Source organism: Nonomuraea sp. NPDC050383 (assembly GCF_044459125.1).
Lineage (GTDB): Bacteria > Actinomycetota > Actinomycetes > Streptosporangiales > Streptosporangiaceae > Nonomuraea.
In genome coordinates this window covers 54,856-170,198 of sequence record NZ_JBITIP010000001.1, presented here as the reverse complement: position 1 = coordinate 170,198, position 115,343 = coordinate 54,856, and the positions used below count along the sequence as shown (strand labels likewise).

The 115,343-nt window shown below is 73.1% G+C and carries 90 protein-coding genes and 1 riboswitch (2 of these 91 only partly in view); of the genes, 34 read left to right on the top strand and 56 right to left on the bottom strand.

Going from position 1 to position 115,343, the window contains the following annotated elements; all coding sequences use genetic code 11:
* Both ACIBG4_RS00735 and ACIBG4_RS00730 read left to right on the top strand, forming a co-directional pair.
* Window positions 1-580: the final stretch of an AMP-binding protein gene (locus tag ACIBG4_RS00735; protein ID WP_397200048.1), read on the top strand. Its footprint begins 971 nt before the window's first position; the window shows 580 of its 1,551 coding nt (coding positions 972-1,551); its start codon lies off the left edge, out of view; its stop codon occupies window positions 578-580.
* Between the two features lie 156 nt (window positions 581-736).
* A complete protein-coding gene (locus ACIBG4_RS00730) occupies window positions 737-1,981 on the top strand; it encodes a S1C family serine protease (protein ID WP_397200047.1) in 1,245 nt (414 codons plus the stop codon).
* Window positions 1,982-2,099: 118 nt separating this feature from the next.
* On the opposite strand, the gene ACIBG4_RS00725 is transcribed toward ACIBG4_RS00730, so the two are convergent.
* The 4 genes from ACIBG4_RS00725 to ACIBG4_RS00710 are packed head-to-tail and all read right to left on the bottom strand — an operon-like array spanning window position 2,100 to window position 4,657.
* Window positions 2,100-2,840 carry an ABC transporter permease gene (locus ACIBG4_RS00725; protein WP_355445003.1) on the bottom strand — a complete coding sequence of 247 codons (741 nt, stop codon included), beginning with the start codon at window positions 2,838-2,840 and terminating at the stop codon, window positions 2,100-2,102.
* Complete coding sequence (locus ACIBG4_RS00720; RefSeq protein WP_397200046.1) at window positions 2,833-3,714, bottom strand: ABC transporter ATP-binding protein; 882 nt, start codon at window positions 3,712-3,714, stop codon at window positions 2,833-2,835. Before ACIBG4_RS00720 ends, ACIBG4_RS00725 begins: the two co-directional genes overlap by 8 nt.
* Window positions 3,711-4,037, bottom strand: coding sequence for a transcriptional regulator (locus tag ACIBG4_RS00715; protein ID WP_310714150.1), 327 nt, complete (start codon window positions 4,035-4,037; stop codon window positions 3,711-3,713). Before ACIBG4_RS00715 ends, ACIBG4_RS00720 begins: the two co-directional genes overlap by 4 nt.
* Window positions 4,034-4,657, bottom strand: coding sequence for a hypothetical protein (locus ACIBG4_RS00710; RefSeq protein ID WP_397200045.1), 624 nt, complete (start codon window positions 4,655-4,657; stop codon window positions 4,034-4,036). The genes ACIBG4_RS00715 and ACIBG4_RS00710 overlap by 4 nt, the downstream gene beginning before the upstream one ends.
* A 207-nt stretch (window positions 4,658-4,864) precedes the next feature.
* Here ACIBG4_RS00710 and ACIBG4_RS00705 point away from each other — a divergent pair, with 207 nt between their 5' ends.
* Entirely contained in the window at window positions 4,865-9,568 is a 4,704-nt protein-coding gene (locus ACIBG4_RS00705) for an amino acid adenylation domain-containing protein (protein WP_397200044.1), read from the top strand.
* Window positions 9,565-19,053 (top strand): amino acid adenylation domain-containing protein, encoded by a 9,489-nt coding sequence (locus ACIBG4_RS00700; protein ID WP_397200043.1) that lies wholly within the window; start codon window positions 9,565-9,567, stop codon window positions 19,051-19,053. Before ACIBG4_RS00705 ends, ACIBG4_RS00700 begins: the two co-directional genes overlap by 4 nt.
* A 41-nt stretch (window positions 19,054-19,094) precedes the next feature.
* Here ACIBG4_RS00700 and cydC read toward each other — a convergent pair whose 3' ends face one another.
* The 4 genes from cydC to ACIBG4_RS00680 are packed head-to-tail and all read right to left on the bottom strand — an operon-like array spanning window position 19,095 to window position 24,526.
* Entirely contained in the window at window positions 19,095-20,777 is a 1,683-nt protein-coding gene (cydC, locus tag ACIBG4_RS00695) for a thiol reductant ABC exporter subunit CydC (protein ID WP_397200042.1), read from the bottom strand.
* Entirely contained in the window at window positions 20,774-22,582 is a 1,809-nt protein-coding gene (gene cydD, locus ACIBG4_RS00690) for a thiol reductant ABC exporter subunit CydD (RefSeq protein ID WP_397200041.1), read from the bottom strand. Before cydD ends, cydC begins: the two co-directional genes overlap by 4 nt.
* Window positions 22,583-22,588: 6 nt before the next feature.
* Complete coding sequence (locus tag ACIBG4_RS00685; protein WP_397200040.1) at window positions 22,589-23,353, bottom strand: cytochrome d ubiquinol oxidase subunit II; 765 nt, start codon at window positions 23,351-23,353, stop codon at window positions 22,589-22,591.
* 12 nt (window positions 23,354-23,365) lie between these two features.
* Window positions 23,366-24,526 (bottom strand): cytochrome ubiquinol oxidase subunit I, encoded by a 1,161-nt coding sequence (locus tag ACIBG4_RS00680; RefSeq protein WP_397200039.1) that lies wholly within the window; start codon window positions 24,524-24,526, stop codon window positions 23,366-23,368.
* Between the two features lie 89 nt (window positions 24,527-24,615).
* Between ACIBG4_RS00680 and ACIBG4_RS00675 the strand changes: the two genes are divergently transcribed.
* Window positions 24,616-24,948 carry a helix-turn-helix transcriptional regulator gene (locus ACIBG4_RS00675; protein WP_310711949.1) on the top strand — a complete coding sequence of 111 codons (333 nt, stop codon included), beginning with the start codon at window positions 24,616-24,618 and terminating at the stop codon, window positions 24,946-24,948.
* A gap of 107 nt (window positions 24,949-25,055) precedes the next feature.
* Here the strand turns inward: ACIBG4_RS00675 and ACIBG4_RS00670 are convergent, their stop codons facing one another.
* The 4 genes from ACIBG4_RS00670 to ACIBG4_RS00655 form a co-directional block, all read right to left on the bottom strand.
* Complete coding sequence (locus ACIBG4_RS00670; protein WP_310711950.1) at window positions 25,056-25,727, bottom strand: permease prefix domain 1-containing protein; 672 nt, start codon at window positions 25,725-25,727, stop codon at window positions 25,056-25,058.
* Window positions 25,728-25,890: 163 nt separating this feature from the next.
* On the bottom strand, window positions 25,891-26,694 hold the full coding sequence (locus ACIBG4_RS00665) for a class I SAM-dependent methyltransferase (protein WP_397200038.1): 804 nt from the start codon (window positions 26,692-26,694) through the stop codon (window positions 25,891-25,893).
* A gap of 44 nt (window positions 26,695-26,738) precedes the next feature.
* A complete protein-coding gene (locus ACIBG4_RS00660; protein WP_397200681.1) occupies window positions 26,739-27,776 on the bottom strand; it encodes a fatty acid desaturase family protein in 1,038 nt (345 codons plus the stop codon).
* 196 nt (window positions 27,777-27,972) lie between these two features.
* On the bottom strand, window positions 27,973-29,688 hold the full coding sequence (locus ACIBG4_RS00655; protein ID WP_397200037.1) for an NAD(P)H-binding protein: 1,716 nt from the start codon (window positions 29,686-29,688) through the stop codon (window positions 27,973-27,975).
* 117 nt (window positions 29,689-29,805) lie between these two features.
* Between ACIBG4_RS00655 and ACIBG4_RS00650 the strand changes: the two genes are divergently transcribed.
* The gene (locus ACIBG4_RS00650) at window positions 29,806-30,762 is read left to right on the top strand and encodes an AraC family transcriptional regulator (protein ID WP_397200036.1); all 957 of its coding nucleotides are present in this window, start codon (window positions 29,806-29,808) and stop codon (window positions 30,760-30,762) included.
* 88 nt (window positions 30,763-30,850) lie between these two features.
* Here ACIBG4_RS00650 and ACIBG4_RS00645 read toward each other — a convergent pair whose 3' ends face one another.
* Window positions 30,851-31,714: a universal stress protein gene (locus tag ACIBG4_RS00645; protein ID WP_397200035.1), complete on the bottom strand. Its 864-nt coding sequence runs from the start codon at window positions 31,712-31,714 to the stop codon at window positions 30,851-30,853.
* 303 nt (window positions 31,715-32,017) lie between these two features.
* Here ACIBG4_RS00645 and ACIBG4_RS00640 point away from each other — a divergent pair, with 303 nt between their 5' ends.
* Entirely contained in the window at window positions 32,018-33,862 is a 1,845-nt protein-coding gene (locus ACIBG4_RS00640) for a rhamnogalacturonan lyase (protein ID WP_397200034.1), read from the top strand.
* Between the two features lie 17 nt (window positions 33,863-33,879).
* On the opposite strand, the gene ACIBG4_RS00635 is transcribed toward ACIBG4_RS00640, so the two are convergent.
* From ACIBG4_RS00635 to ACIBG4_RS00615, 5 genes are all read right to left on the bottom strand, one after another.
* On the bottom strand, window positions 33,880-34,182 hold the full coding sequence (locus tag ACIBG4_RS00635; protein WP_397200033.1) for a hypothetical protein: 303 nt from the start codon (window positions 34,180-34,182) through the stop codon (window positions 33,880-33,882).
* Between the two features lie 210 nt (window positions 34,183-34,392).
* A complete protein-coding gene (locus ACIBG4_RS00630) occupies window positions 34,393-35,262 on the bottom strand; it encodes an LLM class F420-dependent oxidoreductase (RefSeq protein WP_397200032.1) in 870 nt (289 codons plus the stop codon).
* 190 nt (window positions 35,263-35,452) lie between these two features.
* Window positions 35,453-35,701: an SCO4226 family nickel-binding protein gene (locus tag ACIBG4_RS00625; protein WP_310711965.1), complete on the bottom strand. Its 249-nt coding sequence runs from the start codon at window positions 35,699-35,701 to the stop codon at window positions 35,453-35,455.
* A gap of 100 nt (window positions 35,702-35,801) precedes the next feature.
* Window positions 35,802-36,584, bottom strand: a complete 783-nt coding sequence (locus tag ACIBG4_RS00620; RefSeq protein ID WP_397200031.1) for a class II aldolase/adducin family protein — start codon at window positions 36,582-36,584, stop codon at window positions 35,802-35,804.
* Window positions 36,585-36,706: 122 nt separating this feature from the next.
* Window positions 36,707-38,110, bottom strand: coding sequence for a pentapeptide repeat-containing protein (locus ACIBG4_RS00615; protein ID WP_397200030.1), 1,404 nt, complete (start codon window positions 38,108-38,110; stop codon window positions 36,707-36,709).
* A 106-nt stretch (window positions 38,111-38,216) separates the two neighbouring features.
* On the opposite strand from ACIBG4_RS00615, the gene ACIBG4_RS00610 reads away from it, so the two are divergent.
* Window positions 38,217-39,956, top strand: a complete 1,740-nt coding sequence (locus tag ACIBG4_RS00610; protein WP_397200029.1) for an ExeM/NucH family extracellular endonuclease — start codon at window positions 38,217-38,219, stop codon at window positions 39,954-39,956.
* Between the two features lie 122 nt (window positions 39,957-40,078).
* A complete protein-coding gene (gene trxA / locus ACIBG4_RS00605; protein ID WP_310711971.1) occupies window positions 40,079-40,459 on the top strand; it encodes a thioredoxin in 381 nt (126 codons plus the stop codon).
* 78 nt (window positions 40,460-40,537) lie between these two features.
* Here trxA and ACIBG4_RS00600 read toward each other — a convergent pair whose 3' ends face one another.
* The 11 genes from ACIBG4_RS00600 to ACIBG4_RS00550 all read right to left on the bottom strand — a co-directional run bounded on the left by ACIBG4_RS00600 (window position 40,538) and on the right by ACIBG4_RS00550 (window position 52,995).
* Window positions 40,538-41,875, bottom strand: coding sequence for a class II 3-deoxy-7-phosphoheptulonate synthase (locus tag ACIBG4_RS00600; RefSeq protein ID WP_397200028.1), 1,338 nt, complete (start codon window positions 41,873-41,875; stop codon window positions 40,538-40,540).
* A gap of 67 nt (window positions 41,876-41,942) precedes the next feature.
* Entirely contained in the window at window positions 41,943-43,142 is a 1,200-nt protein-coding gene (locus ACIBG4_RS00595) for an FAD-dependent oxidoreductase (protein ID WP_310711973.1), read from the bottom strand.
* A gap of 90 nt (window positions 43,143-43,232) precedes the next feature.
* Window positions 43,233-44,255 carry a phosphotransferase family protein gene (locus ACIBG4_RS00590; RefSeq protein WP_397200027.1) on the bottom strand — a complete coding sequence of 341 codons (1,023 nt, stop codon included), beginning with the start codon at window positions 44,253-44,255 and terminating at the stop codon, window positions 43,233-43,235.
* Window positions 44,256-44,273: 18 nt separating this feature from the next.
* Window positions 44,274-45,272: a LacI family DNA-binding transcriptional regulator gene (locus tag ACIBG4_RS00585; protein ID WP_310711975.1), complete on the bottom strand. Its 999-nt coding sequence runs from the start codon at window positions 45,270-45,272 to the stop codon at window positions 44,274-44,276.
* The gene (locus ACIBG4_RS00580) at window positions 45,253-46,662 is read right to left on the bottom strand and encodes a GH1 family beta-glucosidase (protein WP_397200026.1); all 1,410 of its coding nucleotides are present in this window, start codon (window positions 46,660-46,662) and stop codon (window positions 45,253-45,255) included. Before ACIBG4_RS00580 ends, ACIBG4_RS00585 begins: the two co-directional genes overlap by 20 nt.
* Window positions 46,659-47,465 carry a carbohydrate ABC transporter permease gene (locus ACIBG4_RS00575; RefSeq protein ID WP_397200680.1) on the bottom strand — a complete coding sequence of 269 codons (807 nt, stop codon included), beginning with the start codon at window positions 47,463-47,465 and terminating at the stop codon, window positions 46,659-46,661. The genes ACIBG4_RS00580 and ACIBG4_RS00575 overlap by 4 nt, the downstream gene beginning before the upstream one ends.
* Window positions 47,466-47,491: 26 nt before the next feature.
* Window positions 47,492-48,448, bottom strand: coding sequence for a carbohydrate ABC transporter permease (locus tag ACIBG4_RS00570; protein WP_397200025.1), 957 nt, complete (start codon window positions 48,446-48,448; stop codon window positions 47,492-47,494).
* Window positions 48,449-48,527: 79 nt separating this feature from the next.
* Window positions 48,528-49,856 (bottom strand): ABC transporter substrate-binding protein, encoded by a 1,329-nt coding sequence (locus ACIBG4_RS00565; RefSeq protein WP_397200024.1) that lies wholly within the window; start codon window positions 49,854-49,856, stop codon window positions 48,528-48,530.
* Between the two features lie 379 nt (window positions 49,857-50,235).
* On the bottom strand, window positions 50,236-50,934 hold the full coding sequence (locus tag ACIBG4_RS00560) for a CHAP domain-containing protein (protein ID WP_397200023.1): 699 nt from the start codon (window positions 50,932-50,934) through the stop codon (window positions 50,236-50,238).
* A gap of 13 nt (window positions 50,935-50,947) precedes the next feature.
* Window positions 50,948-51,087: riboswitch (cyclic di-AMP (ydaO/yuaA leader) on the bottom strand.
* Between the two features lie 118 nt (window positions 51,088-51,205).
* Window positions 51,206-52,159 carry a Gfo/Idh/MocA family protein gene (locus tag ACIBG4_RS00555; protein ID WP_397200022.1) on the bottom strand — a complete coding sequence of 318 codons (954 nt, stop codon included), beginning with the start codon at window positions 52,157-52,159 and terminating at the stop codon, window positions 51,206-51,208.
* 20 nt (window positions 52,160-52,179) lie between these two features.
* Window positions 52,180-52,995, bottom strand: coding sequence for an aldo/keto reductase (locus ACIBG4_RS00550; RefSeq protein WP_397200021.1), 816 nt, complete (start codon window positions 52,993-52,995; stop codon window positions 52,180-52,182).
* A gap of 122 nt (window positions 52,996-53,117) precedes the next feature.
* On the opposite strand from ACIBG4_RS00550, the gene ACIBG4_RS00545 reads away from it, so the two are divergent.
* Both ACIBG4_RS00545 and ACIBG4_RS00540 read left to right on the top strand, forming a co-directional pair.
* Window positions 53,118-54,062 carry a hypothetical protein gene (locus ACIBG4_RS00545; protein WP_397200020.1) on the top strand — a complete coding sequence of 315 codons (945 nt, stop codon included), beginning with the start codon at window positions 53,118-53,120 and terminating at the stop codon, window positions 54,060-54,062.
* Complete coding sequence (locus tag ACIBG4_RS00540) at window positions 54,059-55,222, top strand: DUF6716 putative glycosyltransferase (RefSeq protein ID WP_397200019.1); 1,164 nt, start codon at window positions 54,059-54,061, stop codon at window positions 55,220-55,222. The genes ACIBG4_RS00545 and ACIBG4_RS00540 overlap by 4 nt, the downstream gene beginning before the upstream one ends.
* Before the next feature lie 90 nt (window positions 55,223-55,312).
* Here ACIBG4_RS00540 and ACIBG4_RS00535 read toward each other — a convergent pair whose 3' ends face one another.
* From ACIBG4_RS00535 to ACIBG4_RS00515, 5 genes are all read right to left on the bottom strand, one after another.
* Window positions 55,313-56,551: an alpha-2,8-polysialyltransferase family protein gene (locus tag ACIBG4_RS00535; RefSeq protein WP_397200018.1), complete on the bottom strand. Its 1,239-nt coding sequence runs from the start codon at window positions 56,549-56,551 to the stop codon at window positions 55,313-55,315.
* Entirely contained in the window at window positions 56,548-57,528 is a 981-nt protein-coding gene (locus ACIBG4_RS00530; protein ID WP_397200017.1) for a glycosyltransferase family 2 protein, read from the bottom strand. The genes ACIBG4_RS00535 and ACIBG4_RS00530 overlap by 4 nt, the downstream gene beginning before the upstream one ends.
* A 31-nt stretch (window positions 57,529-57,559) precedes the next feature.
* Window positions 57,560-59,698, bottom strand: a complete 2,139-nt coding sequence (locus ACIBG4_RS00525; protein WP_397200016.1) for an N-acetylneuraminate synthase family protein — start codon at window positions 59,696-59,698, stop codon at window positions 57,560-57,562.
* A gap of 62 nt (window positions 59,699-59,760) precedes the next feature.
* Complete coding sequence (locus ACIBG4_RS00520) at window positions 59,761-60,438, bottom strand: response regulator (protein WP_397200015.1); 678 nt, start codon at window positions 60,436-60,438, stop codon at window positions 59,761-59,763.
* A complete protein-coding gene (locus tag ACIBG4_RS00515; protein ID WP_397200014.1) occupies window positions 60,435-61,940 on the bottom strand; it encodes an ATP-binding protein in 1,506 nt (501 codons plus the stop codon). The genes ACIBG4_RS00520 and ACIBG4_RS00515 overlap by 4 nt, the downstream gene beginning before the upstream one ends.
* A 136-nt stretch (window positions 61,941-62,076) precedes the next feature.
* Between ACIBG4_RS00515 and ACIBG4_RS00510 the strand changes: the two genes are divergently transcribed.
* Window positions 62,077-63,414 carry a cation:dicarboxylate symporter family transporter gene (locus ACIBG4_RS00510; protein WP_310711992.1) on the top strand — a complete coding sequence of 446 codons (1,338 nt, stop codon included), beginning with the start codon at window positions 62,077-62,079 and terminating at the stop codon, window positions 63,412-63,414.
* 56 nt (window positions 63,415-63,470) lie between these two features.
* Here the strand turns inward: ACIBG4_RS00510 and ACIBG4_RS00505 are convergent, their stop codons facing one another.
* The 3 genes from ACIBG4_RS00505 to ACIBG4_RS00495 form a co-directional block, all read right to left on the bottom strand.
* A complete protein-coding gene (locus ACIBG4_RS00505) occupies window positions 63,471-64,289 on the bottom strand; it encodes an SAM-dependent methyltransferase (RefSeq protein ID WP_397200013.1) in 819 nt (272 codons plus the stop codon).
* Between the two features lie 70 nt (window positions 64,290-64,359).
* Complete coding sequence (locus tag ACIBG4_RS00500) at window positions 64,360-65,715, bottom strand: sensor histidine kinase (RefSeq protein ID WP_397200012.1); 1,356 nt, start codon at window positions 65,713-65,715, stop codon at window positions 64,360-64,362.
* Window positions 65,716-65,841: 126 nt separating this feature from the next.
* On the bottom strand, window positions 65,842-67,449 hold the full coding sequence (locus tag ACIBG4_RS00495; RefSeq protein WP_397200011.1) for a glycoside hydrolase family 13 protein: 1,608 nt from the start codon (window positions 67,447-67,449) through the stop codon (window positions 65,842-65,844).
* A 301-nt stretch (window positions 67,450-67,750) separates the two neighbouring features.
* On the opposite strand from ACIBG4_RS00495, the gene ACIBG4_RS00490 reads away from it, so the two are divergent.
* The 6 genes from ACIBG4_RS00490 (at window position 67,751) to ACIBG4_RS00465 (ending at window position 75,180) form a co-directional block, all read left to right on the top strand.
* On the top strand, window positions 67,751-69,040 hold the full coding sequence (locus ACIBG4_RS00490) for an extracellular solute-binding protein (protein ID WP_310711996.1): 1,290 nt from the start codon (window positions 67,751-67,753) through the stop codon (window positions 69,038-69,040).
* A 4-nt stretch (window positions 69,041-69,044) separates the two neighbouring features.
* Window positions 69,045-70,613: an ABC transporter permease subunit gene (locus tag ACIBG4_RS00485; RefSeq protein ID WP_397200010.1), complete on the top strand. Its 1,569-nt coding sequence runs from the start codon at window positions 69,045-69,047 to the stop codon at window positions 70,611-70,613.
* Window positions 70,610-71,449: a sugar ABC transporter permease gene (locus tag ACIBG4_RS00480; RefSeq protein WP_355443400.1), complete on the top strand. Its 840-nt coding sequence runs from the start codon at window positions 70,610-70,612 to the stop codon at window positions 71,447-71,449. The genes ACIBG4_RS00485 and ACIBG4_RS00480 overlap by 4 nt, the downstream gene beginning before the upstream one ends.
* Window positions 71,450-71,453: 4 nt before the next feature.
* Window positions 71,454-73,271: a glycoside hydrolase family 13 protein gene (locus ACIBG4_RS00475; RefSeq protein ID WP_397200009.1), complete on the top strand. Its 1,818-nt coding sequence runs from the start codon at window positions 71,454-71,456 to the stop codon at window positions 73,269-73,271.
* Between the two features lie 17 nt (window positions 73,272-73,288).
* On the top strand, window positions 73,289-74,575 hold the full coding sequence (locus ACIBG4_RS00470) for a right-handed parallel beta-helix repeat-containing protein (protein WP_397200008.1): 1,287 nt from the start codon (window positions 73,289-73,291) through the stop codon (window positions 74,573-74,575).
* Window positions 74,576-74,646: 71 nt separating this feature from the next.
* The gene (locus ACIBG4_RS00465) at window positions 74,647-75,180 is read left to right on the top strand and encodes a hypothetical protein (protein ID WP_397200007.1); all 534 of its coding nucleotides are present in this window, start codon (window positions 74,647-74,649) and stop codon (window positions 75,178-75,180) included.
* A 7-nt stretch (window positions 75,181-75,187) separates the two neighbouring features.
* On the opposite strand, the gene ACIBG4_RS00460 is transcribed toward ACIBG4_RS00465, so the two are convergent.
* A complete protein-coding gene (locus ACIBG4_RS00460) occupies window positions 75,188-75,748 on the bottom strand; it encodes a TetR/AcrR family transcriptional regulator (RefSeq protein ID WP_397200006.1) in 561 nt (186 codons plus the stop codon).
* Window positions 75,749-75,816: 68 nt separating this feature from the next.
* Between ACIBG4_RS00460 and ACIBG4_RS00455 the strand changes: the two genes are divergently transcribed.
* The 7 genes from ACIBG4_RS00455 (at window position 75,817) to ACIBG4_RS00425 (ending at window position 85,866) form a co-directional block, all read left to right on the top strand.
* Window positions 75,817-78,936, top strand: a complete 3,120-nt coding sequence (locus ACIBG4_RS00455; protein ID WP_397200005.1) for a bifunctional cytochrome P450/NADPH--P450 reductase — start codon at window positions 75,817-75,819, stop codon at window positions 78,934-78,936.
* A 201-nt stretch (window positions 78,937-79,137) separates the two neighbouring features.
* Entirely contained in the window at window positions 79,138-79,737 is a 600-nt protein-coding gene (locus tag ACIBG4_RS00450) for an ACT domain-containing protein (protein ID WP_397200004.1), read from the top strand.
* Between the two features lie 156 nt (window positions 79,738-79,893).
* Complete coding sequence (locus tag ACIBG4_RS00445) at window positions 79,894-81,057, top strand: acyl-CoA dehydrogenase family protein (protein ID WP_397200679.1); 1,164 nt, start codon at window positions 79,894-79,896, stop codon at window positions 81,055-81,057.
* Window positions 81,058-81,366: 309 nt separating this feature from the next.
* The gene (locus ACIBG4_RS00440) at window positions 81,367-82,344 is read left to right on the top strand and encodes a cation diffusion facilitator family transporter (protein WP_310712005.1); all 978 of its coding nucleotides are present in this window, start codon (window positions 81,367-81,369) and stop codon (window positions 82,342-82,344) included.
* 24 nt (window positions 82,345-82,368) lie between these two features.
* Window positions 82,369-83,598 (top strand): acyltransferase family protein, encoded by a 1,230-nt coding sequence (locus tag ACIBG4_RS00435; protein ID WP_397200003.1) that lies wholly within the window; start codon window positions 82,369-82,371, stop codon window positions 83,596-83,598.
* Between the two features lie 323 nt (window positions 83,599-83,921).
* On the top strand, window positions 83,922-84,371 hold the full coding sequence (locus ACIBG4_RS00430) for a hypothetical protein (RefSeq protein WP_397200002.1): 450 nt from the start codon (window positions 83,922-83,924) through the stop codon (window positions 84,369-84,371).
* A gap of 211 nt (window positions 84,372-84,582) precedes the next feature.
* Window positions 84,583-85,866 carry a hypothetical protein gene (locus ACIBG4_RS00425; protein WP_397200001.1) on the top strand — a complete coding sequence of 428 codons (1,284 nt, stop codon included), beginning with the start codon at window positions 84,583-84,585 and terminating at the stop codon, window positions 85,864-85,866.
* A 167-nt stretch (window positions 85,867-86,033) separates the two neighbouring features.
* Here the strand turns inward: ACIBG4_RS00425 and ACIBG4_RS00420 are convergent, their stop codons facing one another.
* The 4 genes from ACIBG4_RS00420 to ACIBG4_RS00405 form a co-directional block, all read right to left on the bottom strand.
* Window positions 86,034-87,020, bottom strand: a complete 987-nt coding sequence (locus ACIBG4_RS00420) for a sporulation protein (RefSeq protein ID WP_397200000.1) — start codon at window positions 87,018-87,020, stop codon at window positions 86,034-86,036.
* 155 nt (window positions 87,021-87,175) lie between these two features.
* Entirely contained in the window at window positions 87,176-88,579 is a 1,404-nt protein-coding gene (locus tag ACIBG4_RS00415; RefSeq protein ID WP_397199999.1) for an MmgE/PrpD family protein, read from the bottom strand.
* Between the two features lie 16 nt (window positions 88,580-88,595).
* On the bottom strand, window positions 88,596-89,501 hold the full coding sequence (locus ACIBG4_RS00410; RefSeq protein ID WP_397199998.1) for a cyclase family protein: 906 nt from the start codon (window positions 89,499-89,501) through the stop codon (window positions 88,596-88,598).
* Between the two features lie 48 nt (window positions 89,502-89,549).
* Window positions 89,550-90,830 (bottom strand): ABC transporter ATP-binding protein, encoded by a 1,281-nt coding sequence (locus ACIBG4_RS00405; protein WP_397199997.1) that lies wholly within the window; start codon window positions 90,828-90,830, stop codon window positions 89,550-89,552.
* 253 nt (window positions 90,831-91,083) lie between these two features.
* On the opposite strand from ACIBG4_RS00405, the gene ACIBG4_RS00400 reads away from it, so the two are divergent.
* Window positions 91,084-92,109: a LacI family DNA-binding transcriptional regulator gene (locus ACIBG4_RS00400; RefSeq protein ID WP_310712013.1), complete on the top strand. Its 1,026-nt coding sequence runs from the start codon at window positions 91,084-91,086 to the stop codon at window positions 92,107-92,109.
* A complete protein-coding gene (locus ACIBG4_RS00395; RefSeq protein WP_397199996.1) occupies window positions 92,106-93,011 on the top strand; it encodes a carbohydrate kinase family protein in 906 nt (301 codons plus the stop codon). The genes ACIBG4_RS00400 and ACIBG4_RS00395 overlap by 4 nt, the downstream gene beginning before the upstream one ends.
* 5 nt (window positions 93,012-93,016) lie before the next feature.
* Here the strand turns inward: ACIBG4_RS00395 and ACIBG4_RS00390 are convergent, their stop codons facing one another.
* Together ACIBG4_RS00390 and ACIBG4_RS00385 are read right to left on the bottom strand one after the other, a co-directional pair.
* A complete protein-coding gene (locus tag ACIBG4_RS00390; protein WP_397199995.1) occupies window positions 93,017-94,216 on the bottom strand; it encodes a cytochrome P450 in 1,200 nt (399 codons plus the stop codon).
* 16 nt (window positions 94,217-94,232) lie between these two features.
* Window positions 94,233-94,694 (bottom strand): MarR family transcriptional regulator, encoded by a 462-nt coding sequence (locus ACIBG4_RS00385; protein ID WP_310712017.1) that lies wholly within the window; start codon window positions 94,692-94,694, stop codon window positions 94,233-94,235.
* A gap of 253 nt (window positions 94,695-94,947) precedes the next feature.
* Between ACIBG4_RS00385 and ACIBG4_RS00380 the strand changes: the two genes are divergently transcribed.
* Window positions 94,948-95,883, top strand: a complete 936-nt coding sequence (locus tag ACIBG4_RS00380; protein WP_397199994.1) for an NADP-dependent oxidoreductase — start codon at window positions 94,948-94,950, stop codon at window positions 95,881-95,883.
* Window positions 95,884-95,915: 32 nt separating this feature from the next.
* Here ACIBG4_RS00380 and ACIBG4_RS00375 read toward each other — a convergent pair whose 3' ends face one another.
* The 5 genes from ACIBG4_RS00375 to zwf all read right to left on the bottom strand — a co-directional run bounded on the left by ACIBG4_RS00375 (window position 95,916) and on the right by zwf (window position 103,523).
* Window positions 95,916-97,844: a protein kinase gene (locus tag ACIBG4_RS00375; RefSeq protein WP_397199993.1), complete on the bottom strand. Its 1,929-nt coding sequence runs from the start codon at window positions 97,842-97,844 to the stop codon at window positions 95,916-95,918.
* Between the two features lie 216 nt (window positions 97,845-98,060).
* Window positions 98,061-98,675: a bifunctional 4-hydroxy-2-oxoglutarate aldolase/2-dehydro-3-deoxy-phosphogluconate aldolase gene (gene eda / locus ACIBG4_RS00370; protein WP_397199992.1), complete on the bottom strand. Its 615-nt coding sequence runs from the start codon at window positions 98,673-98,675 to the stop codon at window positions 98,061-98,063.
* 145 nt (window positions 98,676-98,820) lie between these two features.
* Complete coding sequence (locus ACIBG4_RS00365; RefSeq protein ID WP_397199991.1) at window positions 98,821-99,903, bottom strand: glucokinase; 1,083 nt, start codon at window positions 99,901-99,903, stop codon at window positions 98,821-98,823.
* Window positions 99,904-99,961: 58 nt separating this feature from the next.
* Window positions 99,962-101,908, bottom strand: a complete 1,947-nt coding sequence (gene edd / locus ACIBG4_RS00360) for a phosphogluconate dehydratase (RefSeq protein WP_397199990.1) — start codon at window positions 101,906-101,908, stop codon at window positions 99,962-99,964.
* An 85-nt stretch (window positions 101,909-101,993) separates the two neighbouring features.
* The gene (gene zwf / locus ACIBG4_RS00355; RefSeq protein ID WP_397199989.1) at window positions 101,994-103,523 is read right to left on the bottom strand and encodes a glucose-6-phosphate dehydrogenase; all 1,530 of its coding nucleotides are present in this window, start codon (window positions 103,521-103,523) and stop codon (window positions 101,994-101,996) included.
* A 150-nt stretch (window positions 103,524-103,673) separates the two neighbouring features.
* Here zwf and ACIBG4_RS00350 point away from each other — a divergent pair, with 150 nt between their 5' ends.
* A complete protein-coding gene (locus tag ACIBG4_RS00350) occupies window positions 103,674-104,855 on the top strand; it encodes an ROK family transcriptional regulator (RefSeq protein ID WP_397199988.1) in 1,182 nt (393 codons plus the stop codon).
* Window positions 104,856-104,884: 29 nt separating this feature from the next.
* On the opposite strand, the gene ACIBG4_RS00345 is transcribed toward ACIBG4_RS00350, so the two are convergent.
* Entirely contained in the window at window positions 104,885-105,481 is a 597-nt protein-coding gene (locus ACIBG4_RS00345; RefSeq protein ID WP_397199987.1) for a hypothetical protein, read from the bottom strand.
* A gap of 83 nt (window positions 105,482-105,564) precedes the next feature.
* Window positions 105,565-106,362 (bottom strand): DUF2470 domain-containing protein, encoded by a 798-nt coding sequence (locus ACIBG4_RS00340; protein WP_397199986.1) that lies wholly within the window; start codon window positions 106,360-106,362, stop codon window positions 105,565-105,567.
* Between the two features lie 76 nt (window positions 106,363-106,438).
* Here ACIBG4_RS00340 and rpsD point away from each other — a divergent pair, with 76 nt between their 5' ends.
* A complete protein-coding gene (gene rpsD, locus ACIBG4_RS00335; protein ID WP_397200678.1) occupies window positions 106,439-107,053 on the top strand; it encodes a 30S ribosomal protein S4 in 615 nt (204 codons plus the stop codon).
* A 64-nt stretch (window positions 107,054-107,117) separates the two neighbouring features.
* Here rpsD and ACIBG4_RS00330 read toward each other — a convergent pair whose 3' ends face one another.
* On the bottom strand, window positions 107,118-107,930 hold the full coding sequence (locus tag ACIBG4_RS00330) for an ion transporter (RefSeq protein WP_310712029.1): 813 nt from the start codon (window positions 107,928-107,930) through the stop codon (window positions 107,118-107,120).
* Window positions 107,931-107,982: 52 nt separating this feature from the next.
* Window positions 107,983-108,456: a nitroreductase family deazaflavin-dependent oxidoreductase gene (locus ACIBG4_RS00325; RefSeq protein WP_397199985.1), complete on the bottom strand. Its 474-nt coding sequence runs from the start codon at window positions 108,454-108,456 to the stop codon at window positions 107,983-107,985.
* Between the two features lie 115 nt (window positions 108,457-108,571).
* On the opposite strand from ACIBG4_RS00325, the gene ACIBG4_RS00320 reads away from it, so the two are divergent.
* Window positions 108,572-108,889 (top strand): DUF4190 domain-containing protein, encoded by a 318-nt coding sequence (locus ACIBG4_RS00320; protein WP_310712031.1) that lies wholly within the window; start codon window positions 108,572-108,574, stop codon window positions 108,887-108,889.
* On the opposite strand, the gene ACIBG4_RS00315 is transcribed toward ACIBG4_RS00320, so the two are convergent.
* Complete coding sequence (locus ACIBG4_RS00315; protein ID WP_397199984.1) at window positions 108,812-109,522, bottom strand: TetR/AcrR family transcriptional regulator; 711 nt, start codon at window positions 109,520-109,522, stop codon at window positions 108,812-108,814. The genes ACIBG4_RS00320 and ACIBG4_RS00315 overlap by 78 nt on opposite strands.
* A gap of 61 nt (window positions 109,523-109,583) precedes the next feature.
* On the opposite strand from ACIBG4_RS00315, the gene ACIBG4_RS00310 reads away from it, so the two are divergent.
* Window positions 109,584-110,330 (top strand): ABC transporter ATP-binding protein, encoded by a 747-nt coding sequence (locus ACIBG4_RS00310; RefSeq protein WP_397199983.1) that lies wholly within the window; start codon window positions 109,584-109,586, stop codon window positions 110,328-110,330.
* Entirely contained in the window at window positions 110,327-111,064 is a 738-nt protein-coding gene (locus ACIBG4_RS00305; RefSeq protein WP_397199982.1) for an ABC transporter permease, read from the top strand. The genes ACIBG4_RS00310 and ACIBG4_RS00305 overlap by 4 nt, the downstream gene beginning before the upstream one ends.
* Before the next feature lie 19 nt (window positions 111,065-111,083).
* On the opposite strand, the gene ACIBG4_RS00300 is transcribed toward ACIBG4_RS00305, so the two are convergent.
* Window positions 111,084-112,436: a S8 family peptidase gene (locus ACIBG4_RS00300; protein WP_397199981.1), complete on the bottom strand. Its 1,353-nt coding sequence runs from the start codon at window positions 112,434-112,436 to the stop codon at window positions 111,084-111,086.
* A gap of 166 nt (window positions 112,437-112,602) precedes the next feature.
* Between ACIBG4_RS00300 and ACIBG4_RS00295 the strand changes: the two genes are divergently transcribed.
* On the top strand, window positions 112,603-114,633 hold the full coding sequence (locus tag ACIBG4_RS00295; protein WP_397199980.1) for a spermidine synthase: 2,031 nt from the start codon (window positions 112,603-112,605) through the stop codon (window positions 114,631-114,633).
* Between the two features lie 85 nt (window positions 114,634-114,718).
* Here ACIBG4_RS00295 and ACIBG4_RS00290 read toward each other — a convergent pair whose 3' ends face one another.
* Window positions 114,719-115,343: the final stretch of an LCP family protein gene (locus tag ACIBG4_RS00290; protein WP_397199979.1), read on the bottom strand. The gene runs 1,244 nt beyond the window's last position; the window shows 625 of its 1,869 coding nt (coding positions 1,245-1,869); the start codon falls outside the window, past its right edge; its stop codon occupies window positions 114,719-114,721.

The following is a 115,343-nucleotide window of genomic DNA, read 5'->3' as shown; positions in this document are numbered from 1 at the left end:
TCCCGGGACGGTCGGCCGCTCGCTGCTCGGCCCCGTGCACGTCTGCGACGAGCGGGGCGAGGAGCTGCCCGCGGGGCGGACGGGCGTCATCTACTTCGAGAGCGGCGTGCGCTTCGAGTACCACGGCGACCCCGGCAAGACCCGCTCCGTGCAGGACCCCGGAGGGCGCGGCTGGACCACGCTCGGCGACATCGGCCATCTCGACGCCGACGGCTTCCTCTACCTCACCGACCGGCTCTCCTACATGATCATCTCGGGCGGCGTGAACATCTACCCGCAGGAGGCGGAGAACGTCCTGTCCGTCCACCCCAAGGTCGCCGACGTGGCCGTCTTCGGTGTGCCGGACGAGGAGATGGGCGAGCAGGTCAAGGCCGTGGTCCAGCCGGCGTCCATGGCCGAGGCGGGGCCGGGGCTGGAGGAGGAGCTGATCGCGTACTGCCGCTCACGGCTGGCCCCCTACAAGTGCCCGCGGTCGGTGGACTTCCGCGAGGAGCTGCCGCGCCACGCCACCGGAAAGCTGTACAAGCGGCTGCTCCGGGACGAGTACTGGCCCGCCGCCGACCCCGGCACGTCCGGGTAAATGAAGATTTTTTCTGGTTCGCGGGACAGGTGACCGAGCCCCCACCAGCGGTGATAAGGCCCGTGTCAGGGCTCTCAGGAACCTCTGATCACGGTCTTAACCTGCACTTACGCGCGACTTGGCACTCTTGGGTCATCGGGACTTGAGGAGATGACAATGAACGCGAACGAGCCTCGCGAGCAGGGAAACGGCGGCTGGAGCCAGTTCGGTGACACGCCGCCCTCCGCCGGGGGGTTCCCCCGGCGAGACACCATCATCATGGGTCACCCCGCACCTCCGCCCCCACCGCCCGCGCCCGCCAGGCCGGGCATCTCCACCCGTCAGAAGGCCATCGCCGGCCTCGCCCTGGCCGCCATGGCCCTCGGCGGCGGTGCGGCGGGGGCCGCCGTCGCCACCGCGATGCAGCCTGACACGGTGGCGGCCACGGCCGCCCCGGCGCCCGCCTCGTTCAAGCAGGCGGCCAGCACCCTGACCGTCTCGGACGTCGCCGCCAAGCTGCAGCCGTCCGTCGTCATGATCCAGGGCAGCACCGGCGAGGGCTCCGGCGTGGTGCTGTCCGCCGACGGCCTCGTGCTCACCAACAACCACGTGGTCGTGGGTGCCGGGCAGGGCGGCCAGATGTCGGTGAAGTTCAGCGACGGCAAGACCGCCAAGGCGTCGGTGGTCGGCACCGACCCGACGAGCGACCTCGCGGTCATCAGGGCCGAGGGCGTGTCCGGCCTGACCCCGGCCCAGCTCGGCGACAGCGACCAGGTCAGGGTCGGCTCGCCGGTCCTGGCCATCGGCAGCCCGCTCGGCCTGCAGGGCTCGGTCACGGCGGGCATCATCAGCGCCCTGGACCGCACGCTCACGGTCGGCGGCGAGCAGGAGCAACAGGGCCCGCCCGGCTGGGGGCAGCCCGGCGGTCAGGCGGCCGAGACCACCACGATCGGCGGCGCCATCCAGACCGACGCGGCGATCAACCCCGGCAACTCCGGCGGCGCCCTGGTGGACGCCGCGGGCCAGGTCGTGGGCATCAACACCGCCATCGCCACCAACGGCGGCAGCAGCGGCAGCATCGGGGTGGGCTTCGCGATCCCCATCAACACCGCCAAGCAGGTGGCCGACCAGCTCGTCAACGGCGGCAAGGTCAGCCACGCCTACCTCGGCGTGAGCGTCACCGACGCCACCGGTGATGTCACCGGCGCCCTGGTGCGCCAGGTGATCCAGGGCAGCCCCGCGGCCAAGGCCGGACTCCAGGAGGGCGACCTCATCACGAAGATCGCCGGCAAGCCCGTCGACGGCGGCGACACGGTCCTTGGCCAGGTCAGAGGTTTCAAAGCGGGCCAACAGGTTCAGATCACATATATGAGGGATGGAAAGACGAGTAACGTCACCGTCACTCTCGAAGAGAAGAAATAACAGGACCCCCTCACGGACGGGTGTGCCGTCGAGATCGCTGCGGACTCGGCGGCACACCCCCGTTCAGGTCTGCCATACGACGGCCCCGGCGACCGGGGCCGTCGTCGCGTGCAAGGCGTCAGGAGAACCGGCGGCCCTCGTCACGCCGGTAGGCCCAGCCGGCGGCCAGCGCACCCGCCACCGTCCATGCGGCCAGCATGACCAGCGCCGTCACGTTCGGGGCCGAGCCGGTGGTCGCGGCCCACACCAGCTCCACCGCGCCGCGGCTCGGAACGTAGGGCGAGAGCGCCTGGACGAACTCCGGCATGATCTGCGGCGGCATGAACAGCCCGCCCAGGATCGCGACCGGGAAGAACACCACCTGCGACACGCCGATCGCCGCCTTCGAGGCCAGCAGGAACCCCAGGAACAGCCCGATCATCATGAACGGCACGGCCCCGGCGAGCAGCGCCGCCAGCCCGAGCGCCAGCCTGGGCGCCGTGACGGTCGCGGCGGTGAGCAGCGCCGCGATGACCACCACCGGCACGGCTGCCGCGATCATGACCGCCATGGTGGTGAGGATCCGCCCGGCGAAGCGGGGGAGCGGCCCGGCGGGCAGGGTGCGCAGGTAGGGGTTCCAGGGCTGCTCGCGGTCCTGCGCGACCGAGATGCTCAGCCCCATCAGCGCCGCCGACATCGCGCCGATCATCATCATCGACCCGGTCGCGCGGGTGGCGCCCACCGGGTCGTCGCCCGCGAACGGCACGACGAACGCCAGCATCGAGGCCGCCGGGAAGAACGCGCTGGCCACCAGGCCGATCGGCACCCGGATCTGCTCCAGGAGCTGGTAGCGGGTATGGGCGAGGATGAGGCTAGACATGAGCGGTCTCCTTCGAGGTGATGGCCAGGAAGGCCTCCTCCAGCGTGGTGGGCCGGATCTCCAGCCCCGAGAACGGCGTGCCGCTGCGCACGAGCTCCACCACCAGCCGGTCGGGGTCGGTGGTGAGCAGGTGGACGCGGCCGTCCTCGCGCTCGACGCCGAGGACGCCCGGCAGCTCGGGCAGCGCGGCCGCGGTCAGCGACACGCGCCGCACGCCGACCACGTCGCGGATCGCGGCCACGGTGTCGTCGGCCAGCACCCGTCCATGGCCGACGACGATCACCCGCTGCGCCAGCGCCTCGATCTCCTCCAGGTAGTGGCTGGTCAGCACGATCGTGCCGCCCTGCTCGTGGAAGCCCCTGATGCCCTCCCACAGCGCGCGCCGGCCCTCCACGTCGAGGCCGGTCGTCGGCTCGTCGAGGAACACCATCCGCGGCTCGCCGGCGAAGGCCAGCGCCACGGCCAGCCGCCGCTTCTGCCCGCCCGACAGCCCGCCGATCTGCCGCTTGACCAGGTCCTGGAGCCCGAACTGTTCGAGCAGCTCCGACCTGTCGGCCTTGCGCGGGTAGTGCGCGGACACGAAGTCGACGATCTCGCCGACCCGCAGCGCCTCGGGCAGGCCGGTCTCCTGCGGGGTGACGCCGATGCCCCGCCGTACGACGGGATCCTGGGGCGAGCCGCCGAGCAGCTCCACGGTGCCGGACGTCGGCCGGCGCAGGCCGACGAACAGGTTGATGAGCGTGGACTTGCCGGCCCCGTTCGGGCCCAGCAGGCCGACGAGCTCCCCGGCGCGGATGTCGATCGACACCCGGTCGAGCGCGAGCACGTCGCCGTACCTCCGGGTCACCTCGGCCGTGCGGGCGAGGACCGTCATGTGGAGCCTCCAGCGGTGTCGATCAGGGCGCGGATGGCCCTGGTGTATTCGTCGAAGGCCAGCCGTCCGCGCTTCGTGAGCCCGACGTACGTGACGGGGGTGCGGCCTCTGTGGGTCTTGGTGATCCGGACGTATCCGGCGTCCTCCAGCTTGGTGAGGTGGACGGACAGGTTGCCCGCGGTCATGCCGAGCAGGTCCTTCAGCGCCGGGAACGCCATGTCGTCGCGGTCTCCCAGCGTGTTGAGCGCCGCCACCACCCGCAGCCGGGCCTGGGCGTGGATGACGGGGTCGAGCTCGGGTGGCGGAGGTGGGTCGGCCGTCATCCGCGCCACCGCAGCCAGATCCCCGCCCCGATGAACCCGCCGCCGACCAGGACCGCGTTCAGCAGCGCCTGCCAGCCCGCGCCCAGCATGATCCCGACGACGTTGACCGCGATCGTCCAGGCGCCGAGGAAGAACATCGGCCAGTTCAGCCAGACCGCCGCCGTCATCATGTAGATCACGCCGACGACGAGCAGCGACAGGCCCGCCCAGAGCAGCTGGGCCTCCTCCTCCTGCAGGACCAGGGAGATGCGGATGCCGATGGCGAACACGAGGACCATCCCGGCGAGCCAGGTGAAGCCGATCATCGTCCCGCGCGCCGAGCTGTCGCCGCGCAGCTGCCCGCTCATCCTCGCGATGCCGTAGCCGGCGAACGCGCCCGCCAGCACCTGGGCGCCCTGGAGCACGCCGACCGCCTGCATCTGCGAGATCGGCGCCAGCGGCCGGCCGTCCAGCCCGAAGTGCAGGAACAGCGCGGTGAAACCGATCAGCCAGGCGACCCCCCAGGGGACGTAGAGCAGCAGCGGCTCGCCCTGGAGCCGCCTGACCGTGGCGGCCTGCTGCTCCTCGATGAGCCGCAGCGTCTCCGCGGGACTGGGCGGGGCCTCGGCGTCGTCTGTCATTTCAACCTCTCTCACCATCAAACTGGTTTGTACTTTAAACCAGATGGTGCCGCCAACACAACACTCGACGAAATGTCACTGTTCGGGTCGGATGCGCGCTGCAATATTCCCTGGTCACCCGTGGTTGACAGGAATCTGGCGACCAGGTCATCCTGATCGGCGGCGTGCCCAAAGGACGCAAAACTCAACAATGGCAAGGCGTGACACATGACGTCAGATGCAGCACCCTTAGCATCTGTTCTGCCCCTCTACGAGGACCAGCTGCGCGCGACCCCAGAAAGGGTCGCCGTCTCGGCCGGCGAAGAACACCTCACCTACCGTGAGCTGGATCGCCTCGCGAACGGCATCGCCGATCACCTGCGTCGTCATACGGCGACCGCGCGGCCGCGGCCCTGGGTGGCCGTGCTCGCAGGCCGCTCGATCCGGCTGGTCGCGGGCCAGCTCGCCGCGATGAAGGCGGGCCTCGCCTTCGCGCCGATCGACCCGGCCACCCCCGCGGAGCGGGTCCACGCCATGCTGGCGGGAGCGGCGGCCGTGGTCACGACGCCGGAATGGCGGGCGATGGTCCCCGACGGCGTCCCGGTGATCGACGCGTCAGACGAGGCCGACGCGTCACCGCCGCCCCACGTAGAGGCCGACGACCTCGCCTACGTCGTCCACACCTCCGGCTCGACGGGGACTCCCAAGGGCGTGCTCGTCCCGCACCGTGCGCTGACCAACCTGATCAGGTGGTCGCACGACACCTTCGGGCGGGGCGGCCGGGCCCCGCTGCTCACCAGCCCCAACTTCGACCCGTCGGTCTGGGAGATCTGGACGTACCTGACCGCGGGCACCACGATGGTCATCCCCAGCGAGCGGACCAGGCTCTCGCTGCCCGCGCTGCGCGACTGGATTGTTGAGCAGGAGCTGACCACCTGCTACGCGCCCACCCCCATCGCCGAGGGCCTGCTCGGCCTGTCCTGGCCCGAGGAGACCAGGCTGGCGACGCTGAGCACCGGCGGCGACCGGCTCACCACCTATCCGGCCCCCGGCCTGCCCTTCCGGCTGGTCAATCTCTACGGCCCGGCGGAGTGCGCCGTCAACGCCATCGCCGGCGAGGTGCCGGTCCACGACGGGCAGAGCCGCCCGCCCGCGCTCGGCACGCCTCTGCCCGGCGTCACCGTCCATCTCCTGGACGAGGCGATGAAGCCGGTCGAGGAGGGCGAGATCCACCTCGGCGGCGTGTGCGTCGGCCTGGGCTACCTCGACCGGCCCGACCTCACGGCCGAGCGCTTCGTCCGTGACGAGGAGGGCCGGCTGCTCTACCGCACCGGGGACCTGGCCCGCCGCAACCAGGCGGGCGAGATCGAGTTCCTGGGACGGCTCGACGACCAGGTCAAGATCCGCGGCAACCGGGTGGAACTGGGCGAGATCGAGACCGTGCTCGGCCGTCACCCGCGGGTCCGGGCCGCCACCACCGCCGTCCGCGGCCACGAACTGGTCGCCTACGTCGTGGGTACGGCGACAGAGCAGGAGGGGCGCTCCCACCTCCGCCGGTTCCTGCCCGACTACATGATCCCCACCGCCTGGGTCGTCCTGGACGAGCTCCCGCTGACCGGCAACGGCAAGGTGGACCGTGCCGCGCTGCCGGACCCGGTCCGCGCCCCCCGCTCGGTCACTCCGCCCGGCACCCCCACCGAGGCGCTGCTCGCCGAGATCTGGCAGGACGTCCTCGCGGCCGGACCGATCGGCGCCGACGACGACTTCCTGGCCCTGGGCGGCCAGTCGCTGCTGGCGATGCGCGTCGCCGCCCGCGCCTGCGAGAGGCTGGGCAAGCCGGTCGAGCCCCGGATGCTCTTCGAGCACCCCGTGCTCGCCGCGTTCGCCCGCGCGGTCGACGCCCTGCCGCCGGCGGCCGCTGAGACCCCCGCCGAGGACGGGCTGACGCCCGCACAGCGCCGGCTCTGGTTCATCGACCAGATGGCGCCCGGCTCGCAGTACAACGTGCCCATCCTGTTCGCCCTGGACGGTCCCCTCGACACCGGGCGGCTGGAGAGCGCGATCAACGAGATCGTGCGCCGGCATCCGTCCCTGCGCACCCGCTACGAGGAGCACGACGGCGAGCCGGTCCCCGTGGTCGAGCCGGCGGTGACCGTGGCGATGAAGGTCATGGACGCCACTCCGCGCGGCGCGGACGCGCTGGCCCGGCACGCCGCCCGTGACCCCTTCGACCTGCGGAACGGCCCCGTGCTGCGGGCGCTGCTGCTGCGGCTCGCCGACGACAGGCACCGGCTGCTGGTGACCGTCCACCACATCGCCTTCGACGGCTGGTCGGCCGGGGTCCTCCTGGACGAGCTGGCGCGGCTCTACGCGGGGGAGACCCTGCCCCTGCCGGCCGGCCCGCGCCAGGCCCGGCGAGGTCTCGAGGGCCTGCCGTACTGGAGGAAGGCCCTGGACTCGCCGCCCGAGCGGCTGGGGCTGCCCGCCGACCGCCCCGGGGCCGCGGCGCCGGTGCGGCGCGGCGCCCGGGTCCGGGTCACGCTGCCGGACGGGCTGCTCGGCGACCTGGAGGCGCTGGGCAGGCGCGCCCAGGCCAGCCCGTTCATGGTGCTGTTCGCGGCCTTCCAGGCGCTGCTGCACCGCTACAGCGGCCAGGACGACATCGTGACGGGCGTGCCGTTCTCCGGCAGGGAGGCGCCGGGCGCCGACTCCATGATCGGCTTCTTCGTGGAGACGCTGCCGATCAGGACCGGCCTGGCCGGCGACCCCTCCTTCGAGCGCCTGCTGTCGCAGGTGCGGGCGGCGGTCCTGGCCACGCCCACCGACGTGCCGCTCGAGGAGATCGTGCGCGAGCTCTGCCCCGACGGACGGCCGCCGTTCGACGTGCTGTTCGCGATGCAGGACCCGCCGGACGCCCGGCGGGGCGACGGCGTGACCTTCCGGATGCTGGAGGAGGTGGAGAACGGCGGCGCCAAGGCCGACCTGGTGCTCTACGCCGAAGGGCAGCGGATGAGCCTGGAGTTCGCCACCGACCTGTTCGAGCGCGCCACCGCCGAGCGCCTGCTGGGGCACTACGTACGCGTCCTGGAGCAGGTGGCGGCCGACCCGGCCGCGCCCGTCTCCGCGCTGCTCGCCCGCGAGCACGAGCCCCCCGGCCGCGGTCCCGGCCAGTGCCTGCACCGGCTCTTCGAGCAGCAGGCGGACAGGACGCCCGACGCGGTCGCCGTCGAGTTCGACGGCGACGCCCTCACCTACGCCGAGCTCGACCGGCGCGCCAACAGGCTCGCCCACCTGCTGCGGGGCATGGGCGTGGGCCCGGAGGTGCCGGTCGCCCTGCACGTGCGGCGCTCGCTCGACCTGCCCGTGGCGCTGCTGGGCATCCTGAAGTCGGGCGGCGCCTACGTGCCGCTCGACCCGTCCTATCCCGAGGGGCGCCTCACCCAGGTGCTCGGCCGGGTCGACACCCCGGTCCTGGTGACGCACCGGGCGCTGGCCGGCGGCCTGCCGCACGAGCGGCCCGTCCACGTCGACACCGACCTCGACGGGCAGCCGGACCACCGGCCGGACAGCGGGGTCACGCCCGACGACCTGGCCTACATCCTGTTCACCTCGGGCTCGACCGGGCAGCCCAAGGGCGTGGCGATGCCGCATCGCCCGGTGGCCAACCTCATGGCCTGGCACAGCGGCTCCTACCGGAGCCTGCAGTTCACCGCCCTCGGCTTCGACGTCTCGGTGCAGGAGATCTTCAGCACCTGGGCGTACGGCGGGACGCTCGTCATGGTCGGCGACGACGTGCGGCGCGACCCGGCCGCCCTGCTCGACCACATCGCGCGCCACCGGGTGGAGCGCATCTTCCTGCCCTTCGTGGCGCTGCAGTCGCTGGCCGGCGCCGGGACCGAGCCGCCCGCCACGCTGCGCGAGGTGATCACCGCGGGCGAGCAGCTCCAGGTCACCCCGCAGCTCGAACGGTTCGTCAAGCCGTGGATGACGCTCCACAACCAGTACGGGCCGACCGAGGGCGCGATCATCGACATCGCCCACACACTCACCGGCCCTCCGCGGGACTGGCCGCGGCTGCCCCCCATCGGCAGGCCGATCACCGGCGTCCAGGCGTTGATCCTGAACCGCCTGGGCCACGAGACCCCCGACGGCGTCCCCGGCGAGCTGCACCTCGGCGGCGCCTGCCTGGCCAGGGGCTACCACGGGCAGCCCGAGTTGACCCAGGAGCGTTTCATCACCTGGCGGGACGGGCGCCGGCTCTACCGGACGGGGGATCTGGCCCGCCGGAACGAGGCCGGGGACATCGAGTTCCTGGGCCGCGCGGACGACCAGGTCAAGATCCGCGGCTACCGGGTCGAGCCCGGCGAGATCGCCGCGGTGATGGCCGGGCATCCCGCCGTGCGCGAGGCGTTCGTCATGGCCAGGGAGGGCAGGCTGGTGGGCTACGTCGCCGCCGACGGCACCCCCGAGCTGCGGCCCTACCTGGCCGAGCGGCTGCCCGAGTACATGGTGCCGAGCACGTTCGTCACGCTGGACTCCCTGCCGGTGAACCCGTCGGGCAAGGTGGACCGGCAGGCCCTGCCGGAGCCCGGCACGGGCACGCGGACCGTCACGGCCCCGGCCACTCCGGTGGAGCAGGCCATCGCCGCCATCTGGCAGGAGGTGCTGGGCGGGCAGGTCGGCCGGCACGACAACCTCTTCGACCTGGGCGGACACTCGCTCAACGCGACCCGGATCGCGTCCAGGCTGCGCGAGGCGCTGGAGGTGCAGGTCCCCCTGCGGAAGCTTTTCGCCCACCCGACCGTCGCCGAGCTCGGCGCGCGGCTCGCCTCACCGGACGTGGAGGCGGCCGCCGAGCTCTATCTCATGGTCGCGGCGTACTCAGACGAAGAGGCCGAGGCACTGCTGCGGTCCATGGAAGGTAACCAATGAGCCTGTCACCCCAGCAGCGCCAGCTCCTGGACGCGTTACGCAAGAAGAAGCAGCAGGCCGGGCGGTCCAGGCCCGACCGGCTGCCGATGTCCTTCACCCAGGCGCGCGCCTGGTACCTGGACAGGATGGCGCCGGGCGCCGCGCACTACCTGATCCCGCTCGCCTTCCGCATCGAGGGCCCGCTCGACCGCGAAGCGCTGCACCGGGCGCTGAACGCCCTGGTGGCCAGGCACGAGAGCCTGCGCACCACGTTCGCCATGGACGAGGACGGCCCGTACCAGATCGTGGCCGAGTCGCTGACGATCGGCCTGGCGGACACCGCGGACGGCACGCCGATGGACCTGACCACCGGCCCGCTCATCCGCGCGCACCTGGAGCGCGAAGCCGCGGACCGGCACGTCCTTCACCTCACGCTCCACCACATCGTCGCCGACGCCTGGTCGCTGGACGTGCTGCGCCACGAGCTGGGCGCGCTCTACGACGGCCGGGAGCTGCCGGCGCTGTCCCGGCAGTACGCCGACTACGCGATCCGGCAGCGGGACGACGACCACAGCCGGGAGCTGGACTACTGGCGCAGGACGCTGGCCGGCGCGCCGCCGGTCACCGAGCTGCCGGCGGATCTGCCCCGGCCGGCCGTCCAGACGTACGCGGGCGCCGAGCTGCCCTTCTCCCTGGACCTCCCGCGCGAGGAGTTCAAGGCGTACTGCCGGAGCCTGGGCGCGACGCCGTACATGGTGCTGTTCGCGGCCTACCTGGTCGTTCTCTCCCGGCGCTCCGGCCGGCATGACCTCGTGGTGGGCACGCCCATCGCCAACCGGGACAGCGTCGAGTTCGAGGGCCTGATCGGGTTCTTCACCAACACCCTGGCCATCCGCGCCGACCTGTCGGGCGACCCGTCGTTCCCCGAGGTGGTCGAGCGGGTCAGGGACGCGGTGCTCGACGCCCACGACCACCAGGCGATGCCGTTCGAGCGGCTGGTGGAGGAGCTCAACCCGGAGCGCCGGCTGGACCGCAGCCCGGTCTTCCAGACGATGTTCAACATGCTGCCCGAGGCCACGGCGGCGCTGGAGCTGGCCGGGCTGACGGTCACCCCCGTGGAGATCCCCGAGCGCACGGCCAAGTTCGACCTGACCGTGGGCGTCCGCGAGACCCTGGACGGGCTCGTCGAGTACAACACGGACCTGTTCCACCCGGGAACGATCCGCGCCCTCGTGGCCGACCTCCAGCAGGTGCTCTCGGCGGCCATGGCCGGGGACGAGGCGCCCGGGGAGCTGCCGCGCCACCAGATCTCCCAGCTCGTCACCCGGGCCTGGCGCGAGGCGCTGGGCGGCGACGCCTTCGGCCCCGACGACAACTTCTTCGACGTGGGCGGCCACTCGCTGCTCGTCCTGCAGGTGCATGAGCGGCTGCGCAAGCGGTTCAGCCTGACCGTCACCGACCTGTTCCGGTACCCCACCGTCGCCTCGCTGACGGACTTCCTGAGCCCCGGCGCTCCGGCCGCGCCGGAAATCGTCCGGGCGGCGCCCGCGTCCGCCGGGGGCGCGCTCGCCATCGTCGGCATGGCCTGCCGCTTCCCGGGCGCCTCGGGGCCGGAGGAGTTCTGGGCGGCGATCCGCGACGGAGTGGAGGCCGTACAGGACTTCACCGACGAGGAGCTGCTGGCCGACGGCGAGGACCCCGGCCGGCTGGCCGACCCCGCCTACGTCAGGTCCGGGACGGTGCTGGAGGGCATCGACCTGTTCGACGCCACGCTGTTCGAGTTCACCCCGCGCGAGGCCGAGATCCTCGACCCGCAGCAGCGCCTGTTCCTGGAGACCGCCTGGGAGGCCCTGGAGGACGCCGGCTGCGACCCCGCCCGCCACCCGGGGCAGATCGGCGTCTTCGCCGGATCGGCGATGAGCAGCTACTTCATCGAGAACCTGCTGGCCGCGCCCGACGTGCTCAAGGCGGTGGGCGAGTTCCAGGTCCTGCTCAGCAACGACAAGGACTCCCTGCCCACCCGGACCTCCTACAAGCTCGACCTGCGCGGGCCGAGCGTCAGCGTGAACAGCGCCTGCTCCACCTCACTGGTCGCGCTGCACCTGGCCAGGCAGAGCCTGATCGCCGGCGACTGCGACATCGCGCTGGCCGGGGCGGTCCGGGTCAACGCCTGGACCCGCCGCGGCTACCTGTACCAGAGCGGCGGCATCGGCTCGCCGGACGGCCACTGCCGCCCCTTCGACGCCGAGGCGCAGGGCACGATCGGCTCCAGCGGCGTGGGCGTCGTCGTGCTCAAGCGGCTGGAGGACGCCGTCGCCGCCGGCGACACCATTCACGCCGTCGTCCGCGGCTCCGCGGTCAACAACGACGGCACCAGGAAGGTCGGCTACACCGCGCCGGCCGTGGACGGCCAGGCCGAGGTCATCACCGCGGCACTGGCCTCAGGCGGCGTCGACCCCGCCACCATCGGCTACATCGAGGCGCACGGCACGGGCACCGCGCTCGGCGACCCCATCGAGGTGGCGGCGCTCTCCCAGGTCTTCACCGGCGACCGGCCGATCGCGCTGGGCTCGGTCAAGTCCAACATCGGCCACGCCGACGCCGCGGCCGGGATGGCCGGGCTGATCAAGACCGTGCTGGCGCTCAAGCACCGCACGCTGCCGCCCACGGCCAACTTCACGACGCCGAACCCGCGCATCGGCTTCCACCCGTTCTACGTGCCGACCGCCGGCACGGAGTGGCCCGAGGGCCCGGAACCCCGCAGGGCGGGCGTCAGCGCGTTCGGGATGGGCGGCACCAACGCCCACGTCGTGCTGGAGGAAGCGCCACCGCGGCCGGCCGCCCAGCAGCCGGCCGCGCCGCCGGCGGCCGGCCCGCACCTGCTGGTCCTGTCGGCCGCCAGCGACACGGCGCTCGCGGAGCAGGCCACCCGGCTCCGCGCCCACCTGCGCGCGCATCCGGACACGGAGCTCGGCGACGTGGCCGCCACCCTCCGGCACGGCCGCCGCCACCTCCGGCACCGCGGCATCCTGGTCGCCGAAGACCCGCGGTCGGCGCTGGACGCCGAGCTCGTCACGGGCGAGTCGCGCCCGCGCGAGGTCGCCTTCGTCTTCCCCGGCCAGGGCGCGCAACAGCGGGGGATGGGCGCGGGCCTGTACCGGTCGGACGGCGTCTTCCGCGCCGCCGTCGACTCCTGCTCCGGCATCCTGGAGCCGCACCTCGGCCTGGACCTGCGCCAGGCCCTGTACGGCGAGGCCGGCGACCTCGACCAGACCTGGCTCACCCAGCCCGCGCTGTTCGTGACGGAGTACGCGCTCGCGCGCACGCTGATCGAGCGCGGGGTCCGCCCGGCGATGATGGCCGGCCACAGCATCGGCGAGTACGTCGCCGCCTGCCTGGCCGGGGTCTTCACCCTGGAGGACGCCCTGCGCCTGGTCGCCGCCCGCGGCCGCCTGGTGCAGAGCCTGCCGCCGGGTTCGATGCTCGCCGTGCCGCTGCCCGAGTCCGAGCTGGGCGACCTGCTCGGTGAGGACGTCTCCCTGGCGGCGGTCAACACCCCCGAACGGTGCGTCCTGGCCGGCCCGGAGCCGGCCATCGCCGAGCTGGAGCGGCGGCTGACCCGGCAGGGCGTCGCCTGCCGCCCGCTGCGCACCTCGCACGCCTTCCACTCCTCCATGCTCGATCCGGTGCTCGACGCCTTCGCCGCCGAGGTGGACTCCGTGCGGCTGGGCACTCCGGACCTGCCGTACCTCTCCAACGTCACGGGCGGCTGGGTGTCCGGCGCCGAGACCAAGGACCCCGCCTACTGGGTGCGCCACCTGCGGGAGACCGTGCGGTTCGCCGACTGCGCCGCCGCCCTGGTGGAGGCCGGCGTGGCCGTGGCCGAGGCGGGGCCGGGCCGCACGCTGACCACCCTGGTGCGCCGCCAGGGAGGCCAGGCCGTGGCCGCCCCGCTCGCCGAGCCGGACAGCGGGCCGGCCGCCCTGCTGGAGGCCGTCGGACGGCTGTGGGTGAGCGGCGCCGACGTCGACTGGGCCAGGGTCGGCCCGCCCGGCAGGCGGGTTCCGCTGCCCTCCTATCCGTTCGAGCGGCGCCGCTACTGGATCGAGCCGCGGACCCGGCGCTCCGAGCTCGCGGCGGCGCCGATGCCGGTGCCGGTCGCGGCGGCGGAGACCCCGGCGGCCCAGGAGCTCGACCCGGTCGCCGCGGCCTGGCAGGACGTGCTCGGCATCGTCCCGGCCGGCCCGCAGGACGACTTCTTCGACCTGGGCGGCGACTCCCTCGTGGCCACCCAGCTCGCCGCCCGCCTCGGCCTGTCCATCGAGGCCGTCTTCGACCACCCCACGCTGGGCGGCCAGCGGGAGCTCGTCGCCTCGGCGGGCACCGCCGAGGAGATCACGGCCGTCGACGAGCCCGGCCCGGCCCCCGTCTCGTTCGTCCAGCGGCGCATGTGGTTCATCGACCAGGTGCACGGCTCGGCCGCCTACGCCGTCGCCACGGCGCTGGACCTGCGGGGTGAGCCGGACGTGGAGCGGCTGCACGGCGCCCTGCGTGAGCTGGTGCGGCGGCACGAGTCCCTGCGGACCGTCTTCCACGCCCCGGACGGCGAGCCGGTGCAGGTGGTGCTGCCCGCCGGGGAGGTGCCGCTGCCGGTCGAGGACTGCGATGACGCCGAGCGGGCGCTGAGCGAGGCCGCGGCCCAGCCCTTCGACCTGGAGCACGGGCCGCTGTTCCGGGCCCGGCTGCTGCGGCTCGCCCCGGATCACCACGTCCTGTCGCTCGTCTTCCACCACATCGTCGTGGACGGCTGGACGATCACCCTGCTGAGGACCGAGCTGGCGGCGCTGTACAACGGCGAGACGCTGCCCGAGCCGCGGGTCAGGTACCGCGACTACGCGCGCCGGCAGCGGGAGCAGACCGCCGACCTCGGCTTCTGGACGCGGCGGCTGCGCGGCATCCCGCACAGCCTGGACCTGCCCACGGACCGGCCGCGCCCGCCGATGCAGACCTTCGAGGGGGCCGTCGTCACCCGCGCGCTCCCCGCGGACCTGGTCAAGGGGCTGCGGGCGCTGAGCCAGGAGCGGGGCGCCACGCTGTACATGACCCTGCTGGCCGCGCTGCACACGCTGCTGTACCGCTACAGCGGCCAGGAGGACATCTGCGTCGGCTCGCCCGTGGCCGGGCGCACCCGCCCCGAGCTGGAAGGCATCGCGGGCTGCTTCATCAACACCCTGGTCATGCGGGCCACGATGGACGGCGGGCTGCCGTACACGGATCTGCTGGCGCAGGTGCGCGAGTACGCGCTGGGCGCCTACGCCCACCAGGACGTGCCGTTCGAACGGCTGGTGGAGGAGCTCGACCCGCCCAGGGACCTGTCGCGCAACCCGCTCTTCCAGGTGCTGTTCAACCTGCTCAACCTGCCCAAGAGCGACCTCGACATGGCCGGGCTGGCCGTGGAGGAGCTGGACGTGGAGACGGGCACCGCCCAGGTGGACCTGGTCCTCTACGCCTACGACCACGGCGACGAGCTGCTGTGCAGGCTGGAGTACAACACCGCCCTCTACGACGCCGGCACCGTCGAGCGGCTGCTGCGGCACTACGAGACCCTGCTGTCCGCGATCGTCGCGGCGCCCGGTACGGCGCTGTCCGACCTGGTCCTGCTCACCGGCGAGGAGCTGGCCGAGCAGCTGGACAGCCAGGACGTCGAGGTGCCCGGCCTGTGCGTCCACGAGCTGGTGGAGGCGCAGGCCGACCGGACGCCCGACGCCGTGGCCGTCACCTTCGAGGGCGTCTCGCTGACGTACCGGGAGCTGGACGAGCGGGCGAACCGGGTCGCCCGGCGCCTGCGGGCGGCGGGCACGGGGCCCGAGGAGCTGGTGGGCGTCGCGATGGAGCGGTCGGCCACGATGCTGGTCACCCTGCTCGGGGTGCTGAAGGCGGGCGGCGCCTACGTGCCGCTCGACCCGATGTACCCGCAGGAGCGCCAGGACTACATCCTGGACCACTCGGGCATCCGCGTCCTGGTCACCGAGCGCGAGCTGGCCGGCCGCTACACCGGCTACCAGGGGCAGATCGTCCTCGTCGACGACGGCTTCTCCGAGGAGAGCCCCGAACGGCTGGGCGTCCCGGCCACCCCGGAGAACCTCTGCTACGTCCTCTACACCTCCGGCTCCACCGGGCTGCCCAAGGGCGTGCGCGTCCAGCACTCCTCGGTGGTCAACTTCCTCACCTCGATGAGCCGCGAGCCCGGCCTGACCGGCCAGGACACGCTCCTGGCCGTCACCACGTTCGCCTTCGACATCTCGGTGCTGGAGCTGTTCCTGCCGCTCACGGTCGGCGCCCGCGTGGTGATCGCGAGCCGTGAGGCGGCCTACGACCCGGTACGGCTCGCCGCCCTGCTCGACGGCGCGACCGTCATGCAGGCCACCCCGGCGACCTGGCGGCTGCTGCTGTCGTCGGGATGGGAAGGCGGGCCCGCGCTGAAGGCGCTCTGCGGCGGCGAGGCGCTCCCCGCCGACCTGGCCGCCGACCTGCGCGGCCGGGTGGCCGAGCTGTGGAACATGTACGGGCCGACCGAGACCACGATCTGGTCCACCCTCACCCGCGTCACCGACGGTCCGATCACCATCGGCCACCCGATCGCCAACACCCGCATCCACCTGCTCGACGCCGCGATGCACCTGGTTCCCACCGGCGTGGTCGGCGAGCTCTACATCGGCGGGGCGGGCCTGGCCCGCGACTACCTCGGCCGGCCCGAGCTGACGGCCGAACGCTTCGTCACCTGGCATGACGGCGGCAGGCTGTACCGGACCGGTGACCTCGCCAGGCGCCGGGCCGACGGCTCGATCGAGTTCCTCGGCCGGGCCGACGGGCAGGTGAAGGTCCGCGGCTACCGGATCGAGCTGGGCGAGATCGAGTCGCTCCTGCTGGCGCATCCCGCGGTCCGCGAGGCGGTCGTGGTGGTGCGCGGCACGGACGAGGACAAGAGCATCGCCGCCTACCTGACCGTCCACACCCCGGCCGACTCCGAACACGACTGGCGCGACCACCTGCGGCGCAAGCTGCCCGACTACATGATCCCCTCGGCGTTCACCCTGATGGAGGCGCTGCCGCTCACCCCCAACGGCAAGGTGGACCGCAAGGCGCTGCCCGAGCCGGTGAGCCGGGCGCGCGCCGAGGGCGCGGCGCCGCGGACGCCGGCCGAGGTCAGGCTGGCCGAGCTCTGGTCGGCGATCCTGGGCGTGCAGGGCATCGGCATCGACGACGACTTCTTCGGGCTGGGCGGCGACTCCTTCAAGGCCGTGCGCGCCGTACGGGACTCCGGGATCCCGGCGACCGTGCTGGACCTCTTCAAGAACCCCACCATCAGGGCGTTCGCCACACTCGACGGGTCGTCGCGGGGCGGCGGCCTGCTGCACGAGCTGACGCCCCCGCGCGCCGCGGCCACGCTGACCCTGGTCTGCGTGCCGTTCGCGGGCGGCGGCGCGATCACGTACCAGCCGCTGGCCGCGGCCCTGCCCGAGCACATCACCATGCTCGCGCTGGAGCCACCGGGCCACGACACCGGCAACCCCGGCGAGCCCGTCCTGCCCTTCCACGAGCTCGTCGAGGGCTGCGTCAAGGAGATCAAGGAGAAGGTCGGCGGGCCGTTCGCGCTCTACGGCCACTGCATGGGCGGCGCGCTCACCGTCCAGCTGGCCCGCCGGCTGGAGGAGGAAGGCGTCAAGCCGGTGAAGGTGGTCATCGGCGGCCACTTCCCGGCGCCCCGCCTGCCCGGCAAGGCCTTCGCCTGGTTCCGCAGGATCTTCCCGATGGAGCGGTGGACCTCCAAGCGGCAGGCGCTGGAGTTCCTGCGGGCGATGGGCTTCTTCACCGAGGAGCTCGACCCCCGCGAGCGTGACTTCATCATGGGCGTCTTCCTCCACGACACCCAGGAGGGCGAGGACTACTACACCGACCTCTACCAGGCGCCCATCAAGAAGCTGTCGGCGCCGCTGGTCTGCGTGGTCGGCGAGAACGACCGCGCCACCGAGCTGTACGAGGAGCGCTTCCGCGAGTGGGAGGCGTTCTCCGACTCGGTGTCGCTGGAGGTCATCCCCAAGGCGGGGCACTACTTCCAGAAGCACCAGGCGCCCGAGCTGGCCGAGATCCTCAACGACGCGGACCGGCCCGCGCCACCGCCGCCGCCCCTGCCCCGCGTCCAGCAGGCCAGCCTGAAGACGTTCTTCCTGGTGGCCTTCGGCCAGCTGGTGTCGCTGATCGGCACCGGACTGACCACGTTCGGCCTGGGCCTGTGGGTCTACCAGCAGACGCAGTCGATCTCGATGTTCGCCGTCGTCTCGGTCATGGCGATGCTGCCGGCCGTCGTGCTGGCGCCGATCGCGGGAGCGGTGGCGGACCGCTGGAACCGCAGGCTCGTCATGATCACCGCGGACTCGGCGGCGGGCGTCGCCTCCGCCTCACTGGCCGCCCTGCTCTGGACGGGCGGCCTCGAACTCTGGCACGTCTACGTCATCGTCGCCGTCGGCGCGGTCTCGACGGCCTTCCACCAGCCCGCCTACATGGCGGCCGTGGCCCAGCTCGTGCCCAAACGCTACTACGGCAGAGCCAACGGCCTGGCCCAGCTGGGACAGGCCGCCGGGACCGTCCTGGCGCCGCTGCTGGGCGGCGCGCTGGTGGCCGCCATCGGGATGCGCGGCATCGTCACGATCGACCTGTCCACCTTCGCCTTCGCGGTCACCGTGACGCTGGCGGTCCGCTTCCCGAACACGCTGTTCAAGAAGCGGGAGGAGTCGTTCTGGCAGGAGGTGACCGGGGGCTGGCGCTACATCTCCCGCAGGCACGGGCTGCTGGCCATCATCCTGTTCACCTCGTTCCTGAACTTCCCCTTCGCCATGGTCGAGGTCCTGGCCACGCCGCTGCTGCTCAAGCTCACCGACACCGGCGGCCTGGGCGTGGCGCTCTCGATGACCGGCGTCGGGCTCCTGACCGGCAGCGTGATCATGACGGTGACCGGCGGCCTGGCGCGCCGTACGCACGGCATCCTCGGCAGCTTCATCGCCCTGGGCTTCGCCTTCGCCGTCATCGGGATCGCGCCGCACCCGGCGCTGCCCGCGATCGGGCTGTTCTGCGTCGGGCTGCTCACCGCGTTCCTGAACACGCACTGGTTCTCCATCGTGCAGCAGAAGGTCGGGCTCGACCTGCAGGGCCGGGTCATCGCCACCAATCTGATGCTCAGCTGGGCCATGGTCCCGCTCGGCTTCCTGCTGGCCGGACCGCTGGTCGAGCACGTCTTCGACCCCATCGCCGGCGCCGCGCAGGGCAGGGGCATCGCCCTGCTCACCGTCGTCGCCGGGGCGGTGACCGTGCTCATCGGCCTGGCGGCCGCGCGTTACCGGCCGGTCCGCCGCCTGGAGGACGACCTGCCCGACGCGATCCCCGACGCGGTGGTCATCACCGACAAGGACCTGATCCAGCAGCAGGCCGACAAGCAGCTCGTCGCCTGATCGCCCACCCCTGGCACGGCGCCGCCGTGCCGGGGGACGCGCTAGCGGGAGCGGGTGAGGGCCTCGGACTCCCACAGGTCGCGGTAGTAGCCGGGCTCGGCCACCAGCGTGGCGTGGGTCCCGCGCTGGACGACCCGGCCGTCCTCCAGCACCACGATCTCGTCCACGTCCTCCAGCCCGTGCAGCCGGTGGGTGACGAGCAGCGTGGTGCGGCCCCGGGTGGCGTCGAGCAGGTCCGCCATGAGCCGGTCGGCCGTGTCCTCGTCCAGCGCCTCGGCCGGCTCGTCCAGCAGCAGCACCGGCGGGTCGTACAGCAGGGCCCGGGCCAGGGCCAGCCGCTGGAGCTGGCCGCCGGACACCGTCCGGCCGTCCTCGCCGAGCTGGACGTCCCAGCCGGTCCGCTCGGCCCACTGCTCCAGCCGCGCCTCGCGCACGGCCGCGGCCAGCTCCTCCTCGCCGGCCTCGGGGCCGGCCAGGCGCAGGTTGTCGCGCAGACTGGCCTGGAAGACGTACGGGTCCTGGGTGAGGCCGGTCATCAGCGCGCGGACGTCGTCCGGCGCCATGCCCCTCACGTCGGCGCCGTTGACCAGCACCCGGCCCGCCTCGGGCTCGACCAGGCGCATCAGCGCCGACAGCAGGCTGCTCTTGCCGGCCCCGCTGGGGCCGACGAGCGCCACCCGCCGGCCGGGCGTCAGCGTCAGGGACACGCCGTCGACCGCGGGCCGCGCGGCGTCGCCGTGCCGTACGACGAGGTCCTCGACCTCGACCGTGTACGGCGGCGCGGGCACGGGGGCGGGGGAGGGCGGCTCGGCGACGGCGGGCGGGGCCGAGCGGACCTCCTTCAGCCGCTGCAGCGCGGCCGTGATGCCCGCCATGCGCTCGCCCGCCGCCGCCAGCGGCAGGACCGGCTCGAACGACACCAGCGCCGTCAGCGCCAGCACGGCCGTGGCGACGCTCCCGGCGCCGGCGCCCTGGGCGAGCAGGACGATGGCCGCCACGGTCAGCCCCTGCACGAGGGTGCCCCCGGCCAGGGCGAGGGCGTGGACGCGGGCCTGGCGGCGTTCGAGGGCGGCCAGGGCGCCGTCCGCGTCGAGGGCCGTCGCGAGCGCGCGGCCCTCCGCGCCGTACGCGGCCAGGTCGGCCGAGCCGTGCACCAGGTCCGCCACCGCGCCCGCGAGCGCGGCCCGGGCCGGGGCGATCCGGGCCGACCAGCGGCGCGCCGCGGCGGCGGTGGCGGCGGGCAGCGCCACGCCCGCCACGGCCAGCCCGCCGGCCAGCACCAGCGCCGTCACGGGCAGCACGAACAGCCCGACCACGACCGCGGCCAGGCCGGTCAGCGCCGCGGCGGCGGCCGGGAGCAGGGCGCGCACGAGCAGGTCCTGGACCGCCTCGGTGTCGTCGACCATCCGGCTCAGCAGGTCGGCGCCGCCGTGCCGGGGCGGGCGCGGCGGGATCAGCGCCTCGTACAGCTCCTCGCGGGTGCCGGCCTGGGCGCGCAGGGCCACGTCGTGGCCGGTCAGGCGCTCGGCGTAGCGCAGGACGCCCTTGCCGGTGGCGAACGCCCGGGTGGCGACGATCGCCACGCTCAGCGCGGCCAGCTCCGGCTGCTCGGCGGCCCGGGTGATGAGCCACGCGGCGGCGGCGATCAGCCCGAGCCCGGCCAGGTCGGCGCCCGCGCCGGCGAGCACGGCCCAGATCAGCCGGACTCCCGTCCGCCCGCTCATCGGTCACCTCCGCGGCTCCGGTCGCGCCCGCCGGCCCGGACAGGATCGTCGCGACCCGGGAACGTGTCGGGGGATGGTGTGTGCGGGCGGGCCGTGTCGGGGGAGGGTGCGTCCGGGTGGGCCGTGTCGGCGATGACGCGGCCCTCGTGGAGGCGGACGACGCGATCGGCCAGCTCGATCATCGCGGGGCGGTGGGCGACGATGACGGCCGTACGGCCCCGGCTGAGGTCGGCCGTCGCGGCCACCACCGCGGCCTCGCTGCGCCCGTCGAGCCGGGCGGTCGGCTCGTCCAGCAGCAGCACCGGGGCGTGCGGACGGCAGAAGGCCCGGGCCAGGGCGACCCGCTGCCGCTGCCCGGCCGACAGGTTGGCGCCGCGCTCGCCCACCTGGGCGTCGTAGCCGCCGGGCAGCCGCTCGACGAACTCGTCGGCGCGCGCGGCCGCCGCCGCCCGCCGTACCTCCTCCTGGGACGCGTCGGGGGCTCCCAGCCGGATGTTGTCCGCCACCGACGTCGCGAACAGGTGGGGGCGCTGCGGCACGAACGCCAGCCGGTCGCGCCACGCGCCCGCGTCGAGGTCGCGCAGGTCGGCGCCGTCCACGAGCACGCGGCCCTCCGACGGCTGGACGAAGCCGAGGAGCAGGTGGAGCAGCGTGCTCTTGCCGCCGCCGCTCTCGCCGACCAGCGCGACGCGCTCGCCCGGCTCGATGGTGAGGGACACGCCGGACAGGGCCGCGTCGTCCCGGCCGGGGTAGCGCACGGTGACGTCGTGGAGCTCGATCCGCGGCGGCTCGCGCCCCGGCGGTGCGGCCCCGCCCCGGGACTCGGCGGGGCCGGCGGTCCGGTCCGGGACGGCTCGGGAGTCGGCGGGGTCGGCGGCCCCGTCCAGGACGGCGAAGGCGGCGTCGGCGGCGGCCACGCCCTCCATCGAGGCGTGGAAGCGCGTGCCCATGACCCGCAGCGGCAGGTATGCCTCGGGCGCCAGCAGCAGCACCAGCAGCGCCGTCGTCAGGTCCAGCGACCCGCCCAGCAGCCGCAGCCCGATCGGCACGGCCACCAGCGCCAGCGACAGCGACGCGCACAACTCCAGGACGAGCGACGACAAGAACGCCACCCGCAGGGTCCGCATGGTCGCCGAGCGGTGGGCGTCGGCCACCTGCCGGATGACTGTCGCCTGGTAGCGGGCCCGGCCGAAGGCGCGCAGCGTCGGCAGCCCGCGCACCACGTCGAGGAAGTGCCCGCCCAGCCGGGACAGCGCGTGGAACTGCCGCTCGGTGACCGCCTTGGTCGTCATGCCCACCAGCGCCCCGAACACCGGGATCAGCGGCAGCGTCACCAGCACGATCACCGCGCTGGTCAGGTCGGCGGCGAACAGCCGGACCAGCACCGCCACCGGCACCACCGCGGCGACGGCCACGGCCGGCAGGTAGCCCGTCAGGTAGGCGTCGAGCCGGTCGAGGCCGCGGCCGGCGAGCGTCACCAGCTCGCCGGAGCGGTGGCCGCTCAGCCGCGCCGGGCCGAGCTCCTGGAGCCGGCCCAGCAGCCGCCGCCGCAGGGCGGACTTCACGCCGGTGGCGGTGCGTCCGCCGAAGACGCCCTGAGTCCAGGCCAGCAGGGCGCGCAGCGCGACCACGGCGACGAGGCCGGCCAGCGCCGTGGCGGCGAACCTGCCGGACAGCACTCCGGCCAGCAGCTCGGCCTGCACCAGCACGAGCAGACCGGCGATGACCGCGGCGGCCAGGGTGACGGCCAGGTGGCGGCGTACCGACTGCTCGGCCCGCATGAGCCGGAGGAGATCCTTGTGCACGTGTCCTCAGAAGAACGAGGGGGCCGGGACGGCGCCTCTCCCGGGGCGGAAGACGCGCCACACCCATACTTGCGCGCCGACCATGACGGGCGCGAACGGCAGGATCATGAGACCCATCACACCCAGCGTAGAAGACGGGGCGCTGTGGTCGAGCAGGTACGGGAGGCAGGCCGCGAGCACGGCGAGCACGGGGACCGCCGCGGCGAGCCCCGACAGGGCGAGGGCGCGCCCGGAGCGGGTGATGCCGGCGGTCTCGGGCGCGCGCCAGCCGAGGAACGTCCAGCCGTGCCAGGCGAACAGCAGCGTCACGACCACGCCCAGGAGCAGCCCGACCGGGTGGAGCAGCGAGGAGCCGAAGCCCGTGGCGACGGCGTACAGCGTGACGCCCCAGCCGAACGACAGCCCCAGCGACCCCAGCATGATCATCAGGTCCCAGAACCGCCGCCAGCCCGCCCCGCCGATCCGGCGCCGGAACCACAGCCCGGCGTCCCGCACGACCCAGGACAGCAGCATGGCGACCACCATCGGGTAGAGGCCGAACAGCACCTCGCCCTCCAGGCTCGGGTACACGCCGAACAGGGCGCCGGCGACGGCCACCAGCCACACCTCGTTGGCCAGCACGAACGGCGCCATGGCGGCCACCATGCGGTCGCGGGTCTCCTGGGTCCGGCCGATCACCGGCATGAGCAGCCCCACGCCGAGGTCGAAGCCCTCCAGCGCGAAGTAGCCGGCGAGCAGCAGCGTGAAGACGACGAACCAGATCAGTTCCATCGGGGGTGACTCCTAGTAGCTCAGCGCGGGGGCGGGCCGCTCCTCGGCGGCGCCCAGGTCGAGGTCGCGCGGGCCCCGCCTGACCAGCCGGGCGATGAGCGCGTAGTCGGTCAGGGCGAGCAGCCCGAGCACGACGGTGAAGCCGACGAGCGAGGCGGTGATCATGCCCGGGGTCAGGCCGGGGGACAGGGCGTCGGCCACGGTCAGCTTCTCCCAGACCATCCACGGCTGGCGGCCGATCTCCCTGGCCAGCCAGCCGCAGATGGCCAGGGCGAACGGCACGGGCGTCAGGATCATGAGGAAGCGGTGCGTCCACCGCCAGCGCGGCAGGAAGCGGACCAGCGGCAGCATGAAGAACACCGCCACGAGGAAGAGCAGGTTGCCGATCTCCATCATCAGGGCGAGCGGCGTGCTCGCGGTGTCGCCCTTGAACTTGCCCTCCTGCAGGCCGCCGAACTGGGCGTACCCGAAGCCGACGGTGAGCGTGATGCCGATGGCCGCGGCGACGACGCCGGTCCGCATCGAGCGGGTGAAGAACGCCACGTCCTCGGTGCCGCGGCGCAGCCGGTAGGCGCTCGCGCCGACCAGCACCATGCCGGCGGTGAACAGGGCCGCGCTGATCACATGGGGGAAGGCGAAGACCAGGGTCTTGTTCGTGAAGAGGGCGGCGGCGTCGACCAGCTCCATCCGGCCGCCGCGCTCGACGGCGCCGGCAGGGTTCTGGAGGAAGGAGTTGGCCGCCATGATGAAGTAGGCGCTGGCGTACGCGGTGACCGTGACGGCCCAGATGCACGCCAGGTGCAGCCACTTCGGCAGGCGGCCCCACCCGAAGATCCACAGTCCGAGGAACGTGGACTCCAGGAAGAACGCGATGAGCGTCTCCATGGCCAGGGGCGCGCCGAACACGTCTCCGGCGTAGTGGGACAGCCCGCTCCAGGACAGCCCGAACTGGAACTCCATCACCAGGCCGGTCACGATCCCGACCGCGTAGTTGGTGACGTAGAGCTGCCCCCAGAACCTGGTCGCCCGCTCGCGCTCGGGGGCGCCGGACAGCGCCCATCGCGTGTGCATGATCGCCACCAGGGGCGCGAGTCCGAGCGTGAGCAGGACGAACAGGAAGTGGAGGCTTCCCGTCACCGCGAACTGCGTTCGCGCCAGGTCCAGCACGTCCATGCGCGTCAACTCCTTATCAAGACAGCCTACATGTAGGGAGTCTACATGTAGGCTGTCTATATGACGCATGGTTGCCTAGGATCGAGGGCATGAACCCCGACGCGCTCCGCGGCCACATGGACGCTCTGTTGCTGTCCGTGGTGGAGGCCGGGCCGCTGCACGGCTACGCCATCATCGAGGCGCTGCAAGAGCGGAGCGGGGGTGCGCTGACCGTGCCGACGGGGACGGTGTACCCGGCGCTGCGCAGGCTGGAGCGCATCGGCTACCTGTCCAGCGAGTGGGCCACGGTGGGCGGTCGCAAGCGCCGCACCTACCGGCTCACCGACTCCGGGCGCAAGCGGCTGGAGGGGGAGCGGTCGGCGTGGCAGGAGTTCACCAGCGCCATCGGCAGCGTCCTGCGGCCCGGCGCCTCATCGTCCTGAGGCGCGCGGCTGAGCGCCGACGTCGTCCTGAGGCGCGCGGCTGAACGCCGGCATCGTCCTGAGGCGCGCGGCTCAGTGCCGGCTCGTCCGGTGGCGGGCCGTAACGGTCAGGCGGTGGCGGGGGCCGTGCGGGTCAGGCGCAGGCAGCGGGTGGCGCCGTACAGCTGCACGCCCCAGAAGGCCGACGTCACCAGCTCGGCCAGCATGACCGGCACCAGGGTGTCGAAGTCGCTCGGCAGGCCGGAGACGGCGGTGAGCGCCGAGCTCAGCAGGCCGCACAGCGGAAGCAGGATCATGACGGCCAGCCCGAGGGAGCGGGTGACGAGCCGGGGCCGCCGGATCCACCGGCCGCCGCGGCTCAGCGCCGCCAGCGCGAACCCGCCGTACACGCCGCCCCCGGCCTGCAGGCAGTCGAGCACCCGCGCGATCGGCCCGTACCAGGCCGGCCGGTCCTCCCAGGCGGCGCCGGAGTCGGGGTAGATGCGCCAGACCATCGACCAGATGAGCACGCTCACGGGCAGGCTGAGGAACAGCACCGCCGCCAGGCGCCGGCCCGCCGCCGCCGTCAGCTCGTCCTGGTAGCCGGGGGCGATCTCCGCCACCTCGCCGAACTCCGCCACGGCCATCCGCTCGGCCTCGGCGCGGTCGATCCCCTCCGCCTCCAGAGCGTCGGCCGCGTCGGCCAGGCTGTCACGTGCCTCGACGACCAGATCGCGCTTGGGGCCGGCGGGTCCCGCCAGCGCCCTGCCGAGATCGGCCACGTAGTCGTCGATCAGCATGGCCCCAGTGTACGGGCCACCTCTTCGGGGGCCCATCCGGGTTTTCCCCGATCCTCCGTGGCTCCGCCCCTTGGTCCCCGGCAAGCACCGCCCCCGCTCCGCTGGGACGTCCCGTGCGGGGCCTGCGGCCCTCGCCCCCGCCGGACGATCAAGGCGCGTTCACTCACGGGGGATCGGCCGGTCGGCGGCCCGGCGGCCGTCTGGCGATCAGCACCTCGGTCAGCAGCTCCTGCTCCCACCGCCCTGCCGGATTGTCGGCGAGCAGCGCCTCCCGGAGCGCCTCGACGAAGGCGTGCAGCCGGTCGCCGAGCGCGGCGGGCGAGCTGTAGGAGTAGGAGAGCTGGAGCCCGACCAGCCCGTCCACGTCCCAGGTCAGCCGGCGTGTGAACGTCCGCGACTCCAGGTGGTCGAACGGTGAGGCGGCCAGGACATCGCGGTGGGGCTCGGCGGTGGCGTGAAAGGAGGTGGCCGCCGCGCTCATGCCGAGGCCGAAGTCCGCGCACACCCGCCGCTCGACCGGCTGCCATGGCTGGGCGTTCGGTTGCCACGGCTCTCCCCGCCGGCTGACCGGGCCGATCAGCGCCACCGCGCCGCGGGGCGGCAGCAGCTCGTCCAGGTCCGCCAGCACCGCCCTGCGGTCCATCCAGTGGAACGACCTGCCCATCACCACGTGATCGAACGGCGGCAGCGCGCGCAGCGTGGTCGAGTCGCCGCGCAGCCACGTGATGGTGGGGGCGCCGGCGGCCAGGCGCCGGCCTGCCGCGAGCATCTCCTCCGCCGGGTCCACGGCGAGCACCGTTCGCACCCGGCCGGCGAGCGGGACCGCGATCGTCCCCGGACCGCAGCCCAGGTCCAGCACCCGGCTGTCCGGGCCGAGCGCTCGGGCCAGGTGCTCGATCGCCGCTTCCCCGTACGCGGGGCGGTACCTGGCGTAGTACGGCGCGGCGCCGCCGAACAACTCCTCCACGCACCAGAACCCTAGACGAACCCGGCCCCGGCCGGGGCTGCCGTTCAGTCCTGCCGGGATCCTCCGCCACCCCCGTGGCGCAGCGGCCGGCCCACCTCGTGCAGGTGGCGCAGGGCCTGCCCCCAGGAGGCGAACAGCCCGCACTCGGCGTACTCGACGCCCAGCGAGCGGCAGTAGTCGCGCACGATGGGCTGGGCCCTGCGCAGGTTCGCGCTGGGCATGCCGGGGAACAGGTGATGCTCGATCTGGTGGTTCAGGCCGCCGAGCGCGACGTCCATGAGGCGCCCGCCGCTGACGTTCCTGGAGGTCAGCACCTGGCGGCGGAGGAAGTCGAGCTCGTCCTGCGCGGTCAGCACCGGCATGCCCTTGTGGTTGGGAGCGAACGTGCAGCCCAGGTAGACGCCGTAGCAGGCCTGGTGAACGGCCAGGAAGGCCAGCGCCTTGGCCGGCGGCAGCACCACGAACAGCGCACCCGCGTAGGCCAGGACGTGCGCGACGAGCAGCAGCCCCTCGGCGAGGCGGTTCTTCAGCGCCGGGCGGCGCAGCGCGCGGAAGCTCGACACCTTCAGGTTGACGCCCTCCAGCGTGAGCAGCGGGAAGAACAGCCACGCCTGCCGGCGCCCGACCAGCCGCGGCAGCCCGCGCGCGACCTCGGCCTGCTTCCGCGACCAGAGGAGGATGTCCGGCGAGACGTCGGGATCGTGGTCCTCGTGGTTGGGGTTGGCGTGGTGGCGGGTGTGCTTGTCCATCCACCAGCCGTAGCTGAGGCCGACGGCCAGATTGCCGACCAGCAGCCCCGCGATCCTGGCGGTACGGCGCGAACGGGAGATCTGGCCGTGCGCGAGGTCGTGGGCCAGCAGCGTGACCTGGGCGAAGGCCACAGCCAGCAGCACCGCCACCGGCATCTGCCACCAGGAGTCCCCCACCACGGCGAACGCCGCCCAGCTCCCCACGAACAGGGTCGCGACCAGTCCGATCCGGACCGCGTAGGAGCCGGGCCGCCGCTCCAGCAGCCCCGCCTCCGCGACGCGGCGCGACAATCTCGCGAAGTCGCTGCCCCGCTGCGGGCGGGACGCCTCCACCACAGTCACATCTGTCTCCCATGCTGACGAAGCCGGTCATGCGTGATCGCTTGCCAGCATCGCGCGAGCCAGGGGGTGCGCGGACCCCCGCTGTCGCCCGTTCTTCCGGTAGTGCCAGCCCTACCACCGAAGCGAGAACACCGGAAGGAGACTCTCGGGCCCGATCGTGCTCCAGGCCACGGGGGTTCGCGAGGTGTCAGGGAACGAGAATGATCTTGCCGCGGGTCCGGCCGGTCTCGCTCCTGCGGTGGATCGAGGCCAGTTCCGCCAGCGGGTGGGACTCGGCGATGTCGACGGCGAGGTCCCCGGCATCGACCAGGCGGACGAGCCGTGAAAGCTGGGCGGGGTCGTTGCGGGTCACGAAGCGTCCGGAGAAGGGGGAGGGGAGGGGGATGGTGATGGACACCGCCACCCCGCCCGGCCGTAGCAGTGCCGCCAGCTCGGCGGCGGCGTCCAGGGTGATCGGGGCAAGGTTGATCACGGCGTCGACCTCGCCCGGCAGGGGCTCGACGGTGTAGTCGACGACCTGGTCGGCGCCCAGGGCGCGGACCGCGGCGGCGCTGCGCGGGCCGGCAGCGGCGATCACGGTCGCGCCCGCGTGCCTGGCCAGTTGCACGGCGAACCCGCCGACCCCGCCGCCGGCGCCGTTGATCAGCACGCGCCGGCCCGCGCCCACCTGGGCGTGCTCGAACAGCGCCTGCCATGCGGTCAGCCCGGCGACCGGGATCGCCGCGGCGTCGGCGAGGGGGATCGCGGACGGCGCCGCGGCCAGCACGTCCGCCGGGGCGGTGACGTACTCGGCGGCCGTCCCGCCTCCGTCCAGCCGGCCGATCACCCGGTCGCCCGGGGCCCACCCGGTCACGCCGGAGCCGACGGCCGCGACCGTGCCGGAGACGTCCCAGCCCAGCGTGTACGGCAACGCCACCGGCAGCACGGCGCGCAGCATCCCGGCCCGCAGCGCCGTCTCCGACGGGTTGAACGAGGTCGCGGCGACGCGGACGAGCACCTCGCCAGGACCGGGCGACGGCAGCGGCACCTCCTCGTGGCGGACGACCTCCGGCCCGCCGTAGGAGTGGATGCGCGCGGCCCGCATGGTGGCCCGGAAGGCGTGGGCGTGCTCGGCGGCCCAGGAGCGGAACGTGCGCGCGGCGCTCCCGGTGACCCGCTCCACGGTGGCGGTGACCGGTGCGGGGCCGCCGGTCATCTCGGCCTGCGCGCGCAGGACGCCGTCCACGGCCTCGGCGGGCCAGCCGCGGGCGAGCATGCTCCGCCGCGCGTCCTGCGGGGAGGTCTCCTCCCAGCGCACCGGACGGCCGATCGCCTCGCCGATGACGCGCACCTGCTCGGCCTGGGTCAGTGACTGCGGCCCGGTCAGCTCGTGGACGGCGCCGTCGTGCCCGTCCCCGGTCAGCGCCCGCACCGCGACCGCGGCGATGTCCCGCTCGTGCACCGGGGACATGGCGGCCCGGCCGTACGGTTCGCGCACCACGTCCCCGGTACGGATCTGCCCGGCCCAGCGCAGGGCGTTGGCCGCGAAGGCGTGCGGGCGCAGGACCGTCCATTGCAGCCCGGACCCGGCGACGAGCCGCTCGGCCTGCCGTTCGTGGTCGCGGACGGCCGCCGACGACAGGTAGACCACCCGGCGGGCGTGCTCGGCGATCATCGCCAGCACCGGCTCCAGCCCCTCGGCCGAGGCGAACGGCCAGACCAGGAACACCGCCTCGACGCCCTCGACGGCGGCGCCGAGGGAGCCGGGCACGGTCAGGTCCCCGCGCACGCCCTCCACCGCGGGCGGCAGATCGGCCGGTTCCCGGCTCAGGGCGCGAACGCCGGCTCCGGCCTCCACCAGTTGCCGGGTCACGTGGCGGCCGACCGTGCCGGTCGCCCCGGTGACCAGTATCTGTCGCGGCATCACACTGCTCCCTTTCGACGATCTCTACTGATCGTCAACCGTAGGGGGAGGGGGCGGGATGACCAATGCTGGAATGTCTCCGTTTTATGCGTGGTCGTCTTGTGTTAGCTTCTCCGGGTGGACGTCCTCAGCGACGCGATCGCGATCATGCGCTCCGGGCGGCCCCGCTCGGCGCGCGTCGCCTGGCGGGCCCCGTGGGGACAGCGTTTCCCCGCGGTGCCGGGATCGGCGGGGTTCCAGGTGATCCTGCAGGGCTCCTGCCGGCTTGTCCCGCCCTCCGGCGACCCCCTCGTGCTCGGGGCCGGCGATGTGGTGTTCTTCCCCCACGGCCACGGGTACGGCCTCGCGGACAGCCCGTCGACGCCGCTCGCCGAGCCCGCGTGCGACCCGCTGGAGGACGCCGGCCTGTTCGTCTCCGACTCCGCCGGGCACGACGGGCCCCTCACCGTGACCCTGTGCGGCGGTTACCGGCTCGATCCCCGCCACGCCCACCCTCTGCTGCGCGACCTGCCCGAGATGATCCACCTGCCCGCCCGGCCGGGCCGCCATCCCGAGCTGCGCGCGGCCGTCGACCTGCTCGGCAACGAGGTCGGCGACCCCCGCCTCGGCGCGGACACCGTCGTGCTCGCCCTGCTCGACATGCTGCTGCTCTACATCCTGCGCGCCTGGTTCGAGGAGCGTCCCGCGCAGGAGAGCGGCGCCGGCTGGGCCAGGGCGCTGACCGACCCGGCGGTCAGTGCCGCCCTGCGGGCCGTCCACCGCGACCCCGCCCACCCGTGGACCGTCCAGACCCTCGCCGCCGAGGCCGGCCTGTCCCGCGCGGCCTTCTCCCGCCGCTTCACCACGCTGGCCGGCAGACCGCCCCTGACGTACCTGACCTGGTGGCGCCTGACCATCGCGGCCGGGTTCCTGCGCGCGGGCGACGCCCCGCTCGGTGAGGTGGCCGCCCGCGTCGGCTACGGCTCCGAGTTCGCCTTCGCCAACGCCTTCAAGCGCCAGTTCGGCATCGCGCCCGGCAGGTACCGCCGCCAGAGCTCCATCGACTCGCTCCGTGAGGCCGCTCCCGGTCGCTGAGTCGCGGCCCGTTCCACGCTCGCCCGCCCCGCGGCGCGTGGTGCGCGGCGAGCGAGCGGCGCGACGTCGTGAGCGTGTGGTGCGGCGGTCAGGTGCGGACCACGATGACGGGCGCCCGCGCGTGGTGCAGGACCGCGTGAGCGGTGCCGCCGAGGCCGAGCAGGGTGCGCGTCGCGCCGTGCGCGGCCCCCACGATCACGGCGTCGGCCTCCGCCGAGGCGCCGGCCAGCGCCTTGGCCGGGTGCCCGCGCACCACCTGCGCGGCGAGCTCCACGTCCGGGAACTTCTCGGCCGATCCGAGAAGGAACTCCGCCAGCCGTTGCGCCTCCTCCCGCCCCGCCGCCTCGGTGTCGAAGACCACGGGCTGCACGGTCCAGGGCTCGACCGTGCCGGGGTGCGTCCACGCGTGGACGGCGCGCAGGACGGCCCCCCGCAGCGCCGCCTCGCGGAAGGCGTACTCCAGCAGGGCTTCCTCGCCGGGCTGCCCCGACACGCCCACGACGATGACCCCGTGTTCGCCGGTCGGCCTCTCCCGGACGACCGCCACGGGACCCGGCGCGCGGGAGGCCACGTGCCGGCTCACGGAGCCGAGCAGCAGCTCGGCGAACCCGCCACGGCCCCGGTTCCCGACCACCACCAGTTGCGCGGCCTCGGCGGCATGGACCAGCGCGTCCTCCGGCCGGTCCGAAGCCACCTGCGTGGTGACCTCCAGGCGCGGCCTCCTCGACCGGACCTCGGCCGCCACCTGCCTGAGCTGCTCGTGCGCGGCCTTGTCCGCCTCGATGTCCCAGCCGGCGGGCTCGGGGACCAGCAGCACGTCGGGCGACCAGAGCGCCATGGCGTGAAGGACGCTCAGCGGGGCGTCACGGACGGCCGCCTCCTCCTCCGCCCAGGCGAGGGCCTGCCGCGAGGAGTCTGATCCGTCGAACCCGACGACGATCGGCTCTGTCATGGTCGTCACCTCACACGCTCCCGCGACCCCCCGTCGCGCCGGAGCCCTGCCATGGGTATCGCCGTTTCACGCCCTTACGAACCAACCCCGAAGGCATGCGCGTGGGCAAGGGTGCGGCGGGCTCTTGAAACGTTCATTGCCTCACGCCTGGCCCCGTCGAGGGTTCCCCCTGCTGGGACGCGACCCCTTTGAGGCGGCCGGCCTCCGCCACCCCGCTCTTCACGGCGAACGTTTTACGCCTTCCGCCCGGCTCCGTCATGCTCGGGGGTCACCGCCCCAGAGGTCCGCCGGAAAGGACACGACATGCGGTTACGCACCACCGCGACGACGGCCGCCGCCCTCGCCCTCGCCGCCGCTCTCACCGGCCCACCCGCCCCCGCTCATGCGGTGAGGCAGGCGGCCGGACCCGCCAAGCAGATGGAGGACCTCGACCGCGGCCTGGTCAGCGTCCGCTCCGGGTCCGGGAACCTCGTGTCGTGGCGGCTGCTCGGCACCGACCCCGAGGGCGTCACCTTCAACCTCTACCGGGGCTCCACCAGGATCGCCTCCCTCGCCGCCGCCACCGACCACCTCGACGGCGGGGCCGCCGCCGACGCCACGTACACGGTCAGGGCCGTCGTCGGCGGCGTCGAGCAGGCCGCCTCCCCGCCGTCGCTGCGCTTCACCGGGGGCGCCTACCTCGACGTGCCGATCCAGCCTCCCCCCGGCGGCACGACCCCGGACGGCGTCGCCTACACCTACAGCGCCAACGACGCCAGCGTCGGCGACATGGACGGCGACGGCCAGTACGAGATCGTCCTCAAGTGGGACCCGTCCAACGCCAAGGACAACTCCCAGTCCGGCTACACCGGCAACGTGTACGTCGACGCGTACCGGCTGAACGGCACGCGGCTGTGGCGCCTGGACCTCGGCCGCAACATCCGCGCGGGCGCGCACTACACGCAGTTCCAGGTGTACGACTACGACGGCGACGGGCGGGCCGAGGTGGCGATGAAGACCGCCGACGGCACCCGGGACGGCGCCGGCGCGGTGATCGGCAACGCGTCCGCCGACCACCGCAACTCCAGCGGCTACGTGCTGTCGGGGCCCGAGTACCTCACCATGTTCGACGGGCTGACCGGCGCGGCCAGGTCCACGGTCTCCTACGACCCGCCGCGCGGCACCGTCTCCTCGTGGGGCGACTCGTACGGCAACCGGGTGGACCGCTTCCTGGCCGGCACCGCGTACCTCGACGGGGAACGTCCGTCGCTCATCATGGCGCGCGGCTACTACACCCGCTCCGTCGTCGCCGCCTGGGACTTCCGCAACGGCACGCTCACCAAGCGGTGGACGTTCGACTCGAACACGGCCGGCTCACGCTGGACGGGCCAGGGCAGCCACAGCCTGTCGGTCGGCGACGTCGACGCCGACGGCCGCGACGAGATCGTGTACGGGGCGATGGCCGTGGACGACAACGGCACGGGCCTGTGGAGCACGGGCACGGGCCACGGCGACGCGCAGCACCTGGGCGACTTCGAGCCGGGCCGGGCGGGCCTCGAGTACTTCAAGGTGAGCGAGAGCGGCTCCCAGCCGTCCTCGCTGTACATCGACCCGCGCACCGGCCAGATCCGCTGGTCCACTCCGGCGTCCGGCGACAACGGGCGCGGCGTGGCGGGCGACGTCTGGAGCGGCTCGCCCGGCGGCGAGTTCTGGTCGGCCGCCGACACGAGCCTGCGCAACCTCAACGGCGGTGCCCTCGGCCGCGAGCCGTCCTCCGTGAACTTCCTCATCTGGTGGGACGGCGACCCCGTCAGGGAGCTGCTCGACCAGACCAGGATCGACAAGTACGGCCCGGGCGGCGACACCCGGCTGCTCACGGCCTCCGGCGTGCACTCCAACAACGGCACCAAGGCCACCCCGTCGCTGTCGGCGGACCTGTTCGGCGACTGGCGGGAGGAGGTCGTCTGGCCCACCAGCGACAACCGCGCCCTGCGCGTGTACGCCACGACCACGCCCACGGACCGGCGCCTCTACACGCTGATGCACGACCCGCAGTACAGGGTGGCGATCGCCTGGCAGAACACCGCCTACAACCAGCCGCCGCATCCCGGCTTCTTCATCGGGGACGGCATGCCCACGCCTGCCCGGCCCTCCATCTATGTCCGCTGAGAAGGGAACGGGCGTCGTCAGGGATGTGACGCGCACGTGCACGCCAGGGTGACCAGGATGCCGCGGTCCCGGTTCACGTGCGACACCGTGCCGCAGCCCAGGCAGTAACGGCAGGGGAAGGCGCCGGCGACCATCGGGTCGAGCCAGCGCGGGTCCTCCCAGACCGGCGGCGGCTCGTAGACGGGCCGGGGCTGCTCCTCGGGCTCCTTCCCGCCGCTCACCCAGCCGCGTCCATGGCAGAGCATGCAGGCGAGGAACAGGCCGCCGAGCCGGTGCCCTCGGTGGCCGCCGCACTCGGGGCACATCATCGGGCCGGTCACCTCGCCCTCCCGGGGGAGCTCCGGCCGGTCCGCTCTCCACCGGCGCCCGCGGTCATGCCGCGTGTCGCGGGCGTCTGCTTTTTGCCCATGCCGGAACCGTAACCGCACGAGCACGAACTGTCCGTGACTTCGGGCAGATCGCACGATCTCCCACCGGCCCACCGCTCACCGCCACCGGGCTGCCCGTGCCGGAGGGCCCGGGCCGCCCGGCTACGTCAGGGCCGGGGCCGTCAGGGAGAAGCGCCGGGCGAAGGCGGACATCTCCTCCCGCTGCCCGTCCACGTCGGGAGCGGACGTGCTGATCACGAGGCGGGTCACGCCCTGCGCGGCCAGCTCCTCGACCCGTTCGCCGGTCATGTCGATCGTCCCCCATCGGGTCTGCTCCAGCGCGTCCGGGTCGCGGCCGGCCTCCGCGGCGGACGACCGGACGAGCTCCCACTGGGCGGCCCGCTCGGCGCGGGTCAGCGCGCCGCCGGGGAAGTAGCCGTCGCCGCGCTGCCCGGCCCGGCGGGCCGCCGCCAGGCTCGACCCGCCGACGTGGATCGGCAGCCCCGCGCCCCCGGACGGCTTGGGGAAGCTGCACAGATTCTCGAACGCGAAGAACTCCCCGGCGTGGCTGACGCCTTCCTCCCCGCCCTCCCACAGCAGCCGCAGGACGTCGATCGCCTCGTCCGCCCGCCGCCCCCGCGTGCCGAAGTCCACCCCGACCGCCCGGGCCTCGCCCGGCAGCGCGCCGACGCCCACGGTCAGCAGCCGCATCCGGCCCCGGGACAGCAGGTCGATGGTCGCCAGCCGCTTGGCGAGCGTCACGGGATGGTGGTACGGCAGCAGCAGCACGCCCGTCCCCAGCAGGATGCGGCTGGTCGCGGCCGCGACGAAGGTCAGGGTGTCCAGCGGGTCGGCGAACGGCAGGGTCGGCGGGATCTCCCACGGCCCGAGCTTCGCCCCGGGGTACAGCGCGACGTGCTCCGGAACGTACAGCGCCTCGAAACCGCACTCCTCGGCGTGCCGGGCGAAGGCGGCGATGGCGTCGGGGTCGACGCCGCTGTGGGCGGTGCTGTAGCTGATCGCGAATCTCATGGTCGTTCCTCTGGCTCGCCCGGCGGCTGACGGCGTCAGGGTAGAACCCTGTCACCAGTGTCAAGGCAAGCCGCCGGCGGCCGGGGAGGCCGCCGTTCATCACGGACGAACGACCCTCGACCGGGAAGCCCGTGTTCGCGTGGGGGACGGGTCGACGGGGAGCCGGCCCCGGCCGGGACCGGCCGCCGCGTCAGGCGGTGAAGGGTACGGGGTGGATCTCGTCGGCGGGGTGGCCAGCCCGCTCGTGGACGCGCTGGACGGCCTCGGCGCTGGGCGCCTCCGACAGGCAGTAGACCACACCGTCCTCCGGGTCGGCCCAGGCCCGCTCGAAGGTCACCTTCTCCTCGTCCTGGATGGCGAGGTCGGCGCTGTGCGCCTCGTTGAGCTGCTCGGCGGTGATGCCGTCCATGCCATGGTGAACGTCGATGAACGTGGCCATGGGTCCCTCCTAGGGCCGTGTTCCACCAGCCTAGGACGGACATAAGCCCTTAAACACCCAACAAGGGGCCAAAGGCTCGCCGAGCGGCCGGCCCGGGGGTTCAGTCGAACAGGTCGGGATCGGAGCGGACGATCTGGTCGTACAGGGGCTGGAAGTTGATCCAGCCGACCAGGTCGTTGCCGATCTGCCCGTGGGTGAGCTTGGCCTGGTCGTGCTCGATGGACACGGTCGGGCCCGCGGCCATGGCCAGCAGCTGGGCCTGGCAGGAGCGCTCCATCGTGATGAACCACCAGGCGGCGGCGTCCACCGAGTCGCCCACGGTCAGCAGCCCGTGGTTGCGCAGGATGACGGCCTTGTGCGAGCCCAGCGCCTGCGCGATCCGCCTGCCCTCCTCGGTCTCCACCACCACGCCGGTGTAGTCGTCGAACAGGCCGTGGTCCTCGTAGAAGGCGCAGGCGTCCTGGGTCAGCGGCTCCAGCGGGCGGCCGAGCGAGGACAGCGCCTTGCCGTGCACCGAGTGGGAGTGGGCGGCGGCGACCGCGTCCGGACGGGCCTGATGCACCATCGCGTGGATCGCGAAGGCGGCCTGGTTGACGTGGTACCTGCCGTGGACCACCTGGCCCTGGTGGTTGACCAGGATGAGGTCGCTCACCCTGACGTGCCTGAAGCTCATGCCGAACGGGTTGACCCAGAAGTGGTCCGGGTGCTCGGGGTCGCGGGCGGTGATGTGCCCGGCAACCCCCTCCTCGAAGCCGAACCTGCCGAACAGCCGCAGCGCCGCGACGAGGCGCTCCTGCCGGTGGCGGCGCTCGTCCTCCACGTCGTCGAACTTCTGCGGCAGCCGAAAGATCAGCTGGTCGGTGGGGACCGGTTCCAGGTTCATCGTGCCTCCAGCACTCAGGGGTCTCGTCCAGACTGCCGCCCGCTCCCGTCCGCATCAACGTCCTGACGCGGGTGATTCACGGGGCGGTGACGCCGGGGGAGCCGGGCTCCCCCGGGGAGGTGTCAGCGATGGGCGGACGGGGGCTGATGGGGTGAGCTGTGGGCGGCGTGCTGGGCCGTGGACAGGAGCATGGCGCCCGCCGCGATGGCCGTCAGGAGGACGATCCAGCCGGCCGCCCGGCCCATGCGGGCCCCGGCCGCCACCAGAGGCCAGGAGGCGGCCTCCCACCAGCGGTGGCCCGCCAGGCGGCGCATCTCCGTCGCGGCGAAGGCGAAGTCGAGGGACAGGCCGCGGTCGTCGGCGCGCCGGCCGAGCTCCGCGTACAGGGTGGCGAGCCAGCCGGCCCGCAGGTCGCCGGGGTCGCGGGGCTCCGGCCCCGTGCCGGCGGGGTCGAGGAGGCCGGAGCCGCCGCGTAAGGCTCGTTCGTCCGCCAGCACGCTGCGCCGCGAGAACCAGCGCACCATCGGCCGTCGCATGCTCACCCGCACGCCGCGTCCCGTGAGCGCGAAGCGGCAGTCCTTCAGCCGCACCCCCGCCGGATGCGCCAGCCCCGCGAAGCGGCAGGCCGACAGGTCCAGCCCGTACAGCGCGAGGCTCCGCGCGTCCACGTGCCGCAGCGAGGTGATCGAAGCGCCGCCGCGGCCCGTCACCGTCGCCTGGCCGCGCAGCACCGCGCCCTCCAGGTCGGCGTGCGAGCCGGTCAGCCGGAGCGTGGTGCTCCCGGCGACCTCGACGCGCCGCAGATCGACGCCGCAGCCGGTGACCGACACGTCGAGCGAGGCGTCGGCGCGGGCGCGGGCGGCGGACAGGCGGCCGGTGGCCGACAGGTAGGCGTTGGCGGCGAAGTGCGCGGCGTCGAACCCGGCGCTCCCGACGACCTTGCGGAACGACAGCGTCCGCCCGAACCGGGCGCCCCGGAACGTCGCGCCGTCGCCGAGCCGGGCCCCGTCGAAGGTGGCGTACCCGTCGAACCTGGCCCGCTCGCACGACAGCCCGCGCCCGAAGGACGCCTGGCTGAACAGCGCGTCGCGGGCCATGACCGCCCGGTCCAGGGACACGTGGCCGCGCACGGTCACGCCGTGCATCGACAGCTCCCGGGTGAACCGGGCGTCGGCCAGCGACAGGTTGCCCTCGAAGCGGGCTCCGAAGAACGAGGCGAGCCGCTCGAAGACGGCGCCGTCGAGCGACACGTCCCCGGCGAACACGACGCCGGTGAGCCGCACGTCGCCGCCGAACCGGGCCCGGTCCAGGCGGGTCCGTCCCGGCCGCCCGCCCGTCGCCTCGATCACGCGGGCGAGCAGGTCGCCGCCGATGACCGTGCCGCGCAGGTCGAGCAGGCGGCCGGGGTGCATCTCGCCGATCGCGGCGGCGAGCTGGTCGGGGGGCAGATGCGCCAGGCAGAGGTCGTACGGCCGGCGTGCGATGCCCGTGCAGGCAGCGGAATGCGTGCAGGTGACCCAGTCCATGCAGTCGTCATACCCCGGGCACTCGCGTGTCAAGGTTCGCTAATTTAACGCTCTATCCACATTTATGTAGACATATGTGGGCGGTCGTCCCTCTAAAGTGCCGGTCATGCGCGTTTTACCCCGGGCCACTCTCGCCGCGCTCGCCGCGGCCGCCCTTTCCGCCTCCCTGCTGGCCGTTCCGGCCGCCGCGGCGTCCCCCACCACGCCGGACCCCACCGGTGCGCCGGAGACAGCGGCGGCGCCGTGTGACACCGCCGCCACCCACCGGATCTCGCAGGTCCAGGGCAGCGGCGACGCCACCCCGCTCGCCGGGCAGACCGTGCGCGTCGAGGGAGTCGTCACGGGCGATTTCCAGCGCTCCGACCAGCTCGGCGGCTTCTTCCTGCAGGACCCGCGGCCGGACTCCGACCCGGCGACGTCCGAGGGCCTGTTCGCCTACGCCCGCGACACGCTCAAGGACGTCAAGCCCGGTGACCGGGTCCTGGTCACCGGCAAGGCCGTCGAGTACAACGGCTGGACCGAGCTGTCCCCGGTGACGGCCGTGGACGTCTGCGGCAGCGGCACCGTGCCCGCCCGGCCGTACACGCTGCCCGGCGACGCGCTGGAGAGCGTCGAGAACATGCTGCTCACCTTCCCGCAGCCGCTCACCGTCACCGACCACTACAACCTCGGCCGCTACGGCGAGGTCACCGTCTCCGCCGGCGGCCGGCTCTACCAGCCGACCGACCGCCCCGGTGTCGACCCCGCGCAGCAGGCGCGCCGCACGCTGCTCATCGACGACGGCTCCACCCGGCAGAACCCCGCCACGCTGCCGCCCATCGTCCGCACCGGCGACGTGGCCGCCGGCGTCACGGGCGTCCTCGGGTACGGCATCGGCGCCTACCGGCTCCAGCCCACCAAGCCCGTCGCCTACCACGACGCCAACCCCCGGCTGCCCCGCCCGTTCCCGGTGGTCGGCAACGTCAAGGTCGCCTCGTTCAACACGCTCAACTGGTTCACCACCCTCGGCTCCCGCGGCGCGACGAACGCCGAGGAGCAGCGGCGGCAGCTCGCCAAGCTGGTCGCGGCGCTCAAGGGCATCGACGCGGACGCCGTCGCCCTCATGGAGGTCGAGAACAACGGCCAGAGCGCGCTCCAGGCGCTCGTGGACGCCGTCAACGCCGAGGTGGGCGCGGGCACGTACGCGGCGCTGACCCACCCGTACCCGGGCACCGACGCCATCCAGGTCGGCATCCTGTACAAGCCCGCCAAGCTGGAGCCCGTCGGCGAGCCGAGCGCCTCGCAGGACCCGGTGTTCAGCCGGCCGCCGCTCATCCAGACGTTCCGGCGGCCGGGCGGCGGCCAGCCGTTCACCATGGTCGTCAACCACCTCAAGTCCAAGGGCAGCTGCCCGGCCGGCGACGGCCCCGACGCCGACCAGGGCGACGGACAGGGCTGCTGGAACGCCACCCGCGTCAAGCAGGCGCAGGCCCTGCTCCAGCTGGTCGAGGACCTGCCGAACCCGCTCGTGCTCGGCGACCTCAACTCCTACGGCGAGGAGGACCCGATCGACACGCTGGAGGCGGGCGGCCTGACCAGCCTCACCAAGCGGTTCGTGCCGGCGCCGCTGCGCTACAGCTACCTGTTCGACGGGCTGTCGGGCGAGCTGGACCACGCCCTGGCCGGCCGGCAGCTCCTCAAGCGCGTCACCAGCACCACGATCTGGCACATCAACGCCGACGAGCCGCGCGTCCTGGACTACAACACCGAGTTCAACCCGGCCGGCCTCTACCGGCCGGACGCCTACCGCTCCTCCGACCACGACCCGGTCGTGATCGGCCTCACCCTGCCCGGCGGCAGGGGCTGAGCGGGACGGAACCGGGCCCCGCCACGCGAGTCGTGGCGGGGCCCGCCCGCGTGCTGGAATGAGGGAAGACGGGTAGGGGTTTCTATCCGGTGACAGCTTCGTCGACGAGCGAGGAGCCACTTGTGGCGACCATCGAGGTAACCGAGACCAACTTCAACGACATCGCCGACAAGGGGATCGTCCTGCTCGACTTCTGGGCCGAGTGGTGCGGGCCGTGCAAGATGTTCGGCCCGATCTTCGAGAAGGCGTCGGACAAGCACGGCGACATCACCTTCGGCAAGATCGACACCGACGCGCAGCAGGCGCTCGCGCAGGGCTTCGACATCTCCTCGATCCCGACGCTGATGGCCATCCGCGACGGCATCGTGGTCTACGCCCAGCCGGGCGCCATCCCCGAGCCCGCCCTGGAGGACCTCATCCGCCAGGTCCGCGCGCTCGACATGGACGCGATCCGCACCGAGCTGAGCGAGGAGCTCGACGGGGCCGAGCAGCGGAACGGCTGACCCCGGCCCGGCCGGACGGCCGGCAAGCCCCGCCCATGACGGCGGGGCTTTCGCATGCCAGGACCCGGACTCGCGGGATCAGGCGCTGCGGTAGAGCTCCGCGACGCGGAAGGCCAGGTCGAGGGACTGGCCGCGGTTGAGGCGCGGGTCGCAGGCCGTCTCGTAGCGGGTGGCCAGGTCGCCCTCGGCGATCTCGTGGCCGCCGCCCACGCACTCGGTCACGTCGTCGCCGGTGAACTCGATGTGGATGCCGCCCGGGTGGGTGCCGAGCGCGCGGTGCACCTCGAAGAAGCCCGCCACCTCGTCGAGCACGGCGTCGAGCCGCCGCGTCTTGTGGCCGCTGGGCGCCTCGAAGGTGTTGCCGTGCATCGGGTCGCAGATCCACGCGACCTGGGCACCGGCGGAGGTGACCTCCTTGACCAGGCTGGGCAGCAGCTCGCGGATCTTGGAGGCGCCCATGCGGGTGATGAACGTCAACCGGCCCGGCTCGTTGTCCGGGTTGAGCTTCTCGACCAGCTCCAGCGCCTGGGCCGAGGTGGTCGTCGGGCCCAGCTTGACGCCGATCGGGTTGCGGATGCGGGCGAAGAAGTCGACGTGGGCGCCGTCGAGCTGCCGGGTGCGCTCGCCGATCCACACCATGTGCGCCGACACGTCGTACGGCAGGCCGGTGCGGGAGTCGATGCGGGTCAGCGCCCGGTCGTAGTCGAGGATCAGCGCCTCGTGCGAGGAGAAGAACTCGACCGTGTGGAACTCCTCCGGGTCGGCCCCGCAGGCGCGCATGAACGCCAGCGCCTGGTCGATCTCCCGGGCGAGCTGCTCGTAGCGGCGGCCGGCGGGGGACTCGGCGACGAAGTCCTGGTTCCAGGCGTGGACCTGGCGCAGGTCGGCGTAGCCGCCCTTCGCGAAGGCGCGGGCCAGGTTGAGCGTCACGGCGGAGGAGTGGTACGCCTTCAGCAGCCGCCACGGGTCGGGCCGGCGGGCCTCGGGCGTGAAGTCGAAGCCGTTGACCATGTCGCCCCGGTAGGCGGGCAGCTCCACGCCGTCGCGGGTCTCGGTGCCCTTGGAGCGCGGCTTGGCGAACTGCCCGGCCAGGCGCCCGATCTTCACGACCGGCACCTTGCCGGCATAGGTGAGCACGATCGCCATCTGGAGCAGCGTCTTGAGCTTGTTGCGGACGTTGTCGGCGGTGGCGCCGGCGAACGTCTCCGCGCAGTCGCCGCCCTGCAGCACGAACGCCTCGCCGCGCACCACGGCGGCCAGCTGGTCCTTCAGCAGGTCGCACTCGCCGGCGAAGACGAGGGGAGGCAGGCCGCCGAGCTCGGCGACGACCTTGTCGAGCTCGCCGCGGTCGGGCCAGTCGGGCTGCTGGGCCGCGGGGAGGGCTCTCCAGGAATCGAGATTGCTCTGTGCGCTCACGATATACGAGGGTATTCCACCTGCCCCGCCAGACAGACCCCGATGTCCACGTTGTGAGAAGGTCGTTTCAGGGGGACGCGGGCACCTCGACGTGCTCGGGCCGTACGCCCAGGCCGATGAAGCGCCGCGGGACCCGGTTGAGCAGGGGGATTCGCGTCACGTCCGGCCGGATCGGCGGGGACCCCAGGCGGTTGCGCAGCGCCGGGCCGATCAGCAGGTCCTGCACGACCCGCTGGGCGGCCTGGGTGACCCGGGTCGGCCACATGCGCCGCCGCTGGAGCCGCCGCAGCGTCGCCTCGGGCACGCGGCCGTCCGCGCGCAGCGGCCCGGCCACCAGGTTCGCCGCGGCCACGGCGTCCTGCACGGCCAGGTTGATGCCGACGCCGAACACCGGCGACATGGCGTGCGCCGCGTCGCCGATGGCCGTGAACCCGGGCCGGTGCCAGCGGCGCAGCCGGTTGAGCACCACGGTGAGCATGCTCACGTCGCCGTAGCCCTCGATCAGCGTCTCCCGGCCGGCCAGGAACGGCACCAGCCGCGCCACCGGCTCACGCAGCGCGCCGATGCCCTGCCGTACGAGGTCGTCGTAGCCGCCCTTGGGGATCACGTACGCGAGCTGCCAGTACGTCTCCCGGTCGATCACCACCATGAGATGGCCGCGCGAGAGCCGCAGGAACGTCTCGTCCGGATCGCCGGGCACGCGCGGCAGCCGGAACCACAGCACGTCCATCGGCGCCCCGAACTCCCTCGGCACCAGCCCGGCGGCCCGCCGCAGCACCGAGGTCCGCCCGTCGGCGGCGACGGTCAGCCCCGCGCGCAGCTCGTGCTCGCCCGTCGCGTCGCGGTAGCGCACCCCGCGCACCTCGCCGCCCTCCACGATCAGCCCGTGCGCCTCGGCGCTCATCAGCAGCCGGAACGACGGGTAGCGGGCGGCGGCGGAGGTCACGAGCGACAGGAAGTCCCACTGGGGGACGAACGCGATGTAGTCGTACGCGCAGGGCAGCCCGCGCAGGTTGGCGAGCGGGATCGGCCCGGTGTCGGTGACGATGCTCAGCTCGTACGTCTTGCGGTGCGGCAGCCGCAGGAACTCCTCCGCCAGCCCGATCTCGCCGAGCACCTGGAGGGTGGAGGGGTGGATGGTGTCGCCGCGGAAGTCGCGCAGGAAGTCGGCGTGCTTCTCCAGCAACGTCACCTCGACGCCGGCCCGGGCGAGCAGCAGGGCGAGCATCGCGCCCGCCGGGCCGCCGCCCGCGATCACACAGCTCATGGTCCGTCCCCAGGTGCGGCGTTTCGCTGGATCTTTCCCCGTACGAGGAGGTCCGAACGCGCCGCCCGGGGACGGCCGGGGACGGCGCGGTCAGGCCGGCGGGCTCCCGGCGAGGCGGCGCAGCACGTGGGTGAGCGACTCCGTGGCGAGGCCGCGGATGTGGGCGTACTCGTCCTCCGGGTACTGCCGCGGCCCGTTCTCGACCAGCAGGATCAGGTACAGGTACGCCCGGTAGAGGTCGAGCCGCACCCGGGCGCGGGGCGTCAGGTCGAGCGGCGTGACCTCGCGGTAGCCCGCGAGCAGCGGGTCGTCCTCGTCCAGCTCGTCGAAGAGGGTGGGCGTGACGAACTCCGCCAGCGGGTCGCCCCAGAACGCCCGCTCGTGGTCGATGATGGCCTGGATGCGCGGCCGCCCCGTCAGGTCGAGGAACACGTTGCCCGCCCACACGTCGAAGTGGACCAGGTGCGGCGTCGTCACCTCCTCCAGCGCGGGCGCGGCGCCGGCGACCACGGCCGCGATCTCGGCGGCGGGCAGCGGCAGCGGCGTCGGGTAGCGCCGGGTGTCGGCGAGCAGCGCCTCCATCATGGCGAGGTACGCCTCCCGCCAGGTGGCCCCGGTGATGCCCGCGTGCGGATAGCCGAACACCTCGCCGGTCACCGCGTTGAGCCGGGCCAGGTGGCGCCCGAGCTCCCGCCGCAGCGCGTCGTGCCCGCCTCCGTCGAGCAGGCCCCTGACCAGCGGGTCGCTGGAGGGCGGGACGTCGTTCCACGAGACGCCGTCGAGCGCGTGCAGCACCAGGTAGTCGCCGCCCAGCACCGGGTCGTCGAACCCGGCGGCCACCAGCGCGGCCACGGGCACCCCCGCCGCCGCGGCCAGCTCGCACACCGCCGCCTCCATGCGCAGCAGGTGGCGCTCGTAGCTGAGCTGCTCCAGCTCGGGCGGTGGCGCCACCTTGAGCACCACGCCGCGGCCGTCGTCGAGCGTGAGCCGCCACACCGCGTTGGCGTAGCCGTCGGTCAGCTCCGCCGCGGCGGCGACGCCGACGCCGAGGGCCCGCCGGGCCAGGTCGTCCAGCTCGGCGGGGGAGAGGCGCCGTTTCGTGCGGCTGTCCATCGTGGGCGTTCCCTGCTCTCAGGCGGACTGGCGCAGCACCAGGTGGGTGTCGAGGATGACCACCGGCTGGCGGACCTCCTCGCCGTTGATGCGGGCCACCAGGAGCTGGGCCATCTGCCGGCCCATCGCCTCCGCCGGCTGGTGGACCGTGGTCAGCGGCGGGTCGGTGTGGGTGGCGGCCTTGGAGTCCTCGAAGCCGACCACCGCCACGTCGCCCGGGATGGTCCGGCCCGCGGCCTTCAGCACCTGCAGCGCGCCCACCGCCATCAGGTCGGAGGCGGCGAACACCGCGTCGAGCGCCGGATGCGCCTCCAGCAGCTCGCGCGTCGCCGCGGCGCCGCTCTCCTCGGAGAAGTCGCCGTAGGCGACCAGCTCGGGCATGCCGGAGCTGAGCAGCGCGTCGCGGTAGCCGGCGAGACGGTCGACGCCCACGCCCATGTCCTGGGGGCCGGCGATGGTGGCGATCGACTTCCGGCCGAGACCCAGCAGGTGCTTGACCGCCTGCCGGGCGCCGGCCCGGTTGTCCATGTCGACGTAGCTGTAGGGCGCCGGGCCGACCGGCCGGCCGCCGAGCACGGTGGGCACGCCCATCGACTCCAGCCGGGCCGGCAGCGGGTCCTCGCCGTGCAGCGACAGGAGCAGCACGCCGTCGACGTGCTGCCCCGTCAGGTAGTGCTCCAGCCGCTCGTGCTCCTCGTCGGACTGCGCCATCGCCAGGATGAGCTGGAGCCCCGTCTCCGACAGCGCCGAGCCGATGCCGCGGATCGTGCCCGCGAAGTACGGCTCGTCGAAGACCCGCAGCTCGCTCTCCGACACCACCAGGGCGACCGTGTCGGTGCGCCGGGTGACGAGGGCGCGCGCGGCCCGGTTGGGCACGTAGCCCAGCTCGTCGATGGCCTGGCGGACGGCCTCGCGCGCCTTGTCGCTGACGTTGGGGGATCCGTTGATGACCCTGGACACCGTGCCCCGGCCGACCCCGGCCCGGGCCGCGACTGCCTCAAGAGTCGGTCGGTTCATGGCGCCTATTCTGCCGGATGATCTGGGAATACCAGAGCGCGCTGTCCTTCAGCACCCGTTCCTGCGTCTCGAAGTCGACGTGGACGAGCCCGAAACGCTTGCCGTACCCCCACGCCCACTCGAAGTTGTCCATGAGCGACCAGGCGAAATAGCCCTGCAGCGGCACGCCGGCGTCGATCGCCTCACGGCAGGCGCGCAGGTGACAGTCGAGGTACGCCGTGCGCTGGGCGTCGTGGACGCGGCCGTCCTTCAGCACGTCGTCGAACGCGGCGCCGTTCTCGGAGACCACCAGCGGGATCGCCGGGTAGTCGCGCGCCACCCGCTGCAGCACCTCCAGCAGGCCGCTGTCGTCGATCTCCCAGCCCATCGCGGTGACCGGCCGCCCGCCGTTGACGAACGACACGTGCTCGCTGCCGACCCAGGGCGAGCCCGTCTCGGTCGGGGCCGCCGCCGCCGACGCCTTGCCGCCTCCGGCTCCCGAAACGGTGAAGCGGCTGTAGTAGTTGACGAGCAGCAGGTCGATGGGAGCCTTGATGGTCTCCATGTCGCCGTCGGCGATGAAGCCGGTGTCCATGCCGAGGTCGGCCAGGACGTCCTCGGGGTAGCGGCCGAGGAGGAGCGCGTCCAGGAAGAACCGGTTCTGCAGCCCGTCGATCCGCCGCGCCGCGTCCAGGTCGGCGTCACTGTCGCCGGCCGGCGTCACCGCGTACAGGTTGACGCAGCCGCCGACCCTGCTGCCCGACATGGCCTGGACGGCCAGCCCGTGGGCGAGGTTGAGGTGGTGGGCGGCCCGGATGGCGTTGGCCGGCTCGCGGCGGCCCGGGGCGTGCTCACCCGAGGCGTAGCCGAGGAAGGCGGCGCACCACGGCTCGTTGACCGTGCTGAAGGTGTGCACGTGGTCCTTGAGCGCGTCGTGGACGCACTGGGCGTACTCGGCGAAGCGGTAGGCGGTGTCCCGGTCGGGCCAGCCGCCCGCGTCCTCCAGCGCCTGCGGCAGGTCCCAGTGATACAGGGTCAGCCACGGGTCGATGCCGTTCGCGCGCAGCTCGTCGGCGAGCCGCTTGTAGAAGTCGAGGCCCTTGTGGTTGAACCGCCCGGAGCCCTCCGGCTGGATGCGCGGCCACGACACGGAGAACCGGTAGGCGCTCAGGCCCAGGTCCGCCATGACGGCGACGTCGTCCTTGTACCGGTTGTAGTGGTCGATGGCCACGTCCGCGTGGTGGCCGCCGACCACCCGGCCGGGCTGCTTGGTGAAGGTGTCCCAGATGGAGACGCCGCGGCCGTCGGCCGTCACCGCGCCCTCGATCTGGTATGCCGAGGTGGCCGCCCCCCACGCGAATCCCGGGGGGAACCGCAGGTCGGAGCTCGTCTGCTCCTCTTGAGTCGTCACGCCTTGACCGCACCTTCCATCAGGCCGCCGACGATCTGCCGGCCGAACAGCACGAAAACCACGAAGAGAGGGAGGACGGAGGCGGCGGTGCCGGTGAACAGCATCACGTAGTCCGTGCCATGGGCGGAGTTGAGCGCCGCGATCGAGGTCTGAACCACCGGGTTGTCCGGGTTCAGCACGATGAGCGGCCACATGAACTCGTTCCAGGTCTGCATGAACACCAGCAGGGCCAGCACCGCCATCCCGGGCCGCAGCGCGGGCAGGACGACCCGGCCGTAGATGCCCAGGGTGGTCGCCCCGTCGACGCGGGCGGCCTCGACCAGCTCGTCGGGGACCGCCTGGGAGGTGTACTGGGTCATCATGAACACGCCGAACCCGTTGACGAGGAACGGCAGGATGACCGACTGGAGCTGGCCGGTCCAGCCGAGCTTGACCATCATGTCGTACAGCGGCACCACGCCCATCTGCTGGAGCGGCACCATCATGGTGACCAGGATCAGCCCGAGCAGGATCTTGGAGCCGGGGAAGCGGAGCTTGGCGAACGCGAAGCCGGCCAGCGTCGAGATGAGCACCACCGACACGGTCACGGTGACGGCCACGATGGCGGAGTTGACCAGGCCGGTGATGAAGTTGGCGTCCTCGGTCGACAGCAGCCGCTGGACGTTCTCGCCGAGGTGGCCGCCGGGCAGCAGCGGCGGCGGCGTCTCCACGGCGTCGTCGTTGGTGCGCGTCGCCATGATGAACATGTAGTAGATCGGGAACGCGGACAGCAGCAGCGCGAAGCCCAGCACCACCTTGGTCATGAGGCCCGCGTCCCAGAGGCGGTTGTTCACTTGCCTCCTCCGATGCGCCGGGTGAACCAGTAGTTGACCATCGTCCCGAGCAGGATCAGCACGAACAGCAGCCAGGCCGCCGCCGAGGCGTAGCCCATCTCGAAGTCGCGGAAGGCGGACTTGACGATGAACATGGCCACCGTCTGGTACTGGCCGGTGGTGCCGCCCGTCATCATCGGGTTACCCTCGAACATGACCGGCTCGGTGAACAGCGTCAGCCCGCCGATCGTCGAGATGAACACGACGAACACCATCGTCGGCCGCAGCATCGGCACCGTGATCCGCCAGAACTGCGTGCGGGCCGACGCCCCGTCGATGGAGGCGGCCTCGTACAGGTCGCGCGGGATCGTCTGCATCGCGGCCAGCAGGATGATCGCGTTGTAGCCCGTCCAGCGCCAGTCGACCATCGTGGCGATCGCGATCCAGGAGGACCACTTCTGGTTCTGCCAGATGATCGGTTCGACGCCGAACCAGGACAGGATCCAGTTGAAGACCCCGTAGTCGCGGCTGTAGAGCTGGCTGAAGATCACGGCCACGGCGACCACCGAGGTGATGAGCGGCAGCAGCACGCCGAGGCGCAGCAGCAGCCGGCCGCGCAGCCTCTTGTTGAGGGCGTTGGCCAGCAGCAGCGCCAGCACGAGCTGCGGCACGGTGGCCAGCACGAACATGCCGAGCGTGTTGACGACGGCGTTCCAGAAGGCGGCGTCGGTGATCAGCTCGCCGTAGTTGGCCAGGCCGTTGAACTCGGTGTCGCCGGCCAGCTCCCAGTCGTGCAGCGAGACCCAGAGCGTGTAGCCGAGGGGGAAGATGCCGAAGACGGCGAACAGCAGGTAGTAGGGCGACACCAGCACATACGGCGTGCCCTTGAGGTCGAAGCGGGCCATCCGCCGGGAGGGGGCCGACCGCCTGCCCGGCGCCCGCCGGGAAGGCGGCGGCGCGAGTTGGATAGTCATGGAAGCCTTTCGAGCCGGGGCGGGGAGGGGTGGCGCCCGCAGAGGGGAAGGGGCGCCACCCGGTCCTGGGGGACGGGGGTCAGCCCGCCGCCTTCACACCCGCCTCGACGAACTTCGACCAGGCCTCGTCGTACTTGATCGCGCCCTGGTCCATGCCCTCGATGACCTTCTCGACCGCGGTCTTCACCTGGGCGTGCTTCTCACCGAAGAACACCGGCTGGAGGTTCTTCACCGACTCGCTGAAGATCTGGCCGGTCGGCGCGTCGTTGAAGTAGGCGTTCTTCAGGCCCGCCACCTCCGGGTCCTGCTGCGCGGGCAGCGAGCTCGGGAACGCGCCGGCCTCCTTGAAGGCCGCGATGTGGCCCTCCTTGCCGGTGAGGTAGTTCACGACCTCGGCGGCTTCCTTGGGGTGCTTGGTCTGCTTGGGCACCGCGAGCCAGGAGCCGCCCCAGTTGCCCGTGCCGCCCGGCACCGCCGCGACGTCCCAGTTGCCCTTGTTGGACTCGCCGGCCTTGCCCTCGATCACGCCGAGCATCCACGACGGGCAGCCCATGGTGGCGAAGCCGCCACCCTTGATGGCCTTGTCCCACGCCGGGCTCCACGCCTGCAGCTTGGCGGTCATGCCCGCCTTGCTGAAGGTGGTCACCCAGTCGAAGGAGGTCTTGACGGCCGGGTTGGACTCGATGACGAGCTTGTTGCTCTTGTCGAAGTAGGAGACGTTGCCGTTCTTCGGCGCCTCCTGGAAGAGGATCACGTTGTAGATCGTGTTGGGGCCGTCCATGAACTTCGCGCCCGTCTTGGCGGCCTCGAACTTCTTGCCGGTCTCCAGGAACGCGTTCCAGTCCGGCCAGAGCTTGCCGACCTCCTCGCGGTCGGTGGGCAGGCCCGCCTTCTTGAACAGGTCCTTGCGGTAGCACATGGTCATGCCGCCCATGTCCGTGCCCAGCGCGAACAGCTTGCCGTCCGCGTTGACACCCGCTTCCCACTTGGCCGCCGGGAAGTCCGCCTTGCGGCTGTCCAGGCCGTACTGGCCGAGGTCGGTGAAGAACTGCGGACGGGCCGCCATGAGGCCCATCGCGCCCTCGTCGATGCCGACGACGTCTCCGGCGCCTGCCCCCGCCTGGAGACGCTGGAGCAGCTGCGGCAGGTACACGTCCTCGAACCGGTCGGTGAGGTTCGTGTACTTGATCTGGATGTTCGGGTGCTCGGCGTTCCACTTCTTGACGGCCTCGTCGTAGCCGAAGTTCTCGCCGCCGCCGAAGGTGTGCACGTTGATCGTGACCGGCTCGGCCGCCGCGCTGCTCTGCGAGCCCGCCGGGGTGCCGCCACCGCCGCTGCTGCACGCCGCGATGGCCAGCAGGGCCGTCATCGCGGCTCCGGTCATGACCAAGCGCTTGTGGTTCTTCATTCGGAACCCCTCTGGGTGGTGAATGTGGGAGGTGCATCGCGGCGATGAGGCCGCGATGGGAAGGTCTTGGGAGCGCTCCCACAAAGAGTGCCCTCATGGCGTGGGGGTCGTCAACGGCCCGAAACGCAACCGTTACCTCGGGCCGTATTTGTCGCTGTGAAAGCGGATTTGGGGGCCTAAACAGCTCGAAAAGGTCGCTGGGAGCGCTCCCATACCATCCGTCCCGTTAACGCCACACGAACGGACAACCCGCTGTGGGACCGGGCGGGACGGTCAGGCGTACGGGGGAGTCCTCCCGGAACGCGAGCGAGCGCGCGCCGGGGGAAGGCGCGCGCTCGCTCCCTCTGGGGAGAGGTGGGGGAGTGGTCGGGGGACCGGGTCAGCCGGCGTAGTTCGGGTAGCCGTAGCCGACGACCTGGGAGGTCGGCCGGACGCGCTGCTCGACGCGGCCGTTGCCGGTGTTGCCCTCGATCGTGGAGATCGTGCCGTTGCCGTTGTCCTTGACGACGAACCCGACGTGGTTGATGTCGTCCAGGTCCTTGCTGCCGCTCCAGGAGAAGAAGACGACGGCGCCGGGCTTGGCCGTGCTGCCCCAGCGGTGGTTCTGGGCGAACCAGCGGGCGTGGGCCACGGTGTAGGCGTCCCAGCCGACCTGCGGGCGGGCGCCGGTCTGCTCGCCGACCCAGGAGACGAACATCGAGCACCACGCGGCGTTGAGGTAGGACTGCGGCGAGCCGCCGTCACGCTTGACGGTCTCCAGCGCGCGCTGCGACTTCGCGTACCACTGCTGGAACTTGGTGCCGCCGCCGTAGGCGTTCTCGGAGGTGCCGACCTGGGCGCGGGCCACGTCGAGGACCTTCTGCGCGGTCACGTTGACCCGGCCGTACTGGGAGCCGGACGCGGCCTGGTTGTTGACGGTCTGGCTGACGGACGAGTTGGAGGCCGGCCCCACGTGCTCGGGGGTGTCCGCGTTGGCCGGCGCGACGGCGCCGAAGGCGGCCGAGGCGATGATGGTCGCGCCGAGGGTGGCGCGGATCGTTCCGGGCGTGAGGGCACGGATGAGACGGTGCTTGGCCATCGAGAAGGGATGCTCCTTGCTTCCATGCCGCTTACCGGGTTAGCTGACGGGTTCGGGCGTGGAAGCTGCCCTACGGCACAGGGGAGTGCCGATTCACCCCAAGAGAAGTGGGTCCCCGGTTCCGCGCTCAGGCGGATTCAGCGGTCACAGGGGGGTCCTGTGATGATCTGTGCGATGGGCCGGCAACGAACGGGCAAACCGGACGTAAGCCGACGAACAGGATTTAAGGTAATACATCCGGCAAGAGGATTACAAGTGGATAAATGCCCAGCTAGGAGAGCTGAGATCGTGCCTCCTCCAGAAGCCCCATCATGGCAAGGCTTTCGTCCAGTGGCATGATCTCGCTTTCGGTCCGTCCTTCGGCCAGGGCGTCCCGTACCTCGCGCAGCTCCCCCGCGTATCCGTTGTCGACCGGGTCGAGGTCGTGCACCTCCGTCGCCATCGACGCTCCGCTGAGCACGACGCGGTTCGGGGCCCAGAACGGCGCCTGGATCTCGGCCCGCATCCCCGAGCCCACCACGTAGGCGCTGTTGGGGAACGAGGCGAGCAGCGAGGCCTCCACCAGCGCCCGCCTCCCGCCGGGGTAGACGAGCACGCCGCCCGCCTCCGCGTCCACGCCGGACGGCGCCAGGCAGCCCGTCATCCGCACCTCCGACGGCGCCCCGAGCAGCAGCTGGGCCAGCCCGAACGGGTAGATCCCCAGGTCCAGCAGGGCCCCGCCGCCCAGCTCCGGAGCCCACAGCCGGTGGGCCGGGTCGAACGGCAAAGCGAAGCCAAAACTGGCCTGCACCGAGCGGATCTCGCCGAAGCGCGGGTCGGCGGCCACCCGCCGGATGAGCGGGTTGAACCGCATCCACATCGCTTCCATCAGGAAGACCCCGGCCTCGCGGGCCAGGCGCACCATGCGCTCGGCGTCGGCGAGCGAGGCGGCCAGCGGCTTCTCGCACAGCACGGCCTTGCCCGCCGCGATGGCCGCCTCGGCCACCGCCAGGTGCTGGGCGTGGGGCGTGGCCACGTACACGGCGTCGACGGCCGGGTCGGCGCACAGCTCCGCGTAGGAGCCGTACGCCGACTCGGCGCCGAGCTCCGCGGCCAGCGCGGCGGCGCGGCCCAGGTCACGCGAGCCGACGGCCGCCACCCGCATGCCGGTCTCCGCGGCGATGACCGCGCCCACGGTCCGTGCGATGCCGCCTGTCGCCGCGATGCCCCATGCGAGATCCCTCATGGCGAGGGATCATAGCTTTTTTACCCAAATGTGGCGGGATCGGGCCCAAGGCGGCGATTGGCGTTGAGTGCCCCGATAGCCGCCAGGTCCTCGTCGTCCAGGACGAAGTCGAACACGTCGATGTTCTCCCGGATGCGGGACGGCGTGACCGACTTGGGGATCGTCACGTTGCCGAGCTGGATGTGCCAGCGCAGCACGACCTGCGCCGGGGTGCGCCCGTGCTTGGCGGCCAGCGTCTGGAACGCCGGCTCCTCCAGCAGGCCCCGGCCCTGGCCGAGCGGGCTCCACGCCTCGGTGAGGATGCCGTTGGCCTCGTGGAAGGCCCGCAGCTCGTGCTGCTGGAGCCACGGGTGCAGCTCGATCTGGTTGATCGACGGCGTGATCCCGGTCTCGTCCATGAGCCGGGTGAGCGCCTCCACCGTGAAGTTGGACACACCGATGGCCCGGGCCCGCCCGTCGCGGTGCGCCTTCTCCAGCGCCCGCCAGGCGCCCACGTAGGCGTCCTGCTTCGGCGCGGGCCAGTGGATGAGATAGAGGTCGACGTGGTCCAGGCCGAGCCGCGCCAGGCTCTCGTCCAGGGCCCGCTCGGCGCGGTGGTGGTCGTCGTTCCACAGCTTCGTGGTGACGAACACCTCCTCGCGCGGCAGACCGGAGGCGCGCACCGCCCGGCCCACGCCCTCCTCGTTTCCGTAGATCCTGGCGGTGTCGACGTGCCGGTAACCGGCCTCCAGAGCGGTCGTCACGGCCCGCTCGGCCTCGTCGGCGGGTACTTGCCAGACGCCGAACCCGAGCTGGGGGATCGAGACGCCGTCACTGGTGAGATGGAGCGAGTTCATGGCCTCCATTGTTCACGCGGCGTTCCCCGCGCCGTCAGGGGGCCGGATTACGGTGAGCGCGTCGTGCGGTCGCAGGCGACCCGGAGCGAAGCCGGCATCAGCCCGGAGTGGGGAGAGCAGGGGTGGCGGAGCGGGCGTCGGCCTGGGTGGAGTCACCCCTCCAGATGCTCTGCGCCGTCGAGGCGCACCACGCCGGCCTGCTCGGCCCCGCCACCGCCGTCGTGCCCCGCGCCGGGCAGCGCGCGCTGAAGGCCACCCGCCGCGAGCTGCGCCGCCTGTCGCTGCCCGAGGGCCTGGAGATGGCCGAGCCGTCCGAGAAGCTGCCGCGCCGGATGAACGCCGCCGGCGACGCCTTCTCCGGCAAGGTGCAGCTGCGCTGGCTCACCTCCCGCCCCGGCCGGCTGGTCGTCGTGGACGACGGCCTGGCCACGCTCCGGCTGCTGGAGCTGCTGGCGGCGGGTCCGTACCGTCCGCTGCTGCGGGCCCGCGCCCACCCGGGACGGCTGCGCGCCGTGCTGGGGCTGGCCGCCGCGCTCAGGCTGCGCGCCGGCCGGGTGACCGTCTTCACCGCCCTGCCGGTCACCGAGGAGCTCGAACAGTCGGTCCGCGACGCCGGGTTCGACCTCGTCCGCCATGACTTCGCCTGGCTGCGCTCCCAGCCGCCCACCGAGCCCGGACCGGCCGAGCGCACCGTGGTGCTCGGCACGTCCCTGGTGCGCAACGGCCTGGTGCGCCGCGACCGCTACCTGCGCTGGCTCACCGACCTGGCCGGCGAGGAGCCGCTCGCCTACTACCCGCACCGCCGCGAGGACCCCGCGGACGTGGCGCTCATCCGGGAACGGCCCGGCATCACCGTGCACGACGGCGGCGCGCCGGCCGAGCTGACGCTGCGCGGCCTCGACGCCGGGCAGCGGGTGCTCAGCCTTCCCTCGACCGCCATCGCCTCGCTGCGGGTCCTGCTCGGCCCGCGCGGAGTCACGGTGGAGCCGGTGGCCGTGCCGGACGACTGGTGGACCAGCGGGGCGGCCCCCGCCCTGCGATCGCATCTGACAGGAGTGACCGGGTGAGAGTGCTGGCGGTCGCCGACTCCGACTCGTACCTGAAGTGGGCGGCCTGCCTGCTCGGCGACCTGCCGGCCGGCTGCGAGACGGACCTCGTGGTGGTGCGTACGCCGATCGCGCCCTCGCCGGAGCAGATCGCGGCGGCGGTGCACGGGCGGCCCGCGCCCCCCGTGCTGTCGGCCCGCGCCCTGCGGCGCGAGGCGGAGCGCAGCCGGCCGGACGTGATCCTCGTCGCCTGCACCGGCCCGGTCGTGGACGTGCTGGTCGCCGAGGTGCTGAGCGGGCTGCGGCCCCGGCCCGTGTTCGCGACCGGGCTGCCCGGCATCTCCGTGCCCGCCACCGAGAAGGCGTGGCTCTTCCGCAGCGGCTGCGACCTGTTCGTGCTGCACAGCCGGCGCGAGGTGGCCGAGTTCGGGGAGATCGCGGCGCGGCTCGGCGGGGGAGGGGCGATCGGGCTGGCCCGGCTGCCGTTCCTGCGTCCCGGCCGCGCCGGGGGCGGCGGGAACCGGGTGGTGTTCGCCACCCAGGCCAAGGTGCCGCGGGAGCGGGCGGAGCGGGAGCAGGTGCTGGCCGCGCTGGCGCGGCTGGCCGAGCGGCGGCCCGACCTGGACGTGGTGGTGAAGCTGCGCGCCCTGGAGGGCGAGCGGCAGACGCACCGCGAGCGCCACCACTACCAGCGGCTCTGGCGCGAGATGGGCGAGCCAGGGCGGCTGTCCTTCGCGGCCGGGCCCATGCACGAGCACCTGGAGCGGGCGGCCGGGTTCGTCACGGTCAGCTCGACGGCCGCGCTGGAGGCGGTCGCCCAGGGGGTGCCGTCGCTGGTGCTCTCCGACTTCGGGGTGAGCGCCGAGATGATCAACCTGGTGTTCGAGGGGAGCGGGCTGCTCGGGACGCTGGACCAGCTCGCGGAGGGCGACTTCCGGGCCGCCGACCCCGAGTGGTGCGCGGCCAACTACTTCCACCCGGCGGGGCTGGACGACTGGACGGGCCTGCTGGCCGCGCAGGCGGCCGGCCGGGAGACGCCGGCCCGGTCGCTGCTGGACGGGCCGGAGCACGCCGCCGCCCGCCGCCGCGCCCGGCTCCGGCTGGAGGTGCCGCCGACCGTGCTGCGCTACGGCTACCGCGCCCGGCGCCGCGTCCGCCGCTACATCAGCGGACGGCGGTAGGCCCACGCCGTTGCGTCAGCGGACGGCGGTGGAGGCACGTCGTCGCGTCAGCGGACGGCGGGCGCGTGCGTCACCGGGCGGGCATGTGCGTCAGCGGGCGGGCGTGAGCTTGCGCCGCAGGCGGGCCAGGGCCGTGGGGCGGCCGGTCAGGCCGAGCGTCTCCAGCCGCTTGCGCTTGAAGTAGCGCGGGTCGAACACCGTCGCCGACGGCCGCAGCTCCGGGTACGCCTCCGCCTGCATGCAGTAACCCACCGCGCGCACCAGCGCCGGCAGGTCCAGGGCGGGCGGCGCCTGCACCGAGCCGTCCGCCGACAGCCGGGGCAGCAGCGCGTCGACCAGGGTAACGGGGATCCGGTTGCTGTTCTCGTACGGGCTCAGCCGGTCCAGCACCAGCTCCGTCCCGTAGGAGGCGACCGGCAGGCTGAAGTACCGCTGGGCCGTGATCAGCCCAGTCGAGAAGCATCCCACCACGAGCTCCGGCCGCAGCGCCGCGAAGCACGCCTCCGCCGGGGTGCTCTCGTCCGCCACCACCAGCCGCACCCCCAGCCGCTCGGCGGCGGGGCGCAGCAGGCGGGCGTGCGCCCGGCCCGCCGACGGGTGCGGCTTGAACACGACCGTCTCGTGCCCCCGGGCGGCCAGCGCGCGCAGCATGCTCTCGTGCAGCGCCGCCTCCTCCTCGGGCGTGACGATGTCGAGCGCGGACAGGTACTGGCCGAGGATCATCGCCCGCGCGTCGAGCATGTCGGGCGCGGTCGCCGTCACCTCGCGCACGACCGACAGGAACGCCGTGTCCGGCAGCACCTCCGCCGGCACCCCGTACTCGCTCAGCAGCAGCGGCTCCAGCCCCGGCACCAGGTCGAGGTGGAGCAGGCGGGTGATCCGCCGGAAGATCTCGGCGGGCAGCGGGTCGCGGGTCGGGCCGTAGCTCATCAGCCCGTCGGAGTAGACGGTGATCGGGCAGTCGCGCACCAGCCCGGCGATGGTCCGCGCCGGCGGCACCGCGATCGACTCCAGCACCAGCTCGTCCACCTCGCCGAGGCCCAGCTGCGCGCGGATCAGCCGCTCCATCATCGGCACCTCGATGACCCGGGCCTTCCAGTCCGACGGGTGCAGCGGCGCGATGAGGTCGTTCCAGGAGTGGATCTCGTCGAAGCGGGAGCGCAGCGCGGCGAAGCCGGGCGCCCGGTCGAGCGGCACGGCGATCTCCGGGATCGCCGCGTTCGTGGAGACGATGAGCACCCGGCGCCCGTCGCCGAACCGGCCGTCGTCGATCGCGGCCGCCAGCGACATGGCACCGAACAGCGTCGAGGCGTAGCAGACCGTCGTCATGAATCCTCCCGATCCCGGCGGAGCCGGACGAGGGGGCTGGGGGGCAGGTCCGGCAGGAGGGCCCGCAGCGCGGCCTCCCGCCGGACGGACATCCTGGAGACCGCGTCCACGACCAGGCCGGTGGGCAGCGCCCGCACGGCCTGCGCGCCGCGCTCCTCGAAGCGGGCCCGCAGCCGCGGCGTGAAGCGGCCGGCCAGCTCCAGGTGGTGGGCGAGCAGCGCGCAGAAGTTGCGCACCGCCTTCGGCAGGAACTCCTCCTCCAGGTCCTTGAAGACCAGGTCGAACGCGTCGAAGAAGTGCAGCTGCCGCTCGTCGCCGACCTGCGTCAGCGAGCCCGCCACCTGCCGCCGGTAGAAGACGCCCGCGATGGACACCACCGCGAACGTGGCCGCCTCCCGGTGCAGCCGCCAGATCCACGGCCGGTCCTCGGCGGTGTGCAGGGAGCCGGGGAAGTGCAGCAGGTCCCGCAGCGAGCGGCGGTAGACCCCGGCCCACGCGTACGGGTAGTCGACCATGGTCCGCACGTTCGCGGGCAGGATCGCGTCCCTGGGATCGAGCACCACGCCCCGCCGCGCCAGCGGAGCGCGGTGCACGACCCGTCTGCGGCCCTCGGCCTGGACGTGGTCGGCCCGCACGAAGTCGCAGCCGAGCCCGTCGATCGCCTCGACGAGCCGTTCCAGGTATCCGGGGGCGAGCCAGTCGTCGCCGTCCATGAACGTGACGTACCGGCCCTCCGCGGCCGTCAGCCCGGCGTTGCGCGCGTCCGCCAGCCCCAGCGGCAGGGGATTGCGGATGAGTGACAGGCCGGGCAGGTCGCCGCGGAAGTCCTCGACGATGTCGGCGGTGGCGTCCACCGACCCGTCGTCCACCACGATGAACTCGAAGTCGCGCCGGGCGTTGCGGCGCAGGGAGGCGAGCGCGTCGGCGATGAAGCGCTCGCCGTCCCGCACCGGCACGACGACCGAGAGAGTGATCAAGTCTTTCCCTTGCAGGAACGGAGTGGCAGGGTCAGGCGGTGACGCGGCGCAGGCGGGCCTTGGGGGCCTCCTCGCCGGGGAAGACCCGCTTGACGCCGTCGCCCAGCGCCTGCTCGATGATCCGGATGTCGCGCACGAGGTGCTCCAGCCCGGACGGCTCCAGCGAGGCGGCGTGGTCGGAGCCCCACATGGTGCGGTCGAGCGTGATGTGCCGCTCCACGCACACCGCGCCGAGCGTCACCGCGGCCAGCGAGATCTGCAGCCCCCGCTCGTGGCCGGAGTAGCCGACCGGCACCCCGTACCGGTCCTTGAGCGTGGTGATGGTGCGCAGGTTCGCCTCCTCCGGAGGCAGCGGGTACGTCGAGGTGGCGTGCATCATGATCAGGTTGCTGGTGCCGAGGATCTCGACGGCCCGGTCGATCTCGGGCAGCGTGGACATGCCCGTGGACAGGATGATCGGCTTGCCCGTGGCGGCCAGGGCGCGCAGCAGCTCGTGGTCGGCGACGCCGGCCGAGGCGACCTTGTGCACCAGGACGCCCCTCTCCTCCAGGAACTCCACGGAGGGCACGTCCCACGGCGAGGCGAACCAGTGCAGGCCCCGCTCGTCGCAGTACTTGGCGATCTGCCGGTACTCGTCGATGCCGAACTCGGTGCGCTCCTTGTACTCCAGGTACGTCATCTCGCCCCACGGCGTCTGCCGGATCTGGCCCTTCTGCTCCTCGGGCACGCAGATCGAGGGGGTGCGCTTCTGGAACTTGACGGCCTGGCAGCCGGCGTCGGCGGCGACGTCGATGAGGCGGCGGGCGAGGTCGAGGTCGCCGTTGTGGTTGATGCCGATCTCACCGATCACGTACACCGGCAGGCCGTCGCCCACGAGCACGTCGCCGATGGCCACCGGCGCCGGTGCGGTCCTGGGCCGGTCCTGGACGGCGGCGCCGAGGCTTCTCACGGCGGGAGAGGCGGGGGAGGCGAGGGTGGGCACCGTGGCGGGCGCCGGCGTGCCGGGGACCAGCGGAGTGGCCGGCGCGACCGGGGCCGGAGCGGGACGGGCGGCCATCACGCGGTCGCACAGCTCGCGCACGGCCCCCGACCCGCCCACGCGGGTGAGGACGACGCGGGCGGCGGCCCGCACCTTCGGGTGCGCGTCCGGCACCGCCACGGGCCAGCCGACCTCCGCCATCGGGCCGAGGTCGTTGACGTCGTTGCCGACGTAGGCGACGCGGGCCGGGTCGAGCCCCTCGATCGCCAGCCAGTCGCGCAGCACGGTCCGCTTGTCGGCGAGCCCCTGCAGCACCGGCACCCCCAGCTTGCGGGCCCGGGCGGCGACGACCGGGTTGTGCTCGGTCGACATCACGAGCACCTTCACCCCGGCCCGGCGCAGCAGCGAGACGCCCATCCCGTCGGAGCGGCTGACGAGGACCATCTCGCGGCCCTCGGAGTCGACGTAGGCGCGGTCGTCGGTGTGGACGCCGTCGAAGTCGGTGATGACGGCGTCGACGTCGATCGGCTCCGGCTGGTCGACGAACGGGGCGAGCGCCCGGACCAGCTCCAGGTCCTCGGGGTCGTCGATCTCGATGGCGTGCCGGGTCGGCACGGACTGGACGGCGACGGTGCCGAAGAAGCGGTGACCGTGCTCGCGCAGGCCGGAGGCGCGCATGACGTAGAAGGCGCCGTTCTCGCGGAACTGCGGCTCGCGGTCCTGCCGGCGGGGCCGTACCGCGGGGTCGTGGTTGACGCCGTGACCGGCGGCCGTCCAGAGGAACTCGTGCGTCGGCAGCCCGGACACGACCGAGTCGGCCTCGCCGTCGAGGACCCTGCGCACGGCGGCGGACAGGTCGGCGGGGTCGATGAAGGCGCTCGTGCACTGGACGAGGACGACGACCTCGGGCTCCTCACCGAGCGCGTCCAGGGCGTGCAGCACCGCCGACTCGCTGGAGGCCGTCGCGCCGCTGAGCTCCTCCGGGCGCTCGACGACGAGCGCCCCCGCCTGCCGGGCGGTCTCGGCGATGCCGGCGTGGTCGGTGCTGACCACCACCTGGTCGATCAGCTCGGCCCGCAGGCACGCGCGCACGGCGCGGGCCACCAGCGGCACCCCGCCCACCGTGGCGAGGTTCTTCAGGGGGACGCCCGCCGAACCTCCGCGGGCGGGAACTACGGCCAGGACTCGCAACGTGACTCCTCAGTGCTTCAGGGATGCACCAGAAGCTAGAGGCCCGGATTGAACGACCAGCGTCACTCCCCTGAACGTTGCGTGGGCATCCGGTAGAGCAACTCTGGACGGCCCACCCCGCCGTACTGCGGGAAGCGCACCGCGACGCCCCGCTCCACCAGGTACTCCAGGTAGCGGCGGGCCGTGACCCGAGACACCCCGGCCGCCGTGCCGACCGCCTGCGCCGACACGCCCTCGGGCCGGCCGCGCAGCTCGGCCGCGACCGTGTCGAGGGTGTCCTGCGTCATGCCCTTGGGCAGCTCGGTGGCGACGCCGCGCAGCGTGCCCAGCACCCGGTCCACGTCGCCCTGGCCGACGATCTCGCCGGCCTCCCTGCGGAAGCGGGCGTAGCGGGTCAGCTTCTCCTGCAGGGCGGCGAACGCGAACGGCTTGAGCAGGTACTGCGAGATGCCGAGCGACACCGCCGAGCGCACCATGGCCAGGTCGCGCGCCGAGGTGATCGCGATGACGTCGCACAGCAGCCCGCCGGCCCGCACGGCGCGGCACACCTCCAGCCCGTGCATGTCCGGCAGGTACAGGTCGAGCAGGATGAGGTCGACCGGCGTGTGCCGCAGGAAGCGCAGCGCCTCGCCGCCCGAGCGGGCCACCCCGGCGACCCGGAAGCCGGGCACCCGCTCCACGTAGATGCGGTTGGCCTCGGCGGTGATCTCCTCGTCCTCGACGACCAGCACGGAGATCATCGGACCCGCTCCGGGACCGGGAGCCGCACGGTGAACTCCGAGCCCGCCACGTCGATCACGCCGCCCAGCCGCCGCACCGCCTGCCCCACCAGGGCCAGCCCGAGCCCGTGGCCGTCGCCCTTGGTCGTCCAGCCGCGCCGGAACGCCTCGGGCGAGACGAGTCCCGGCCCGTCGTCGGCCACCCGCACCAGCACCTCCCGGTCGTCGCCGCGCAGGCACACCTCCACCCGTGAGGCCGCGTCGATCGCGTTGTCGATGAGGTTGCCGAGGATGGTCACCAGCTCCCGCGTCTCGACGCCCCTCTCGACGCCCAGGTCGTCGAGGTCGCTGTCCTGGCTGATGACGAGCTCGACGCCCCGCTCGGCCGCCTCCGAGCTCTTGCCGAGCAGCAGCGCCGCCAGCACCGGCTCGCGCACCGCGCCCATCACGCGGTCGGTCAGCTCCTGCGCCGCCCGCAGCTCGGCCGTGCCGAACGCCACCGCCTGCTCCGCGCGGCCCAGCTCCACCAGGGTGATCACCGTGTGCAGCCGGTTGGCGGCCTCGTGCGCGGCCGACCGCAGCGACTCGGCGAACCCCCGCTCGGCGTCGAGCTGCCCGGCCAGCGCCTGCAGCTCCGTGTGGTCGCGTACGGTGACGACGGTACCGAGGCGGCTGGCCGCGCCGTTGACCGCGAGCACGCGGTCGCCGACCAGGTGGATGCGCTCCTCCCGGCTGGTCAGCACCTCGGCCAGGCCGAGGCCGGCCACGTGCCGCCCCTCGGCGTCGCCCGGCAGGCCGAGCAGGTGGCGGGCGGCGTCGTTGCACAGCGTCAGAGTGCCGTCCTTGCCCACCAGCAGCAGCCCCTCCCGCACGGCGTGCAGGACCGCGTCGTGGTGCTCGTGGATGCGGCTCAGCTCCACCGGGCCGAGCCCGTGGGTCTGCCGGCGCAGCCGCGAGGTCACCAGCCACGTGCCGCCCGCGCCCAGCCCGAGGGCGAGCGCCGTGATCAGCCCCGTCCACACGAGCACCACGAGCAGCTCGGCGCTGACCCGCTCCTCCTTGATGCCCACGCTGACCAGCGCCGGGATGGAGCCGCCGGCGCGGACCGGGACGACCGCGCGCACGGACGGGCCGAGCGTGCCCGTGTAGGTCTCGGTGAAGGGGTGTCCTTGCAGCGCCTTCTCGGTGTGGCCCAGGAAGCGCCGCCCGATCTCGGCCGGGTTGGGATGCGTGTAGCGGGTGCCGTCCGGCTTCATGATGGTGACGAAGTCGACGCCCGTCTCCGCGCGCACCCGCTCGGCGTACGGCTGGAGCCGGGCCGTCGGCGACGGCCCGGCCAGGGCCGCCCGCACGTCGGGGGAGGCGGCCACGCTCAGCGCCACGGCCTGGGAGGTGGCCGCGGCCTGCCCGCTGACCACCTCGCGGGCCAGCACCGACTCCAGCACGGCGCCGCCCGCCACCGCCACGGCGACCACGACGAGCTGCAGGAGCAGCATCTGCCCCGCCAGGCTCCACTGTCGCATCCGGAACCTCTCCGTACTCCTCACCTCGCCCGTCACGAACGCGGTGAACGAAACTTACGCAATGGTGACGTGGATCACCACAGGCCGCATAGTCACGAAGTGAGAAGAGTCCTCCCCGATGCTTGGAGCGCCTCCCATGCGTGACCGCACCCATTACCTCTATCTGGCCGTCATCGCGGCTGTCCTGGCCGGAGTCCTGGTCGGATTCGTCTGGCCGGACGTGGGCCTGGCGCTCAAGCCCCTCGGCACCGGATTCGTGGCCCTCATCAAGATGATGATCGGCCCGATCATCTTCTGCACGATCGTGCTCGGCGTCGGCTCCGTGACCAAGGCCGCCAGCGTGGGCAAGGTCGGCGGGCTCGCGCTCGGCTACTTCCTCGTCATGTCGACTGTAGCCCTGGTCATCGGCCTGGTCGTCGGCAACCTCATCGACCCGGGCAGCGGGCTGCACCTGACCGACGCCGCCAAGCAGGCCGCGGCGGCCGAGGCGGCCAAGGGCGAGGCGACGGGCACGGCCGACTTCCTGCTCGGCATCATCCCGACCACGCTGGTGTCGGCGTTCACCGAGGGGCAGGTGCTCCAGACGCTGGTGGTGGCGCTGCTCACCGGCTTCGCGCTCCAGGCGATGGGCGCCAAGGGCGCGCCCGTCCTCAACGCCATCGCGCACCTCCAGCGGCTGGTGTTCCGCATCCTCGCCATGATCATGTGGGCGGCCCCGATCGGCGCCTTCGGCGCCATCGCGGCGCTCGTCGGCGCCACCGGCCTCGACGCGCTCAAGAGCCTGGCCGTCCTCATGGCCGCCTTCTACATCACCTGCGCGCTGTTCGTCGGCGTGGTGCTCGGCACGCTGCTGTGGGTGTTCGCCCGGATCAACCTGTGGTCGCTGCTGCGCTACCTCGGCCGGGAGTTCCTGCTCATCCTGTCCACGTCGTCGTCGGAGTCGGCGCTGCCGCGGCTCATCGCCAAGATGGAGCACCTGGGCGTCAGCCGCACCGTGGCCGGCATCACGGTGCCGACCGGCTACTCCTTCAACCTCGACGGAACGGCCATCTACCTGACCATGGCCACGCTGTTCATCGCGTCGGCGACCGGGGCGCCGCTCCAGCCCGCCGAGCAGGTGGGGCTGCTGCTGTTCATGGTGATCGCCTCGAAGGGCGCCGCCGGCGTGACCGGCGCCGGACTGGCCACGCTGGCGGGCGGCCTCCAGTCGCACCGCCCCGAGCTGGTGGACGGCGTGGGCCTCATCGTCGGCATCGACCGGTTCATGTCCGAGGCGCGGGCGCTGACGAACTTCGCCGGCAACGCCGTGGCCACCGTCCTGGTCGGCAGGTGGACCGGCGGCTTCGACCGGGAGCGGGCGCTGGAGGTGCTGGCCGGGCGCGACCCGTTCGACGAGTCCACGCTGCTGGACGACGACGAGCGCGAGCCCGAGCCGCCGGCGGCCCAGACCGACCGCGAGATGTCACCGGTCTGATCCCCGGGTCCGTCTGCCGGCCGGGCGCCCTTTCACGGGCGTCCGGCCAGGGGGCGCTAAGGCTTGCGGCCGATGCCCGCGTACCCCATGCGGGCGAGCTCCTCGGCGATCACCGGCCGGTCGGCCGGGTCGATGAACGGCCAGCCGGTCTGCTCGCCCAGCCCCGTGGCCAGGCCCGGCGGGATGAGCTCGAAGTCGCCGAAGAAGGCCGCGATCTCCGCGCCCGGCCGCGGGCAGAACGGCGTGTTGGCCCGCCGGTAGAACTCGACGACCTTGTTGACCAGTTCCGGCGCCGTGTCGCTGCCCACGTGCGAGATCGCCAGATAGCTGCCCGGCGCCAGCGCCTCCCGGTAACGGGCCACGAACCCCTGGGGGTCGTCCTCGTCCGGCACCAGGTGCAGGAAGAACATCATCAGCAGCGCCACCGGCCGGTCGAAGTCGATCAGCTCCCGCACCCTGGGATCGCCGAGGACCTCCTCCGGCCGCCGCGCGTCGGCCTGCACCATGACCACGCGGTCCGGTTCGGCCAGCAACGCCCGCCCATGGGTCGCCACCACCGGGTCGCTGTCCACGTACACCACCCGGGCGTCGGGGACGTACCGCCGGGCCGCCTCGTGCACGTTCTCCTGCGCGGGCAGCCCGGACCCCAGGTCAAGGAACTGGGTGATCCCCTGGTCGCACAGGTACTTCACCACGCGGCCGATCAGCGCGCGGTTCTGCTGGGTGCCGACGCGGACGTCAGGCATCACGCTCAGCACCAGCTCCGCCAGATCCCTGTCGGCCTGGAAGTTGTCCTTGCCGCCGAGAAAGTAGTCGTACATCCGCGCCGCGTTGGGAACGTGCGGGTCAATGCCCAACGGCGCCTGCTCCATCATGAGTCCATGATTCCGGACATCAGAGGCTTCCATCCACTGATTCCCCTGATGTCGCGTTCTTTCCGGTACGTCACTCGGGTGTTCGCGCCGCTGACGGCAGGCGCAGCACGAAGCGGGCGCCGCCCTGGCAGTCCTCGACCGTGAGCGCCCCGCCGTGCGCCACCGCCACGTCGCGGGCGATCGCCAGTCCCAGGCCGGTGCCGCCCGCGTCGCGGCTGCGCGCCGCGTCCAGGCGGGTGAACCGCTCGAAGATCCGCTCGCGGTCCTCCTCGGCGATCTCCGCGCCGTCGTTCTCCACCGCCAGGACGGCCAGCCCGTCCTGGGGCTCCACCGACACCCTGATGTAGCGGTCGGCGTGCCGCGCGGCGTTGTCCAGCAGGTTCGTCAGCACGCGGGAGAGCTGGAGCCGGACGCCGTTGACGATCACGCCGTCCGCGGCCGCCAGCCGTACCGGGATCTTGTCGTTGCGGACGGACAGCTCCTCGCGGACCAGCTCGCCGAGGTCCACCCGCTCCATCGCCGCGTCCACGCGCGAGCCGATCCGAGCCAGCAGCAGGAGGTCCGTGATGATCGCCTCCAGCCGGTCGGTGTCGCGCAGCGCGCTGGACACGAGCGCGTCGAGGTCGGTGTCGTCCGGATAGAGCTGGGCGCTCTCGAGCTGGGCGCGCAGCCCCGCGATGGGGGTGCGCAGCTCGTGGGAGGCGTCGGAGGCGAACTGGCGCTGCTGGTGGGCCGAGCGCTCCAGGCGCGCCAGCGTCCCGTTGATGGAGGCGGCCAGCCCGGCCAGCTCGTCGTCCCGGGTCGGCTGCGTCACCCGGCGGCTCAGGTCGCTGGCGTTGATCTCGTCGAGCTGGGCGCGCATGGCCGCCACGGGGCGCAGCGCGCGCCCCATGATCGTCCACGTGGCCCAGCCGGTGAGCGCGATGAGGATCAGGATCTCGATCGAGGTCACCGTCTCCAGGGTGTGCCCGGCCAGCACGCCCGGCGCCCGCCGCCCCGCGTACACGACGCTGGAGTTCGCAGCGGGCGACACGCGGACGGCGGTCAGGTGCAGGCACACCTTGGGGAGGCAGCGCGTGGTGCTGATGACGCGGTTGTCCGGGGTGGGCCACACGTCGCTGAGGCGCGGCATGGCGAGCGCCGCGTCGCTGACCGCCGTGATGGTGCCGTCCGGGGCGACGATCTGGATGAGCGGCACGGTCGGATCCAGCACCGCGACCCTGCCGCCGCGCCACTGTGTGCCGTCGCGGGTCTCCGCTGCGATCCGCTCGGCCGTGTTACGGGTGTCCGTCGCGACGCTGGCCGCGACCCAGGTGCGGGTCACGGTGACCGCCCCGATGCCGACCGGGACCAGCAGGATCGCGGCGATCAGTGTCGCGACGAGCGTGACACGCCCGCGCAGGGAGCGCGCCCAGTTGCGGGACACGCCCCGAGGCTACTAACCGTGACAACCGCCGGAAGTCGTGCGAAGGGAAAGATTCCCCCAACGCTCAAGTCCGGCGCTCACGACGGGCGCTCACGACGGGCGCTCACGTCCGGCGCTCACGTCCGGTCAGCTGGTGAGCGCCAGCCAGATCGTGGTGTCCGGGGCCACCGCGCGGGGGTCGGGCTGGGGGCCGCTGGACAGCAGGACCTCGCCCGAAAGTCCCAGCTCCGCCAGCGTGACCGGCTCCTCGCCGGTGTTGAGCACGACGGCCAGCCCGGGCGAGCGCTCCAGCGCCAGCACGTCCTCACGCGCGTCCAGCACGGAGGACTCCAGCCAGCGCAGGACGCCGCCGCCCAGCGCCGGATGCCGCTTGCGCAGCCGCAGGGCCGCCCGGTAGAGGCTCAGGGTCGAGTCCGGGTCGTCCTGCTGGGCCTCGGCCGACAGCTCCCGCCACTCCTCGGGGATCGGCAGCCAGGGGTCGCGCCAGCCGCAGCCCGGCGCGGTGGTCCACGGCAGCGGCACGCGGCAGCCGTCCCGGCTCTCGCCGCTGCGCTTGAACGCGGGGTCCTGGCGCAGCTCGTCGGGCAGGTCGAGCACCTCGGGCAGCCCGAGCTCCTCGCCGTTGTAGAGGTAGGCGGAGCCGGGCAGCGCCAGCATGAGCAGCGTCGCGGCGCGGGCACGGGCCAGGCCGCCGTGCCGGGTGACGTGGCGGGGCTTGTCGTGGTTGGACAGCACCCACGTGGTGGGCGCGCCGACCAGCTCGGCCTCCGCCAGCGACTTCTCGATGACCGTGCGGAACGACTTGGCGTGGTAGTCGGCCATCATGAAGTCGAAGTTGAACGCCTGGTGCAGCTCGTCGGGCCCGACGTAGCGGGCCAGCCGCTCCGGCGACGACACCCAGGCCTCGGCCACCGCCATCCGGCCGCCCGGGTAGGAGTCGAGGATCGGCCGCCACTCGCGGTAGATGTCGTGGACGCCGTCCTGGTCGAAGTACGGCACCCGCTCGTCGCCGAGCAGCTCGACCTGGCGGCCCTCCTTCGGCCCGACGTCCGGGAGCCCGTCGTCCTTGATCATGCCGTGGGCCACGTCGACCCGGAAGCCGTCGACGCCGCGGTCCAGCCAGAAGCGCAGGATGTCGCGGAACTCGGCCCGCACCTCGGGGTGGTCCCAGTTGAGGTCCGGCTGCTCGGGCGCGAACAGGTGGAGGTACCACTGCCCGTCCTCGACCTGGGTCCAGGCGGGGCCGCCGAAGACCGACTCCCAGTCGTTGGGGGAGTCGCGGAAGATGTAGCGGTCGCGGCGCTCGCCGCGCAGCGCCTGCTGGAACCACGGGTGCCGGTCGGAGGAGTGGTTGGGGACGAGGTCCACGATGACGCGGATGCCGAGCGCGTGGGCGTCGGCGACCAGCGCGTCGAAGTCGGCCAGCGTGCCGAACATGGGGTCCACGCCGCGGTAGTCGGCCACGTCGTAGCCGGCGTCGGCCTGCGGCGAGGTGTAGAAGGGGCTCAGCCAGAGGGCGTCGACGCCCAGCTCGCTCAGGTAGCCCAGCCGCCGGCGCACGCCCGGCAGGTCGCCCATGCCGTCGCCGTCGTCGTCGGCGAAGCTGCGCGGATACACCTGGTAGACGACGGCGTCCCGCCACCAGTCGTCACCGGCGGGCGGCCCGGTAGGCGGCCCAGTAGGCGGCACAGTGGGCGATGCGTCGTTCGGCAGCGAATGCGGCGTGATGCCCATGGTCGTCCTTCCCCCGGGTGGTTCGTTCCGATGCAGGATGGCCTGCGGCGTTACGAGAGGTCAAGCGCAACTTGCGGAAAGTTGCAGAAGCGTCCCTTCTGCCGGTCAGGACGCTGGCCCGGAGGTCAGGCCGGGGTCAGGATGGGTCTGGATCAGGTAACGCTTTTTGCAACTTCTTCCAATTCTTGCAAAGTCTCGCTAACGTCCCGGAAACATAAGCCGCTCATCCGCGGCCCACATCGACTTCCAGCGGCGGCACCTCGCGCGTGCCGCCGCTCCCTCCGTGACCTCTGGAGGTCCCATGCGCAAGCGAGCTCTGGGTGCGGCGGCACACGTGGCGGCCCTTTCCGCCCTGGCGATGGCCGTGTCGGCCTGCGGCGGCGGCGAGCCGGCCGCCGCCCCCTCCTCGGCGCCCACCGGGTCGAGCGGCGCCACCGCGCCCGCCGCCCAGGGCGGCAAGCTCGTGATCTGGGCCGACCCCAACCGGGTCAAGGCGCTCAAGCCCTTCGCCGAGCAGTTCGGCACCGAGAACGGCGTGACCGTCGAGGTGAAGGAGATCAGCAAGGACAACCAGCAGGTCTTCCTCACCGCCTCCCAGCAGGGCAGCGGCCCCGACATCATGGTCGGCGCGCACGACTGGATCGGCAACCTCGTCCAGAACGGCGCCATCGACCCGGTCAACCTCACCGAGGAGCAGAAGGCCGCCTTCCCCGAGATCGCCATGAAGGCCGTCACCTTCAACGGCCAGGTCTACGCCGCGCCGTACGCGGTGGAGAACATCGCCCTGATCCGCAACACCGAGCTCGCGCCCGACGCGCCCGCCACCCTCGAGGACCTCGTCGCCAAGGGCAAGGAGCTCAAGGCCGCGGGCAAGGTCAAGGAGGTGCTCTGCCTGCCGGTCGCGCAGAAGGGTGACGCGTTCCACTCCTACCCGATCTTCGCCTCCGGCGGCGGCGCCCTGTTCGGCGCGACGGCCACCGGCGACCCCGACGCCAAGAAGGTGCTGGTCGGCTCGCCCGACTCGGTCAAGGCGTTCGGCAAGCTGAAGGAGCTCGGCGAGAAGGGCGACGGGGCGCTCAAGACCTCCATCACCAACGAGAACTACATCCCGAGCTTCGCCGCCAAGAAGTGCGCCTTCCTCGTCTCCGGCCCGTGGGCCATGGGCGATGTGAAGAAGGGCGGCTTCTCCTACGACATCACGCCCGTCCCGCCGTTCAAGGGCGGCAAGCCGGCCACCCCGTTCGTCGGCGTGCAGTCGTTCTTCGTCGCGGCGAAGGGCAAGAACAAGACGCTGGCGCAGGAGTTCGTCACCAACTACGTGACCAACAAGGACGTCGCCAAGGCGCTCTACGCGGCCGACCCGCGCCCGCCGGCGCTGACCGCGGCGCTGCAGGAGGTCCAGGCCACCGACGCCGACGCCGGCAAGTTCATGGACGCCGGCAAGGACGGCTTCCCGATGCCGGCCATCCCCGAGATGGCGGCCATCTGGGAGCCCTTCGGCATCGCCGAGGCCTCGGTCGTCAAGGGCGGCGACCCCGCCAAGGCCGCCGCGGCGGCGCAGAAGACCATCGACGGCTCGCTCAAGAACTGACGTCATGACGCAGGACACGCGCGTGGCCGCGGACACCCGCAGGGGTCCGCGGCCACGCCGGGAGATCACCACGACGTACGTGGTGAGCAGGATCGCGGTGCTGGCCGTGGCGGCCGCGATCCTGCTCTACGCCGTGCCGCCGCTGGTCGCCGCCGAGGCGTGGGCCTCGCTCACGCTGCTCTGCCTGGCGAGCGCGGGCATCGCCTACCTCTACCTGACCCGCCGCTTCGTCCCCGCGAAATACCTCGTCCCGGGCACCATCTGCCTGATCGCCTTCCAGGTGTTCCCCGTTCTGTACACGGTGAGCACCGCCTTCACCAACTTCGGCGACGGGCACCGCGGCGACATGCAGGCGGCGGTCACCGCCATCGAGACCGGCTCCGTGCGGCAGGCTCCCGGCTCGCCCGAGTACGCGCTGACCGCGGCGCTGCGCGACGGCGAGCTGGTGTTCCTCCTCGTGGACCCCAAGACCAAGCGGGTGCAGGCCGGCTCCGGCCAGGGACTGGCCCCCGTGACCGGAGCGCGGCTCGGCATCACCGGCAAGGTCCTCCAGGCTCCCGGCTTCACCGTGCTCAAGGCCCCCGAGGCCGCCGCCCGCGGGCAGGAGATCTCCGCGCTGGCCGTCCCCACCTCCGGCGGGGTGATCAAGGCCAACGGGCTGAGCCGCGCCGTGGAGGGCAGGTCCGCGCTCACCTACGACGCCGCCTGCGACTGCGTCAACGGCGAGGGCGGCCCCTGGAAGGCCGACGAGGCGCGCGGCTACTTCGTCAACGCCAAGGGCGAGCACCTGGCGCAGGGCTGGCAGGTGAACGTCGGGTTCGGCAACTTCACCCGGGTGGTGACCGACCCCACCATCTCCGGCTACTTCCTCGGCGTCTTCGGCTGGAACGTGGTGTTCGCGCTGGTCTCGGTCGTCAGCACGTTCGTGCTCGGCATGTGCGTGGCGCTCGCGCTGCACCATCCCCGCATGCGGGGCACGGGCGTCTACCGGATCATGCTGATCCTGCCGTACGCCATGCCGTCCTTCGCGATGCTGATGGTGTGGCGTGACATGTTCAACCGCGACTTCGGCCTGATCAACCAGCTCCTCGGGCTGAACGTCGACTGGCTCGGCCAGAGCGGCACGGCCCGCGCGGCCGTCATCCTGGTCAACCTGTGGCTCGGCTTCCCGTACATGTTCCTGGTGACCACCGGCGCGCTCCAGGCGATCCCGCGCGAGCTGACCGAGGCGGCCTCCATCGACGGGGCCTCGCCCTGGTACGGGTTCCGCAAGGTGACGCTGCCGCTGCTGCTGGTGGCACTCACGCCGCTGCTCATCTCGTCGTTCGCGTTCAACTTCAACAACTTCAACGCCATCCAGCTCACCAGCGAGGGCGGGCCGTTCCCCGCCGAGAGCCCGCAGGTCGGCGCGACCGACCTGCTCATCACCTATACGTTCCGGCTGGCGTTCGGGGCGGGCGGGGCGCAGTTCGGGTTCGCGGCGGCCATCTCGGTGTTCATCTTCGCGCTCGTGGCGGTCATCTCGGCGGTGGCCTTCCGCCGGACCCGCAAGCAGGAGGAGGTCTACGCGTGAAGCTCGCGCTCAGGCACGGCTTCGTGCTGCTCGTGTGCGTGTTCGCCCTGGTGCCGATCATGTTCGTGGTGTCGGCGGCGATCAACCCGCTCGGCACGCTCGCCTCCACCGACCTGCTGCCGAACGGGGCGAGTCTCGGCAACTTCGCCGCCCTGTTCACCAACGACCGGTACCCGTTCGCCCGATGGTTCCTCAACTCGGTGTTCATCGCGCTGGCCGCCTCGTTCGCCAGCCTGCTGCTGTCGATGATGGCCGCCTACGCCTTCAGCCGGATGCGCTTCCGCGGGCGCCGGGTCGGGCTGCTGTCGTTGCTGCTCATCCAGATGTTCCCGCAGTTCCTGGCCATCGTGACGATCTTCATGATCTTCACGCGGGTCACCGAGCTGTACCCGGCGTTCGGCTTCGACACGGTGTGGGGCCTCATGCTGCTCTACCTGGGCGGCGCGCTGGGCGCGAACACGTGGCTGATGAAGGGCTTCCTCGACACCGTGCCGAAGGAGCTCGACGAGGCGGCCACGGTCGACGGGGCCACGCACGCGCAGATCTTCTGGCGGGTCATCCTGCCGCTGGTCACCCCCATCCTCGCGGTGACGGGGCTGCTCGCGTTCATCGGGATCATGAGCGAGTTCATCATGGCCAGCGTGTTCCTGCGCGACCCGGCGAGCAAGACGCTCGCCGTCGGCATGTACGGCATGATCGCCGGCGACCAGCGCAACGCCAACTTCGGCATGTTCGCCGCCGGCACGCTGATCACCGCGATCCCGACCGTCGGCGTGTTCCTCTGGCTGCAGAAGTTCATCGTCTCCGGCCTCACCGCCGGGGCCGTGAAGGGGTAGGCGCATGCTGTGTCTCGCAGGGGAGCCGCACCACGACGGCTCCGCGCTCTACGTGTCGGACCTCACGCCGTCGCCTGGCTCCCCGGTGACGGTCTGGGTCCGTGCCCCCCGCTCCGCCGCCGTCACCGGCGTGCACGTCCGCACGGTGTACGACGGCGAGCCCCGCTACACCGAGGCGGCCGTCGACGAGCTGAGGACGTCCTCGGACGTCACCGGGTACGGGCGCCAGGACGTGTGGTGGCGCGCCGAGATCGCCGCCGTCAACCCGGTCACCCGCTACCGCTTCCTGCTGCACACCCCGGGCGGCCAGGCGTGGCTCACCGCCGGCGGGCTCGCCGCGCACGACGTGACCGACGCCGGCGACTTCCGGCTCGTCTCCCACGAGCCGCCGCCGCCCTGGATGGCCGACGCGATCGTCTACCAGATCTTCCCCGACCGCTTCGGCCGCTCCGGCGCGTCCCGGCCGCTGCCCGGGTGGGCGCTGCCACGCGACTGGGACCGCGACCCGGTCATCCCGGAGGGCCCCGGCACCTCCCAGCAGTTCTACGGCGGCGACCTCGACGGCGTGGTCCGGCACCTCGACCACGTCCGGGCCCTGGGCGCCGACACGGTCTACCTCACACCGATCTTCCCGGCCCGCTCCAACCACCGCTACGACGCCGCCGCCTTCGACCGGGTCGACCCGCTGCTCGGCGGCGACGAGGCGCTGGGCAGGCTCGCGGACGCGCTGCACGGGCAGGGCATGCGGCTGCTCGGCGACATCACCACCAACCACTGCGGAGACGCGCACCCGTGGTTCACCGCCGCGGTGTCCGACGTGAACGCGCCCGAACGCGAGATGTTCTACTTCGACCCCGACACCGGCGACTACGAGGCGTGGTTCGGGGTCAAGACGCTGCCCAAGCTCAACTGGGGCAGCGAGCTCGTCCGCTCCCGGGTGCCGGCCACGCTGAGCAGATGGCTGGGCCCGCTCGACGGATGGCGGGTGGACGTCGCCAACATGACCGGGCGCTTCGGGGCCGACGACCACACGCACGAGGTCGCGGCGCTGCTGCGCCGCGAGGCGGGGCCCGGGGCGGCCCTCATCGCCGAGCACTGCCACGACGCCTCCGCCGACCTCGACCGCGACGGCTGGCACGGCACCATGAACTACGGCGGCTTCACCCGCCCCGTCTGGACCTGGCTGCGCGACCCCGGCCTCGACCTGGCCCGCTTCCTCGGGGTGCCCGGCGGCGTGCCCTCGCGCGCCGGCACGGCGGCCCTCGCCACGGTCCGGACGTTCGCCGCGCACATGTCGTGGCGCTCGCTCGTCCACTCCTGGCAGATCCTCGACTCGCACGACACGCCGCGGATCCGCACCGTCACCGGCTCCCGCGAGCGTCACCTGGTGGCCCTCGGCCTGCAGGCCACGCTGCCGGGCACGCCGATGGTGTTCGCGGGCAGCGAGTTCGGGCTGACCGGCGTCAACGGCGAGCACGCGCGCACCCCCATGCCGTGGAACCGGCCGGCCGACCAGGACCTCGCCACGCTAACGGCGTACCGGGAGCTGCTCGGGCTGCGCCGCGCCGAGCCGGCGCTGCGGCGCGGCGGCCTGCGCTGGCTGCACGCCGACGCGGACCATCTGGTGTTCGCCCGCGAGACCGAGGCCGAGACCCTCCTGGTGAGCGCCCGCCGGGCGCCGGGCGAGCCGCTGCCCCTGCCGGGGCCCGCGACCCCCGTCTACAACGCTTCGGACACGAACGCGATCCCGGGCGGCGGGCCGGCCCTGAGGATCTGGCGTCTGGCGCGGCGAGCCGATACGTTGGGCGCTCTCCCTGTGTGAGCGTTCAACTTCTAGGCGTGGTGAGCGTGAACCTGTCCTCGGTGACCCTCCTGGCGTCCCTGCTGCCCGGCCTGCCGGCCGCACCCGCCGTGCCGCTGGTCCCGCCCGCCGCCGCCGTCGCGGCGGGGACGACGTACTACGTCGACTCCGGCAAGGGCGACGACTCCGCCGCCGGCACCAGCGCCACCGCCCCGTGGAAGTCCCTCGACAAGGTCAACGCGGCCGACCTGAAGCCCGGAGACGCGATCAGCGTCAAGCGGGGCAGCCGGTGGACCGGCACCCTCACCCTGTCCGCCGAGGGCACGGCCGCCCGGCCCATCGTCGTCCAGCCGTACGGCCAGGGCCCCCTCGCCACGATCAGCGGCCAGGAGGGCAACTGCGTGGTCGTCAGCGGCGACCACTGGCGCGTCAGCGGCCTGCGCGCCTCCCGGTGCCAGTGGGCCGGCTTCGAGGTCGGCGGCGACGGCAACCACCTGGTGGGGGTGCAGGCGGACCGCAACATCGCCGGCATCTGGATCACCCCGACCGGCTCCCGCAACGTCGTGCGCGACAGCACGCTCAAGGACAACGACAGGATGAGCGTCAACGACGACGCCCCCGACAACGACTCCGGGGCGTTCGGGATCCTCGTCAACGGCGACGACAACCTCGTCACCGGCAACACGATCACCGGCAGCAACGCGCCGAGCCACGACTACCGGATGGACGGCGCGGCCGTCGAGATCTTCGACGGCGACCGCAACCGCGTCACCTACAACCGCGCCCACGACAACGAGACGTTCACCGAGCTGGGCGCGACGAAGGGCAAGACCGCCACGGGCAACGTGTACGCCTTCAACGTCGTCACCTCCTCCCTGCCGCAGAGCTCCTTCCTCGTCACCCGCGGCCCCCGGCACGTGGTGGGGCCCGTGCTCGGCACGGTCGCGGTGCACAACTCGGTGTACCTGCCGGGCCCGCGCACCCTCGGCTGGTCCTGCCACGGCGGCTGCTCCCCGTCGATCCTGCGGCTGCGCAACAACGCGGTCAGGGTGGGCGGCCAGGCCGGCTTCGAGGACGGCAAGGGCGCCGACGAGGCGGGCAGCGTCTACGAGGGCCGCACGGCCCGCTTCCGGCGCGGCCCGAGGACCGTCATGGCCGACCCCCGCTTCGTCTCGCGCACCGACCTGCGGCTGCGCCCGGGCTCCCCGGCGCTCGGCCGCGGCCTGCCGCTGTCGGCCGCCTGGTTCGGCGGCACGGCCCTGACCACGGACATCACCGGCAAGCCCCTGTCCTCCCCACCGGCGGCAGGCGCCTACCAGCCCTGACCACCGGCCGCGCAGACGCGGTAATCGCCGTTTCCGGACGCCGGCCGGCCGCTTGGCTACCATGCCGCCTCATGAAGAGACGGGCCAAGATCGCAATCGTGGGTGTCGCCGCGATGACGTTGACCACCCTTCCCCCCACAGCCCCCGCCGCCATGGCGGCGGGGAGTTACCTGATCAGGAATGTCTCCACCAACATGTGCCTGACCTGGGGCATGGATCCGGAAGGCCGGAGCCAGGAGTACGCAGCGCATACGCAGTACTGCCCGCCTCCGCACGGTCGGGACGGCTACCTGTGGACCCGCGACGCCCGATCGGAGCTCGTCAGCCTCTACAGCAGGAACAAGCGGTGCCTGGGTGCGCCGAGAAAGAACTCGATCGTGCCCATGCAGCGCTGCGGCACGGCGATCGAGAAGCGCCGCATCACCTTCACCACGGTCGAGCAGGCGGCGGGAGGCGACCGGATCCTCATCACCTGGAAGGGGCGCCCGATCAGGTGGCAGGGACCGGTCAGGGAGACGTGCCTCACGACGAGCTACCGCAATGCGGTGTCCGGCGTCCCCTGCGACCCGTCGAGCACGAACCAGCTCTGGGTCCTCGTCCGCTGACGGGGCCTCAGTGGTGGGGGAGGCCGCGGATGATCATGTCGATGGCCGTCTCGAAGGTCCGGGTCACCTCCTCCGGGTCGTCCCGGCCGATGTGCCCCTGCTGCTCCGTCAGGATGAGGCCCGTCACGAAGCCGTGGAGCACGTCGGCCGTGCGCGTGCGCTCCTCCTCCGGCACCCCGGCCTCGGCCATGATCGGGAAGAGGACGTCCCACAACCCGCCCTCGTGCGTGGCGACCACCTCCGGGTGGGTGTGGATGTACGTCCACAGCGACGGGTACGTGGAGACCAGCCGCCGGTAGGCGTGGGCCAGCCGGCGCAGCCGCTCCTGCCAGGACTCCCCGCTCTGGACGGGCAGCTCCAGCCGCCCCGCCATGGTCCGGCAGATCTGGGCGATCAGCGCCGTCTTGTTCTCGACGTGGTGGTACAGCGACATGGGGTTCACGTCGAGGGCGGCGGCGAGCTTGCGCATCGACAGCGCGTCCACGCCGCCCTCCTCCACCAGGCGCAGCGCCGTCGAGTAGATCTCCTCGGGACTCAGGGGGGCGCCCCTGCGCGCACTGACAGCCATACGGCGTATGCTAGCGATAGCCATACGGTGTATGGCTGCATGTGAGGCGACGACACAGGGAGAGTTTGATGAAGGAGATCCCCTCACCGTCCGGTCTGCCGTTCCTGGGCAACACGCTGCAGATCCCCGCGCACTCGCCGATGGCGCACTTCACCGAGCTGGCGGGCAGGTACGACGAGGGTCTCTTCCAGCTCGACATCGTCGGCCGGAGGGTGCTCTTCGTCTACGACCCCGACATGGCGGCCGAGCTGTGCGACGAGACCCGGTTCCGCAAGCGGATCGAGCCGCCCCTGTCGATCGTCCGCGACTTCTCCGGCGACGGCCTGTTCACCGCCGAGCTGGACGAGCCCGTGTGGGGGCAGGCCCACCGCATCCTCATGCCGGCTTTCAGCCAGCGCTCCATGAAGGCGTACTACCCGCAGATGCTGGAGATCGCCGAGCGGCTGGTCGGCTCGTGGGCCTCCCGTCAGGGCGAGGACCTGCCGGTGTCGGACGACATGACCCGGCTCACCCTCGACGTCATCTCCCTGACCGGCTTCGGCTACCGCTTCGAGTCGTTCCGCTCGCCGGAGCTGCACCCGTTCCTGAAGGCCATGGGCGGCGCGCTGACCGAGGCCATGATCCGCAACCGGCAGCTCCCCGTGGTCACCAAGCTCAAGCGCCGGAGCGAGGAGACCTACCGCCAGGACATCGCCACCATGCGCGAGCTGGTCGAGGACGTCATCCGGCAGCGCAGGGCCCGACCGGCCGGCGGGGCCAAGGACCTGCTCGGGCTGATGCTGGAGGCGGCCGACCCGCTCACCGGCGAGCGCCTGTCCGACGCGAACATCCGCGACCAGGTGCTCACCTTCCTCATCGCCGGGCACGAGACGACGAGCGGCCTGCTGTCCTTCGCCCTGTACAACCTGCTGCGCCACCCCCACACCCTGGCCCAGGCGTATGACGAGGTGGACCGGCTGCTGCCCGGCGACGAGCCGCCCACGTACGAGACGATCATGAAGCTGGACGTGATCCCGCGCGTCCTCGACGAGACGCTGCGCACCTGGTCGCCGATCCCCGCCTTCGCCGTCACCGCGCTGGAGGACACCACCCTCGGCGGCTACCCCGTGCCCGCCGGCACCCCGGCCGCCCTCGTCCTGCCGGCCCTGCACCGCCACCCGAAGGCGTGGGAGCGGCCCGAGGAGTTCGACATCGACCGCTGGCTGCCCGAGCGCCGGAAGGACCACCACCCGGCCGCCTACAAGCCGTTCGGCAACGGCGAGCGCGCCTGCATCGGCCGCCAGTTCGCCCTCACCGAGGCACGGCTGACGCTGGCCATGCTGCTGCGCCGGTTCGCGCTCTCCGACCCCGCGGCGTACAAGATGAAGATCAAGCAGACGCTCACCCTCAAGCCGGAGGGGTTCACGCTCCAGGTGCGCGAGCGGCGCCCGCACGAGCGCTTCAGCGGCGCGGCTCCCGTGGCGCAGGCGGAGGAGCGGGACGAGGGGCAGGTGATCGCCGTGACCGGCGTGCCGCTCACCGTCGCCTACGGCTCCAACCTCGGCACCTGCTCCGACATCGCCGAGCGGCTGGCCGAGCGGGCCGGCCGGTCCGGCTTCGCCACCACGCTCACCGCCCTCGACGACCTCGAACCGCCCCGCGAGGGCCTGCTCGTCGTCGTCGCCTCCTCCTACAACGGCAAGGCCCCGGACAACGCCCAGCGCTTCGACGCCCGCACGACGCCGCCCGACCTGTCGGGGGTGCGGCTCGCGGTGCTCGGCTGCGGCAACACCCAGTGGCCCACATACCAGGACTTCCCGCGCCGCGCCTACGACAAGCTCACCGCCGCCGGCGCCGTGCCGCTGGTCGAGCGGGGCGAGGCCGACGCCGACGGTGACTTCGACGGCGACGTGTCCGCCTGGACCGCGACGCTGTGGGCGGCCCTGGCCGAGGAGTACAGCGCGTCGGCCGCGGACGCCGGCCCCCGCTACGAGCTGGAGGTGCTGACCGAGGCCGAGGTGCGGCCCGCCGTGGTGTCCGAGCGGGCCTTCCCCCTCACGGTCGTGTCCAACGAGGAGCTGACCCGCGACCCGGCCGGGCTCTGGGACTTCTCGGTGGAGGCGCCCCGGCCCGGCGTCCGCTCCCTCGTCGCGCGGCTGCCCGAGGGCGTCACCTACTCCGCCGGCGACCACCTGGCCGTCTTCGCCAAGAACGACCCCGAGCTGGTCGAATGGGCGCTGCGCTGCCTGCGCCTGCCGCGTGAGCAGGTCGTACGGCTGCGCGCCAGGGGCGGCACGCACCTGCCGGTGGACCGGCCGGTCACGGCGGGGCTGCTGCTGACCGAGTTCGCCGAGCTCCAGGAGGTCGCCACCCGCGCCGACCTGGAGGCGCTGGCGGCGCACACCTCCTGCCCGTGGACGCGCGGGCAGCTCGCCGCGCTGACCGCCGACTACGCCGACGAGATCCTCGCCAAGCGGCTGTCGCCGCTGGCGCTGCTGGAGCGGTTCCCGGCGATCGAGCTGCCGCTGGCGGCGTTCCTGGAGATGGCCGGGCCGATCAAGCCGCGGTACTACTCGGTGTCGTCCTCGCCGCTGGCCGAGCCGGGCCGGGTGCGGATCACCGTCGGGCTCGTCGAGGGGCCCGCCTGGTCCGGCAGCGGCCGCTATCAGGGCATGTGCTCGGCCTACCTGGCCGGGCTCGCCCCCGGTGAGACGTTCTACGGCTACGTCCGGGTGCCCGCGCCGCCGTTCCGGCTGCCGGACGACCCGGAGACGCCGGTGATCCTGGTCGGGCCGGGCACCGGGTTCGCGCCGCTGCGCGGCTTCCTGGAGGAGCGGGCGCTGAGCGGGGCGGGCGGGGCGGTCGAGGTGTTCACCGGGTGCCGCCACCCCGAGCACGACTGGCTGTACCGGGAGGAGCTGGCGGGCTGGGCCGCCGCGCCGCACGTCCGGGTGCACGAGGCGTTCTCGGCCGTGCCGGGGCATCCGCACAGGTTCGTCCAGGACGCCGTGGCCGCCGAGGCCGACCGCGTGTGGGAGCTGCTGGAGGCCGGGGCGCACGTGTACGTGTGCGGCGACGGGCTGCGCATGGCGCCCGCCGTCCGGCGGGTCCTGGCCGGCATCCACCGGGAGCGGACGGGCGGTGACGGCGAGGCGTGGCTGGCGTCCCTGGAGGAGCAGGGCCGCTACCAGCAGGACGTCTTCGCCTGACGGCCTCGCCCGGCTCGCCGGGCGGGGTCTCTCCGCCCGGCCGGTCGGCGGAAAGGTGCAGGCGGCAGGGGGCAAAGGCTGCCTGACCAACCCACTCCGGAAGAGTTGATTGGGATATAACCGCAGCATGCGTGACATATCCCTAAAACATCCGCGAAACCTTGACGCGGCACTGTGGGAGCCCTGGAAAGGAGGGCACCGATGCTGCTGCGACTGAGGGTGTCGCTGCCGGACCGGCCGGGGGCACTCGGCCAGGTGGCGCGGGCGCTCGGCGCCCTGGGCGCCGACATCCTGCAGGTGACCGTGCTCGAACGCGAGTCCGGGCGGGCCGTGGACGACTTCACCGTGTCCTGGCCGGGGGCCGCCACGACGGACGAGGTCCGCGACCGGCTGTCCGCTGTGCCGGGGATCCGGATCGAGGGCGTCTGGACGACCAGGGAGGTGCCGGGCTCCGCGCCCGACTACGACCTGCTCATACACGTCGCGGCAGAGCCGGGGCGCGCCTTCGCGACGCTGGTGGACGCGCTGCCGGGGCTGTGCGGGGCCGAGTGGTCGCTGGCGATGTCCGGCGGCGAGGTGCGGCACGCCAGCCTGTCCGCCCCCGCCGCGTTCGACCTGGACGAGCCGCCCCTGCGCGCCGCCACGCGCGTCTCCGAGAAGCTGCGGCTCATGCTGCTGCCGGTCTCCGCCCACGACATGCACGTGGTGGTCGCCCGCTCCGAAGGCCCCGGCTTCCACCGCGCCGAGGTGGAGCGCGCCGCCCGCATCGTGGACGTGGTGTCCGCCCTGTCCCTGCGCTGAGGACGTCCCTGCGCCGAAGAAGCCCGCCCCCGGGGCGGCGTGCCGTACGGTCCGGGGCGTTGACCCGGAAAACGGCGGATCATTAGCGTGAGCGGCGCAGCCGTGCGCGGATCGGCCGTCCGGCCGGGCCGCGCGGCTCTCACGGAGGAGCGGCAGATGGACTTCGAGCTGACCGACGAGCAGCGGGCCTTCCGGGAGACGCTCCGGGCGTTCGTCGACAAGGAGATCGTGCCGGTCGCGACCGAGTGGGAGCACTCCGGCCGCTATCCCACCGAGATCGTGGACACGATGCGCCGGATGGGGCTGTTCGGCCTGTCCGTGCCCGAGGAGTACGGCGGGCTGGGGGCCGACATGGTGTCGTTCGCGCTCGTCTTCGAGGAGATCGCGCGCGGCTGGATGGGCGTGGCCGGCATCCTCGGCTCGCACACGATCGCCTGCTGGATGATCGCCCGCCACGGCACCGACGAGCAGAAACGCCTCCACCTGCCCGACCTGGCCACCGGCGCCCGCCGCACCGGCATCGCGCTCACCGAGCCCGCCGCGGGCACCGACCTGCAGGGCATCCGGACGCGGGCCGTACGCGACGGCGACCACTACGTCGTCACCGGCACCAAGACGTGGATCACCAACGCCCGCCACGCCGACCCGCTGCCCGTGCTGGTCAAGACGTCCGTCACCGAGCCGGCGCACAAGGGCATGTCCGTGCTGCTCGTCGATCCGTCGGCCGACGGTTTCACGGTCAGCCGCGACCTGCCCAAGCTGGGCTACAAGGGCACCGAGACGTGCGAGGTCGTGCTCGACGGCGTGCGCGTGCCGGCGTCGGCGCTGCTCGGCGGCGTCGAGGGACGCGGCATGCAGCAGGTGCTCGGCGGGCTGGAGACGGGCCGGGTCAACATCGCCGCCCGCGCGGTCGGGGTCGCCCAGGCCGCCTACGACGCCGCGCTGTCCTACGCCCGTGAGCGCACCGCGTTCGGGCAGCCGATCGCCGACTTCCAGGCCATCCAGCTCAAGCTCGCCGACCTGGCCACCGAGATCCAGGCGGCCCGCCTGCTCACCTACTGGGCCGCCTCCCGGGCGGACGACGGCGGGCGCGTCGACATGGAGGCGGGCATGGCCAAGTACTTCGCCTCCGAGGTGGCGCTGAAGGCGTCGCTGGAGGCCATGCGGATCCACGGCGGCTACGGCTACTCCCAGGAGTTCGTGGTGGAGCGGCTCTACCGGGACGCGCCGCTCATGGCCATCGGTGAGGGCACGAACGACGTGCAGCGCCTGGTCATCGCCCGCGCCCTCGTCTCCGGTAAGGGCCGGATCGGCTGGTAGGGGACGGGGGAGGGGCGAGGGGATGTTCGCGCGGGCGGGCGGCGGGCATACTCGGCCGGACGCGACGTCATGCGGGTGAGGAGGGCCATGTCCGGACCACGGCACCCCGGCGAGCCGCACGCCCATCCGGACGGGCCCGGTCACCCTGCCGGCCGGGAGCAGGCGCACGGGCACGGGCACACCTCCGGCCATGCGGAAGCCCACGTGGACGGGCCCATCTCCGGCTCCGATCACGGACATGGCCACGGCCACGGGCATGGGCATGGGCACGGGCATGGGTCCGCTGTCCGGCGGGAGAGGGCGCGGGGCGTGCTGTCGCGCCTGTGGCACGCCGCCGCCCCGCACAGCCACGACAGCGCCGACAAGACCGACGCCGCCCTGGAGGGCAGCAGCCGGGGGCTGCGGGTGCTGGCCGCCTCGTTCGCCGTGCTCATGGCCACCGCCGCCGTCCAGGCCGTCATCGTCGTCATGTCCGGCTCGGTCGCCCTGCTCGGCGACACCCTGCACAACGTGGCTGACGCGCTCACCGCCGTGCCGCTGGCCATCGCGTTCTCGCTCGGCCGCCGCGCCGCCAACCGCCGCTTCACCTACGGGTACGGCCGGGCCGAGGACCTCGCCGGCATCGCCATCGTCGTCGTCATCGCCCTCTCGGCCGCGGTGGCCGGGTACGAGGCGATCCGGCGGCTGGCCGGGCCGCAGGACCTGCGCGCGGTCGGATGGGTGGCCGCCGCGGGCGTGGTGGGCTTCCTCGGCAACGAGTGGGTCGCCCGCTACCGGATCAGGGTGGGCCGGGAGATCGGCTCCGCCGCGCTGGTGGCCGACGGCCTGCACGCCAGGACCGACGGGTTCACGTCGCTGGCGGTGCTGCTCGGCGCGGGCGGGTCGGCGCTGGGGTTCCCGATCGCCGACCCGCTCGTCGGCCTGCTCATCACCGCCGCCATCTGCTTCGTGCTGCGCGACGCCGCCCGGGAGATCTACCACCGGCTCATGGACGCCGTCGACCCCGCCCTCGTGGACCAGGCCGAGGCGGTGCTGAGGACCGTCGAGGGGGTGCGCGCGGTCGGCTCCGTCCGGCTGCGCTGGATCGGCCACGCGCTGCACGCCGAGGTGGACATCCTCGTGGACCACGACCTGACGCTGGTGCGGGCGCACGCGCTGGCCGTGGAGGCGGAGCACCGGCTCATCCACGACGTGCCGCGGCTGCGGGCGGCCACGGTCCACACCGACCCCCACGGGCCCGCGGACGTCGACCACCACGCCCCTCTCCATACGCATCGCATCACCTGATGCGGTGCGGGTAGGTTGGGGCGGGTGTCCTCCGCCGCCTCAGACCAGCCTGCCCCGTCCCTCGCGGCCCGCGAGGACGTCCGGGACCCCGCGGACGGGAACGCCGCGCCCCGGGAGCACAGGCTCGCCTGGCTGGACGCGCTGCGCGGCGTGGGCGCGATGGCCGTGGTCGCCGAGCACATGCTCCCCTGGTTCCTGCCGTCGCTGCGCCCGTACTGGTTCAGCCTCGGCGTGTACGGCATCGTCGTGTTCTTCCTGGTCAGCGGCTACATCATCCCGGCCTCGCTGGAGCGGCACGGCGACCTGCGGCGCTTCTGGGTCAGCCGGGCCTTCCGGCTGTACCCGCTGTACCTGGCCGTCGCGGCCCTGGTGGTCGGGCTGGCCTGGTGGGTGCCGGTGCGCGCGGAGGTGCCGCGCGACGGGTCGGCGGTGGCGGCGCACGCGACCATGCTGCTGGACGTCGTCGGCGTGGGCGGCGTCGCCGACACCATGTGGACGCTCTCGTACGAGATGGTGTTCTACCTGCTCGTGACCGCGCTGTTCGTGATGCGGACGCACGAGCGCAGCGGGCTGCTGGCCGTGCTGTTCGCCGGGTTCTCGGTCGCCGTCGGGCTGGCGCTCGCGGGCCCGGTGGCGACGGGCGGCTGGCTCCCGTACGCCTCGGGCGCCGTGTTCGCCGCCGGGCTCGCGTGCGTCGTCTCGGGCCGGTTCCGTACGGCCGGAGCCTGCGTCCTCGGCCTGATGGCGGTGGCGCTGCCGGTGCTGAGCGGGCGGGTGCCGTGGCTGGGCGTCGCGGTGCTCGGCGTGATGTTCGCGGGCACCGCGATCTACCGCTGGGAGCGCGGCACCGGCCCCCTCTGGCCGGTGGCCGTCACGGGCGCGCTGGTGGCCCTCGCGCCGGTGGGGGCGATCGGGTCGGGATGGTGGTGGGTCCAGCCGGACGTGTGGATCACCACGATCGTGCTGGCCGCGGCCACGTTCGCGGGGGCGATGGCGCTGCGCGGCCGCCGCCTGCCGCGGGTGCTGACCTGGACGGGCCTGATCAGCTACTCGCTCTACCTGGTGCACCATCCGCTGCTGAAGTACTTCGTCCAGGTCACCGGGGATCTGCGGCGCGCGCCGTTGCCGGTGCAGCTCGTCATGGCGGCCGCAGCGCTGGCCCTGGTGATGCTGGTCAGCGCCCTGGCGTACCGGTTCGTGGAGCGGCCGATGCAGCGGCTCGGCCGTCGCGCGGCGCGCCCCGCCACCAACTGACACCCCGCGGGCCCCGGTTCCTCCCGGGCGGCTCCGAGGCGCGGCGCGCACCGGGGGCGAACACCACGTAGCGTGGTTGACGTGTGTCCGACCGTAGGCGAGGGGGCGGTGTGTCACCATCACCGGATCCATGGGTCACGCTCTCGCCCCGGCCCGGTTTCACGATCCCGCCCCCGCCCCGGCCTTCGGCATGCCCCTGGGGAGAGGACTGGGCCTGGGCGGCGCACGAGTGCCGAGCGGCTTCTCCCGTGCCGCGACCGGCCACAGGTCCGGCGATACTGCATCGGTCAGCCGAACTGGCCGGTCCCTTCGGCTTCCCGACGGTGCGGTGGCTGCTCGCCGTCAATGCCGCGTTGTTGATCGCGCTGGTCGTCGCCGGGCTGGTGGATGAGACGTCCGCTCGGCGTTCCGTCATCTGGCGCCGACTGTTCGGTCTCACGCAGGGCTGGCTGGTTCCCCTGGCCGCCGCCTGCTGGGCCTGGCTCGCCACGGCGGTCGCGGTTCTCCACCTGGTACGGGATCCGCATGCCGAAGCGGCCGGCTGGCTGCTGCTGGGAATCATGGTGCTGAGCCTGCTGCCGATGATCCTCGATCTGGACTTCGCGCAGGCCGTACGGCTGTGCCTGGTGGCGATGGTGCTCGTGGCGTACGGCGTCGGCATGATCGCTGTGGACCGACGCGGATCCCCCGAGGAGCTACCTCGCGGCCGGGAGGACCACCGGGTCGGACACATCGAAGGACCGGCCCATCCGATGCCCGCACATGCTCGATGAGGTCAGTTCAACCCCGCTGATCCGCCGGGCGGCCTCGTCGGGCGTCTCTTCCGCACGGTGGAGGCGCGGCGGTTGTCGGCGCCCGCCCGTAGCATGAGCGTCTCAACCGAGACCACGTGTCCTCCCGTCCCCACCACCGGCTGACTGCCGGAGATACGCCAGTGCGCTCATGGCGCGAGGTGTCGACGGGCGAGAGAGAGGCGGCGGGGCCATGCCCGGGGTGCTGGTGCTGATGGGGTCCGGCGAGACGAGCCCGACCATGGTGGAGGTCCACCGGTCCGTGGCGCGGCGCCTCCCGGCGGGGGCACGGGCCGTGCTGCTCGACACGCCGTACGCGTTCCAGGAGAACAGCGCCGACATCAGCGCCCGCGCCCGCCGTTACTTCGCCCGCAGCGTCGGCCTCGAGGTGCGGGTCGCCGACGGCGTCGCGGGCGCCGACTGGGTGTTCTCCGGGCCGGGCAGCCCCACGTACGCGCTGGACCGCTGGAGCGAGGGGCCCGTGGGCGGCGACCTGCGGGCCCGCGTCCGGGCCCGGCAGGGAGCGACGGTCCTCGCCTCGGCGGCGGCCTGCACGGCCGGGGTGGCGACGGTCCCCGTGTACGAGATCTACAAGGTCGGGGCGGAGCCCCATTGGCGGCCGGGGCTCGACCTGCTGGAGCCGCTCGGGCTGCGGGTGGTCGTGATCCCGCACTTCGACAACGCCGAGGGCGGCACCCACGACACCCGCTACTGCTACCTGGGGGAGCGGCGGCTGTCGCGCATGGAGCGGGAGCTGCCGCCGGGCACCGCCGTCCTCGGCCTCGACGAGCACACCGCGGTGCTCGTGGACCTCGACGCCGGGGAGGTGGAGGTGGCGGGCCGCGGCGGCCTGACCGTCCGCAGGCCGGGCTCGCGGGCCGTGCTGCCGGCCGGCACCCGCGTCACCCTGGCCGAGCTACGCCGTCTCACCGAGGGCGGGGGCGACCGCCGGGGCGACGGCACGGGCCGGGGCGAGGGCGGCGGCGAGGGCGAGAACGGGGGCGGCGGCGAGGGCGGAGCCGGGGGTGCGGGCCGGACGGGCGCCGCGCCGCTCCCGCTCGCCGTTCCGAAGGTCGTCCAGGTGACGCTGGAGGAGGCGATCCGCGCGTGCGAGGGTCGCTTCCGGGACGCGGTGGCCGCGTCCGACCTGACGGCCGCGGCGCGGGCCGTGCTCGACCTGGAGGCCGACCTGGTCAAGTGGTCGGCCGACACCGAGGAAGATGAGGGAGGCGTCGGCCAGGCCCGCGACCTCATGCGGCTGCTCATCGCCCGGCTGGGGGAGTCGGCGTCGGAGGCCGGCGTGCGCCGGCTGGTGGAGCCGCTGCTGGCACTGCGCGACGAGCTGCGCCGGACCGGCCGCTACGCCGACGCCGACACGCTCAGGGAGGCGATGGGCCGGGGCGGCGTCCTGGTCGAGGACACCCCTGACGGTCCCCGCTGGACCACCCGCCCCGGCTCACTCGGCTCACCGCCCTGACCGGACGGCTGGCGTCACCGCCCTCACGGACGGCCCGCCTCACCGACCCGGCCGTCCCGGCTCACCGTCGTTGACCCGGCCGTCCCGGCTCACCGTCGTTGATCCGACCGTCCCGGCTCACCGTCGTGGACGGGACCGTCCCGGCTGGCAGGAGCTCGCGGGTGGGGTCACCACTCGTCGCCGCCGCCTTCGTCGTCGCTCTCGAAGACCTCCTCGACGGCCTCGCTCACGAGGTAGCCGCCGACGAGGCCCGCCGCGCCCGCCGCCGCCACCGCGCCGAGACCCGCCCCGCCGCCGTGGTGCCCCCCATGGTGGTGATCGCCGTAGTGACCACCGTGGTGCTCGCCGTGATGCCCGGCGCCGTGCCCGTAGCCGTGGCCCGCGTGCTGCGCCAGGCCGCCGAGCCAGCGGTCGATCTCGCTCGCCCAGTCCATGCCCAGCGCCTCGTCGTGCCCCACCCGGAAGCGCCCGATGGCGTCGCCCGAGCCGCCGAACCGGCCGCTGCGCTTGTCCGCCTCCAGGATCACCTCCAGCCCGTGGGCGTCGGCGACGAACGTCAGCTCCACCTCGCCGACCTGCCCGGCGTGCCGGGGCGGCGGGTAGAACTCGATCTCCTGGTAGAACGGCAGCTCCTGCCGCACCCCGTACAGCTGCCCGACCTCTACGTCCGCGGACCGGAACTGGAAGCCCAGCTCCAGGAGCGCCCGCAGCACCCGCAGCTGCGACGGCAGCGGCTCCACCGAGACCGGGTCGAGGTCGCCCTTGTCGACGGCCTTGGCGATGGCCAGCTCGGTGCGCACGCCCACGGCCATGCCGGTCAGGGGCTGCCCGTCGACCTCGTTGAGCGGCGTCTCCCACGGCAGCGTGATCTGGAACGGGATCGTCCGCTGCTCCTTCTCCGCCAGCCGGAACGGGCCGGACACCTGGACGCGGTGGAACTCCGCCAGCCCGCTCGCCTCACCCTCGCCGCCCTCGATCTCGACCCCGGCGACCAGGCCGAGCGTGACGTGCTCGATGTCGGCGTCGAAGTCGCCGCCGGCGAGCCGTACCTCGCCGCTCAGCGTCCCGCCCGGCCGGGCGAGCGGCGTCGCGAGGACGGTGTCCACCGAGGGCGCGCCCACGCCGAGAGCGCCGAGCATGCGTTTGAAGACCACGGGTTGCACTCCTGTCGATCAGACCGATGACTGATGTCCACCAGCAAACGATCACCGCCGGGCTGTGGTTCCGGAACGCGCGGCGCGAGATTATCAGGCCGCGCTCGTGTTCGCCGGGTGATTGCGCGACGACGATCCGTATCGGCTGGGGCGGGTCAGCCGGCGCGGGTCAGCCCCAGGAGCGCGGAGGCCGAGGAGGCGGAGGGCAGGTCACGGGCCGCCGCCAGCAGCTCCTCCACCGCGTCCGCCCGCAGCGCCCGCCCGGCGTTCGAACGGAACTTGACCTCCAGCTCCTCCCGCGTCAGCGGCCGCTCCGGCCCGCCGCGCGAGGAGTCCACCCGGTGCTCCACCGTGGAGCCGTTCCGCAGCCGGACCCTCAGCACCGCCGCGAACGAGCGCGGGAACAGCTCCGAGGCCCGCTCGTCCGCCACGCAGCGCACGCGCGCCGCGAGCGCGAGCGCGGCCGGGTCGAGGGCGGCGAAGTCGTCCAGGTCCAGCCCGAGCCCGCCGCCTCCGAGCAGCGCCGCGGCCACCGTGTACGGGCCGGAGAACTTCGCGTGGTACGCCGAGCGCGGCCGGGCCTTCTCCTCCGGCGGCTCGGCGATGGTGCGCAGCACCGGGGCCGCCACCCCCAGCTCGGCCGCCGCCACGTCCTCAGGTGACAGTCCGGCCGCCCGCAGCGCCAGCGCGCAGTCCACGGCCGGATGGGTGAAATGGTTGGCCGGGTACGGCTTGTACACGGTGCGCGGCAGCTCCCACCGCTCGCCGAGGCCCGACAGCAGCGCCTCCGCGTCGTACCGGCCGTCCAGCCACGCCTGGAAGAACCCGAACCGTCCCTCCAGCACGGTCGGCGGGCCCGTCACGCCTTCGAGCGCGAGCACCGCGGCCGACACGCCGGCGTGCGCCGCCCACCCGCAGTGGGCCCGCTTGACCGTGCCGCCCGTCCGGTTCGCCTCGATGAGCCCGGAGCCCATGCTGGCCGCCACCCCGGCCGCGTGCGCGACGCCCTCCGCAGGCAGCCCGAACAGCAGCCCGGCCGCCACGGCCGCCCCCAGCGTCCCGCAGATCGACGTGGCGTGCTGGCCCCGCTCGAAGAACAGCGAGGTGCGCGTCTCGGGCAGGTAGGAGGCCATGCCGAGGCGGGCGCACACCTCGATCCCCGCGGCCACGGCGCTCACCAGGGCGGAGCCGCTCGCCCCGGTCGCCTCGGCGGCGGCCAGCGCGGCCGGCACCACCGAGGCGCTGGGGTGCAGCACCGACGGCAGGTGCGTGTCGTCGTAGTCCAGCGAGTGCGCCAGCGTGCCGTTGACCAGCGCCGCCGACGGGGCGGGCAGGCGGTGGCCGTCGCCGATCACGGTCGCCTCCGCGGTCCCGCCCCACCGGCGCACCGCCCGCAGCACGGCCGGTCCGGCGTCGCCGGCCGGGTCGGCGTACGCGGCGAGGCAGTTGCCCAGCACGTCGAGCACCCGGCCCGTCACGTCGTCGCGCACCGTGTCCGGCACGCCCCGGTCCCGGCAGCCGGCCGCGAAGGCCGCCAGCCGCTCCACGTGGGTGGGCATCGTGTCCTCCATCGCGCTAGCCGAGGACGGCGAGCGGGCGGACCGGCGCGCCGGTGGCCCCCGCGATCGGCAACGGGTTCAGCACCAGCAGGAACTCGCGCGCCCCCGAGTCCAGCAGCTCGCCCAGCCGCATGGTCTCCACGATGTTGACGCCCGACTCCACCAGCATGATCCGGTGGACCGGCAGCGTGGCGTGCCCGCGGCCCGGCGGCACGTGCTCGAAGGCGATGGTCTCGCCGCCGACCACCCTCGGCCGGCGCGCGGCCAGCCAGCGCGCCGCCTCCACCCCTGGCCCGGGCGCGCCGTCCCGCGCGCCGGTGAAGTCCGTCCCCGACGGGCCGCCGCCGGGCCCGGACGACCCCGACGGACTGGCGCCCGGCCCGGACGACCCCGACGGACCGGCGCCCGGCCCGGAAGGCCCTGACGGGCCGGCGCCGGGCCCGGAAGGCCAGAGTCGTGACCAGCCGGTGCCGATCAGGAGGGCGTCGCCCGCGCGGAGCTCCAGCCCGGCGGCGGCCCGTTCCAGGTCGCCGGCCGTGACCTCGTACCCGGCCGGCAGCGTCGGCACCCCGTGGACCGCGGCCACGTCCAGCAGCACGCACCGGCCCACGTACGGCTCGAACGCGTCGATGCCCAGCTCGCCGAACCCCTCGTGCGTCATGACCTCGGCCACGGGTCGCCCGCCGTGCAGCAGGCCGTCCTGGGAGACGTGCGCGAGCGCGTCCACGTGGGTGCCGACGTGGCCGCCCGTCACGATGATCTCGTTGGCGGCCGAGCCGCCTCCGGGCCGCACGACGTCGCCGTGCCTGCGCTCCAGCGTCATCCGGAACGGCGGATGGTTCGGGGACTGCGGCATGCCCTTGCGCATCGGCTGTGCCAGGTCCAGCACGCGTGCCCCGTCGAGGGCCTTCCAGAGCGACATCTCGGGCACTCCCCGGATCGGCGGGATGAAGGGGGGAAGGGGTGACGGTCAGCGGCGGGGCGGGTCGATGCGGGCGCCGTCCAACGTGAAGATCATCAGGCGGGTGGGGTCCACGGCGACCTTGGCGGCGTCGCCGGCCCGCCACGCCGGGCGGCCGCCGACGCGGACGATGAGGTCGGCCCGCCGATGGACGCCGCTGCCGGGGTGCTGGCCGGCCTGCTCGTGCTCCTGCCGCTCCTCCTCCTGCCCGAACATCCGCTTGACGAACGTGCCGAGCCGCCCCGGGGCGTTCGGGCGGCCCTTGGCGCGGGCACGGGGGTCCGGCGGCTCCGGCACGGGCACGGCGGGCATGCCGCACTCGATGTAGGCGAGCCACTCGTGGCCGTGGTACTCCAGCGCCCGGACCCGCCCGAAGAACGACGGCCCGTCGTACGACTCGGGCACCGGCGCCAGCCCGTCGGGCCGCATGCCGACCAGCACCTGGCCGCCGGTGTGCTGGGAGATGGCGTAGGCCCTGGGATCGCTCCACGGGATGATCAGCCGGTGCGGCCCGAAGTCGAGCATGACGTACTCGTTCTGCGGGGTGCGGACCGTCGCGGAGAGCAGGTTGAGCTGCTGGGAGTTGAGGAACGCGGCCACGAACGCCGTCGCCGGGTCGTTGTAGATCTGCGAGGGGGTGCCGACGTCCTGCAGGACCCCGCGGTTCATGATGGCGATGCGGTCGGCCAGCGTCAGCGCCTCGATCTGGTCGTGCGTGACGTAGATGGTGGTGACGCCGAGCGACCTGACCAGCGCCGAGATCTCCATGCGCAGCTCGGTGCGCATACCGGCGTCGAGGTTCGACAGGGGCTCGTCCATGAGGAACAGCTTGGGCTGGCGGACGATGGCCCGGCCCATCGCGACCCGCTGGCGCTGGCCGCCGGATAGGGTGCCGGGGCGGCGGTCGAGGGTCTCGTCGATGTGCAGCGCCTTGGACAGCTCGGTGACGCGCTGGCGGACGAGTGCCGGATCGGACTTGGCGATCTCCAGCGGGAACGAGATGTTGCCGCGGACCGTGCGGTGGGGGTAGAGGGCGCCGTTCTGGAACACCATGGCGACGTCCCGCTCGCGGGGGGCGAGATGGTTGGCGAGCTGGCCGTCGAGCCACAGGTCGCCCTGGGTGATCTCCTCAAGACCCGCGATCATGCGTAACAGCGTGGACTTGCCGCAGCCGGAGGGGCCGAGAAGGACGAGGAACTCGCCGTTTTCGGCCTGCAGGCTCAATCGGTCGACCGCCAGGTGGTCACCCGGGTACACCTTGGTCACGTTGTCGAGTACGACCGAGCTCATGGGCCCACACCTTGCGCACGTGTCACCTGTGACGGGGCTGATGGAAGAGGTAGTACATCGCGCCTCAACCCCGATGTCCACCCTTCATCTGAAACATCTCTCACAAACGTGATTTCAGGCTGTGTTTCGGTCCAGAGAACCTGGAGCCCCTGGTCGTCCGCGTATGCGAGATCGCTCGAAAGTCTGGAAGTGCTTGCGGAAATTTGCGGAAACGCTTTCAGGGTGGGGGCCGAACAGAGGTAAAGTGACGGCCATGAACGGTCACGCCCGCCTCGCCGACATCGCCGCCCAGGCCGGGGTGAGCGAGGCCACGGTCAGCCGGGTGCTCAACGGCAAGCCGGGCGTCTCGGCCGCCACCCGCCAGGCCGTGATGACCGCGCTCGACCTCATGGGCTACGAGCGCCCGCCGCGGCTGCGGCAGCGCAGCAACGGCCTGGTCGGCCTGGTCACCCCCGAGCTCGACAATCCGATCTTCCCGGCGTTCGCCCAGGCCGTGGAGAAGGCGCTCACCCAGCACGGCTACACGCCCGTGCTGTGCACGCAGCTGCCCGGCGGGGCGCCCGAGGACGAGTTCACCGAGTTGCTGGTGGACCGGGGCGTGAGCGGCATCGTGTTCGTGTCCGGCCTGCACGCCGACACCACCGCCCGCATGGACCGCTACACCCGGCTCACCGACCGCGGGCTGCCGATCGTGCTCGTCGACGGCTACAGCGAGCGCATCGAGGCCCCGTTCATCTCGCCCGACGACCGGCTGGCCGTGCGCCTGGCCGTGCAGCACCTCGTCGACCTCGGGCACGAGCGGATCGGGCTGGCCCTCGGGCCGCGCCGGTTCGTCCCCGTCATCCGGAAGATCGAGGGATTCCGTCAGGCCATGGCCCAGCTCCTCGGCGTCACCGGTGTCGACGACCTCATCGCCGACTCGCTGTTCTCCGTCGAGGGCGGCCAGGCCGCGGCCACCCAGCTGCTCGCCCGCGGCTGCACCGGCATCGTGTGCGCCAGCGACCTCATGGCGCTCGGCGCGATCCGCGCCTGCCGCGAGAAGGGGCTGGCCGTGCCGGGGGAGGTGTCGGTGGTCGGCTTCGACGACTCGCCGCTCATCGCGTTCACCGACCCGCCGCTCACGACCGTGCGCAAACCCATCGGCGCGATGGCCTCCGCCGCCGTGCAGACGCTGCTCGAAGAGGTGAACGGCGCGCCGGCCAAGCACGTCGAGCTGATCTTCCGCCCGGAGCTCGTCGTGCGCGGCTCCACCGGCTCCGGCCCCCGGGTCAGCCGGTGACGCCCCCGCGGGAGAAGACCCCGGGCAAGCCCCATGACGTGCTCGTGCTGGGCGGGTCGGGCGTCGACGCCACGGTCTACGTCCCCGAGCTGCCCCTGCCGTACGCCGACACCTACGGGGTGCCGCCCATCCAGGAGCGGATCGGCAACACCGGCGCCGGCGTGGCGCTCGGCTGCGCCGCCCTCGGCCTGTCGGTGGCGTTCGCCGACCTCGTCGGCGACGACTCGCAGGGGGCGCTCATCCGCGACGCGCTCGCCGGCGTCGACGCCTTCTGGGGCCGCGCCGCCGCCGGCACGCGCCGCAGCGTGCTGCTCGTCGGCCCCGACGGCCGCCGCACCTCGCTGCACGACCCGCGCGACACGCCGGGCGAGCGGCTGCCGCGCGAGCTCTACGCCGGCGTGCGCGCCCGCCACGCGCACGTCTCGATCACCGGCTACTGCCGCGACGTGTACGACGACCTCGACGGCATGCCCGTCTCCACCGACCTGCACGACTGGGACGGCGTCAACGACCACCACCGGGAGTTCGCCCACCGCTCCGACCTGGTGTTCATGTCGGCCGCCGCGCTGGACTCGCCCGAGCGCGTGATGCGCGACATCCTCCGCCTGGGCCGCGCCGAGCTGGTCGTCTGCACGCGCGGCGCGGACGGCTGCCTGGTGCTGCCGCGCGGCGGCGACCTGCGCGCCTTCCCCGCCACCCCGCTGCCCGGCCCGGTGGCCGACAGCAACGGCGCGGGCGACGCGTTCGTCTCCGGCTTCCTGTACGGCCGGCTGGGCGGAGCGGCGCTGGAGGAGTGCGTGCGGCTCGGCTCGCTGGCCGGGGCCCACGCCTGCACGGTGCCCGGCACCCATGAGGCGCCGATCACCGAGGCCGCGCTGCTCCGCGCGGCCTCGGCCGCCTGACAGGGCTACGCGAGGGGGAGGCGGGCCACCCCCGTCATGGTCGGCGTGGGGATGAACGTCACCGGGTCCTCCGGATCGGTGCGCAGCGGGTCGAGCCGGTCGAGCAGGATGTTCAGGGCGACCCGTCCCTCCAGCCGGGCCAGCGGAGCGCCCAGGCAGAAGTGGATGCCGCGGCCGAAGGCGAGATGCGGGTTGGGGTCACGGCCGGGGTCGAACACGCCGGGGTCGGCGAACTGCCGGGGGTCCCTGTTGGCGGCCCCGAGCCACACCATGACGAGCTGGTCGGCCGGTATCGTCACGCCGCCCAGCTCGGTCTCGCGGGTGGTGGAGCGGCCGAGGGCGGCGAACGGGGGCATCAGGCGCAGGGACTCCTCGATGACGGCCGGGACCGACGCGCGGTCGGCCCGTACCTTGGCCTGCTGCTCGGGGAAGGCGTCGAGGCAGAGCACGGTGTTGCCGAGCAGCATGGTCGTGGTGATGTGCCCGGCGAGCAGCAGGATGATCGCGAAGTTGACCACCTGGTCGTCGGGGAGGTGCTCGCCGTCCACCTCGGCCTCGACCAGCCTGGTGAGCAGGTCGGCGCGTGGCCGGCGGCGGCGCTCCTCGGCGTGGCCGGCGAGGTAGGCGGACATCTCCTTCCACGGCTTGAGCGTGGCCTGGACGTCCGCGTTCTGCTCCTCGACGGGCTCGGTGAGGGAGATCGTGGTGTCGCGCTGGAAGAGCGCGTCGGCCCACTGCTTGAACAGGGCGCGGTCGCCGCTGGGCACGCCCAGGAGCTCGGCGATGACGATGACGGGCAGCGGGTAGGCCAGGTCGGTCACGAGCTCCAGCCGTCCGCGCTCCCGCGCCGCGTCGAGCAGCTCATGGGTGAGGGCGGCGATCCTGGGTTCGAGGTCCGCGACGACCTTGCGGGTGAAGGCGCTGCTGACCAGCTTGCGCAGCTTGCCGTGCTCCGGGGGGTCGATCTGGGTGATGAAGCCGTTCAGCGAGAACTCCTCGCTGTCCGGCATCAGCCCCTTGGGGAGCACCCGCATGGTGTCGGAGGAGAACGTCGTGGGGTCGCCGAGGATGTCGTGGGCCTCCGGGTAGCCGTAGACGTTCCACATGCCGGTGCGGGCGTCGTACTCCACCGGTTGGCCCGATCGCGGCCCGCGCAGCCAGAAGTGCTGCTCGGGGATGTCGTACCGTTCGACGATGTCGGTCATCGCCTCTCCCTCCGTGTCAGGTCGGCTCTGCGCGGTACTCCTGCCAGCGCTGGAGCATCTCGTCCGCGTCACGCTCGGTGAAGGCGAAGAACTCCCGGGTCTCCGCCAGCCGGGCCCGCTGCTCGGGCCGGTCCTCGCCGACGAGCGACAGCCCTAGGTCCAGGGCCTCGACGCCGAGGTGCACCCCGGCGAGCTGGACCTTCAGGACGTGCGCCCATCCGCCGTGGGCCACCTGGTAGCGGTGCTCGCGCCCCGGTGCGGGGACGCGCTCGATCATCCCGCCCGCCTCCAGCTGCCTGGCGACCGTGCTGACGGCCGTCTTGCTCACCCCGAGCCGGGCGGCCAGCTCGGTCAGCGACTGGTGCGGCGGATCACAGATCATCAGCCACGCGTACAGCCGGCCCATGGTGCGGGTCCCGCCGATGCGCTCCATGACCAGCCCCATCCGGTCGATGAACTCGCCTTCCCGTGGATCCATCGTGGCACCACCGGCAACATCGTCATATACGTACTTGACGAACTCTACGCGCGTCCTCGTTTCCGGACTCCGACCTTGTGACGGGCGCCGAACGGGACAGATGCCCGTCACGCTCCGGCGCGCGCGGCGTCCGGGGCTCGGTTTCCACCTCGTACGTTACGCACTCTCAGGTGCCTACTTCCTCTCAGAGAGTGCCGCTCCTACGGTGGTGTGCGGCGGGAGGTCCGCCACCAGAGTGAGAGGGAGAGATCGCATGCGTGCTGTCGTCATCCGCGCCTTCGGCGGCCCGGAGGTGCTGGAGATCGCCGACCTGCCGGTGCCGTCGGTGGGGGAGGGGCAGGTACGGATCAGGGTCGAGGCGGCGACCGTCAACCCCGTCGACGCGGCCACCCGGTCGGGCGCCCTCACCGAGGCGGGGCTGCTGCCGGAGCGCGACCTGATCGGCATCGGCTGGGACGTGGCCGGGACCGTCGAGGAGACCGGCCCGGGCGTCACCGGGCTGGCGCCGGGGGACCGCGTGGTGGGGCTGTCGGACCGGCTCGACGTGCCGCTCGGGACCCAGGCCGAGCAGGTGGTGCTCGACGCGGACGTCGTGAGCCGGGCGCCGTCCGGGGTGAGCGCGGTGGAGGCGGCGACGTTGCCGCTCAACGGGCTGACCGCCGTGCAGGCCCTCGACCGGCTCGGCCTGGCCCCCGGCGAGACGCTGCTGGTGACGGGCGCGGCGGGGGCGGTGGGCGGGTTCGCCGTCCAGCTCGCCGCCGCGCGGGGCCTGCGGGTCGTCGCCGTCGCCGGGGCCGCGGACGAGCCCCTGGTACGGGAGCTGGGCGCGGAGCTGTTCGTGCCCCGTACCGCCCGGCTCGGCGAGGCCGTACGGGCTCTGGTGCCCGGCGGCGTCCACGGCGCCCTGGACGCGGCCGTGACCGGGGCGGCGGCGCTCGACGCGGTCCGTTCCCGCGGCTCCTTCGCCGCGGTGGTCGCGGGCGGCGCCCCGGTGCCGCTCCGGGGGACGCGCGTGTTCACCCACTGGATCACGGCGGACGGGGCGCGGCTGGCGGACCTGGTCGAGCTGGTGGAGCAGGGGACGCTCACGCTCAGGGTCGCGGAGACCCTGCCGCTGGAGCAGGCGGCCGAGGCCCACCGCCGCCTGGCCAAGGGCGGCCTGCGCGGCCGCCTCGTCCTCGTCCCCTGATCCTGGCCCGGTCCGGGGGCGCGCTCGGGCGGTCAGCCGCCCAGGGTGAGGCGGACGCCGTGGCTCAGGCCGGAGTCGTGCAGCTCCAGCGCGGCCGGGCCGGCGCCCTTGGGCAGCTCGAACACCAGCGCCCCGCTGAACGACTGGCCCGGCCCGATGCGCACCGGAGTGATCTCCGTGCCCGCCTTGTCGAGCAGCCGGGTGCCGCCGTGGGGGACGTCGTCCTCGTCGCACAGCTTCTGCTGCCCCGGGTACAGGACGCGGGCCTCCTGGCCGATGTTGTCCACCTTCACCGAGACCGTACAGGTGCGCAGCTTGGCGGACTTGGCGGCTTTGGGGCACTTGGTGCCGGTCACCGCGAACCGCAGCCTGCCGTCCTGCGCCGGCCCGTCCACGCTGCCCACGGCGGGGTCCCGCGTCATCCAGGCGATCAACGCGACCAGCACCACGAGCAGCACCAGGGCGATCACCACGGCGGTCAGGCAGCCGGTGAACGTGCCACGCCGGGGCCTGCCGGGCGGGGGCATCGTGGAGGGCGGCAGCGGGCCCGGCCCGGTGAGCCCGGACGGAGGCCCCTGACCGGGCGGCGGCCCCTGCACGGTACGCCCGCGCGCTCCGGGCCCGTGCGACGACGGGCCGTGCGGTCCACCCGGTCCGCCAGGTCCATGCGATGACGGGCCGCGTGTTCCGGGTCCGTGTGACGGCGGGTTCTGCGGTCCGGGTCCGTGTGACGGCGGGTTCTGCGGTCCGGGTCCGTGTGACGGCGCCTGGGCGGCCGGTCCTGGCCGGCCGGGGAGCGGCCCCTGGCCGGTGTGGGGGTGCGGCGGCTGCTGGAGGGACCCGGACGGCATGGGCGGCTGCCCCGGCGGGGGAAGCGGCACCTGACCGGTCTGGTGGGCCTGCGGGGGCAGCGGCACCTGGCCCGTCTGGTGGGCCTGCGGGGGCCGGCCGCCCGTGGACGAGGACGGCCCCGGCTGGGCGGGCGGCGCGGCCGGGGGCGCCTGCGGGCCGGGCGGGGGAACGGGCGGGCGTCCGGGGGCGCTGCGGGGGGACTGCGACAACGGCGGGAGATCCGCCGGGTCCCACGTGGTGGTGAGGTGGCGCGTGGCCGCGAGCTGCGCCGCCGGCTCGTCCGCCGCCCCGACCAGCTCCAGCAGCAACTGCCGGGCCGGGGGCCGGCGCGCCGGATCGGGGTGGATGGCCGCGGCCACCAGCCGGTCGAGCGGCGCGGGCAGCCCCCGGAGGTCGGGCGGCGCGGTGCGGGCGCGGGCGGCCATCACGTACGCGTCGCCCTCGCCGAACGGGTGCCCGCCGAGTCCCGCGTACGCGATGAGCGACCCCCACGCGAACACGTCGCCCGCCGGGCTGGTCTTCCCCTCGAACACCTGCTCCGGAGCGATCCAGCCGGGCGTGCCCATGACCATCCCGGCATTGGTGTGGCGGGAGGACAGGTGCGCCGAGCGGGCCAGCCCGAAGTCGATCACCCGGGGTCCGGCGAGCGTCAGCATGACGTTGGCCGGTTTGAGGTCGCGGTGGACGAGGCCCGCCGCGTGGATGGCGGTCAGCGCCGCGGCGACGCCCACGGCGGCCGAGTGGAGCACGGACGGCGACAGCGCTCCGTGCTCGATGAGGTGGTCCTCCAGGGAGATGCCGTCGATGTACTCGGTGACGAGGTACAGGACGCCGCCGTCCTCGCCGTGGTCGAGCACCCGGGCGGTGCAGAACGAGGCGACCTTGCGCGCGTTGGACACCTCTTCGTGGAAACGCGCCCGGTAGACCGGGTCGGCGGCGTAGTCGCGGCGGATCGCCTTGAGCGCCACCCGCGCGCCGTCGGCGGCCCTGGCCAGGTAGACGGTGCCCATCCCGCCCGACCCCAGCCGGCTGACCAGCTCGTAGGGGCCGACCGCCGGGGGGTCCTCGGGTGTCAGCGGGGTGCCCGCGGAGCGATCCTGCAGCCCCAACGTCGCTGTCCTCTCGCCGTCGTCATCCCGCCGTCTCGACCGGCCGGGCCATCGCCCGGCATGCCCTTTTCCACCCCAGACTCTAACGGAGGAAGACGCCCTCCGGTGGCGGCGTGACGGCCTCGCCCGCCATCGCCTTCCCCGCCCCCATACGGCATGGGGGCGGGGAAGGGCGCGGACAGCGGCCCTTCCCGGGGCGGCCGGCTCCCGGGGCGGTCAGCGGAGGGCGGCGGCCTCGGCGGCGAGCGCCTCGACGCGGGCCCAGTCGCCCGTCGCCAGCGCGTCGGCCGGGGTGAGCCAGGTGCCGCCGACGCAGCCGACGTTCGGCAGCGCGAGGTAGTCGGCCGCCGTCTCCGGCCGGATCCCGCCCGTCGGGCAGAACCGCACGTCCGGCAGCGGCCCCGCCAGCGACTTCAGGTACGGCCGGCCGCCCGCGGCCTCGGCGGGGAAGAACTTCAGCTCCTTCAGCCCCCGCTCGGCCAGCGCCATGACCTCCGACGCCGTGGCCGCCCCCGCCAGGAACGGAGCGCCGCCCGCCAGCATCGCGTCCACCAGCGACGGCGTGGCCCCGGGCGAGACCAGGAACGACGCGCCCGCCTTCAGCGAAGCCTCGACGTCGGCGGCCGTCCGCACCGTGCCCGCGCCCACCACGGCGCCGGGCACCTCGGCGGCGATCCGGGCGATCGCCTCCAGTGCCACCTTCGTGCGCAGCGTCACCTCGATGACCGGCAGGCCGCCGGAGACCAGCGCCCGCGCCAGCGGCACGGCGGTCTCCACGTCGTCGATCACCACGACGGGGATCACGGGGGCGAGGTCGAGCAGGCTCGTCATCTGCAACTCTTCTCCTTGCCGGCCACCGGGGCCGTCGTCCATCTCGTCGGCCCAGAAGGCCGTTGCACGTTGTCCGGCCGGGGCGAGCCGTGCGCCCAGGCTACTGAGTCCCCGGGAGGCGGGTCCGCGCGGCCACCGCCGTCCCTCAGCCCGGCAGCGGCGCCGGCTCCACCGGGGCGACGGGCAGCGCGGTCGTCATGGCGGGCAGGTCCTCCGCCCACTCCGAGGAGCCACGGGCGGCGCGCGAGGCGAGGCGGTCCAGCCAGGCCGCGGCCCCGGTCAGCGCCGGTTGCGGGGCGACGATGAGGGACGTCGCGATGGCCGACAGGTAGTCCGCCATGTCCGGGTTCGTGGCGAAGCGCGTGCGGAACGGACCCGTACGGACCCGCTCCGCGATCCGCGGCAGCACCCCGCCGCCGAGGTACACCCCGCCCCGCGCGCCCAGCGTCAGCGCGACGTTGGCCGCGAACGTCCCCAGCAGACCGCAGAACACCTCGACCGTCTCCGCGCACAACGCGTCGTCCGCCCGCGCCACGATCCCCGACGCCGTGTCCTCGGCCGCGGCCACGCCGCGGACGTCGGCCAGCGCCCGGTGCAGCCGCACCAGCCCGGGACCCGACAGGACGTGCTCGGCCACCACCTGGCCGCCGGGGCCGCCCGGCACGTGCCGGCGCGTGAGCGCCCGCAGCACCTCCAGCTCACGCTCGTCCTGTACGGGCAGCGTCACGTGCCCGCCCTCGCCCGGGACGGGGACCCAGCCGCCGTCCACCGGCACGAGCCCGGCCACGCCGAGCCCGGTGCCGGGACCGAGCACCGCCTTCATCCCGTACGCCGGGGCGTTCGCCCCGGATGCCGGGGCGGGGCCGCCCAGCGGGACCAGGTCGTCGCCCTCCAGGTGCGGCAGCGACACGGCCAGCGCCTCGAAGTCGTTGAGCAGCGCCACCTCCGGCACACCGAGGTCGCGGGCCGAGCCGGACCAGGGCAGGTTCGTCAGCGCGTAGCGGTCGCCGTCCACGGGACCGGCCAGGGCGAGGCAGGCCGCGCCCGGCCGCGCGCCGTCCGCGTGGTCGGCGAGGTAGGCGGCCACGGCCTCGGGCAGGCCCCGGTGCTCGGCCCCCGCGAGCACGGCGACGTGCGAGGGCCGCGCTCCGGGCGAGGTCACCAGGCCGAACCGGGCGTTGGTGCCGCCGATGTCGGCGACCAGCCACGGGAAGGCGAACCCGCTCACCGCCCGGCCCTCCGAACCCGTCCGAGGCGCCCCGCCTTGCCGAACCGTCCGAACCCGTTCACCTGCGGGCTCCGGCGCCCACCTGGGCCGGGTCGGCGAGGCCGGTCTCCAGGTGGGAGGCGCCCGCCTCCGCCGGGAAGCCCAGCCCGGGGCCGTGGTGCGGCGACTCGGCGCCGCTGATGCCGAAGATCCCGGCGCCCTGCTCGGCGTGCCCCGCCATGCGGCGGAACGTCGCGAACAGCTCGCGGCCCGTGCCGACCCACTCCGCGTCGCTGAGCGGCCGGCCGCCCGGCGTGCGCCGGGCCAGCTCCTCGGCCGGGACCCGCAGCTCCAGCGTCCCGGCCGCCGAGTCCAGCCTGATCACGTCGCCGTCGCGGACGAGCGCGATCGGGCCGCCGTCGGCCGCCTCCGGCGACAGGTGGATGGCCGCGGGCACCTTGCCGGACGCGCCGGACATGCGCCCGTCGGTGACGATCGCGACCCGCTGCCCGCGGTCGAGCAGCACGGCCATCGGCGGCGTGAGCTTGTGCAGCTCCGGCATGCCGTTGGCGCTCGGCCCCTGGTAGCGGAGGACGGCGACGAAGTCCTGCCCGTCCAGCTCGCCCGCCTCGAACGCGCGCAGCAGGTCGAGCTGGTCGTCGAAGACCTTGGCCGGGGCCTCGATCACCAGGTGCTCCGGCTTGACGGCCGACACCTTGCTCACCGCCCGGCCGAGGTTGCCCTCGAGCATGTGGATGCCGCCGTCGGCGGAGAACGGCTCGGAGACGGGACGCAGCACGTCCAGGTCCTTGCTGCCGCCGGTGACCTCGGACCAGACCAGCGCGCCGTCCTCCAGCGCCGGGGCGGAGCGGTAGTGGCTCAGCCCCCGCCCGGCGACCGTCAGGACGTCCTCGTGCAGCAGGCCCGCGTCGAGCAGGTCGCCGATGAGCACCTGCATGCCGCCGGCGTCGCGGAAGTGGTTCACGTCCGCCTGGCCGTTCGGGTAGATGCGGGTGAGCGACGGCACGACCTCCGACAGGCGGGCCAGGTCGTCCCAGGTGAGCACGATGCCCGCGGCGGCGGCCATGGCCACCAGGTGCAGGGTGTGGTTGGTGGAGCCGCCGGTGGCCAGCAGCGCGACGCAGGCGTTCACGATGGCCTTCTCGTCCACCAGCTCGCCGAGCGGCGTGTACTCGGAGCCGTGCGCGGTGATCTCCACGGCACGGCGGCCGGCCGCCTCGGTCAGCGCGTGCCGCAGCTCGGTGTGCGGGTTGACGAACGTCGAACCCGGCAGGTGCAGGCCCATGACCTCCATCAGCGCCTGGTTGGAGTTGGCGGTGCCGTAGAAGGTGCAGGTGCCGGGGGAGTGGTAGGACTTCGCCTCGGCGTCGAGCAGCTCGACGCGGCCCACCTTGCCCTCGGCGAACAGCTGCCGGGTGCGGGCCTTCACCTTGTTCGGCAGCCCGGAGGTCATGGGGCCGGCCGGCACGAAGATCGCGGGCAGGTGCCCGAAGTGCAGCGCGCCGATGAACAGGCCCGGCACGATCTTGTCGCAGACGCCCAGCAGCAGCGTCGCGTCGAACATGTCGTGCGACAGCGCGATCGCGGTCGCCATGGCGATCACGTCCCGGCTGTAGAGCGACAGCTCCATGCCGGCCCGGCCCTGCGTGATGCCGTCGCACATGGCCGGCACGCCGCCCGCCACCTGCGCCACGCCGCCGGCCCGCCGCACCGCCGCCTTCAGCTCCGGCGGGTACGTCTCGTACGGCTGGTGAGCCGACAGCATGTCGTTGTAGCTGGTCACGATGGCCACGCCGGGCTTGGCGGCGCCCATGAGGGCCGGCTTGTCCTCGGCGGGCGCGGCGGCGAAGCCGTGCGCCAGGTTCGCGCACCCCAGGTGCGCGCGGGCCGGGCCCTTGGCGCGGGCGGCCTCGCCGGCGCGCCGGATCCGGTCCAGGTAGACGCTGCGGCTCCCGCGGCTGCGCTCGGTGATCCTGTCCGTGATCTCCTGGATGACGGGGTTCATGGACACTCCTTCGTCGGCCGTGCGGCCACTGCCGGTGCTGTCGGGTTCTGGGCAGGCGGTGTGAGAGGTAAGGGGGCGGCGGCGGTCACGACTCGTCCTCGTGCCAGGCCCGGCCGCTGCGGGCGAGCATCTCGTGGGCGCCCGCGGGGCCGGTCGAGCCCGCCGCGTACGGCTCGGGCAGCTCGCCCGACGCCTCCCACGCGGCGAGGATCGGGTCGATCCACCGCCAGGCGGCCTCCACCTCGTCGCGCCGCATGAACAGCGTCGGGTTGCCGGCCAGCACGTCCATGAGCAGCCGCTCGTACGCCTCGGGCACCCGCGCGGTGAACGTCTCGCCGAAGCTGAGGCTCAGCGGCACCGGCTTGAGCGTCACCTCGCCCGCGCCCGGCTCCTTGGCCATGATGTGCAGCTGGATGCCCTCCTCGGGCTGGAGCCGCAGGACGAGGCGGTTGGGCGTGCCGCCGGGGAAGATCGAGTGCGGGACGTCCTTGAACTGGACGACGATCTCCGACACACGGCGCGGCAGCCGCTTGCCGGTGCGCAGGTAGAACGGCACCCCGGCCCAGCGCCAGTTGCGGATCTCGGCGCGGATCGCGGTGAACGTCTCGACCCGGCGCGACTCCTCGGTGGGCGGGGTGGAGGCGGGCTCGTCCAGGTAGCCGGGCATGTCGCCGCTCTCGACGTACTGGCCGCGCACGGTGAACCGCTCGACCTCGCCGCCGGTGATGGGCCGCAGCGCCTGCAGCACCTTGACCTTCTCGTCGCGGATCGCCTCGCGGTCGTTGCGCGCGGGCGGCTCCATCGCGGTCAGGCAGAGGAGCTGGAGCAGGTGGTTCTGCACCATGTCGCGCAGAGCGCCCGCGTGGTCGTAGTAGCCGCGGCGGCCGGGCGTGCCGACGGTCTCAGCGGCGGTGATCTGGACGTGGTCGATCCACAGCGAGTTCCAGATCGGCTCCAGGAACGCGTTGGCGAAGCGGAGCACGAGCAGGTTCTGCACGGTCTCCTTGCCCAGGTAGTGGTCGATGCGGAAGATCTGCCGCTCGTCGAAGATGGCGCCGACCTCGTCGTTGATGCGCTGCGCGCTGACCAGGTCGTGGCCGAGGGGCTTCTCCAGCACCACGCGGGAGCGGGGCGTCACCAGGCCGGCGGCGGCCAGCTCGCGGCAGAACGCGCCGAACGTCCGGGGCGGGCTGGCCAGGTAGAACACCCGGTCGCGGTCCTCGTGCCCGGCCAGCAGGGCGGCCAGCGCGCCCCACCCCGACCGGTCGGAGCCCCCGTCCACGGCCTGGCCGCCGCCCACGTCGATCGACACGTGGTGCAGGCGGCCCAGGAAGCGGCGCCACACCTCGGCGTCGCCGCCGGGGATCCGGTCGCGTACCTCGGCGTCCACCTTGCCGCGGAAGTCCGCGTCGGTCAGCCCGCCGCGGGACATCGCGATGATGCGCGTCCCGGGCGCGAGCCGGCCCTCCCGGTCGCCGTGGTACAGCGCGGGAAGCAGCTTGCGCATGGACAGGTCGCCGGTGCCGCCGAAGACCACGAGGTCGGCGGTGTGCGCGGTCTCGGGCGCGCCGGACGCTGATGTGCCGGAGGCGGATGTGCCGGAAGACGAGCTCATGGGGGACACGACGAGGAACTCCGTTGATCTACCAAGAAGGACAGAACGGACACTAGCCAGAGTTTGGTTCGTAGACAAGCAGAGTTTTGGCATGTGAGATGAAAAAGTTGCGACTTTTCATTACGTAACCTCCTGTGATTCACTTGGCCGATGCCTCGACGTACCGCCGCTACCCTCGCCACGAGTGGCGAGGTGCTGCGCCTCATCCGCTCGGGTGAGGCGGTGACGCGGGCCGATCTCGGCCGGGTGACCGGCCTGTCGCGCCCCGCGGTCCAGTTGCGCGTCGCCGAGCTGATCGAGCGCGGTCTCGTGGTGGAGCGGGCCGACGCGCCCTCCACCGGGGGGCGGCCCCCCGTGCGGCTGGAGTTCAACGCCGCGGGCGGGGTGGTGCTGGTGGCCGCGCTGGGCGCCAGCCGCACCCGCGTCGCCGTGTGCGACCTCGCCGGCCGCGAGCTGACCGGCCGGGACTTCGCCATCGACGTCGAGCAGGGCCCCGACGTGGTGCTGCCGCTGCTCCTCGACACCTGGGAGGACCTGCTCGGCGACCGGCCGCGCGAGGACGTCAAAGGAGTCGGCATGGGCGTGCCGGCCACGGTCGAGTTCGCTCGTGGCCGCACCGAGAGCGCGCGGGTGATGGCGTCGTGGACCGGCGTGCTCATCCCGCCCATCGTCCGCGAGCGGTTCCCGGTGCCCGTGCTCGTCGACAACGACGTGAACGTGCTGGCCATCGGCGAGCACCGCGGCGTCTACCCCGACCTCGACGACCTGATGTTCGTCAAGGTGTCCACGCGGATCGGCGCCGGCGTCATCGCGGGCGGCGGGATCCTGCGCGGCGCGCTCGGCGCGGCCGGCGAGATCGGGCACATCCCCGTCCGCGACGGCGGCGGCGTCCTGTGCCGCTGCGGCAACGTCGACTGCGTCGACTCGGTGGCGAGCGGAACGGCGCTGCTGCGCCAGCTGCGGACGGCCGGCAAGGACGTCAAGACGATCGCCGACGTGACCGCGCTCGTGCGGGCCGGGGACGCCGAGACGATGGCCATGGTCCGCGAGGCCGGGCGGCGCATCGGCGAGGTCCTGGCCGGCGCGGTGAACATCCTCAACCCGTCCGTGGTGGTGCTGGGCGGCGACGTGGCGGAGGCGTTCGGGCCGCTCGTGTCGAGCATCCGGGAGGTCGTCTACCGGCGCTCCACGGCCCTGGCCACGCGGCGCCTGCGCATCGAGCCGAGCCGCATGGGCTGGGGAGCGGGCATCAGCGGCTGCGCGGTGATGGTGCTGGAGAGCGTCCTGTCACCGGACGCCATCGACGAGAGCCTCGACCTGCGCCCCTCCTGACACCCGCCACCCGGGAACGGCGGCGCAGCTCAGTCCGCGGCGCCGCCGTCGCCCAGGCCGTTCCCGTTCCCGTTGCTGTTGCCATTGCCGGTGCCACTGCTGACGCCGTGGCCCGGGCGCCTGCTGTGGCCGGGCGGGGTGCGGCCGGCGGGGTGGGCGGGGGCGTTCGGGACGACGTCCGTGGGCGTGGGCGTGACCGGGGCCGCCGGGGCGGGGCTGGCGGCTCCCGGCCGCCAGGAGCGGGCGGGGGTCACCGACGCCTCACCCGGCCGCACGGGCGGCGCGGTCGTGGCGCCGCGCCGCGGAGCCGGTGTGTCCTCCACCGTGCGGGGCGAGCGAGTGGCCGTGGGCCGGGCCGTCGCGGTGGGAAGCGGCGACGGCACGGCCGCCGGCGTGGGCGCGTGGTGGCCGGGGCGCGTCACCGGGGCGCTGGCCGTCGTGACCCGGGTGGCCCCGGCCCTGGCGGGCTCCGCACGCCGCTCGCCGCCGTCCGGCAGACTGACCGGGGACAGCGAGGCGCCGCCGAGCTCTCCCAGACCGAGGATCGCCGCCGCGCTCAGCATCACCACGCCGGTCAGCACACCGGCGGTCATCAGGACACGTCTGCGCGGCTCGGTCTCGGTCACAGCCGCAGATGATAGTGAGTGCCGGGCGGGGGTCGGACCGCCCCGCGACAATCGTGATCAAGATGGTGATCGCCGCGGGCGGCTCAGCACGTGCACATCAGCCCGCGCAGCGCGGCCTCCAGGTCCTGGCCGGTGCCCACCCGGGCCGGCCACGGGAAGCGGACGAGGTCGTCGTCCACGCGGACCGTCGCGCCGTGGCTGTCGAGCTCCCACAGCCACACCTCGCCGCACCCGGCGCCCGCCCCGGGAGCGCCCGTCCCGGCGGCGCCCGAGCGGCCGGAGCAGCCGGGGCGCCCGTCGTGACCGCGGCCCTCGCCCATGAGGGCGGGCTCGTCCAGCAGGGCGGCCACGCCGTTGGCGAGCTGCGCCCGGTGCGCCTCGTTGACGTGGGCGAGGACGCGCTCGGCCGTCTCCGTCAGCGGGTCGGGGCCGGCATCGAGGTACTCGTCGGCGTCCAGCACGCCCGACTCCTGCCCGGTCAGGTACACGACCTGCGCCACGTCGAGCCGCAGCAGCCGCGGCGCGGACGGCTCGCCGTGCCGCTCCAGCGCCGCGAACAGCCCCTCGTCCGCGCTGCGCGCCGCGACCGCGACGGCCGCCGCCCGCGCATCCTCCACCGGTACGGCCTGCGCCCACCCCTGGACCTCCAGCAGCCCGCGCGGGTGCTCGGCCTCACCCAGGCGGCGCGTCGCGGTGAGGTTCACCGCCACCACCGCGTCGTCGCGCAGCCCGTGCAGCGGCTCGCCGGCGCGCACCAGCAGCACCGGGCGGCCCCGCTCGTCCACCCCGCCGGTCGCGGGGGACGGGACGCCGTCGACGGTCACCCGGACCACGGCGGAGGTCGCGGCGAGCGTGCGGACGCGTTCGGCGATGGGCGGCATGGCGGCTCCTTGAGATCAACGTGAATACTAGGTTAGCCTTACCTAAGTAAGGATTACCTAATCACATGAGGTGAACGTGCGCTACACCGGTCCCAAGGTGCGGCTGTCCCGCCGCGCGGGCGTGCCGCTGACCAGGAAGGCCATCCGCTACTTCGAGCAGCGGCCGTACCCGCCCGGCGAGCACGGCCGCAAGACCAACCGCCGCACCACCGGCGACTACGGCCTGCGCCTGCTGGAGAAGCAGAAGCTGCGCTGGTACTACGACGTGTCCGAGCGGCAGCTGCGCCGCTACTGGGACCTGGCCGTGCGCAAGCCCGGCGCGTCCGGCGCGGAGCTCGTCACGCTGCTGGAGACCCGTCTGGCCTCCCTCGTGCTGCGCGCCGGCCTGGCGCCGTCGATCTACGCCGCCCGCCAGTACGTCACACACGGCCACATCGCCGTGGACGGCCGCAAGGTGGACGTCCCCAGCTACCTGGTCAGGCCGGGCCAGGTCGTCTCGGTCCGGGAGCGGTCGCGGCGCATGCAGCCGTTCGTGGCCGCCGCCGAGGGCGTCCACGCCGACGAGCGGATCGCGCCGTACCTGTCCGTGGAGCACGCCGACCTGCGCTTCACGCTGACGGCCCGGCCGGAACGCGAGCAGATCGCGGTTCCGGTGGACGAGCAGCTCGTCGTGGAGTTCTACTCCCGCTGACCCGCCCGGCCGTGCCTCCCGCCCTGTCTCCCGCCGGGTCTCCGGCCGTGTCTCCGGCCGGGGGTCATCGGCCGGGGCCGTCGAGGACGCCGTCGCGGCGCAGGGCGGCGACCTCGCGGCGCAGCGCCGCCAGCTCGTCCAGGATGACGCGGGTGGAGGCCGCCGACTCGTCGCCGAGCCCCTGCAGCTCGGCGCGCTCGGCCGCCGACTCCTCGTCCATCGCGCTCACCACCACCGCCATGAACAGGTTGAGGACGATGAACGTGGAGATCAGAATGAAGGCGGTGAAGAAGATCCAGGCCGTCGGGTGAAGGGTCATCACGTCCCGTGCGATGTTCCCCCAGTCGTCGCCCGTCATGGTCTGGAACAGGGTGAACAGCGAGGAGGGCAGGCTGCCGAAGCGTTCGGGGGCCGCCTGGCCGTACAGTTTGGTGGCCATGACGCCCGCCACGTACAGCACCAGGCCCAGCAGCACCACGATGGAGCTCATCCCCGGCATGGCGCGCAGCAGGGCCGACACGACGCGGCGCAGGCTGGGCACCACCGACAGCAGGCGCAGGGCGCGCAGGATCCGCAGCGACCGCAGCACGGACAGGCCGCCGGTCGCGGGCACCAGGGCGATCGCGACGATCAGCGCGTCGAAGACGTTCCAGGGGTCGCGCAGGAAGCGCGACCGCTCGGCGTAGATCTTGGCGATCAGCTCGGCGACGAAGACGTAGAGGGCGGCGTGGTCGATGGCGGTGAGCGTGGCGCCGTGCCGCGCGGCGACCGCGGGCACGGTCTCCAGGCCGAGGGTGGCGGCGTTGATCAGGATGACGACGACGATGAGCTGCTGGAAACGGCGGCTCGTGACGACGGCGCGGACACGTTCACGCACGGGTGGGGGCTCCTTGACGGTTTCGGGTGCCCCACCATGATGGCGTAGAAGATCACCTGGGCGTGAGCCGGAAGACCCTCAGCTCCCTGCCCGACCTCTCCACGTACCGGTCGTAGAGGGGCCACTGCTCGACCAGCCCCCGCCAGGCCGCCTCGCGCTCCTCGCCGGTCAGCAGCCTCGCCGTGACGGGGATCCGCCGGCCCTTGTACGTGACCGCGGCCTCCGGCTTCTTCATGAGGTTGCCGGTCCAGGCCGGATGGTTCTCGCGGCCGAAGTTGCTGCCGACGACGAGGAAGCCGCCGTCCGGCTCGGGACGGCAGGCGAGCGGCGACTCGCGCAGCCGCCCCGTCTTGGCGCCGGTGGTGGTGAGCACCAGCGACGGCACCACGCGGTCGCTGCTGATCACCTTGCCCCGGGTCAGCCGGTAGAGGGCGCGGTCCAGCTGGGGGACGAACCGGGGGCCGACCTTCAGGAACCAGTCGGTCGAGGCCATCCACTGGGCGAAGGGCTTGAGGACCTGCATCATGCCGTGAGTGTAGCAAGCGCTAGGTCAAATACCGCTCCTCGTGCAGCGTCCGCCCGCCGGGCGGCCTTCGTGGTATAAAAAACCGCTGTCAGGCGACGACGAGGGGCGAGCGCAGATGTCCTACCCGAACTACGGCCCGTCCCCCTATGGACCGCCGCCCCAGACCCACCCCAACGGCACGACGATCCTCGTGCTGGGCATCCTCAGCCTGGTCGTGTGCGGCCTGCTCGGCCCGTTCGCCTGGGTGATGGGCAACAAGGCGCTGCGCGAGATCGACGGCAGCGGCTACTACTTCGAGAACCGCGGCATGGTGCAGGCCGGCCGCATCTGCGGCATCGTCAGCACCTGCCTGTGGCTAGCGCTGATCGCCTTCTACGTGGTCATCTTCCTCGTCGCCGGCGGCCTCGCCGTCTTCAGCCGCGTCGGCTCCTAGCGGGCGCCGGCCGTAGTCGCCGATCCCCGACTCCAGCAGGTCGAACCCCGCCCGCGCGCGCTCACGCAGGTCGGCGAGGATCTCCTCGCGCGGCTCGCCCGCCGTGCTGCGGAGGGTGTAGTGCCGCCCCAGCAGGCGGGTCAGCCCGAGGATGTGCTGCGCCACCAGCTTGGGCGTCAGGTCGTCGTCGTCCGCGCCGGTCTCCTCGGCGATGGCCGCGGCCAGGTCCTCCTCGATCTCGGACTCCAGCTCGCGCGCCCGTGCCGCCAGTGACGCGCTCTCGCCGACCAGCCGCCCCCACACCTCGGCGCCCTCGTTGAAGCCGTAGCGCCAGTCGCCCTCGTCCAGAGCCTGGAAGAAGTCGCGCCGGAAGGCCGCCACCACGCTCTCGCCGGGCGCCCGCTCGCGCACCACCCGCGTGCGGAGCTCCCGCAGGTCGTCCCGCCGGTCGAGGAACAGGTCCTCCTTCGTGCCGAAGTAGTTGAAGACCGTGTTGACCGACACGTCCGCCGCGCGGGCCACCTCGGCCACCGTGACGTTGTCGAACCCGCGGGACATGAACAGCCACATCGCCACGTCCGCGATGCGCCGGCGGGTCTCCCGCTTCTTGCGCTCGCGCAGTCCTTCCTCCATGCGCTCATGGTACCCAACTTGCAGTCGCTCCAAATTTGCGTCTACTCTAAATTTGGAGGCGATGAAATTGATCAACACGAAAGGTCTGAGCAAGACCTTCAAGGGCGGCGCCGAGGCCGTCAGAGGCGTGGACATCACCGTGGCGGCCGGCGAGATCGTCGGCTTCCTCGGCCCCAACGGCGCGGGCAAGACCACGACCATGCGCATGCTGACCACGCTCCTGCCGCCCACCTCGGGCACCGCCACCGTGGCGGGCCACGACCTGCTCGCCGACCCGGCGGGCGTGCGGCGGCGCATCGGGTACGTCTCGCAGGGCGGCGGCGTCAACCTCGCGGCGCCGCAGGCCGGCGAGCTGCTGCTGCAGGCCATGCTGTACGGCCTGAGCCGCGAGGAGGCGGGCGGGCGCGTCGCCGAGGTGCTGGACCGGCTGGAGCTCACTGGCATGGAGCACCTGCCCGGAGGGGCCCTGTCGGGCGGTCAGCGCCGCCGCTTCGACCTGGCCTTCGGGCTGCTGCACCGGCCGCCGCTGCTCTTCCTCGACGAGCCCACCACGGGCCTCGACCCCCAGAGCCGGTCCCACCTGTGGGACCACATCCGCGCGCTGCGCGCCGACCACGGCATGACGGTGTTCCTCACCACGCACTACCTGGACGAGGCCGACGCGCTCTGCGACCGCCTGCTGATCATCGACGGCGGCCGGATCGTCGCCGAGGGCAGCCCCGCCGAGCTGAAGGCCGGCGGCCGCACGCTCGACGACGTGTTCCTCGACATCACCGGCCGGTCGCTGCGCGAGGAGGTGCCGGCGTGATCGGGTCCGCGGCCCGGGACACGTGGCTGCTGTTCCGCCACAACCTCGCCGTCACGCTCCAGCAGAAGATCGGCATCGTCATCGGCGCGATCCAGCCGCTGCTGTTCCTCGTCCTGTTCGGGCCGCTCTTCGCCACGATCGGCACCTGGGAGACGCTCGTGCCGGGCCTGATCATCCAGCTCGGGCTCATGAGCACCGGCATGGCGGGGTTCGGCGTCGTCTTCGAGCGGCGCTTCGGGGTGCTGGAGCGGCTGCGCGTCACCCCGGCCAGCCGCCTGGCGCTGCTGCTGGGCCGGGTGCTCAACAACGTCGTCACGCTCATCGTGCAGACCGTGCTGCTCGTCGCCGTGGGCTACGCGTTCGGGCTGCGCGCTCCGGCGGCGGGCCTGCTGGCGGGGCTCGCGCTGGTGGTCGTGCTGGGCGCGGGCCTCGCCTCGCTGTCGTACGCGGTGGCGCTCACCATCGACGAGAACCTGTTCGCCCCGGTGATGAGCACGGTCGTGGTGCCGCTGGTGCTGCTGTCGGGCTCGTTCCTGCCGATGTCGATGGCGCCGGTCTGGCTGGACGTGCTGTCCCGCCTCAGCCCGTTCCGGTACGTGCTGGAGGCGCTGCGCGACCTGTTCGCCGGCCGCTACGTCACGGGCACGGTGGGGCTGGGTGTGGCGGTGACGGCGGCGCTGGCCGTGGCCGGCGTCACCATCGGCACCCGCGTGTTCGGCCGCGAGAACGCCTGAACACGCGGGAGCCCGGGGATCAGGCGGCGGACCTGCGGCGCAGTGCCGCGATGATGCCCTCCGGGTCGATGACCCCGTACCCGTAGTCGAAGTCGAAGCCCACCTCGCTGCGGTCGTCGGCGGTGCGCCGCAGCAGCGCCCGCAGCTGCGACGGCGACAGCCGCGTGGACGGCCAGCGGGTGCGCAGCGCGGCGACGAGCCCGGCGGCGACCGGCGTGGCCGCCGAGGTGCCCGAGTCGGGCTCGGTGTCGCCGAACGCCCGCGAGCCGGAGAAGTGCGTGTAGGCGCACACGTCCGGCTTGCGGGCGGTCAGCCGTCCCGGCCCCTGCGAGGAGTAGCCGACCCGCTCGCCGGTGATGTCCACGCCGCCGATCGACAGCGCCTTGGCGTGCGAGTTGGCGCCGACGATCGGCCGGTCGGGGTAGGCGCACCGGCCGTCGCGGCACTGGCGCCCGCAGTTGCCCGCCGCGAACAGCACGTCGGCCCCCGCCTGGTCGAGCGCGGTCACCATGAGGTTGAACGGGTGGGCCGGGTTGTCGGAGTAGTTGCCCGGATGGCCGACCGGGAAGTCCCACTCGGGGGAGAACGACCCCCAGGAGTTGGTGACCACCAGGGCCCGCGTCTCGGCGGGCTGCGCCTCCAGCACCCCGCGCAGGTGCGCGAACGCGGCCACCGCGTCCGACAGCAGCCCGTCGAGCGCCGACCCGCCGGGCCGCCTGGACAGCAGCACCGGCACGTCCACGAGCGTGGCCCGGGGCGCGCCGATGAGCGTGTCGAACGCGCACATCGTGCCGTGGTCGACCTCGAACTGGCCCGGCCGCCCGTCGACGCCCGGGGGCACCCAGCTGCGCGCCGCGTCGAGGATGACGTCCCTGCCGAGCTGCCGCGTGGTGTGGGCGAGGTTGATCCCGGTGTCGAGCACGGCCAGCGCCACGCCGGACCCGTCCAGCCCCTCGGCGCGCAGCGCGTCGGCGCCGAGCAGCCGCTCGACGTCGTGCCAGGTGCCGACTGGCGGGTCGCCGCCGCAGGTCAGCGTGGTGTGGATGACCGGGTCGGCGAACACGCCGGTGACGTCCGGGCGCAGCGAGGTCAGCATCGCCACGCGGGCGGTCAGCTCGTCGTCCGCGATGACGCCGCGCACCAGCACCGAGGCGTCCTCGGCGGCGAGCGAGAAGCCGAGCGGCTGGTTGAGCGACAGCGGGTCGCCGCCGGGCGGCGGTACCGGGCGCGCCAGCGGCACCGGCGTGTACGCGGGGTCGAGGACGACGCCGGGCAGCCCGTCGGCGACGTCGGCCACGGTGGCGCTCCGACCGGGGTCGACGACGGCCTCGACCACGTCGGGTGAGGGGCGGAGCTGGATGAGGACGCGCATGGGGTCACCACCGGGGATCGGAACGGGCGGACGCCCCCACGTTCCTGCATCCGCGGGGCCGCGTCCAGCGGTTCGCCCTGGGCTGACCTGCACAAACATCATCAAGAGGGCGAACCGGTCGGGACGGGCTTCCCCGCGGCCGATCCGTTCACTACGGTGAGGCGGCATGACCCCCCTGGCCCCCCACGCACCGACCGGCGACCACTGGCTGAAGGTGCGGCCGAGGCTCGTCCTCGCCAGCGCGTTCATGCTCTTCCTGGAGCTCGCCCTGATCCGCTGGACCGGGTCGAACATCGTCCACCTGAGCTACTTCACGAACTTCGTGCTGCTCGGCTCGTTCCTCGGCATCGGGCTCGGCTTCCTGCGCGTGGGCAGGTCCAAGGGGCAGCCGTACTACTCGCCCGTGGTGCTGTTCGGCCTGGTCGTCGTGGTCCTGGCCTTCCCCGTCACCGTGGACCGCGACACCGAGGGCGTCCTGTACTGGACGAGCCTGGCCACCACCGGGCCGCCCGCCTGGCTCATCCTGCCGGTGATCTTCTGCGCGGCGGCGCTCGTCCTCATGGGCCCCGCCGAGCTGGTCGGCCGCTGCTTCCCCGAGCTGCCGCGCCTGGAGGCCTACCGCTACGACCTGATCGGCAGCCTGACCGGCATCGCCGCCTTCACCGCGCTGTCCTTCCTCAGCGCGCCGCCCGTCTTCTGGGGCGCCGTCGCCGCCGTCGCCTACGGGCTGCTGCTCACGCCGCGCCCCCTCCTGTCCTACCTCGCGTTCGTCGCCGTGCCCGCCCTCGCCGTCGTCGGGCTCCTGCTGGCGGAGACGCTGACCGCCGGCGCCCTGTGGTCGCCGTACTACAAGGTCACCTTCCGGCAGTTCGAGCAGCTCGGCGTGCCGGTGACCGACATCTCCGTCAACGGCATCCCGCACCAGCAGGCCGTGCCCGCCGCCGCCCGGCTCCAGTGGGAGCGCCAGTACGGCCTGCCGTACGAGCGCGCCGCCACGCCGCCCCGCGACGTGCTCATCGTCGGCGCCGGCAGCGGCACGGACGTCGCCATCGCCCTGTCCAAGGGCGTGTCCCGGGTCGACGCCGTCGAGATCGACCCCAAGCTGCGCGAGCTGGGCGGCTCCACGCACCCCGACCACCCCTACGACGACCCACGCGTGACCACGCACGTCACCGACGGCCGCGCCTTCCTGGAGCGCACCTCCGCCAAGTACGACCTGATCCTGTTCGCGCTGCCCGACTCGCTCACGCTCGTGTCGGGGGCCAGCTCGCTGCGCCTGGAGAGCTACCTGTTCACCGAGGAGGCCATGCGGGCGGCCCGCGCCCACCTCAAGCCGGGCGGCGCCTTCTCCATGTACAACTACTACCGCGAGAGCTGGCTGGTCGACCGGCTGGCCTCCACCGTGAAGGCGGCCTTCGGCCACGACCCGTGCGTGGACGTCGTCAGCACCGCCGGGCAGCAGGCCGTCATCACCGCCGGCGTCACCCCGGCCGCGCAGCGGTGCGCCGCCCCGTGGGCCGGGGCCACGGCCGGCACCCCGCCGCCCGCCGGCGACGACCGGCCGTTCCTCTACCTCAAGGACCGGACGATCCCGCCCATCTACCTCATCACCCTCGGCTTGGTCCTCGCCGCCAGCCTGCTCGCCGTCCGCGTCGTGGCCGGCCCGTACCGGCGGATGCGCCCGTACGCCGACCTGTTCCTGCTGGGCGTGGCGTTCATGCTGCTGGAGACCAAGAGCGTGACCGGGTTCGCGCTGCTGTTCGGCACCACGTGGGTGGTCAACGCCATCGTGTTCGCCGGGGTGCTCGTGGCGGTGCTCGCCGCCGTCGAGGTGACGCGCCGCTTCCGCACCCCGCCGCTGCCCGTCATGTACGGCGTGCTGCTCGCGGGGCTCCTCCTGGCGTGGCTGGTGCCCAACGCGTGGCTGCTGTCCCTGCCGCTGCCGCTGCGGGCCGTCGCGGCGGTCACGGTGGCGTTCCTGCCGATCTTCGCGGCCAACGTGGTCTTCGCCAAGCGGTTCGCGGACACGGCCGACGCGACGACGTCGTTCGGGGCCAACCTGCTGGGCGCGATGGTGGGCGGCTGCCTGGAGTACCTCGCGCTGGTGATCGGCTACAAGGGGCTGATCATCGTGGCCGCCGTGCTCTACCTGGCGGCTTTCGCGCTGCTGCCCCGCCGGGGCGCGGTCTCGGCCTGACGAGCCGCTCCTCGGGTGGGCGCCCGCCGGGCCCTCAGAGGTCCCGGCGGTCTCCCCGCGGCGGGCGCGGGGAGACCGGCAGGCGTCACAGGCCGCAGAGCTCCTCGAGCGTCTTGGCCGTCTTCTGGGACCCGTTGCGGGTCGGCGTCTGCGTCGGCCTCGCGGCCGTCGTCGCGGGGCCCGTCGAGGTGGGGGCGCCGGCCGAGGGCGCGCCGGGCGAGGCGCTGACGTTCGCCGCCTGGGCGCGCCGGGCCGGCTTGACGGAGTCGGCGACCGCCTTGATCGCGGCGCGGCGGATCTTCACCCAGTCCGCGGCGCCCGGCCAGAAGTCCGGCGGGACGAACTGCATGCTGGTGATCTTGGCGCTCTTCACCTTGAACGCCAGCGCGACCAGCGGCTGCACCAGCTTCTGGGGGATGTTGGTCTGCGCCAGGCGCTTCGCCGCTCCGGCGATCTTGGAAAAGTTGATCAGGATCTTGTCCGGGGTGGCCTGCTTGGTGAAGGCGCCGATGACGCAGCGCTGGCGGCTCATGCGGGAGAAGTCGTCACTGTCCACCCGGGAGCGGCCGTACCACAGGGCCTCCTCGCCCGTGAGCTTCCGGAAGCCGGCCTTGATCGTGCCGGCGGTGCCGAAGTGGCCGCCCCACTTGACGTCCTGCTCGACCCGGATCTTCAGGCCGCCGATGGCGTCCACCAGGTCCGCGAAGCCG

Bases quoted from the DNA above. Each gene is read 5' to 3' on its own strand.
- ACIBG4_RS00720 (WP_397200046.1), bottom strand. From the start codon at position 3,714: ATGACGGTCCTCGCCCGCACGGCCGAGGTGACCCGGAGGTACGGCGAC.
- ACIBG4_RS00700 (WP_397200043.1), top strand. From the start codon at position 9,565: ATGAGCCTGTCACCCCAGCAGCGCCAGCTCCTGGACGCGTTACGCAAG.
- ACIBG4_RS00445 (WP_397200679.1), top strand. From the start codon at position 79,894: ATGGACTTCGAGCTGACCGACGAGCAGCGGGCCTTCCGGGAGACGCTC.
- ACIBG4_RS00655 (WP_397200037.1), bottom strand. From the start codon at position 29,688: ATGCCGCGACAGATACTGGTCACCGGGGCGACCGGCACGGTCGGCCGC.
- ACIBG4_RS00485 (WP_397200010.1), top strand. From the start codon at position 69,045: ATGACGCAGGACACGCGCGTGGCCGCGGACACCCGCAGGGGTCCGCGG.
- ACIBG4_RS00620 (WP_397200031.1), bottom strand. From the start codon at position 36,584: ATGAACCTGGAACCGGTCCCCACCGACCAGCTGATCTTTCGGCTGCCG.
- ACIBG4_RS00455 (WP_397200005.1), top strand. From the start codon at position 75,817: ATGAAGGAGATCCCCTCACCGTCCGGTCTGCCGTTCCTGGGCAACACG.
- ACIBG4_RS00400 (WP_310712013.1), top strand. From the start codon at position 91,084: ATGAACGGTCACGCCCGCCTCGCCGACATCGCCGCCCAGGCCGGGGTG.
- ACIBG4_RS00705 (WP_397200044.1), top strand. From the start codon at position 4,865: ATGACGTCAGATGCAGCACCCTTAGCATCTGTTCTGCCCCTCTACGAG.
- ACIBG4_RS00645 (WP_397200035.1), bottom strand. From the start codon at position 31,714: ATGACAGAGCCGATCGTCGTCGGGTTCGACGGATCAGACTCCTCGCGG.
- ACIBG4_RS00465 (WP_397200007.1), top strand. From the start codon at position 74,647: ATGAAGAGACGGGCCAAGATCGCAATCGTGGGTGTCGCCGCGATGACG.
- ACIBG4_RS00560 (WP_397200023.1), bottom strand. From the start codon at position 50,934: ATGGCCAAGCACCGTCTCATCCGTGCCCTCACGCCCGGAACGATCCGC.
- ACIBG4_RS00450 (WP_397200004.1), top strand. From the start codon at position 79,138: ATGCTGCTGCGACTGAGGGTGTCGCTGCCGGACCGGCCGGGGGCACTC.
- ACIBG4_RS00685 (WP_397200040.1), bottom strand. From the start codon at position 23,353: ATGGAACTGATCTGGTTCGTCGTCTTCACGCTGCTGCTCGCCGGCTAC.
- ACIBG4_RS00710 (WP_397200045.1), bottom strand. From the start codon at position 4,657: ATGACAGACGACGCCGAGGCCCCGCCCAGTCCCGCGGAGACGCTGCGG.
- ACIBG4_RS00630 (WP_397200032.1), bottom strand. From the start codon at position 35,262: ATGAGATTCGCGATCAGCTACAGCACCGCCCACAGCGGCGTCGACCCC.
- ACIBG4_RS00715 (WP_310714150.1), bottom strand. From the start codon at position 4,037: ATGACGGCCGACCCACCTCCGCCACCCGAGCTCGACCCCGTCATCCAC.
- ACIBG4_RS00320 (WP_310712031.1), top strand. From the start codon at position 108,572: ATGTCCTACCCGAACTACGGCCCGTCCCCCTATGGACCGCCGCCCCAG.
- ACIBG4_RS00315 (WP_397199984.1), bottom strand. From the start codon at position 109,522: ATGGAGGAAGGACTGCGCGAGCGCAAGAAGCGGGAGACCCGCCGGCGC.
- ACIBG4_RS00640 (WP_397200034.1), top strand. From the start codon at position 32,018: ATGCGGTTACGCACCACCGCGACGACGGCCGCCGCCCTCGCCCTCGCC.
- ACIBG4_RS00535 (WP_397200018.1), bottom strand. From the start codon at position 56,551: ATGACGACGGTCTGCTACGCCTCGACGCTGTTCGGTGCCATGTCGCTG.
- ACIBG4_RS00550 (WP_397200021.1), bottom strand. From the start codon at position 52,995: ATGAACTCGCTCCATCTCACCAGTGACGGCGTCTCGATCCCCCAGCTC.
- ACIBG4_RS00415 (WP_397199999.1), bottom strand. From the start codon at position 88,579: ATGCCCACCCACGTGGAGCGGCTGGCGGCCTTCGCGGCCGGCTGCCGG.
- ACIBG4_RS00340 (WP_397199986.1), bottom strand. From the start codon at position 106,362: ATGCCGCCCATCGCCGAACGCGTCCGCACGCTCGCCGCGACCTCCGCC.
- ACIBG4_RS00575 (WP_397200680.1), bottom strand. From the start codon at position 47,465: ATGACCAAGGTGGTGCTGGGCTTCGCGCTGCTGCTGTCCGCGTTCCCG.
- eda (WP_397199992.1), bottom strand. From the start codon at position 98,675: ATGACGAGCCTGCTCGACCTCGCCCCCGTGATCCCCGTCGTGGTGATC.
- ACIBG4_RS00405 (WP_397199997.1), bottom strand. From the start codon at position 90,830: ATGAGCTCGGTCGTACTCGACAACGTGACCAAGGTGTACCCGGGTGAC.
- cydC (WP_397200042.1), bottom strand. From the start codon at position 20,777: ATGAGCGGGCGGACGGGAGTCCGGCTGATCTGGGCCGTGCTCGCCGGC.
- zwf (WP_397199989.1), bottom strand. From the start codon at position 103,523: ATGAGCTCGTCTTCCGGCACATCCGCCTCCGGCACATCAGCGTCCGGC.
- ACIBG4_RS00310 (WP_397199983.1), top strand. From the start codon at position 109,584: ATGAAATTGATCAACACGAAAGGTCTGAGCAAGACCTTCAAGGGCGGC.
- ACIBG4_RS00590 (WP_397200027.1), bottom strand. From the start codon at position 44,255: ATGGACAGCCGCACGAAACGGCGCCTCTCCCCCGCCGAGCTGGACGAC.
- ACIBG4_RS00490 (WP_310711996.1), top strand. From the start codon at position 67,751: ATGCGCAAGCGAGCTCTGGGTGCGGCGGCACACGTGGCGGCCCTTTCC.
- ACIBG4_RS00350 (WP_397199988.1), top strand. From the start codon at position 103,674: ATGCCTCGACGTACCGCCGCTACCCTCGCCACGAGTGGCGAGGTGCTG.
- ACIBG4_RS00725 (WP_355445003.1), bottom strand. From the start codon at position 2,840: ATGTCTAGCCTCATCCTCGCCCATACCCGCTACCAGCTCCTGGAGCAG.
- ACIBG4_RS00385 (WP_310712017.1), bottom strand. From the start codon at position 94,694: ATGGATCCACGGGAAGGCGAGTTCATCGACCGGATGGGGCTGGTCATG.
- ACIBG4_RS00380 (WP_397199994.1), top strand. From the start codon at position 94,948: ATGCGTGCTGTCGTCATCCGCGCCTTCGGCGGCCCGGAGGTGCTGGAG.
- ACIBG4_RS00460 (WP_397200006.1), bottom strand. From the start codon at position 75,748: ATGGCTGTCAGTGCGCGCAGGGGCGCCCCCCTGAGTCCCGAGGAGATC.
- ACIBG4_RS00515 (WP_397200014.1), bottom strand. From the start codon at position 61,940: ATGCGACAGTGGAGCCTGGCGGGGCAGATGCTGCTCCTGCAGCTCGTC.
- ACIBG4_RS00615 (WP_397200030.1), bottom strand. From the start codon at position 38,110: ATGGACTGGGTCACCTGCACGCATTCCGCTGCCTGCACGGGCATCGCA.
- ACIBG4_RS00625 (WP_310711965.1), bottom strand. From the start codon at position 35,701: ATGGCCACGTTCATCGACGTTCACCATGGCATGGACGGCATCACCGCC.
- ACIBG4_RS00555 (WP_397200022.1), bottom strand. From the start codon at position 52,159: ATGAGGGATCTCGCATGGGGCATCGCGGCGACAGGCGGCATCGCACGG.
- ACIBG4_RS00585 (WP_310711975.1), bottom strand. From the start codon at position 45,272: ATGAACCGACCGACTCTTGAGGCAGTCGCGGCCCGGGCCGGGGTCGGC.
- edd (WP_397199990.1), bottom strand. From the start codon at position 101,908: ATGAACCCCGTCATCCAGGAGATCACGGACAGGATCACCGAGCGCAGC.
- ACIBG4_RS00325 (WP_397199985.1), bottom strand. From the start codon at position 108,456: ATGATGCAGGTCCTCAAGCCCTTCGCCCAGTGGATGGCCTCGACCGAC.
- ACIBG4_RS00295 (WP_397199980.1), top strand. From the start codon at position 112,603: ATGACCCCCCTGGCCCCCCACGCACCGACCGGCGACCACTGGCTGAAG.
- ACIBG4_RS00565 (WP_397200024.1), bottom strand. From the start codon at position 49,856: ATGAAGAACCACAAGCGCTTGGTCATGACCGGAGCCGCGATGACGGCC.
- ACIBG4_RS00610 (WP_397200029.1), top strand. From the start codon at position 38,217: ATGCGCGTTTTACCCCGGGCCACTCTCGCCGCGCTCGCCGCGGCCGCC.
- ACIBG4_RS00520 (WP_397200015.1), bottom strand. From the start codon at position 60,438: ATGATCTCCGTGCTGGTCGTCGAGGACGAGGAGATCACCGCCGAGGCC.
- ACIBG4_RS00475 (WP_397200009.1), top strand. From the start codon at position 71,454: ATGCTGTGTCTCGCAGGGGAGCCGCACCACGACGGCTCCGCGCTCTAC.
- ACIBG4_RS00390 (WP_397199995.1), bottom strand. From the start codon at position 94,216: ATGACCGACATCGTCGAACGGTACGACATCCCCGAGCAGCACTTCTGG.
- ACIBG4_RS00410 (WP_397199998.1), bottom strand. From the start codon at position 89,501: ATGTCGCTCTGGAAGGCCCTCGACGGGGCACGCGTGCTGGACCTGGCA.
- ACIBG4_RS00680 (WP_397200039.1), bottom strand. From the start codon at position 24,526: ATGGACGTGCTGGACCTGGCGCGAACGCAGTTCGCGGTGACGGGAAGC.
- ACIBG4_RS00510 (WP_310711992.1), top strand. From the start codon at position 62,077: ATGCGTGACCGCACCCATTACCTCTATCTGGCCGTCATCGCGGCTGTC.
- ACIBG4_RS00595 (WP_310711973.1), bottom strand. From the start codon at position 43,142: ATGAGCTGTGTGATCGCGGGCGGCGGCCCGGCGGGCGCGATGCTCGCC.
- ACIBG4_RS00570 (WP_397200025.1), bottom strand. From the start codon at position 48,448: ATGACTATCCAACTCGCGCCGCCGCCTTCCCGGCGGGCGCCGGGCAGG.
- ACIBG4_RS00425 (WP_397200001.1), top strand. From the start codon at position 84,583: ATGCCCGGGGTGCTGGTGCTGATGGGGTCCGGCGAGACGAGCCCGACC.
- ACIBG4_RS00730 (WP_397200047.1), top strand. From the start codon at position 737: ATGAACGCGAACGAGCCTCGCGAGCAGGGAAACGGCGGCTGGAGCCAG.
- ACIBG4_RS00670 (WP_310711950.1), bottom strand. From the start codon at position 25,727: ATGCTGATCGACGACTACGTGGCCGATCTCGGCAGGGCGCTGGCGGGA.
- ACIBG4_RS00300 (WP_397199981.1), bottom strand. From the start codon at position 112,436: ATGCGCGTCCTCATCCAGCTCCGCCCCTCACCCGACGTGGTCGAGGCC.
- ACIBG4_RS00675 (WP_310711949.1), top strand. From the start codon at position 24,616: ATGAACCCCGACGCGCTCCGCGGCCACATGGACGCTCTGTTGCTGTCC.
- ACIBG4_RS00505 (WP_397200013.1), bottom strand. From the start codon at position 64,289: ATGATGGAGCAGGCGCCGTTGGGCATTGACCCGCACGTTCCCAACGCG.
- ACIBG4_RS00495 (WP_397200011.1), bottom strand. From the start codon at position 67,449: ATGGGCATCACGCCGCATTCGCTGCCGAACGACGCATCGCCCACTGTG.